Source organism: Fusicatenibacter faecihominis (assembly GCF_020686945.1).
Lineage (GTDB): Bacteria > Bacillota > Clostridia > Lachnospirales > Lachnospiraceae > Limivivens > Limivivens faecihominis.
In genome coordinates this window covers 57,672-173,014 of sequence record NZ_JAJEPR010000001.1, presented here as the reverse complement: position 1 = coordinate 173,014, position 115,343 = coordinate 57,672, and the positions used below count along the sequence as shown (strand labels likewise).

The window sequence follows — 115,343 nt, the reverse complement described above, 5'->3', positions numbered from 1 at the left end:
CAACTGCTGCAAACAGTCCCAGCGCGCACAGAGTCGGTTTCAGAAGGGGGATTGCGATATGGATCATCTTCTGACGCTCGTTCGCTCCGTCCAGCTGTGCGGATTCCATGATATCCATCGGGATACCTTCCACAAAGAGCTTGCACACCAGAATGCCATAGGTATTTGCCAGGCTCGGAACGATGTATACCCAGAAGGAATTCAGAAGATGCAGGTCTCTGTACAGAATGTAGGTCGGGATGATTCCTCCGCTCAGTACCATGGTCGTGATGAAAAATACCATGATGCCGTTTTTAAAGGGAAGATCTCCGATTGCCAGAATGTAACCGACCGGAACCGTCAGAATCAGTGCGGTGCAGACACCCATTGCCGTTCTCACGATCGTGATGCCCATGCCGGAAAAGAAGTCCTTATTCTTAAGCAGGTATTCATAAGCGGCTAAAATCGGCTTCTGCGGAATGATAACGAAGAAATTTCGCTGGATCATCTCGCCCTCGGATGTGAAGGACATGCCGACCACATACAGGAAGGGAATCAGGCAGCAAAGTACCAGAAGTCCTACCACAACTGCAATGAAAATCTGGTAGGCAATTTCCTCGCGTGACATTTTAATTTTTATGCCCTTCGGAGCTGTATTCTTTTTCATTATGCCTCTCCTCCTTCCTTAGAACATTCCACGGCCGGTTGCTTTCTTTGAAATCTTGTTGGCTGAGAGAATCAGTACCAGACTGATCACGGCCTTCAGCATGGATACCGCTGAACCGACACCGTACTGCATCTGGCCTAAGCCAACCCGGTATACCCAGGTATCAATGACATCTCCCACCTCATATACTGCGGAATTATAAAACAGAAGAATCTGTTCAAAATCATTATTCAAAATATTACCCAGCGCCATGATCAGTGAAAAGGTGATGACTGGCTTCATGGCCGGGAACGTAACTGCCTTTACCCGCTGAAGCGGTCCTGCTCCGTCGATCTTTGCTGCTTCATACAGCTGGGTATCTACCGAAGTCAGAGCGGCAAAGTATAAAATCGTGTTCCAGCCGACCTCTTTCCACAGCTGAGAACCGATCAGAAGCGGAACAAAGGCTTTTGAGGAAGTCAGGAAGTTTTCCGGCTGCCCTCCGAACATGCGGATGATTCCATTCACAAAACCGTTTCCTGAGAAGAATGCATACACGATACCATAAATGATTACCCAGGAAAAGAAATGCGGAATGTATACCATCGTCTGACAGAACTTCTGATACGCTTTATTCTTCAGATCAAAAATAGCGATGGTAAGAAGAATCGGCGGAATCGTGGTGAAGACCAGACGACAAACACTGATGAACAGCGTATTTTTCAGAAGTTTGAAAATCTCCGGATTGCTGAATACATATTTGTAGTTCTGCAGGCCCACCCACGGAGCGCCGGAAATCGTACTTCCTATTTTCATTTCCTTGAATGAAAGCTCAAATCCCCAGAAAATCGGTATATACAACATCACAAAATAATAGGCCATTGCAACAAGCAGTACCAGATATAAGAGCTTGTATTTTTTAAGTCTTTTTACCAATGATTTCATTTTTATGCTTTGTGTTTTAGTCATATTTACCACCTTTCTGTGAGAGCATGTATATATTATATACAAAATCACGATATCCGGCAATCTCCATACTTCATATATTTTCCATCAAAATCACTGTTTTCTCTCACCGAAGAAAATACCAGAAAGACTTACATTCTCTCCGCGGATATGATCTATCCGGAAACGGGCCGACCGGTCATAGCGGTAAATGAAGTAGACGCCGCCGCGGTAATCGTGAAGAGCCTGAAGAGGTGCAATGAGGTTTTTCGTCTGCCCGTCGAACAGCTCCACCATCAGCTCCCGGCCCCCACGGTCCCAGTCGGCGAAATAAAGGGCCACCGTATATTCCCGTTCCTTCCGAAGGTCAATATCGACCGTGAAGGTCTGACAGCAGGCGATATCGTCCTCGCTCTGGTAAGCCCCCAGGGACCGTCTGCCTCTGCCGGAAGCCCTGTAAAATAGAGATAATCCGGCTCCCAGCCGTTCATCCCAGCCAAAAAAGCTGAGGGACGGGTGGGTTCCGTAAATTTCATACGCATGGTCAAGGCGCGCCGTCGCTTCGGAGAGAAGGCTCTTCGTCCCCGCCGTATCTCCGGAATATTCATAATAATCAATCAGGCTTAAGATCCAGTAGAGCTCATAGCTTTCAATCCCGTTGGAGCGCACTGCCGTATAGCGCAGATTTTTCAGGATAAAATCATAATTGCCGAAGGCAGCCAGCGAAGCCGGCTGTTCTTCTCCGGAAAAGCTGCCTTTTTCAACATAAGAATAGGGTTCTTCAATGGGGGACTCTCCAAAAATCGCTCCGGAAGTCTGCATGAGTACCGAAAAAATTTTCTCCTTCATATCAACTACACCTTTCGTCATTTTTAATAACAAAAACATTTTTTTCACCTATTATATCAGCAAAATATCCAATTAGCATCCATTTTTTACAAAAAAGGATCCTACTGGCATCTTTCACTATAAGTATGCTATAATGCTCTTCAGAAAACATGCGCGAGCAAAAAAGGAGTACTTCCATGGAGATTCTCAATCTTACCTCAGAAAGTATCTTTCCCTCAAAAGATCTACCCTTTTATATCGGAAAATACTATCACACAAATTTTTCCGACTTAAAAATACATACCCATGATTTTATCGAGATCGTCTATGTCTATGACGGAAAAGGGTATCATATTTACAACAACGTCACCTATCCCGTATCCAAGGGAGAGCTCTATATCATCAACTCCCGGACACCCCACTGTTTTTATCCCACGGACAAAAGCAATTCGGAGCATCTGGTTGTCTACAACCTCTGCTTTCTCCCGGAATTTATCAGCAGCATCAATATTCATCTCCCCATCCTTGTGGAACTGACCGATATTATGCTGTATAAATCGCTCTACCCCGACGAAATCATCTACAGTCCGGATCTCAAACTGAACGGCTCTATGCGGACCGAGATCGAACAGCTCTATGAAAAAATGTACCTGGAATTTACTTCCAAAGGCATCAATTATGTGGAGCTTCTCCGTCTTTCCCTCTGTGAGCTTCTTCTCAAGATTCACCGCTTTTATCGGCAGAATCATGCCTCGCCGGAGAGCGCTGTCATCAAATACCGCCATCAGCTGATCCCGGACTGCATCCAGTATCTCAGGGAAAATTATTCCAAAAAAGTCACAATCGAAGAGCTGTCCAACAACTTCTTTCTGAGCAAAAGCTACCTCTCCAGCCTTTTCAAAAAGGCCACCGGCTCCGGCGTCGTGGAATATCTGCAGCATATCCGCATTGAACGGGCCTGCGAGCTTCTCACCAATACCACGCTCTCCATCACGGAGATCAGCACCCAGGTTGGCTATACGGATTACCGCTTTTTTAATAAATCTTTCAAAAAAATCACCGGTGTGACTGCCCATGAGTATCGGAAAAAGAATGAATGATAAGACGCAAAAAGGAGCCTCCCTTTCGGGAAGCTCCTTATTTTATAAGAAGGATTTGGCTGTCTTAAATTACTCAGCGATGGCTTTGAATGCCTCGTCCAGGTCCTCGATGATATCGTCGATATTCTCGGTACCGATGGAGAGACGGATGGTGTTCGGTTTGATACCCTGGTCTGCAAGTTCTTCCTCGTTGAGCTGTGCGTGGGTTGTGGAAGCCGGATGAATAACAAGGGACTTCACGTCTGCCACGTTAGCCAGCAGTGAGAAGAGCTCCAGGTTATCGATGAATTTCTTTGCAGTCTCAGCGTCGCCTTTGATCTCAAAGGTGAAGATGGAACCGCCGCCATTCGGGAAATATTTCCTGTACAGTGCCTGCTGCTCCGGATCGTCGGAAACAGAGGGATGATGTACTTTCTCTACCTGCGGATGATTATTCAGATACTGAACAACCTTCAGGGCATTTTCTACATGACGTTCTACACGAAGGGACAGTGTCTCAAGGCCCTGCAGGAAGAAGAATGCATGGAAGGGAGAGATCGTTGCTCCCGTGTCACGAAGGAGGATCGCACGGATCTTGGTCACGAAAGCAGCCGGTCCTGCAGCTTTGGTGAAGCTTACGCCGTGATAGCTCGGGTTCGGCTCCACAAGTGATGGGAATTTGCCGCTTGCCTCCCAGTCAAATTTGCCGCCGTCCACAATGACACCGCCGATGGTGGTTCCGTGGCCGCCGATGAATTTCGTAGCAGAGTGAACCACGATATCCGCACCGTACTCGATGGGACGTACCAGATACGGAGTTGCAAAGGTGTTATCCACTACCAGGGGGATTTTGTGAGCGTGGGCGATGGCCGCGAGTTTCTCAATATCTACCACATCGGAATTCGGGTTTCCGAGGGTTTCCACATGAATGGCTCTGGTATTCTCCTGGATGGCATTCTCCACCTCCTCATAGTTAAACGGATCTACGAAAGTAGTTTTGATACCGTACTCCGGGAAGGTGTGAGCCAGCAGGTTGTAGGTGCCGCCGTAAATGTTCTTTGCGGCAACGATGTGCTCACCTTCATGAGCCAGGTTCTGAAGAGTGTATGCGATAGCTGCTGCACCGGAAGCGACAGCCAGAGCTGCTACGCCGCCTTCGAGAGCTGCGATTCTTTTCTCAAAAACATCCTCGGTCGGGTTGGTCAGACGGCCGTAGATGTTTCCTGCGTCACTCAGACCAAATCTGGCTGCTGCGTGATCGCAGTTGCGGAATACATAGGAAGAAGTCTGATAGATCGGAACGGCTCTTGCGTCAGTTACCGGATCCGGCTGCTCCTGTCCTACATGAAGCTGTAAGGTTTCAAATTTTAAATTTCTGTCTGCATAATGTTTTTTACTCATGATCGATACCTCTCTCTATTTTCAACCGTTTTTTATAATTCCTATCTGTTTACGCGGATATCATATCATGCTTTCCAAACCCTGTCCAATAGTAAAAAAAAGCAGCCAGATATAGGTTTTTCCTATATCCAGCTGCCTTTATTAAGTTCGACCTGCAGACAGTAATCTTCTTTGTCCTGCTGCCATTCCAGAAGATCGGCCAGGGTCGTGTGATCCACAACGTCGTTGACGGCGTCGCTGATCTTTTTCCAGAGCATGGCCGTGGCGCAGGTGGACACCCGGTCACAGCTTCCGTCCTCCGCACAGTCCACAGGAGCCAGACTGCCCTCAGTCACCCGGAGAATCATCCCGACTGTGTACTCTTTGGGATCCATTTTCAGGAGATAACCGCCCTGGGAACCGCGGACGCTCTTCACATAACCGGCCCGGTTCAGGCTGGAAATGATCTGCTCCAGATATTTTTCAGAAATATCCTGTCTTCCCGCAATGTCCTTGATGCTCACCGGCTTTCCGTTCCCCTCCGTAGCCAGATCCAGCATCAGCCTCAGTGCGTATCTTCCTTTTGTCGAAATTTTCATATAACCTTCTCCTTTTTCCAATACATTTGTGCTTAGTACAGTGAATAGATACTTAATTTTCACTGTACTACTGGGACACATGACAGACAGCCCTAAGCTCCTCCAGATATTTCTGTCCCAGAGGACTTAAGGCAATGCCTTTCCGCTTCAGGTAGCCGATAGTCATGGTTTCATCGGATTTCAGCCGGACAGCCCCGTAATCTTCTCCGTTCAGCTCCTCGCAGAGGATGCCGGAACAGAGCGTGTAGCCGTTGAGGCCCACCATCAGGTTCAGCATCGTCGCCCGGTCATTGGCCCGAACCAGCCGTTTGTACTGATAAGTGCTTAATACTTCTTCTGCAAAATAAAACGAGTTGTTGGTTCCCTGGTCAAAAGAAAGACAGGGATAATCTTCCAGCTCTTCCAGCGCAATTTCTTTTTTATCTGCCAGAGGATGGCCCTTCCAGAGATACACATAGATGCCGCAGTCCTGGATCGGCCAGAACTCCAGATTAGACTCTGCAAAAAGTTTTGTCAATACCTTCCGGTTGAAATCGTTGAGATAGAGGATCCCGATCTCGCTTTTGAAATTCCGTACGTCCTCGATGACCTCATAGGTCTTTGTCTCATGAACGGCAAACTCATACTCGTCCATGCCGAACTGTTTCACCATCTCCACAAAAGCCTTTACCGCGAAGGTATAGTGCTGCATGGAAACGCTGAATTTCTTTTTGACATCTTTTTTCTCGATATAGCGGTCTTCCACCAGCTGGTACTGTTCCACCACCTGTCTGGCGTAACCGAGAAACTCTTCTCCCTCCGGCGTCACTGTCACGCCCCGGTTTGTCCGCTTGAAAAGCTCAAGTCCTATCTCATTTTCCAGCTCCTTGATCGAAGTGGAAAGGCTGGGCTGTGAGATAAAAAGGGAGCGGGAAGCTTCATTCATGGAATGGGTATCTGCGACACAGATGGCATAGCGCAATTGTGCCAGCGTCATGGAAATCCCTCCTTTTCATGGAAACGCCCCAAGGCAGCAAGTGCCCTGGGGCTCCTTTTTTCTTATATAGATTACTCGTAACTATTCAGAAGCCACTATTCCGCGAGGTGTTTTGGCATGAATATGCCAAAATCCCGAGGGTTGCACGCAAAAATCCCATCGCCGAAGACGATTTTCATTGGATTTTTGCTCGTAACTGTGAAGGTACTGAACAGTTACGATTACTCCTCAGTAAAGAGCGGTGTGGAGTAGTAACGGTCTCCGGTATCCGGAAGCAGAGCCACGATGGTCTTGCCTTTGTTTTCCGGGCGTTTTGCCAGCTGGATAGCTGCATAGAGAGCTGCGCCGGAGGAAATTCCAACAAGGATTCCCTCTTTCTTTGCCATCAGTTTGCCGATGCGGAAAGCATCCTCATTCTCTACCGGGAATATTTCATCGTAAACGGAAGTGTTCAGTACCTCCGGAACGAAGCCGGCGCCGATACCCTGAATCTTGTGAGCGCCTGCGGTTCCTTTGGACAGAACCGGAGAGGTTGCCGGCTCTACAGCGACTACTTTCACGTTCGGATTCTGTTTTTTCAGATATTCACCGGTTCCGGTGATGGTTCCGCCGGTTCCTACGCCTGCTACGAAGATGTCAACGGCTCCGTCGGTATCGTTCCAGATCTCCGGACCGGTGGTCTCAAAGTGGATCTTCGGGTTGGCCGGGTTTACAAACTGGCCCGGGATGTAGCTGTTCGGGATCTCTTTTGCCAGCTCGTCAGCCTTTGCGATGGCGCCCTTCATTCCCTTGCTGCCCTCGGTGAGCACCAGCTCTGCGCCGTAAGCTTTCAGGATGTTTCGGCGCTCCACGCTCATGGTATCCGGCATGGTCAGGATGACACGATAGCCTTTTGCTGCTGCGATAGATGCCAGGCCGATACCGGTGTTTCCAGAGGTCGGCTCGATGATAACGGAACCCTCTTTCAGCTTGCCGGCAGCCTCAGCCTCCTCGATCATGGCTTTGGCGATACGGTCTTTTACGCTTCCTGCGGGGTTAAAATACTCCAGTTTTACGAGAACGGTTGCTTCCAGGTTCTCTTCTTTCTCAATGTTTACAACTTCCACCAGGGGAGTGTTTCCTACCAGACCAATGCTTCCTTTATAAATCTTAGACATTTGAAATTCCTCCTTATTCTTAAATCCTGGCGGTCATTTTTCACCAGGTTATTCTTCTTTGGACCGTAAAATTCTTCCTCCGCCCAGAACCTGATCTCCGTCGTAGAAGACCACGGCCTGACCCGGGGTGATGCCCCGCTGCGGCTCGTCAAAGACAACTTTTACCCGTTTTTCATCAATCGGTGTCACCGTAGCCGGCGCTTCCTTCTGTTTGTAACGGATCTTTGCACAACATCGAAAAGCCCCCCTCGGATATTCGCCGGAAATGAAGTTCAGCTCGCCTGCCTCCAGAGTATCCTGAAACAGCCGGTCGTTGGGAGCCAGGACCACCTTGTTTTTGTCCAGATCCTTGCGGCATACATAGAGCGGCTGGGGAAGAGAAAGCCCCAGGCCCTTCCGCTGGCCGATCGTGTAATGGATGATGCCTTTGTGATGGCCCAGCACTTTTCCGTCCTCGGTGACAAAATCTCCCGGCTCAAAGGGACTGAATTTCCCACCCTCTTCTTCTTTTCCGGTACGCTCACAGTAGCCTTCAATGAATTTTCCGTAATCGCCGTCGGGCACGAAGCAGATATCCTGGCTGTCATGCTTGTGGGCATTGAGAAGGCCGTTGGCCTCGGCGATTTTTCTCGCTTCCGTCTTTTCATAGGTTCCTAACGGAAACAGAGTGTGCGCCAGCTGCTCCTGAGTCAGGTTGTAAAGCACATAGCTCTGATCCTTCGTGGAATCCAGCGCTTTCTTCAAAATGTATTTTCCGCTCGTTTCATCATAGGAAATCCGGGCGTAATGGCCGGTCACCACATAATCGTAACCCAGCTCTTCCATCCGCCGCATGAGAGCCCGGAACTTGATCCGGTGGTTGCAGTCGATGCAGGGATTCGGCGTTCCGCCCTCGATGTAGGTATCCACAAATCGCTGGATGACTTCTTCCTCAAATTTATCTTTAAAGTTCAGTACATAGTAGGGCATGTCCAGGGCCTGGGCGACAAACCGGGCATCCTCCACATCCTTCAGGGTACAGCAGGTTTTCTCCGAACTGACTCCGATCTCTTCATTATCGTAAAGCTTCATTGTCACGCCCATACAGGTGTAACCCTGCTGCTTCATCAGACAGGCCGCCACGCTGGAATCCACTCCGCCGCTCATGGCGATCAGCGCCTTTTTTCCATTCTGCATCGTCTCACCTCTTTTCCTACTTTGTCGGTAGGAATAGTATACTTTCTATTTTTTGTTTTGTCAATACATAATCTAACACTTTTATTCTATCACATCTTGTGCAGGAAAGCCAAACCACATTTGCACTTTTTCCCGGTCCATGGTAAACTTTAAGAAAAGCCTACAAAAGGAAGAAAATCCCATGAAAGACCCGAAAAATAAGAAACCTCTTCTGAAAAAACAAATACTTTTGATCTTAGGTCCCACCGGGGCTGCCGTTCTCGTTCTGCTGGTGATCCTGCTCGCCCGGTCCTTTGCCGGAAAAGGCGATGCCACCACCGTTTCCAACGACCAGCCGGATACGCTGGAGGCGGAAAGCGCCAGTGCCCAGCCTGAGACTCAGCGCTTCTCCGAACCGGTGTCCCTCACGGTAAGCATGGCCGGGGACTGCACGCTGGGAAAAGACGAGGCCTTCAACTATAGCACCAGCCTCAACGCCTACTATGATATGTACGGTCCCACCTATTTTTTCCAGAATGTGAAATCTATTTTTGACGCGGACGACCTCACTGTGGTGAATTTCGAGGGAACCCTCACCGACTCCACGGAGCGGAATGGCGAAACCTTCGCCTTCAAGGCTCCTGCCGAATACGCCGAGATCCTCACCGACGGCGGCGTGGAGGCTGTCAACGTGGCAAACAACCACAGCCACGATTACGGCGACCAAGGCTTTGCCGACACGAAGGAAAATCTGAAAAATGCCGGGCTCATCACTTTCGGCTATAACGAGACGGCCCTCGTCGATGTCAAAGGCGTCAAGGTCGGCCTCGTGGGAATTTATGAGCTCCATGATCATCTGGAGCGAGAATACCAGCTGCGGGTCAACATCCAGAAGGTTCAGGCCGAGGGTGCAGACCTGGTCTTCGTGATCTTTCACTGGGGAAATGAAAAAGATACGGTTCCCGATGAGAACCAGGTGACTTTAGCCAAACTCGCCATCGACAACGGCGCCGATCTCGTGGTCGGGCACCACGCCCATGTGCTCCAGGGCGTCACCACCTACAAGGGAAAAACCATCGCCTACGGCCTCGGAAATTTCTGCTTCGGCGGAAACTCCTCCCCCAGCGATATGGACACCATGATTTTCCAGCAAACCTTCACCCTGGGCACCGACGGAAGCGTCACCTCCGAAGAACCGAACCTGATCCCCTGCCGGATCTCATCGGATTACTCCATCAACAATTATCAGCCCACGCCGGCCACCGGCGACGAGGCGGACCGGATTTTGCAGAAGATCCGGGATCGGAGCGAAGGACTGGGATAAAAGAAAGCCTGCAGACCGCTGAAATACAGTGCAATGGTCTGCAGGCTTTCTCTTTTTGCCACTATTTTACATGGATATCCATGCTTCCGCTGCGGAAGCCTTCGAGGTCCAGGGTCAGGTAGGGGACGCCTACTTTTTTCAGGATGGACAGGACTTCTTCCCTCTGTTCCAGAATCGCCGGAAAGGAGGCGCTGTCCACTTCCAGGCGGGCAATCTCGCCGTGGACACGAATGCGGACGTTTTTCAGGCCTAAGTTTCTTAAGGCTTCCTCACCCTCGCCGATCCGTTTGAGAAGAGCCATATCGATCTCCGTTCCATAGGGAAGGCGGGTAGCCAGGCAGGGAGAAGAGGGTCGCTCTGCCACGGAAATACCGAGCTCTTTGGCGTAGGCCCGGATCTCTGCCTTGGTGAAACCGGCCTCCATGAGGGGGCTTTTCACGCCCAGCTCTTTTACGGCCTGGATGCCGGGGCGGTACTGTTTCAGGTCATCCTGGTTGGTGCCTTCCATGACAACGGCTGCATCGTGGGCTCTGGCAAAGTCCAGGAGACCGGAAAACAGGGATTTTTTGCAGAGATAGCAGCGGTTCTTCGGGTTGAAACGGATCTCCTCCTGTTTCAGCTCATCCACGGAAATGATCTCGTGGATGGAGTGATTTTCCCGGGCCACCCGGGATGCGATCTCCCGGTCTGCCTTCGGATGGAGCACCGTGTCAAAAGTCACCGCATAAAGCTTTGTTCCGTTGCGGTCTGCCGCTTCCTGAGCCAGTTTCAGGATCAGGCTGCTGTCAATTCCACCGGAAAATGCCAAGCAGGCGTTTCCCTTCGTATATTCATCCAGAAGTGCTTTTAATCGTTCTTTCTTTTCTTCCATGCCTCTTCCACCGCTTTCTGATAAATTTCCTGATAAGATCGGCCCGTTTCCTGAACCAGTCCGCGGATGCTGTCGTATTCCGGGTAAATATAAGTTTCCCCGGCTGATGTACAGATTTTAAGCTCTACTTCCCCATATGGGGTCATGACCGTTTCCTTTTTTCTCGGAAGGATCCTGCGGACCTCTTTTCGTTTCCGAAGACCGATGGCCGTGGTCTGGTGGAAAATGACTTCCTCCAGCGCAGAAACCTTCTCTTCTTTACAGAGAACCTCCAGCTTACAGGCCGGGCGGTTTTTCTTCATATAAATGGGCGTGTAATTCACATCCCTGGCCCCTGCTGCCAGCAGAAGCTCCATTGTAAGTCCCATCATCTCTCCGGTGCAGTCATCCAGGTTGGTTTCCAGCACCCATATCTCATCCTCCGTTTCGTCGGAGGAACTCTTCTTCTGGGCGGAAGAACCGTTTTTCTGCGAATCTCCGTCTGCATTTACAGATCTGGTTGGCTCTTCCACAGCGTTTCCTGCCGGCAGGCCATTCATGGCCGGCTCGATGATCATGGCCCGCAGAAGGTTTGCATGGGGGAAATCTTTCTTTCCGGCGCCCATGCCGATCTTACGGATCACGAAAGTCTTGGGCAGGCCTTTTTTCGTACGGAGGGCTGCTGCAATCGCCGCTCCGGTGGGCGTTACCATCTCGCCGGAAACATTAGTGATCGCAAGATCCAGCTCTTCTGCCGCTGCGATTCCCGCCACAGCCGGGGCTGGAACCGGGATTCTGCCGTGCTGGCACCAGACGTGGCCCTGGCCCTCATAAATCGTGGAAACGTAAGTCTCCGTAATGCCCAGATCCACGGCGCAGGCCGCCGCGCCGACGATATCCACGATGGAATCCACAGCGCCGGTCTCATGGAAGTGAACCTCCTCCAGAGGACAGGCGTGAACCCGGGATTCTGCCTCGCCGACAATGCGGAAGATCTTCTTCGCCAGAGCGCGGACCTCCTGTTTTAAGGGAGCCTCGTCCAGCATGTGCATGATGTCGGCGTAGTGACGGTGGACGTGATCATGATGATGGTCGTGAGCTTCCGGACCGTGGGTGTGGGGATGATCGTGGGAGTGATCGTGACAATGGTCTGCAGGGGCGTGATCGCTATGGGTGTGCTCGTGAGAATGCTCATGGTCATGGGAGTGGCCTTCTGCGCTGTGGCAGTGCTCTGAGTGCTCTGCACTGTCCTCGTGCAGGTGCTCGTGAGAATGCTCATGGGCTTCGCCGTCATGGAAATGCTCCTGGTGCTCATGTGATTCTTCACCATGGATGTGCTCATGCACATGGCCCTCTCCATCATGACAGTGCTCTGCTTCATGATCATGCTCATGAACATGTGCTTCGTCGTGAGCATGGTCATGGGCTTCCTCTTCCAGAATCACATCAAAGTCACAGGCATCGATCCCGCATTTTTTCGTCCGCCCGATCGTTATTTCATACCCGTTCAGCGGCAGGGCCTCAAGAGCTGCCCTGAGGGCCTCCTCTCGCGCACCCAGATCCAAGAGTGCGCCCACTGTCATATCCCCGCTGATACCGGAGTAACATTCCAGATATAAGGTTTTTCCCATTTTACGCCTCCTTCTTTCCGGCTCCTACGGCCAGATGATTGATCTGATTGGCCATATATCCGGCCCCGAAACCATTATCGATATTCACCGTAGCCATGCCCTCCGCGCAGGAATTGAGCATGGTCAGAAGGGCGGAAACACCGCCAAAGGATGCGCCGTAGCCAACGGAAGTCGGTACTGCAATGACCGGATTTTCCACGAGTCCAGCCATCACGCTTCCGAGAGCGCCCTCCATTCCGGCCACAGCCACCACGCAGTTGGCCTTCCGGATCTCCTCGGTCCGGGCCAGCAGCCGGTGGATTCCGGCCACGCCCACATCAAAAATCCGATCCACCCGGCTTCCGAAAAACTCTGCCGTCAGAGCTGCTTCCTCCGCCACCGGAATATCCGAAGTACCTGCTGTGCAGACAGCCACCATACCTACCTGCTCCACGGGATGGTCCATCAGCATGATAATCCGCGCTTCCGGGTGATAGATCAGCTCCGGGAAACGCTCTTTCAAATAGGTATACTGCTCCGGTTTCACCCGGGTTCCCATCACGTTGGAGCCCATTTTCTGAAAGCTGTGCAGAATCCCTTCGATCTGCTCTGCTGTCTTGCTCTCGCAGTAGACCGTCTCTCCGTAACCGTTACGAAGCTGTCTGTGATGGTCCAGATTTGCGTAACCCAGATTCTCATAGGGAAGCTCCTTTAAAATCTCTTCTGCCCGGGACAGTTCCATTTCCCCAGTCTTTACTTTTTCCAAAAGTTCTTTTATCTCCATAATAGACAGTTCACCTCTTTTTCGATAGGGCTATCTTACCATCTTTTCTGAAATTCAACAACTTGATCTTAACTCCAGACCGGAAAAAACTATTACAGACCCCTCCGTAAAAAATATCTTTTGAAGACAAAAAAACTGCCGCCGTGAGACGGCCACTCGAAAAATGGTCTGTCTCACGGAGCAGTTTTTCATTCTCTTACCAGTACCGTCTCGCTGCCACCGGAGTGGAGTAATAGGCGTTGGAAATGATGATTCCGCTGGCGGAATTGGCTGCGTGGACGATCTGTCCGCCGCCGATGTAGAGGGCTACATGGTCGATGCTTCCGCTGGAGGAATAAAAGAGGAGGTCGCCGGCCTGAAGGCTGTCAAGGCTCACGGAAGTTCCGCCGGAGGCCTGGGAAGCCGCCGTTCTGGAAAGGCCGATGCCGAAGTTGGCAAAGACAGACTGAACAAAACCGGAGCAGTCGGCGCCGTTGGTCAGGCTGGTGCCGCCGTAAACATAGGGATTACCCACGAACTGTACCGCGTAGGAAGCGATCTGCTGACCAAGATCTGAGGATGAGGAAGTATCTTCCGTTGCGGGAGCTTCTGTCTCAGGAGCGGAAGTTTCAGGCTCCGTGTAGGGCGCATCGGTCTCGGGCGCTGAAGTTTCCGGCTCCGTGTAGGGCGCGTCCGTCTCTGGGGCTGAAGTTTCCGGCTCGCTGTACGGCGCGTCGGTTTCCGGGGCACTGGTCTCGGGTTCCGTGTAAGGCGCGTCGGTCTCGGGAGCACTGGTCTCGGGTTCACTGTAAGATGCGTCCGTTTCCGGTGCCTCGGGCTCTGTGTAAGAGTTATCCGGCTCGCTATAGCTTCCGTCCGTCTCAGCTGTGCTGTTGTCCCAGCTTTCATCCCCGGAGGTATCTGTACTATAATCCTGACTTCCGTCCGCTGTCGAAGTGTCTGTATTTTCCTCGGAATAACCGCTGTCATAGCTATCGCTGCTCTCCGTATAGCCGTCATTTCCGCTTCCGGCAGCCACAGAGCCGGTATCAGAGCTGCTTTCACTGTCATAGGAAACCGGCTCCGTATACTCTGCCGCTTTCTCCACGCCATAAATCGCACCCTGGCCGGAGCCCTCGCCGGTCTCAGAAGTATCTGCCTGATTTCTCAGACGATCCTGCTCCTCTTCCAGAGTCTCTGCCACGGGATAGCAGGTGAGATAATCCGCATAGTAGGCGTTGATATAACCCTCCGTACCGTCATCTGCCACGATCTGAATCCAGGCGCCATTATCATAGGAAACTGCATCTACCTCGTCGGCCTGATGAACGCTTCCCACTGCCGTGCTCTCCTCGCTTTTTTCAGAACGAATATAGAGCTCCTCCGGATGAATCCGGGCGATGTGATACTGAACCTTCTCCGCGATAGCCGAGGCCTCATCCCCTGTCACCAGATAATCCGCCTTCACATAACCAAAGGCGTTGCCGGAAGTGATCTGATACCAGTCGCCCGTTTTGGAAATGATCGTAGCCGCGTTATCGTTATAGATCTTCGCAACAACCTCACTGTTTTCGTCGGGTTCCTGTCGGATGTTAATATATTCCTCGCACTGGGCAAAAGCCAGCTCTCCGGTCATGGAGGTGTCCGTCTCCGCCGCCAAAGCTGTCACGCCAGATGTGTGGCAGGCGATCCACCCTGTCACCAGACAGAAAGACAGGGCCCTCGCCAGATTTTTTCTTATCACGATGTCATGCCTCCTTGCTTTCAAGTTAAGCATCAAGCCACAAGGAAAATCAAGCCTATTGCAAATAAATTTGCATAGTCTTCCTTTTCCTTGTGTTGATGCTCTGAACCATTTATTACAAAATTGTTACAAGTGGCATTTTACCGTCCCAATGTGTCAGAAATTTGATAAAAAAATTAAAATACTCTTAAGGGGTTGGCTTTTCCTCTCCCAAATACATAAATGGTAAGAATAATTCTTTTAGAGATTCTGATTTGGACCAGTCAATTTTTGAGATAAAAGCCCCAAAGGATCTCATGGCATTTTGCGGATTTCGAATGCTGAAAAAAGTTCCGACCGTAGCTTTATTAGCCTTATTGATCTTGTTTAATTCAGGAGCTATCCTATCTTTCAGGGAATCAATAAATGGGATCACGCTCCAAATCAAAGCTGCTTCTTCCGGAATATCTTTTAAAGCATTGATGATTACTCTTTCCAGTGCCCCTTTTTCATTTACCGGAATAATCAAAAGATATGTATGAACACTCTTCGGCTGTCCAAATGAATCCGAAATTTTGTTATTCACCCACTGCCCGGCTTTCATCGACAAATTTTTAAATGAATGGTTGATTGCTCTTCCTATTCTTGCATCCGAATCCTCATCTCTGTCTGTAACAACCATCAGAGAATCTATATCCTGCAAAATTATCATATCATTGATCCGATACTCTTTCACAAAGCCTGCAAATTTGCCATTGCCGCCAACGCCGCACAGAATCAGCTGATTTTCGCCCTTGGAAAGGCTCTCGATGTGCTCGTGATCATCAATAGGAGTCACTCCAAGTTTATTATCATTTTCATGCTTCCAGCCATATACATTTTGCAGGAAATAACTGATCAACTGTACATCAGATACACCTTCTACAAGTATTATTTCTGTCATAGGCGCACCTCAAAATTAAATACTTTTCTGTTATCGTGAACGTATTTCCCTGTAACATTTCGAGCAGCTATATTGCTGCCATTATCCGAATCCACTTTTTTTAATGTAATCACCTTTATCGGATCATGGCTGGCATTAGCCTCTTCATAATCGCCGTACCTTAAAATGGCATCTATCACCTCGATGTTATGAGTCGTAATAAATAACTGAACATTCAGTTTTTTTGCCAGCGCAAACACAACTGGAAACAATGTATCGTAATACTTCTTATGCAGGCCAGTCTCTATTTCATCAATCAATAAAATGGAATCTGCAGCATCAAACAGCTTATTAAGAATATACAATATTTTTTTAATGCCATCCCCATAAACAGAAAAAGGCATATTTACCCCATTTTTTGTGATAATCGTCTCCAGATAGGTCCCGTCATCTGTTTTCGTATAACAAATATCCGCAATGGAATCATCAAACTGTCTTAAAATATCAATAGCAAGTTTTTTATAATCCGGGTTGTTCACAATATTTTGCAGCAGATCGTAACGCAAATGTCCAAAAGATGCTATATAATACACTTCTTTTTTTACAGAAGGCCCTGAACCCCCGATATCCAAAGACGTGCAGCTGATATCCTTTTTCATTATGTTCTTCCCCGTTTGAGTAATCACACTTCCTTCAAAAATTTTAACAGTTTCAGGAATATAAGCCGACGACCTTTTATACTGTACTTTCTGTCGTGCTGACATGCCTGATAACGGAAGTGCTTCATCACCTGAAACGGTTCTTTCACGACCTCTGAGTTCAAACTCAAGCTTTCCAGCATTGCTGTCTGCACAAATATCAAACTCTAATTGCTCTTTCCTCTGCTCCATATTAAACATTTTAATAAAGGAAATATAAAAGCTATTGCTGTTGGGATTAAGTACTGTTCTTTGATTTATCACATTTTTAATGGAATTTAACTGAGCTTTAGCAAACAGCAGCTCTATTGCTTCCAAAAATGTAGTTTTACCGCTATTATTATCTCCTACGATCAGATTGATATTTGAAAGATCCGAAACTGCTAACTGCTGAATCCCTCTGAATTGATTTATCTCTATTGATTTAAGAAACGCCACTGCTAATCATCCCCTTCAAAATTTTCAAAGCTTATCACCAGTCTTGTGTGTGTAGCCGATGCAATTTTCTGTAAGGTTTCTATTTTCGGAACAACTTTACCATTTAGTATTTTACTGATGTTCGATTGTGACATACTCGTGATCTGACATAAATCTTCCTGCGTAAAATTATTTTCTTCCAAAACTCTTTGGATTTCTTCAGAAACTCCATTTAAAATTTCTCGCAGGGTATTGTTTGAAGTATCTACCGTTTTTTTTTCTGATTTAGAAACAGGCTTTTTTAGATTATTTATTTGTTCAAAAATAGAATTCATATCTTCACTGTTCATCACATAGCCCCCTTCCTATCACAGTATAACATATTTTTTCAGAAAATATACTATAAATTGTTACTTGTAACATATTTTCTGATATTTAACGCAAAATATGTTATTCATGACATATTTTCGTACAGAGCGAGATACGCTATGCAAATCTTGCTCTGATTAGCAGTCGTCAAATGCACTTGCACAAGTGCGTGCATTTTCCTCGTCACTATAGCAAAAAACCGCCCGGCTTTCCTCAAACCAGGCGGTAAAGCATCTTATTTTTTTATACTTCGTAACTGTTCAGTAACTTCGCAGTTACTATACTTCTTCATACTCTACAACGGTCTGCACCTTATAGCGGTACATGAAAAACCAGCAGATCCGCGCCATAGCCAGAGCGACCACAACATCCAGAATGGTATGCTGTTTCAGGAACATCGTGGCGGCGATGATGAGCAGGGTCAGTACCCAGGAGCCCCAGCGCACCAGTTTGTTTTTCCGGAGGGAACGGCTCTCCCAGATGGCCGTGCAGCACATAACAGAATTGAATACATGAAGACTTGGCATCACATTCGTGGGCGTGTCAACCTTGTAAAGCTCCTTTACCAGTTCCGTGAAAATATTGTGCCGTGCAAAGGTGTAGGGCCTTAAGTTCTGTCCGTTCGGGAAAATGTAGGAGACGATGAGAAACAACGTCATTCCGATTCCCATGCAGACAGCAAATTGATAAAACTCTGTCCGGTTGTCGTTAAATAAAGTAAAGTACGCGGCGGTGAGTCCCACATAAGGGAACCACAGAAGATAGGGAAGAATAAAGTATTCACAGAAGGGGATCTTGTAATCCGCCCGCATCTGCAGCATATGTACCTGAACTCCCGTCCGGTGTTCCAAATAGTTAAAAAAGCACAGATAGAAAATCATGTAAGCAAACACCAGACCTGCGTCTTTCCATCTGGATGAATTCATTTTTCTCATAAAAATAAACAACCCCGATTCCTCATACAAAATTTTTTCTCGTTTTCGCATGCATTATAGCACCGGGGCTGTTTGAAATTCAAGACCTTTTCCTTATAATTAAGAAATGTTTGCGATTCTTTCTAATTTCTTTCGTTTTTCCTTACAGGGTCTTAATAAATCTGCCGAAAGCTTCTCTGCCTTCCGGCGTACACTTGTAAACGCCGGCATCCTCGAGAACGCGGACGAAGACCTTTCCGACCTCTTTTTTCAGGATATCATCAATGTTTTCCTCATTGATGTCCGTGTAATTCGGAAGGAACTCATCCACCCAGTCCGCATGCTTTTCGATATCAGCGTTGGAGCGGATATCCTTCTTGTTCAGGATGTAATCCTTCAGAAGCTCCATCTCCTTTTTCAGACGGGCCGGAAGGATCGCAAGACCCATTACCTCGATAAGGCCGATGTTCTCCTTCTTGATGTGATGGCAGTCCTGATGCGGATGGTAAACGCCCAGAGGATATTCCTCGGTCGTGATGTTGTTCCGGAGGGCCAGATCCAGCTCAAAGGTATCGCCCACTTTTCTGGCAATAGGAGTGATGGTGTTGTGGGGCTCGCCGTCTGTCTCGGCAAAAACGAAGGCAGTCTCATCGGTGTAGCCTCTCCACTTATTCAGGATATGCTCTGCCAGGTCGATGAGCCGTGTCTCGTCCTTGCAGCGGATACGGATGACGGACAGAGGCCATTTGACGATGCCTGCCTCCACATCCCCGTAGCCGGGGATCGTGAAAGTCTGCTCCATGGGCGCTTTTGCCATGGCAAAGGTATTATTTCCGCCCTGATAATGGTCGTGGGTCAGAATCGAACCGCCTACGATCGGAAGATCCGCATTGGATCCCAGGAAATAATGGGGGAACAGCTTGATGAAATCGAAGAGCTTCACGAAGGTGGCTCTCTCGATCTTCATGGGCACATGCTCACCGCAGAAAACGATGCAGTGCTCGTTATAATACACATAAGGAGAATACTGGAAAAACCAGTCTGCCTGATTGATTTTCAGCGGAATGATCCGGTGATTCTGTCTGGCCGGATGGTTTACCCGACCCATATATCCCATGTTTTCCTTGCAGAGCTGGCACTTGGGATAACTGCTCTGCTTCATCAGTTTGGCAGCCGCAATGGCCTTGGGATCCTTCTCCGGTTTGGAGAGATTGATGGAAATATCAATATCTCCATACACACTGGGAACAGCCCAGCGAATATCCCGGGCAATACGATAGTGGCGGATATAGTCAGAGTCCTGGGCAAACTTATAATAATAATTTGTGGCCTCTTCCGGAGACTTTTTGTAAAGCTCCCAGAATTTTCCGGAGACCTGGGACGGTCTCGGCAGAAGACAGTTCATCAGTCTGGTGTCAAAAAGATCACGGTAAACGGTGCTGTTCTCCTTGAGGATTCCTGCCTCTGCCGCATAATCCAGCAGATTTTTCAGGATATCTTCCAGTTCTTCTGTCCGGACTTCTTTTCCGGTTTTGTCATTTTCCTGATAATCCTCTTCGCCAAAGACCTCCAAAAGCTGGTTTCTGGTGTAAATCTCTTCTTCCTCTGAAGTAAGACCCGTTGTCAGTCCGTACTGGACCAGCCGGTCGATATTTTCATATAAAACGGTCTTTTCCATGGCTATGCGCTTCCCTTCTCTGCTATTTTTACTGTATTACTCCCAGATGCCTGCTCCGTCGCCGATCTCTACTACATAGAAATCTGCCTTGTAGCCGATCTTCTCCTCGTAGATTTTTCCTACGTTCTCAATGAAGCTCTTCACAGCGTCCTCTTTTAGGATGCTGACGGTGCAGCCGCCGAAGCCAGCTCCGGTCATACGGGAACCGATAACGCCGTCCTGTTTCCATGCAGTATCTACCAGAGTATCCAGCTCTTTTCCGGTTACTTCATAGTCATCACGGAGAGATACATGGGAAGCGTTCATCAGTCTTCCGAACTCAGCCACATCTCCGGCTTTCAGAACCTCTACGGCCCGTTTGGTACGCTGGTTCTCGTAAACGGCATGGCGGGCACGACGCATACGAACCTCGCTTCCGATGGCGCTCTTGTATTTCTCGAACTCTTCCTCGGTCAGATCGCCCAGAGCCTTGATATCAACGACTTTCTGGAGCTCTGCCAGAGCTTCCTCGCACTCTGCGCGGCGCTCATTGTATTTGGAATCGCCAAGTCCGCGCTTCTTGTTGCTGCAGGCGATGACGATCTTCATGCCCTCCAGTTTGATCGGAGCATACTCGTACTCGAGGTTGCTGGTGTCAAGATAGATGGCGTTGTCTTTTTTACCCATGGAAATGGCGAACTGATCCATGATACCGCAGTTGACACCGTTGAAATTATTCTCTGCGAACTGGCCGTAAAGCGCGATGTCAATGTTGGAAACGCCTTCCACTCCATACATGTCACGCAGAGCCACAGCGGTCAGCATATGTACGGAAGATGAGGAAGAAAGACCGGAAGCGTCGGGAATGGTTCCGTAGATCAGCATATCGAAACCGGTATCGATGGGATGGCCTTTTTCACCGAAGGTCCATACCATACCTACCGGATAGTTGCTCCAGCCAGCTTCTTTTCTCGGTTTCAGCTCGTCCAGAGAGCCGGTCAGAACGCCTGCCTTCGGGAAATTGACAGAGTAGAAACGCATGGTGCGGTCGGTTCTCTTGCGGAAAACGCCGAAGGTTCCGATGGTCAGAGCGCAGGGAAATACATGGCCGCCGTTGTAATCGGTATGCTCACCGATCAGGTTTACACGACCCGGTGCAAAATAGGTTTTCAGCTCTCCGCCTTCTCCATAAATCTCATTAAACTTCTGGATCAGTTCCTGTTTCATTTTTAATCCCTCCATTGATATCGTTTAATCTGGTATATAGCACAGGTGAAATCACTTCTCCTGAATACCTGCTTATTTAACCTTCTTTATTGTACCAACTTATTACCATTCTTACCAGTCCCATTTTACCTTTTTTCTCCCCGTTTCCGGTATTCCAGAGGCGTCATCCGGAACTTCTTTTTAAAGAGCCGGTTAAAATAGGACACATTAGAAAAACCCACGTCCATGGCCACTGTCAGCACGTCCTCCTGTCCCTCTGCCAGAGCCCGTGCCGCGAGAGTCAGCCGGTAATCGTTCAGATAGCTGACGAAGGGCACACCCATATGATTTTTGAAAAATTTCATGAAATGCGACTCGCTGAAACCGGAAAATTCCGCCATCTCTTTGATACTTAAGGGCTTTCCGTAATCGACTTCGATTCTCCTGAGAATGCGTTTCATTTTATCCAGGGATTTTTCCCTGCCCTCCTCAGCCAGAGTCGGCTCCACCCGGGAAAACAGAAGAAAAAAGAACTGGAAGAGCCAGCCCTTCACCGCCAGAGGATAGCCCCTGGGGCGCTGCTCTGAGAGCTCGTCCATTTTCCGGATGCACTCCAGCATCTCTTCATGATAAAGAGCGGAACCATCGATCCAGGCAGGATAGAGGAGCTTCCCGTCCCGGTAGGGCTCCAGAAATTTCGGCCCGCAGACATCGCCCTCTTTTGGAAGGAGCATTTCCAGCCGGAAAATGATATTTTCATACTCCATCCGCTCCTGCTGATACTGACGAATGCCGTGAAGCTGGCCCGGAAGAACAATAACCGCCTGTCCCGCTTCCAAAAGCCTGCTCTCCCGGTCCAGCGTCACAAGGCCCCGGCCCTTTTTCACAACAATGAACTCCATCTCCTCATGCCAGTGTACCGGAACACTGGAAAAATCAAGAGGAATCGAGCATAAATAGGTATTATATGGGAACGCTACTTCTGTATGCTTCTTGTCTTCCCTGAAAGTTTCGTATTCAAAATCCCGCATATACACCTCTCCCGTTTGACTATTTGATAGGATTGTACTATATTTGAATAGGATATCGCAAGACTTTTCCGGGTGGAACAGATATAATAGAGCCATCCGTAGAACGGCAGCGCCCTGCCGGAATCTGAAAAAGTAGGAGGAATCATCATGCAGTTGAAAAAATTTATCGAGACAACCTGTAATAAACCGATTTCCGAATGTTCCAACCAGGAGCTCTACCTGGCGCTTTTAAGCTACACCAAAGAACAGATCAAAGAAAAAGAGACACCCTGTAACGACAAAAAGAAACTCTACTATATTTCCGCCGAGTTCCTGATCGGCAAACTTCTTTCCAATAACCTCATCAACCTTGGAATCTACGATGAAGTGGCTCTCCTGCTGAAGGGCAACGGAAAGAGCCTGGCTGAGATCGAGGAAGCCGAGCCGGAACCCTCCCTTGGAAACGGGGGCTTAGGACGACTGGCAGCCTGCTTCCTGGATTCTATCGCTACTCTTGGTCTTCCGGGAGACGGCGTGGGCCTGAACTATCATCTCGGCCTTTTCAAGCAGGTATTTAAGGATCATCTCCAGAACGAGACCCCGAACCCCTGGATTGAGAAAGAGAGCTGGCTTCACAAGACCGACACCACCTACCGCATTGCCTTTGGTGGCACCACCGTTACCTCCCGCCTCTACGACATCGATGTGATCGGCTACAACAACCGCGTCAACAAGCTTCACCTTTTCGATGTGGAGTCCGTAGACGAGTCCATCGTCCGCGACGGCATCTCCTTTAATAAAGAAGACATTGCCAAAAACCTGACCCTCTTCCTCTATCCCGATGACAGCGACGAGGATGGCCGTCTGCTCCGTATTTACCAGCAGTACTTCATGGTCAGCAACGGTGCCCGTCTGATCCTTGATGAGTGTATTGCCCGCGGAAGCAATCTTCATGACCTTCCGGACTATGCCGTAATCCAGATCAACGATACCCACCCGACCATGGTCATTCCGGAGCTGATCCGTCTTCTCATGATCAAGGGCATCACCTTCCATGAGGCAATGGATATCGTGAGCCGTACTTGTGCTTACACCAACCACACAATCCTGGCCGAGGCTCTGGAGAAATGGCCGATGAAATATCTGGAAAAAGTCGTTCCCCAGCTCACCCCGATCATCTATGCACTGGATGATATGGTACGCCGGAACTACTCCGATGAGTCCGTTTACATCATTGACAAAAACAACCTCGTACACATGGCTCACATTGATATCCATTACGGCTTCAGCATCAACGGCGTAGCCCGCCTCCATACGGAGATCCTGGAAAACAATGAGCTGAACAACTTCTATAAGATCTATCCGGAGAAATTCAACAACAAGACAAACGGCATCACCTTCCGCCGCTGGCTCCTGCACTGTGACCACGATCTGACGAAATTCATCACAAGCCTGATCGGCGAAGGCTACAAGACCGATGCCACCGAGCTTGAGAAACTACTGAAATTCAAGGATGACAAGAAGGTTTTAAGCGAGCTTCTGAAGATCAAACAGGCCAACAAGAAAGTCCTGAAAGACTACATCCTGACCACTGAGGGCATCGAGATCGACGACAACTCCATCTACGATATCCAGATTAAACGTCTGCACGAGTACAAACGTCAGCAGCTGAACGTGCTCTACCTGATCCATAAATATCTGGAGATCAAAGCCGGCAAGCTTCCGAAACGCCCCATCACCGCTATTTTCGGTGCAAAGGCCGCTCCCGCTTACATCATCGCAAAGGATATCATTCATGCCATCCTCTGCCTGCAGGATATCATCGACAAAGATCCCGTTGCCAGCAAGTTCCTCCATGTGGTTATGGTCGAGAACTACAACGTATCCAAGGCTGAGAAACTGATCCCGGCCTGCGATATCTCCGAGCAGATCTCCCTGGCATCCAAAGAGGCCAGCGGAACCGGAAACATGAAGTTCATGCTGAACGGAGCTATTACCCTGGGAACCATGGACGGAGCCAACGTGGAGATCCACGACCTGGTAGGCGACGACAACATCTACATCTTCGGCGAATCCAGTGAGGAAGTCATCGAGCACTATGCAAAAGCCGATTACGTTTCCAAAGACTTCTACGAGGCTGATCCGGAGCTGAAAGCAGCTGTGGACTTCCTGGTAGGCGAGGAAATGCTGGCAATTGGCTCTGAGGAGCACCTGACCCGCCTTTATAACGAACTTCTGAATAAAGACTGGTTCATGACCTTCCTTGACTTCAAGTCCTATGTAAAGACCAAGGATCAGGCTTTCAAGGACTACGAGGACCGCACCGCCTGGGCCAAGAAGATGCTCGTAAACATCGCCAAAGCCGGTTTCTTCTCATCCGACCGTACCATCGCAGAGTACAACCGCGATATCTGGCATCTGAAATAAAGCAAATATTTTCTTACAAAAAAGACCACCGCTTTCGCGGTGGCCTTTTTCATTTCTCAGAACAATTTATCTCTGTTCTTTTTTCTTACGTCTTCTGACACCATAACCGGTTCCGACAAGGGCTGCCATCATCATAAGAGTCAGGTAGAAGGCGATGTTTGTATCGTCTCCTGTCTTCGGCGTTGTTGTCGTTGTCGTGGTGGTGGTCGTAGTCGTACGGTTCGTCGTACTTGTCGTCGGCTGTGTAACCGGCTCTGTATCCGGCTCTTTTGCCTTGGAGTTCGTTATCGTTCTCTCAACAGCTGTGCTGTCAGAGGAAATCTTACAATAACTTGCATCCAGAGTTACCGTATACCCGAAGTCGCTGTCAACCGGCACGCCATCTTCGTCTGTCTCTGCCAGATAATACTCGCCGTAAGGCAGTCTGTCGAAGACGACGGTTCCGCTGGACTCATCATTGAGCTCCAGTTTCTGAATATCTGCACTTGCCATGATGGTATGAGCCGCATCGGTGAACAGTGCAAAGTAGAAGGTATCAGTTACGTTTCCGGGCTCGCTTCCGATCAGAACCTGTTTGTTTACCGTGATCTTACCATCGTTATACGGATTCTCCGGCAGATTTCCGTTTACATAGTTGATGATCATGCTCTTGCCCATCTGACTCTTCGGAGTCAGGCTTACCTTTCCATCCAGGATTTCATTGGAATCGATCACGAAGGATTCGCTGATCGGATTACCAAATTCATCGGTCTCTGCCACATAATAGGTGCCATACTCCAGATTTGTGAAGATCGTGGAGGTGGTGTAGGACTGCTGTACCCGCAGTGCCTTTACGCTGCTGACACGCTGTGTGCATGCCTCATCGGCAAACAGAGCGGTGTAGAAGGTGTAATCATCGATCGTCTTATACTGGTCTTTATATTTTACCAGTTTCTGAACGATGACGGAAGCATCACCGGATGCTACCTTATCGTCCATGACGATCTTCTGGATCTCATTGTTGCTGTTTACGGTAAAGGTAATATCCTTTGCCAGGCTGTATCCGGACGGTGCGGAAATCTCGGTCAGGGTGTAAGCTGCACCTGCGATCAGTTTTCCTTCAAATACCTTGGGCTCTCCGGTGGAGATCCAGTTCAGGATAATCTCTCCGGAAGCATCCTTCAGTGCCAGATGAGCTCCTGCAAGCTCTTTGTTGTTCGTTACATCCATCTTGGAGATCTGAACTCTGGTCACATCATCCTTCATGACAACCTTTGTTGTTGTTCCGTCTGTGTTTACAGTAAAGGTCACATCCTCAGCGAGGGCATATCCATCAGGTGCTGCGGTCTCTCTTAAGGTATAAGTTCCTGCCGGAAGTCCTTTGATGACTTTTGCGGTCACATCGGAAATCCAGGACAGCTGCTCACCGTAAACGGTCTTCGCGATCTCGCCCTTCTCATCAAGAATCTGAAGAGTTGCTCCCGGCAGCTCTCTGGTTTCATTGGTAAGAGCAACCTTGCTGATGGTCACATCGGTAGGCGCATCTTTCATGACAACTTTGTTCTCTACAGTCAGGTCATCGCTTATCGTAAATTTCACATCTGCTGCTACTGCAAAACCTGTCGGAGCTTTGGTCTCGCGGAGGATATACTCTCCAGCGGGCAGGCCCTTGATCTGTTTTGCGGTTTCTGCGGAAGTCCATTTCAGTTCTTCACCAAAGATGGTCTTCACAACTTCTTTGCCTTCTGTATCCATGATCTGAAGCTCTGCGCCCGGAAGCTCCTTCTCTGCATTGGTGATATCCACCTTGCTGATCGTTGCTTCGATGGCTGCATCCTTCATGGTTACTGTTTCTGCTGCTTTCAGCTCATCGGTAATGGTAAACTTCACATCCTTCGCGATGCTGTATCCAGCCGGTGCGCTGGTCTCTCTTAAGGTGTACTCGCCAGCCGGCAGTCCCTTGATGACCTTAGCCTCGGTTCCGGATACCCATTTCAGCTCTTCGCCGTAAACGGTCTTCACGATCTCGTTTCCATATTTATCCATTACCTGAAGGGTTGCTCCCGGAAGCTCTTTCTCTGCATCGGTGATATCCACCTTGCTGATCTTCACTTCGGTTGCCTGATCCTCCATAACTGCTTTGTTTGTTACTTTTCGGTCATTGCTTACGGTAAATTCTACATCTTTTGCAATGGTGTAACCGGTCGGTGCTGCGATCTCACGGAGGATGTAATCTCCTGCGGGCAGGCCCTTGATCTCTTTTGCTTCCTCACCGGAAATCCACTGCAGTTTCTCACCGTAAACGGTGACTGCGATCTCCTCGCTGGTGGTGCCGTCCTCTGCCGTCACTTTCTTCAGAATCTGAAGGGTTGCTCCCGGCAGTTCTTTTGCCGTATCAGCCATATCTACCTTGCTGATCACGGTCTCAATCGGTGCATCCTGCATCTCTACGGTTTCTACCGCTTTCAGCTCGTCGGTAACGGTAAAGGTTACATCTGCTGCTACCGTGTAGCCATCCGGTGCTGCACTCTCGCGGAGGATGTACTCTCCGGCAGGCAGTCCCTTGATGTTCTTCGGCTCGCCGGTGGATTTCCACTCCAGCTTCTCGCCGTAGATGGTCGTTACTACTTCTTCTGTCTCGGTTTCTTCTCCGTCATCAGTAACTGCGGCCGCTTTTTTCAGAATCTGAAGCGTTGCTCCCGGCAGTTCCTTGTCTGTTGTAATATCGGTCTTGCTGATATTTACCTCGATCGGTGCGTTCTTCATCACTACCGTTTCTGCTGCTTTCAGCTCATCGGTAACGGTAAATTTCACATCTTTCGCAATGGTATAGCCATTCGGTGCTGCGGTCTCGCGAAGGATATACTCTCCGGCGGGCAGGCCCTTAATGGTTTTCGGTGTCTCACCAGATACCCACTCCAGCTTCTCGCCGTAAATAGTGATTACGGTTTCTTCCTTCTCAACTTCTTCACCAGCATCTGTTGCTGCTTTCACTTTCTTCAGGATCTGAAGAGTTGCTCCCGGCAGTTCTTTTCCGGTAGTGATATCGGTCTTGCTGATAATAACCTCTGTTGCCTGATCCTCCATGGCAATCGTATCGATCTCAGCCTGTTCTCCGTCTACACTTCTGTAAATCTTTCCTTTTTCAACGGTAAAGGAAATCGGATCTGCAATCGTGTAACCAGTCGGAGCCTTGGTCTCAACCAACTGATAGCTACCGTCCTTCAGACCGGTGATGGTCTTCACCAGTGCATCCGCTGTGGTGGTCCATCTCAGAGTCTCATTGTAAACGGTTCTTACGACATCACCGTTCTCATCCTGTACCTCAAAGGTTGCTCCCGGAAGATTCTCTGCAAGGTCTGCCAGATCCTTCTTGGATACGGTCAGCTGGCTGGGAGCGTCTTTCATGGTAACTTTGTTTTCAACATTACGCTCTACTGTAAACTTCGCATCTGCTGCTACTGTGTAACCATCCGGTGCTGCAATCTCACGGAGAATGTAGTCTCCGGCAGGCAGGCCTGCAATGCTCTTCGGTGTCTCACCGGAAGTCCATTTCAGTTCTACACCATAAATAGTGGTTACAATTGTTTTGCCTTCTGCATCCATGATCTGAAGTGTTGCTCCAGGCAGGTTCTTGCCAGTCTGAAGATCTGTCTTGCTGACAGAAACTTCGATCGGAGCATCCTCCATTACGATCGTCTGAGCTGCATCCAGCTTATCGGTAATCTCGAAAGGAATCTCTGCTGCCACGTTGTAGCCATCCGGTGCTGCGGTCTCGCGGAGAATGTAACTTCCAACTGCCAGTCCTTCAACCACCGTTGCCTCTTTACCGGAAGTCCACTCTTTTACAAGTTCTTCCTTACCATCAGCTGCTTTTTTCACGATCTGAAGCGTTGCTCCAGGCAGTTCGCTGTTGGTCGTGATATCGGTCTTGCTGATTGTTACCTTGGTCTTTGCATCCTTCATGGTAACTTTCTGGCCGATCAGTTTCATATCATCTGTTACGGTAAAGCTTACATCAGCTGCCTTGGTATAGCCTTCCGGAGCTTTTGTCTCGCGGAGGATATAATTTCCAACAGGCAGACCCTTGATCTGTTTTGCTTCATTTGTGGAAGTCCATTTCAGTTCTTCACCAAAGATGTTCTTCATAACTGCTTTGCCTTCTGCATCCATGATCTGAAGCTCAGCTCCAGGAAGTTCTTTCTCTGCATCGGCAATATCTACCTTGCTGATGACAAGCTCTGTTGTCTGGTCTTTTACAGTGATCGTGCTGATCTCTGTTGTCTTGTTATCTACGGTTCTCTTGACAATTCCTTTTTCAACTGTAAAGTCGATCGGAGCTGCAATTGTGTAACCAACCGGTGCTACGGTCTCAACCAGCTTGTAGCTGCCATCCTTCAGACCGGTGATGGTCTTAACCGGCTCTTTCTCACTGGTTGTCCACTCCAGACGATCCTTGTAAATGGTGGTTACAACATCACCGTTCTCATCCTGTACCTCAAAGGTTGCTCCCGGAAGATCTGTCGTACCTGCCAGATCCTTCTTGGATACAGTCAGCTGGCTGGGAGCGTCTTTCATGGTAACGGTCTGAACCTTACCGTCTTTGCCTACCTCAAAGGTAATCTCTTCCGCATATTTGTAACCATTCGGTACTGCGGTCTCAGTCAGAGTATACTTCTGACCGGCTTTCAGGATACCTTCGATATAATGAGGCTCACTTCCACTGATCCAGGAATCAATGACTTTGCCGTCCGCATCTCTGATTTCCAGTTTTGCTCCCGGCAATTCTGTCTTATTTGTTACATCAATCTTGGAAACCTTAACCTTAGTCAGATCATTGACAAACTTCAGGTCTGCTTCTTTGGTATCACCGACAACTTCTGCCTTTAAGATTCCGCTTCCGTCATCGCTTACCTTTACTTTTACCGTGTACTCGGCTTCGTCGTAGAGAACTGCGCCATCGGTACCCTTAGTCTCTTTTACGGTGTAAGTATGCTCACCCAGAACACTGGTGTCGTCCGGAGTCAGTTTGTAGCTGATCTTGCTGAAGGTGATCTTGCCATCCAGTGCGTTGGTTCCCTTCGCTACTTCTTTTCCGTTCTCCGTTACAGTGAACTCATACTGATTTGCCAGCAGTCTTGTCTGTACATCCTCTGCATAAGCTTTGGATGCGGTCAGAGTCAGCTCGCCGTCTGCACGGTAGGTGTTGGTGAAGACTGCTTTGTCAACAGGTGCAAGCTCTCCGCTCTCATCTGCTTTGACGATGGTCTTCTGAACATTCAGCTTTCCTTCGCCTTCGTAAGCTTTTTCCTCATCATTCTTATGAATGGTAACTTCCGGAATCAGCTTACCTTCACCATTGTCTCTTACATAAACCGTTACATCGTAAATTGTAGAGTCATAACTATAACCATCTTTGTGATCGTCTACCTCAGATACGGTATAATGATAGGTCTGATTAATATCTTTCTCACTATAAGAGATTTCAAATTTATTTTTACCTTCATTATCATTAACAATCTTCTGGTACTGACCATCACCCTGCAGTACAAAGCTGAACTTCGGAGTTGTTTCATCAGAAAGGGAACGGCCAGTCAATACTTTCTCCACCGGAAGAGTCAGACTTCCTGACGGAGTATACTTATTGATAAACGTCAGTTTATCGGTATCTGCCCGGCTGCTATTTGTACCGGATGCCAGTTCCACATTCTTCGTTACAAGAAGTTTGCCGTCTCCATTATCCTTTACATGTACCGTGACTCTGTACATCCAGTCACAATAGTTGTAATAAGAAGCATCTCCTTCTTTCTCTTTTACATAGTAAACAAAATCTTTTCCATCTTTTACTGCTACATGACCAACGATGTTTCCATCTGCATCTCTCACAGCAAGAGAATCCTGATCATAAGCTAACTCAAAGGAGAATTTGCCATCCTTATTCGTCGTTTCCTTGATCAGCTCCTGATTTTCATCCAACAGCTGGAAGGTAAACTGATCATCTTTCAGATTCTTATGATCCAGATACTTGATTCCATTTAAGGTAATAGAACCATTTGCTGTATAGGCGTTTTCAAATACTACATTTTCCGGTTTTACTTCTGTTGCTGTTTTTGCTTCGTCAGCAGAAAGGTTACCTTTATAGTATTTAATCTCAGGCGTTACGGAACCGTTCTTACCGTCTTTGATCGTTACGAACGCAGTATAAACAATCTTAGAGAATTCGTATCCTTTCTCTGCCATATCTGCATCTAAAACTTCTTCCATAGTATAACGGTATGTATTTCCGATATCCTCATGCGTATATTTCAGCTTGTCTGAACCAAGAACAACTTCTGAACCACTGTTCTTCTGGGTATCAATTACATTACCATCATTATCCTTCAATAAGAAAGTAAACTGACCATTTTCCAAACTTCTTCCGGTTAATTCTTTCTTTGCTTTCAGAACCGTGGAACCACTTGCTGCATAGGTATTGTTAAAGATAATTTCTTCTCCACCAGAAATTGTCTTCTCAACCGTAAGTTTTCCGGTACCCGGATCACTTACTTTAACAGTCACCGTATATACCGTTGAATCATAAGTATATCCCGTATCTGTTCCAGGAATCTCTACGATACGATAGGTATAGGTTCCCGTCTCATCTTTATCTTTGTTCTTCGTGTAGGTAATTGCAGGGAACGTAATTGTACCTGTTGTTCCTTTAACAGTAACCGTTTTTTCCGCTTTAGCATTTTCGACAGAAATCTTACCATTTGCATCTTTAGTAAGAGTACTGTTTTCATCCAGCAGAGCAAATGTAAATGTCTCTCCTGTTGCATCTTTACCTATTACATTTTTAGCTGCGGTAAGTTCCAGTTTATTGCTTGCTTCATAAGAGTTGGTAAAGGAAGGATTTTTCTCGTTTTCTTTATCATCTTTCAGTTCCTTACCCTCAGCATCTTTTACAACCTTTGTTACCGTCAAAGTACCGTTATCATTATCCTGAATCGTCACAATAACTGTATACTTAGTTGTATCATAATGATAACCTGCTTCTTTACCATCTACTTCAGTTAACGTATAAGTATAGGTCTTACCAGCATCCTTTTCTGAGTACTTAAGGTTAAATGTAGCTTGCCCAGTTGTCTTATCTACCGTTGCAGATGTCTGACTTGCTTCCGGTGTTCCTTCCGCAGGCGTCAGTACAAAGGTAAAATCTTTTGTGGCAGCATCGTTAAGCTCTCTGCCCTCAAGAATTTTATCTACAGTTAGAGTCGTACTACCTTTGGCTGTGTACTTGTTTTCAAGAGTACATTTTTCTTCGCCATCATAAGTAGCTGTTACTGTAAGGTTACCATTTCTTCCATTTGCACCGGCTGCTCCCTCGCTGACAGTTACTACCACATTTACAGGATCTGCATAAGCATATCCGTAATTTGTGTCATCAATTGTAGAAGTGTCATTCGCTCTCCGAACCTCTTTGATCACATATTTGTGCGCACCTAACTGATTCTCTTTAAAGGTCAGTTCCGGGAAAGTTACTGTAGATGAAAGCACACCGGTTTCACCTGCAACAGTCTTTGTGTTCGTTACAGCCTTACCATTTTCAACTGTATATACACCAGTTTCTTTTCCAGAATCATCCACTTCGTACAGTTCAAAGGTAAACATGCCATCTGTGAGGTTTTTACCTGTCAGAGTTTTTGTCAGAGTTAACGGAATCGCTCCTGTTGCTTCGTATTTATTAGTAAATACGAAAGCCAGGGGAGCATCACTTTTATCAACTTTCCATGGTGTTTCGGAACCATTCTTATAAATCGTTTTTGTAATAGAAAGTTTTCCGTCTCCACCATCTTCTACTTTGACATCAATATTATAGTAATCTGTAGAGTAGCTATACCACTTCTTATTTAGGTCTTTTGTCTCCCGTACCTGATAATAGAAGGTCTTTCCAATATCACCAGCTGAATAAGAAATGTTTGAAAATGCACTTACTGTTCCATTTTCTGGAGAAGTAATCGCCTCTTTCTTTCCATTTCTATGCTCGCTGTCCGTTCCCTCATATAAAACAAATTCAAAAGACTTATCCGTCGGTACAGCCAGTTGTGTTTCTCCATCGGTAGTAGAAACCACTTCTTTCTGAACACTGATAGATAATCCACCTTCTGCATTATAAGTATTGGTAAAGCTAACTGCACTGCCACCGACTACACTCGGAATTACATTAAGTGTGCCGTCTCCCTTATCACTTACTGCCACGGTTATCGTGTAAGAAGCGGTGTCATACTTATAATTGCCAGACGTATAGCCATTATCCTTTGTTGCATCTGCCGGAATAACTTCTTTCAGATAATAGGTATACGGACTATTTTTGATATCGTCCTGCGTATAGTAAGGTGTTTTAATTGTAAACTTACCATCTTCACCGTTAGACACTATACAGGTCTGAGTAATTCCATTTGTATCTTTATAAGTAACAATCTTTCCATCTTCATCATATAATGCAAAATTAAAGGTTGGAACGTTACCTTTGATGTTTTCAACTGTTTTGGTTCCGCTGATAGAGCTCTGGCCACCTGCTTTGTAAGTATTGGTAAAGGTAACCTTCTTATCCTCCACAATGGCTCCGGTTCCAGAAGAAACATTATACGTTGCTGATGCTACCAGTTTGGTTCCGGCATTATCAGGTGTAACCCTTACTTCCATTGTTACTACTGCTGTAGAATAAGTAACACCTGGAACTTTCTTACTATCTGTCGGTACTACCTCGCTGATTGTATAGGTGTATGTACCTGCCTTCTCATAAGGAATCGTATCAAAAGTTACCTTACCGTCTGCATCAACACCCTTTGTCTGAAGCGGATTTCCATCTTTGTCTTTCAGTACAAATTCAAACTCACCTGCACTGAAAGTCTTTTCATTGACAAGCTTTCTGTTTCCAGTCAAATTTTTGTAAATTACCGGCTGGAATCCCGTAGCGGTAGCGCGTGTATTGGTAATAGTAACAGTACCGCCACCTTCCGGAACTTCCTGAGGAGAATTTGTTGAATAATTATTTTTAACGCTCTCATCCTCTAACTCAACAACCCGATAATAAATCTTTTTGCCATTTTCATAGGTAAGAAGATCGGACCAGATCGCTTTTTCCCAGGTGTTTCCTGTTCCTTTAAGAGTCTGAGGATCACCAACCTTCTCCCAGGTCTTTTTCGCATCTGAACTCTTTTCAAGCTGGAACTGAATGCTTTCCGGACGTTTCTCATCCTTATTATTTTCATCATTCCAGTATTTGGTTGCCTCGACCTTAATCTTAGTCGGTTTGTAGGTGTTCGTAACAGTGATTGTCGGTACTTTATCAATCTCCTGTACTTCACCGTAACTTACCGTATAATGAGACGGAACGGTCTCTTTTACACGATAGCTTAACTTCTTGCCAGACTCATAGCTGGGAAGATCCTTCCAGATATAACTCCAGGAACTGTCTGCGTTCAGCTCAACCTCACCTGGAATATCTTTCCAGTTTTCCTCTTTACTCGTATCTGTGCTCTTCTGGAGTTTTACTTTGACAGATTTCGGGCGGTTTCCATCATCGTTTGTCTCGTCATTGCCAGACCATACTTTTACCACCTTTAAATTCTCTTTAGCAGGAATGTGAGTGTTGGTAACGGTCAGGGTCTTGTCATCAACTTTACTTGTATATCCAAGTTCAGCTAATTTGTCTGCATCAAACTCCGTAAATTTGCCATCTGTAAGGGTACCTTCTTTGACGGTATATGTAATTTCTTTACCGTCCTTATACTTCGGCAGATTAGACCATGTATATTTCCAGTTATTACCCGTACCTACTTTCTGAATGGCGTTTACAGTTTTTCCATCCCTATCTTTCGTTACCTGCTCGCCATCTGCAAAGAGGCATACATATGCGTTGACATTCTTTCTCAGGCCATCCTGATCATTCGCGTCATCCCACTTCTTAGTAACAGTTTTTTCAACTTTCTCCGGTGTATGCGTGTTTGTAATAGTAACCGTTCCGTCCTGTCCTTTTACACCCCGCACTTTTTCATTCGAGTATTGATAGCTGGCAGAATACTCATTGCTGAACCAGCTTTCTTCTACTGTATAAGTGATCTGTTGTCCATTGCTGTCTACTTTGGGCAGATTGTTCCAGGTAACCTTCGTATTTGCCCAGCTTCCAGACGCATCTGCTTTCAGTTTTACCTGGCTGTTATTGGTGCCACTTACAATTTCACCATTAACGACATCCGGAGCTGCTACATTTGCGTTCTGATAATTTGCCTTTAAAGTTACTGTGATTTCCGTCGGCCGTTTGCCATCCTGGTTCTCTGCATCATTCCAGCTTTTGGTTGCGCTTACAGAAATTTTTGCTATATTCGGAATTGAAAAAGCTGCGGTAGCGCTGCTAAGCTGTGTCACTGGATAATTGGAATCCTTAAACTCCTTCTCACCAGCAATCTGGAAATAGTAATATTCGGAATTTAACTGGTAACCAGCCGGGGCCGTTTTCTCATAGAAACGATATTTTACTCCGGAATCCAGCTGTAATGCGGGATCTGCATCAGTAATTTCAGGTGACTGACCAAAATATGCAATTCCTGCATCCTTTCCAGTCGTTACAGTAGTTACCTCCTGCATGAAATCCCATTCTTTTGAATTCTCGTTATAACGCTCCAATACGAAAGTTGCCCCAGTAAGCGGCTTTGAATTTTCCCGGTCATACTTAAAAATTTTAATATAAGTTTTTCCCAGGGTAATTCCGCCTTCTGTTGTCTGTGTCTTTGTAACGGTACCATCCTGACTGCTGGTTTTCTTTACACTGCCAGCAGAAAAGTCTGCAGTATTGTCCCACTCGACATCACCAACTCCGGAACCCACCTGAACATTAGCCTTATAGGTTACATAATAGGTATGATTATTACCTGCTTCCGGATTATGAATTTCCAAAGTAAATTCATGGGTAGCCTCACTATACTGGATCGTATAATAGGGACCTGCTACAACGTCTTTTCCAATAGTCTCTCCGGCACCATTCTTTACAACAACACTGCTCAGATCCAGCGCCATCGTAGAAGACATCTTATCCTTCACCGTATAAACAGCGCCCTCACTTCCTGATATCAAAGAGGCATTTCCTTCATTGATGATCAGCTCGAACTCTGCCACATAATCCTTTGTCTTCTTATCCTTATCTGTCCAGGCATCCGGATCTTTCAACAATACCTTATCGAAGACATTGCTGGGGATTGTTACCGTTGTGTCTGCGGAACCTGCTTCTTTATCATCTACCAAAATTTTCGCTACATTCTTAGCTTGAATGGTTTCTCCCCGATTTACTCCTTCTTTCGTCTTAGTTTCATATGTTACATAAATAACATCAGTGGTCGAATCTGAAATTTCAAACTCAATTGTAATTCCTTCTTCTGTTTTGCTTACTCTACGACATGGCCTTGTTGTATCACCCTTGGTCAAAGTTGCAGAACCTTCTACATACTCTTGACTGTCTGGTAACGTATCTTTAATAGTCACTAAACCACTTGCAAAGTTATTTCCCGCTTTATTAACTGTTACTGTCCAAGTAATTGTATCTCTCGTGCTATCATACGAACCGTCCTTCTGGAAGTTATCATCACGAACCGTCGTATCAGCAGAACCGGAGCTTAACTTCCCATTGCTGTTTAACTCACCTACATTAGACAGAGTGCCATTTTCATTTACTTTCGAGTAATACTTGATTTTTACGGTCTCTGCCTGTTTCAGAGTAAGTGCCGGGAAAGAAAGCTGGAAAGAATTCTTTGTCTGATTCGTCACTTTGACATCCAGACTGCTTCCATCTCCTTTAGTCACTTCAATTTTCAGATACTGATTATCAGCATTAGTAGAAAGAGTGCCTGCAAACTCATGAGTTCCGTAAAGCGTATCGGTATAGGTAATTTCACCATCCTTGTAAGTTCCTTTCGGAATCGTAAGAGTTGCTTCCCAGGGAACGTATTTTCCATCTTCTGTCGGTTCCACTGTTCCAGCAGTCTTCGTCATTTTTCCGATTCCATCACCGGTACCTGGCTCTAAGGTCACATGAGACTGAGACGGGAATTTTCCATTTACGGTTGCCGTATTGTATGCATCTGTCTTTTTATCGACTTCTTCTGCTGAAGTAGCATAGGTAAAGGTATATGCTTCTTTTCCGGCAGTATCCGGCATGGTATAGGACCAGGATTTTCCGTCACTTCCCATGGTGACTTCATCCCAGCTGATGGTATCCTTTCCATTGATTTTCGGACTTACCTGAATCGGCTGACTCTTATCATAGTTCAGTTTTCCTGTAAGTCTGTCACGGATAACCAAGCCAGCTACCGGCTGATCTCCTTCCGGATTCAGAACAATCGTCCATGTTGTTTTTCCGGTATTCTTATCTACACCATTATTGGACTTATTTAACCAGATATGTTCATAGGAGGCATCTCCTTTTACAGAGATCACCTTATCATCCACCGTAATCTCTGCGCTGTTGTCCAGTCCCGGAATTTCTCCATTATAATTTAGGAGAACATCCTCTTTAATTTTTGCTTTATAAGTAAGTTTATGCTCACCTTTGCTCAAAGATTGAATCGTGACTTTAAAGGGATTTGCTGTCGTATCTGTTGTAAAACCGCTCTTGCTTCCATCCAGTTCTACACTGTCTGCCACCAGTTCCAGACTGCTGCCCAGTTTATCCGCAATTACTGCATCAGAAACATCCGCATCTGCATCCAGCGTGATTGTGAAAGTAAAGGTTTCTGTTTCTTTATCATAGGCACTGGCACTCTTATTAGCAGCCAGTTTACCACCATCTGTCAGTTTCACAGTTACCTGTGCTTTACCACCGAAATCAATTGTAAATTCTTTATCTGTCTCCACATTGCTCCGGTCAAACTGTGCCCGTACAGTGATCCATCCTTTTGCTGTAGTAGAACTATTGATTTCCTTATTGAAACGAATCTTAATTGAGCCATCTGTCTCTACATCATATTCTCCTACCAGGATTTTATCTTCCGTTTTTAACTGGTTATTCGTAGATGGATCCAGTTTCGCAATACCTTTTGGCATCTGATAAACCACAATCGTCTGCCCTGTTTCTGGATCGTATACAGGAAGCTGATTCGTTCCACTCTCTGCAAATTCCAGATTCAAAATGAACCAGCCGTTGTTTGCCATGGTATCGCCTGGATTATAAGGTTTTCCATCGCTTGTCATGATCGTGGCACTTGTAAGGAAGTCCGTCAAGTCGACAGACCCATTCGGAACAGCAATTCCATTCTCTCCTTCACCAGCCTGTGCTGCCGCCTTGGCTTTGGCTTTCGCTTTCCTCTTCCTGCTCTTTGCTTCGGTCTCGATAACCGCCTCGGTCTCGCTCTCCGTTTCGGTTTCAGCGATTGTCTCGGTTTCACTCTCTGTCTCAGCAACGGTTTCGCTCTCTGCTGCTTCTGTCTCACTCTCGGATTCTGATTCAACCTCAGTAGCTGCTTCTGTTGCAGTCTCACTTTCAGTCTCGCTTTCCACTACAACCGCCTGTGTACTGATCACAACCACGGTACTGTCAGTCTGGATGCCTTCGATAATGTAATCGTTGGTCTCCGGAGTTTCATCGTTGGTTCTGGCAGGGATGGTTCCGTCTACCAGGATACTGGTAACTTCATAGCCCTCTGCCGGGGTTACGGTGAAGACGATCTTGCCGTCTTTGGCCATAGCAGTGCCATTGGTTACGTCTGCGCCGTCAACCGTTACGCTCGCACCTTCCGCACTCTGAAAAGCCACGGTATTCTCTACTGCAGCGCTCTCCGGAGCGTTGGATTCGGTTTCTACTTCTGTGGCTGTTCCATTTCCATCCGGAAGCGCATAGGTCACTTTGGCAGTGGTGCTCTGGATGGAGCAGTTCGCCGGAACAACGCCATTAGCGCCGATGGCCACATCAAAGGTAATCTGAGTGCCCACCTCAAGTGTGGTATCGATGAACTCGAACTCTTCTGTGAAAGACTCGCCCTTCTTCAGAATGTATTCCACATAAACCAAACCGTCTTTGTCGGTTTTCAGCTGAAACTCACGTTTGGTTTCAGGATCGGTAAACTTGCCGTCTTTAAACTGCGGATAACCGGCATTTTTATTCCAGGCATAAAGTCTGGTTTCAACGGCATTCACGCTGCTGTCAGCGCTGAGCTCATAAGTCACTTTCAGCTTTGCAGGCTCTCCATCCTTCTGCGTGGAAGCTTCCTCTGTTTTCAGAGTCAGGCTTCCTGTGGCAGACGGTGTGGTCTGCGGCTCTGTCTCGCTGTCTGCTGTTGCTGCATCCGCTGTAGCCTGGGCCTCTGCGGCCTGTCTTGCTGCTTCTGCATCTGCGGCGGCCTGGGTCTCTTCGGCCTGTCTTGCTGCTTCTGTGCCTGCTGCAGCCTGGGCCTCTTCGGCCTGTCTTGCTGCTTCTGCATCTGCGGCGGCCTGCGCTTCCATTGCCTGTCTTACCGCCTCTGATTCTGCTGCCTGGGCTGCTTCGGCCTGCCTTGCTGCTTCCGCTGCCTGGGCTGCTTCGGCCTGCCTTGCTGCCTCTGCTTCTGCGGCCTGCCTTGCTGCCTCTGCTTCCGCGGCCTGCCTTGCTGCCTCTGCTTCTGCGGCAGCCTGAGCCTCTTCGGCCTGCCTTGCTGCTTCTGCATCTGCCGCTGCCTGTGCCGCTGCCGGATCTTCTGTCTGTGCTTCCGTCATGGATTCTACAGCGTATGTCACGTTAGAATCGCAAAATACCAACATCACAGCCAGAAGCATCGCAATAATTCTGGACCATTTTCTGTTATTCATAACTTTTCTCCTTTCTCTTCACCCTGTTCTGTTGTTGCCAGAGCGCTGTCCATGATTTTTAAAAGTTCCAAAGCACTTCTGAATTTCAAAGATTCATTTTTTTCTGCCCAGACAATCTCACCCTGCCAGGTGGAATTCTCCAGGTACTGTACATGTACAACAAATGTGCCCTTTTTTCCAAGTGTGTTTCTATTCTTTTCGTCCTGCAAGCATCTCACCCATCCTCCCATCTGGTTCTCTGTTTATAGAAACTTTTCTATTTCGTCAATTATACCAAATATACTCTTTCTTAACCTCTTTCGTCTATGCTATTTTTCATATTTTTTTGTGCCTTTTGAAAGAGTTTTATCGTATCACTGGTGTACTGTCTCATTATACGAAATATGAATGGGACAGTACACTACATTTCCAGCGCGTTATCCATGAGCTTCAAAAGCTCTAACTCACTGCGAAAAGAGACATTTTTCCCTTTTTCTACCCAGCGTATCTCTCCCTGCCAGGTCGCGTTTTGCCGGTACTTAATATGTACAAGAAACGTATCAAGTTTTCCGCTGTGGTTCGCCACCTCGCGGCCCTCCAGGACTTTTTCCGGCTTCAGAAGCCGCTTTTCTTCTTTCTCCTGAAAACTACGGATCTTCACCGAAGACTGAGGATAATCGATGCGGTCCAGAAGTCTTTCTATTATTTTTATCAGCTGATATTCATGGGCAAAATACATTGCTTCCCTGGAATAACAGCAATACACCCTTCCGCTGTTCTCTCCATACTGTCTGTCGTCCACACAGATACAGAGGAGATCCGGTGCAGCCAGATTGAATCGAATTTCTTCCATATAAATGTGTCTCTCCTGTTATTTCTGACTGATCTTCCAACAGTCTGCCGCCGAATGAAAGGAAAGCGTTTCCCCGTCCTTCTCTTCCCGGAGTTCTGCCACAGAAGCCATATAGTAATTGATCCGGAAATGACCGTTAAACTCTTTTCTGAAATTCCGGTCAATTCTGGCCGAGAGCACCTGGCAGTTCTCCAGAGTCGTCCCGGAAAGCATGACCAGAAACTGGCTTTCGTTGTATCTGGTGTAAAAATCTCCGCGCCTGAGAGAATTGCAGATCGCAACTCTTAAGGCCTCCGAAGCCTCCCTATTCCGATCGGTTCCCATACGGATCTCTCCATTTTTGTCCGTCAGCGTGCAAAGCATGATATAGACAGAGATCCCGCTTCGCTCCATCATGCGGCTGATCACATGATAAATGTCAATAAAACTCGGAAAAGAGCAGTAATAGGCCCCCTTCTGCTCTTCTTTTTCCCGAAGGCCTTTCTTGATCTCCTCCAGCGCCCCCACGGACTGCTGAATCCGGTCGCTCATGAGCCGGAAGCGCTCCAGCATCTCCTCGGAAGGCGGAAGTCCCAGATCATCAAAAAAATGTTTCGTCGCTTCTTTGTAAATGGCCATGGCGTCCTGATAACGGTTCATGGCTATCAGGCTGTCGATGCGCCAGAGCTGCCACTCTTCAAAGGGATACATTCCTGCCGCCGTTGTGGTCAGCTGGTAGATCGTCTCATAATAGCGTTTCTCCTTTAGAATGGTGCAAAGTTCTTCCAGTGCTTCGAAATAAAGATCCCGATAATGAATATTTGCCACTGCTGCCCAGTTTTCTCCGGTCATATTCGGAAGAAGCTCTCCGGTATACAGAGCACAGGTTTCTTTTAAAAGCTCCGTTTTTTTCTCTTCGTCGGTCTCTTTTCTGCTTTCTTCCAGTTTTTTTTCAAAAACAGAGAGGTCTGTCTCCACAGGAATCACGGAATCCCAATAGTAAATTCCTTTTTTCAGGTAAAAATACTTGCCTTCGGGCAGACCTGCCGCCTCCAGCTGCTTTCTCAACCGGAAAATCGTATTGTTCAGGCTGCCGTTCCGGTTCTCCACATCATCCCGACCATACAGCTCTTCCAGAAGCCGCTCCTTCGCTATCCCCTTTTCCAGGTGAAGGAACAGAATCTGCAGAAGCTGTGTGCTTTTTGATATGTAATTTCTGCCAAACACCAGTGTTTTTTCCTGATAAACCATTGAAAAACCTCCCAGCATCCGTACCTTCAAAATCTCTTCTTCCATTGAATTATCCTCCGTTATTTAAACAGATAATAACATTGTACATCTATACAGTTAACAAGTATTACTGTAGAAATTTTTATTCCCTTTTTATCACAGATTATACCACAAGATCCTCTCATATTTCTCACTGTTTGCAAAAATTATTTACTTTTCGTCCCTTTTATTGTATGATGGCATGAGGCAACATCAGATACGTCCATTTAGAAAGGCAAGGGCATCTATGAATCTGGCAAAACGACTGATACGGATCTCTGCGGTAACTGCGGCCGCGGTCCTCATGTATGAAGGGGCAGTAACCCTGGACCGGACAACGGAAGCGAGCGCTTCCCTGCAGGCAGACGCATCACCGAATACAAAGGAGAAAGCTCCCGAGACAGATATTATAAATAAGGAAACAACTGCTGAAACAGAGACGGAAACGAAAGAAGAAACCGAAGTTCCTGTGAAAAATTCCAGCAAAAAGACTACGCTTTCCACAGAAAAATCTACAGAGAAAAAGACCCCTCTGAAAAAGGAAACAGAAAACGAGACGGAAACCGAGTCCGGGAGCGAAACTTCCAGCGAGACAGCGACGGAAACAGAAACGGAGATAACGACAGAAACGGAATCCAAAACAGAAACCGAGTCCCAGACTCCCGGAGTCACCCCGGAGGAGGAATCCGAACTTGCTTCCGAGGGCATCCGTACGGAAACCCGTTCAACGGAGAAGGATTCTGAATTAAAATATTATCTGACCTCCCAGTATCTTCTCGTTCCTTCTTTCAAAAATCTGAAAAAAGATCTGAATGAGATGATCGATACTTACGAGGGTTCCTGGTCCATCTATGTGAAGGATCTGAAAAGTGGAATCAGTCTCACCATCAATGACAGACCCCAGGATTCCGCAAGCCTGATCAAACTTTACATAGCCGGAGCCGTTCTGGAGGAAATCCAGAGTCAGGAACTGGAAGAGACAGACACCATCGATCAGCTTTTGAGCGATATGATCAGCCTCAGCGACAACGAGGCCGCCAATGAGCTGGTTCGTTATCTCAGCGATTCCCACGACCACAGAGATGGCATGGAAAAAGTAAATGATTTTATCGAGGAACACGACTTTACGGACACCCATCAGTACAACGGTCTGGAGGATTCCAACCTCTGGTACGGGGATGAGGTCAACGTCACCTCCGTCAAGGACTGCGGCCGTTTCCTGGAAGAAATCTATGATGGCGACATGGTGAGTCACCTGGCTTCCCGCCAGCTGGAGGGCTATCTTCTGAACCAGGATATCACCTGGAAAATTCCCGCCGGTATCCCTTCCGAGATCAAGACCGCCAATAAGACCGGTGAAAAAGACAACACCCAGAACGATGTCTCGATTGTATACACGCCCTACCGGGATTATATCATCTGCGTTATGGCCACGGATCTCACCGACGAGGACACAGCGGTGGAAAATATCCGCGCAGTCTCTGGAAAGGTCTATGAATTTTTTCAGGAAGCAGATACCGTGACAACGGAAAATGAGACAGAATCAGAAACGGAAGGAGGTTCCTCAGATGTTTCGGATGTGGGGGAAGATCTGGAAGGATAATCATTTATTAAAAGATACGGTTGTGGAAAATGATGCGAAAGACACCAGAACCCATAAGATCTTTCAGGCTCTGGAAGAAATCTGCTATGACTTTGATCTGGGAAAGCCCATCTGGCTCTCCTCCAATGTGTCGGAGTTTCAGCGCCACAGCAAAACCCGTTTCAGAAAAGACAGTTTTATCGAGGAAATTCCTTTTGATTATCTGGAGATACAGGTGATCGAGGAAGACGATTCCTATGATCTTTAAGATAAAAACCGGAATGGCAGTTGGTCGTCATTCCGGTTTTTTGTTTGTGTTAAGTAATGTTTATCCATGCATATGTTACCCCAAAACATGTTGTATACAATCTGTAATTAAATTCTCATTCTTGTATACAATCCTTATCTCGGCTTATAACCACTCGGATTTCTCTTCCGGCTCTTCGGTGGTTTCGGTCTCATCGGCGTATGTTTCCTCGGCAGGCTCTTCTTCGGAGACTTCCTCGGCAGCCTCGTCGTCAGCTTCTACAGCTTCATCCTCTGTCTCGTAAGCTTCCTCATCTTCTGCTGCGTCTTCGGTCTCCCCGGCTTCCGTTTCGCCAGTTATTTCTTCTTCGGACTCGGTCATTTCGCCGTTTTTTTTAGCCTCTTCTTCCTCGTCCTCATCTACAACGCGCATCTCTGCCTCTGCCACAGACTCTTTTTTCGCCTGAGCTTCTGCTTCTCTGCGAACACGCTCTTCTTCTGCTCGGGCAGCGCTCTCAGCCTCGACTCTGCTGATCTCATCCTGAAGACCTGCAATCTTGTCATTGCTGTCTTTAATCTGGCTCACGAGCTCGGCCAGCTCCTCAGCTACATCATCCTGAAATTTATCATAGTATTCTCTTCCCAGGTTCTCGTAGATCTTGCTCAGTTTGCGGTTTTCGTCAGCGATCTGAAGTTTTAAGCTTCCGATGTCAGTTACTTCCTTTGCTTTCCGTACGGCCACACGGCTCACGCCGGAAAGTTTCTTGCTCAGTTCATCAAAAAATGCCATAGTCTCATCCTCCTTATTTTATCTCTTCTATGTTTCTATATACACACCTCATCAGCCTTTCCCGGGTTTCTACCGGAGCCCAGGCCATGTGCGGCGTAATAATCAGCTTTCTGCTGTCCTTGATGGCAAAGAGAGGATTTTCCGGACGCATAGGTTCCTGACAGAGGACATCCAATCCGGCTCCGGCGATCTCTCCCTCCTTCAGGGCGTCCGCCAGATCCTGTTCCACCACAAGGCCGCCTCTGGCTACATTCACCAGAAAAGCGCTTTTCTTCATTTTCCGGAAGGCTTCCCGGTTCATAATTCCTTCGGTGTCCGGATTCAGCGGCGCATGAAGGGAAATCACATCGGAGCGCTTCAAAAGCTCCTCAAAATCCACCCGTTCATAGGGCTGATCCGTATTTCTTCCGGAAGTAGAATAATAGATCACATGGCAGCCAAAGGCCTCGGCAATGGACGCTACCCGCTGACCGATGGCTCCCATACCGACAATCCCCCAGGTCTTCCCGTCCAGCTCGGAGAATTTTTCATCAAAATGAGAAAAACCGGGATTCGTACAGTAGGCTCCTGACTTTACATAGTTGTCATAGTAAGCCAGCCGATGGAGCACATAGAAAAGCAGGGCGAAGGTATGCTGCGCCACCGCATTCGTGGAATAGCCTGCCACGTTTTTTACCTGGATTCCATGGGAATTGGTATAGTCAAAATCGATATTATTCATGCCGGTGGCGGTGAGAGCCACCAGTTTCAGATGGGATGCACCGGAAAGAGTCGCTTCATTCATCGGAATCTTGTTGACGATGATCACATCCGCATCCCTGGTCCGCTCCGGAACCTCCTCCGGCTTTGTCAGTTCGTAAAAGGTCACATGTCCGAGCTCTGAAAAATAGCTGAGATCCAGATCATTGCCCAGAGAACCTTTTTCTAGAAAAACAATCTCCATAATTCTCCCGTTTTTTAAAGAAGGGCACGACAAGACAACCCTGCCGCACCCTCCTGTTTTTTTCAATTACAGTCTTTTTAAGAGCTCTTCTCTTTCTTTCTCGTAGCCCGGTTTGCCAAGGAGAGCAAACATATTCTTCTTGTAGCTCTCAACGCCCGGCTGGTTGAAGGGATTTACTCCCAGCATGTAGCCGCTGACGCCTACTGCGAACTCGAAGAAATAGAACAGCTCACCGAGAGTGTACTCATCCTGCTTCGGGACATTGATCATCAGGTTGGGCACCTGACCATCCGTATGGGCAAGAATCGTGCCGTTCATGGCACTCTTGTTGACAAAGTCCATATCTTTGCCAGCCAGATAGTTCAGACCATCAAGGTCTACCGGCTCTTTGCCGATGGTGATGGTGGCTTTGGGCTCGCCCACATTTACAACAGTCTCAAACATGATACGCGCGCCGTCCTGGATAAACTGACCCATGGAATGAAGATCTGTGGTCAGATCTACGGATGCGGGGAAAATACCCTTCTGGTCTTTACCCTCGGACTCGCCGTACAGCTGTTTCCACCACTCGGAAACATAATGCATGCTCGGCTCATAGTTTGCCAGAATCTCAACGGATTTTCCTTTGTTGTGAAGGATGTTACGGATTGCTGCGTAGAGGACTGCGTCGTTCTCCTCGAAGGGAGCGTTCAGTGCTCTCTCTCTTCCTGCTGCTGCGCCTTCCATCAGTTTGGTGATATCAGCGCCGCTGACAGCGATCGGAAGAAGGCCTACAGCGGTCAGTACGGAGAAACGGCCTCCTACGTCATCAGGAACAACAAAGCTCTCGTAGCCTTCCTCTGTTGCCAGATTCTTCAGGGCTCCCTTGGCCTTGTCGGTGGTAGCATAAATTCTCTTTGCTGCCTCTTCCTTACCATATTTCTTCTCAGCCATTTCCTTGAAGATACGGAAAGCGATGGCCGGCTCTGTGGTGGTACCGGATTTGGAAATAATATTTACAGAGAAATCACGGTCGCCGATCACATCGATCAGATGCTGGAGATAGGTGCTGCTGATGCTGTTTCCGCAGTAATAAATCTCCGGCGTTTTCCGAACCTCTTTCGGAAGGTTATTATAAAAGCTATGACGCAGGAACTCGATGGCAGCTCTGGCTCCCAGGTAAGAACCGCCGATGCCGATCACTACCAGAACGTCGCTGTCGTTTTTGATCTTGTCGGCAGCTTTCTGGATTCTTGCAAACTCTTCTTTATCATAGTTCACCGGAAGGTCGATCCAGCCGAGGAAGTCGTTTCCAGCGCCGCTTTTCTCCACCAGGATATTTTTGGCGGTCTCAGCGATGGCCTTAATGGAAGTAATTTCATTTTCGCCAATGAACTGCATTGCTTTTGAATAGTCAAATGTAACTCTGTTTTCCATGTCCATTACTCCTTTGTGAATTATATACTTACCACTTTTCCTTATTTTATCAAACTTACCGCACAGATTCAAGTCTATTTATTAGCGAGAGAGTAACTATCCGGGAGCCACTATCCCGCGAGGTGTTTTGGCATGAATATGCCAAAATCCCGAGAGTTGCAGCAAAAATCCCATCGCCAAAGGCGATTTTCATTGGATTTTCGCTCGTAACTGTGAAGATACTGAACAGTTACGATAGGAATTCCTTCAGCACCTCCCGTATGATACGTTCCTGCTCCGCCGGGTCCATGTTTTTGAGGATTTCTGCCTTCCGCTCTTTCTCCGCCTCCGCACCGGCCGCTGCTTCCCCTACGGAGGCACGAATCCGTGAGAGATCTGCCTTGAGATCCTTCTTTTCCTGCTGCATTTTGACGGCTGCCTTTTTATTTTTTCGGAAGGGAAGCTTGTCCGCTGCCGCAGCGGCCGTCTCAAGAGGAGCAAAACTCTGCTCCCGGCTGCCGTTCGCCTGTTTGCTCTCCTCGGAAAGGGCCGGCTGACCTTTTTCCGGGGAAGCGGATTGTTTGCCGTTCTTCACAACTGCCGCCGTGTTTCCGCTGTTTTCCAGCATATCAAGAAGGCCGGTCTCCAGATAGGAACGGCGGTAACGGACGTCCGTAAGACCATAGAGCAGGCCCATAACTGCCGCTGCAATGCCCATAGCCCAGAGATAATTCTGCCGCAGGGCCGCTCCCATCCGAAGATTTCCCGCATAATAATAGCCCACAAGGCCAAGAATCAGACTCAGAACCAGAGCCACAGCGCCTGTCCGCCGCCACTGATGCAACGTCCGGCCCAGATGGCGGTACTGATAAAGGCTCCTCTCAAGAAAAGCCCGGGTATTGACGCTTCCGTCTCCCATTCTCTTCAGGAGGCCATACCTCTGCCGGATCTGACGGATAAACTTTCCTTTGGCTGCCCGCTCATTTTCCATATCTTTTATCATCCTGCTGTAGATCCCCCAGAGCCAGATCTGGCTTATCACACCGAAAAAGCAAAGAATCCCGATTCCATAGAACAGTAAGTTCTGCTGCATCACTGTCTGTAACATATGAATCCCCCTTTTGAAATGCGGTAACTGTTCAGGAGCCACTGTCCCGCGAGGTGTTTTGGCATGAATATGCCAAAATCCCGAGGGTTGCACGCAAAAATCCCATCGCCGAAGGCGATTTTTGTTGGATTTTTGCTCGTAACTGTGAAGGTACTGAACAGTTATATGAAATGTGATTGTCCTGCACCAGAAGAGCCGGTCTTTCTTCTGATGCGGAAGCTTGCCCCGCGGGCAGCGGATATCATGCCCCGGTCGTAGGGCCATTATAATCCATCCCAAAACTTTTGCAAGCATTTTCGTTTGACAAAAAGCGCCTCGAAAAGGGGTTCAGGTACCTGAAGAAATGGCTGAATAACCTTAGATGAGCTCCAGGAAATGCTCAACCAGCTTCACGCAATGCTCTGCGGCCTGGGCCTCGAAGGTCGGATAATCCATGCTGGCGCTGTCATCGGCCTTATCGGAGATGGCACGAAGTACCACAAAGGGAACGTCGTTTAAGTAAGCGGCCTGAGCGATGGCTGCACCTTCCATCTCGGTGCAGTAGCCCTGGAAGTTCCCGGTGATGCGGTTCTTTACCTCTTTGTCTGCGATAAACTGATCGCCGCTGACGATTCTTCCGCGGAATACCTGAATCTCAGGATTTACCTCATGGCAGGCTTTCTCAGCCAGTTCCACGAGTCTCTCATCTGCCTTGAAAGAAAAGGTGTCCATCTGAGGAATCTGTCCCAGCGGATAGCCGAAATTCACGGCATCCATATCATGATGAACCAGATCAGTAGAAACCACAATATCTCCGATATTGATCTCTGCCTTCAGGGAACCTGCGATACCGGTATTGATGACGGTATCTGCCTTAAAATCATCCACCAGGATCTGGGTGCAGACAGCCGCATTAACTTTTCCAATGCCGCTTCTTACCACAACAACCTCTTTTCCGCCGAGAACGCCCTCACAAAATTCCATATGGGCTTTCTTTACGGTTCTTCTCACCTTCATGTGCTTTTTGAGGGTCTCTACTTCTACTTCCATCGCTCCGATGATACCTACTGTACTCATGTAAAACTCTCCTTTATCTATTTTTCCTTACTGATTCACTCGTCTATTCGTGACAGCTTTCAGTATAACTGAATTTCAGGGGTTTGTACAGAGTCAGACGCGATTGATATGAAGGATATACGAGCGGTTGTAGAGGCTCTTTCCACTTTTGGGCGCGTACTCGACCATCAGGACCGTGTCCTTTCCAATAGGAAAGACGCCTCCATTTTGCAGCTTCTTCGCCGTTTTCCAGACGGGGCCGGTCTCCTGGCCTTTGTAGTTGTAACGGATGCTTACGACCTTATAATCGGAAGGAAGGGTAATCAGGAGCCTTGCCTTCTTCTGAGCGGTTTTGATACGCACTGCCCCTGTTGACTGGTTCAGTTTCCTGGTAAGATCAAGCGCTCCAAGCTTCGCGCTTTTCACAAAATCCGTGCGGAAAGTCACCTTGCAGGAGAGACGGTAAGTCTTCCTGTTCTGCTTCACGGTAAAACTTAAGACCGTCTTTTCCCCATTTTTCAGGGAACTGGCGGAGAGATAGATCTTCTTATAGGGAACGTCCGCCACCGCTTCAATATGGCGGTTGCTGGATTTGAGGTTGGTAATCACTGCTTTGGAGGAGAGATTGCCAAGGGCAAGTTCCCCCGTGCCCAGAAGATCATAGGAGACGATGTTTTTCCGGGTCATGGGATCATGGAAAGTCTGCTTCTGGAAATAGACCGTTTTTGTCTTTGTGCAGGAAGGCTTTACCGCTGCCGCACGAACGTTTCCGAAAGGCAGGACGGCAAAAAGACAGAGTGCCCATAAAGCAATCATGAAAAATCTGTATTTTTTCAGGTGTTTTCTCATAAATAATTTCTCCTTTTTATCCGCCGGAGGCTTCCAGATAGGCCAGAATCCCGCTGCAAAGGGCATGGGCCACCTGTTTCTGGTAGTCTTTCGTGGTCAGCTTTTCCGCTTCCTCATAATTGGAAAGAAAACCGCACTCGGCGATGACCACCGGCGTTTTTGTTTTTTTCAATATGTAATAGGTATTGTTGGCTTTGATCTCCCGGGGCCGCGTGATGGAAAGTTCCTGATTCAGGGCTTCCTGGAGGCAGGCCGCCGCCTTCTGGCCTTCGGAAGACTGCGCATGATAAAAAACCTGGGGCCCCCGGACAGATTCTGCCGGGTAGCTGTTCTGATGGACGCTGACAGTCAGCTCCGCTCCGGCCTCGTCAATGATCGCGCAGCGGGCCCGCATATCCGCCTGTTTTTTGTTCTCATCTGATTCCTGATAAAGGCCGCCTGCATCGGACCGAGTCATGACCACCTGGATTCCGGCCTCCTCAAGACAGGCTTTCAGCTCCTCCGCAATGGCCAGATTCACCTCTTTTTCACGGGCTCCGTTAATGCCGATCTTTCCAGGATCGCTTCCGCCATGGCCGGCGTCGATGACCACCGTAGCGGTCACGGCCGCCTGTTTTTCTTCCGTCACGGCCTCCCCGGCTGTCTTTTGTATACCCCGGGTGAACAAAAGGCCCAGCCCGGCAAAAAGAAGCACCCCAAGAATGGTCTCCATACTGATTTTTTTCACGCTTTCCGGCTCCTTTTTCACGATATCCAGTCTTTCCAGTGTATGAGAGAGCCTTTTCTTCTTAGAACAAAAACGGGGAGCCTCCGTGCAGAACCAGTCTTCTGATCCCGCGCGAAGCGCTCCCCTTCTATTTATTTGATATTTGTACTGATCACATCCCAGATGCTGGACCGCTCAAATCCCAGTTTCCAGGCCGCAATTCCTGCCAGCTGATATTCCGGTATGAGCTTGGCTTTGAGCTCCATGGAAGCCTCATTTTCCAACCAGATCTGGTAGAGCGCGCCGTCCGGATCATGATATTCCGCATAATCCTGACTGGTCTCGTCGCTCCAGTTGGCTGTCACACCGTTCGCCTCCAGCGTGGAATCCGCCGTATTCATACCGATAGCCTCGCTGCTAACTTCCCCGCTGGTATCCGTCTTCCAGAGTCTCGTATAAAAAGGCACACCACTGATGATCTTATCCGCCGGAACGCCCTCCGCGATCGTGGACTCGATGCCCTCTTTTTCAAAGGAAAGGGAGGCAACGGAACCCGGATCGGAGCCTACATAGTGCTCGTCGTAGCCCATAATAATGAAGTAATCCACGACCTCTGCCTGCTCTGAGCGCTGATAGTAAGCGCTGAAGTCTCTCGGAACCGTATTGTCTGAGGAGAGTACCAGGTTATTCTTTCTGCACTGAATGGAGAGTTCACGGAGGAACTCAATGTAAGCGTCTCCCAGTTCCTCGCCCAGATTCTCAAAGTCAATATTCAGGCCGTCCAGCTGGTACTCCAGAGCCGCCTCAATCAGCTGCGTCGTCAGCTTCTCTCTGGCTGTGGTGTTGGTCAGGACTTCCTTCATATCCACCTCCTGGTTGAAGTTATCCACCAGGCCCCAGACTTCCAGGCCTTTCTCATGAGCTGTCTCCACATAGCTGCTGTCTGCCAGGGAAGAAACGGTTCCGTCCTTGCTGGCTACTGAAAACCAGGTGGGAGAAATCGTGTTGACGCCGGTCATGGACTCGATGTCCGAGGATAAAGCATAGTTGGAATCCATATTGCTGATCTGATGCCATACGAGATTGATCGTGTAATCCTTCTTAATTCTCGTGTATTCCGGCTCCGTAAACTCATTGGAAATCGTCGTCTCCGTCACAGAACCCAGCCTTTTGTTTCTCACATAACCAATATAACCATCCGCCGTGGCAATCTTGGTCCAGTTCTCCAGCTGTTCCAGGACTGTCACCAGATCGCCTTTAGCTACTGATGTCAGAATCGGGCTCTTGACACCGCCCTGATAGCGGACGTTCTCGTCGCGTTTGACTTTCGCCTGCTGGATCGTTCCCCATTTGTAAGTCACGAGAATACGATCCGGCTCCTGAAGCGTCTCATAAGTCATATTTGTGTACTGTTTCACGAAATCTGCCTCGATGTAAGGCACCTCTCCTTCCAGTCTCACAATGATCTGATCAAAGGATTCTGCCTCGTCGGAAACCGTATATTCCGCTCCGCCTGCCGGGATCTTGATTACATCCGTTGGCGTGGTATAGAGCATGAGCTGATTCGTGGAATCCCAGTAAAAACGGCTGTTTAAGCTGTCTTTCACGGTGTTATAATTCAGATAGGGCACACCATCCACCAGCATGCTCATCTCGCCTGCCACTTTATCCTGAAGGATCACGGGCACCTGGCCTTCCCCGGTGATTCCGTAATATTCCGCAGAGTCCATCTTTTCGTCTGTGGGAATGTATTTATCTACAACTTTGCTGACAATCAGAATTGCCGCAAGAACTACGATCAGTACCGCTGCTGCCACTACGGGCAGTATTTTTTTCTTCATTCGTTCGACCTCCAGCCCCTGTTATCTTTATATCTGTACCTACGAATTGCTCCGCTGCAAAGCAGCTTCCGCAATTCTCATTATATCATACTAGAGACTGCTGCGAAACGACCAAATTCGACTTTCATCAGAATAATTTACCAAGTCTGTCTGCGAAGGGGACGCTTTCACCTGGATTTTTCGTCTTTGTCGATGCAGTCGAAGGCGATATCTGTTACTTTATCAGAAGCGTTTCTGATGTAATCCCGCATGTAACTGTTTCCTTCTCTGGCGCAGCATGCCCTGGCAATCTCTTCGGGCGTACTGGGTACACCGTCCAGCCAGAGTTGGATACCTGCTCCGTCATAATAGGAAAGTTCGCTGTACAGTTTAAACTGCTCGTCACGGTGCTTTCCTGAAATCGGTCTCACCCCTTTCTTTTCACCGCCGAAAATGGATGTGCTCTCTGTGATATATTACTTTCCTGTTGTCAGTCCAAAAATGGCTTGTATTTTTGCAGGCTGACGGTTCCATTTCCATACAAAGCGGTTTTCTTTTGTATCAAGAGAAATGAAACGGAAAATAGAAAAAAACAGAGCTGGAGCGGGGCTGAAGGTCATTTTGTCATTGTCTGTTCAGTTGTAAAAAAATCTTGGAATAAGCGAGAGGATATCTCTCACAGAATATAATAGAATATAAATAGAGGTCCATTTCAAATCTCTTACGGGTTATTATACAATACAAAGTTCTGTTTTGCAAGCGTTTTTTTGATTTTTTTAATCTTTATTTCTTTCTTTTGTCCCTTGCGAAAAACAAAGAAAGAGATTATAATGAAAAATATCTGTGACAAAATCAATAAGGAGGTACACGATCATGATTAAAATCAGCAAAGAAATGATCATTGGAGATATTTTAAATGAAGCACCGGATATGGGAGCAGTACTGATGGCAGCAGGAATGCACTGCATCGGTTGCCCGTCCGCTCAGATGGAGTCTGTTGAGGAGGCTGCATACGTTCACGGCATCGAGCCGGATCTGCTCGTCACCAGAGTAAACGCTTTCGTTGAGAGCCAGGCTCAGGAAGCAAAAGCTGAGTAATTTATCTTTGAAAACAGAAACGGGAAGAAATCTTTCAGATGGAGATTTCTTCCCGTTTTTTATGTCGCTTTCGTTTCTTATGCCAGCTGCGCCAGCTTCTGCAGCGCCTCGTCTTTCACGATGATTTCCATGTGTTCCTGATAGAAGGCACGCATCGTGGGCACATATTTCCGGTTGCCTGCATACTCGGAGAGAATGTTGCAGATCTTGTTGAACTCCTCCGGTGTGTGGCCGGATTTGCTGATGATGAGATGGTACTCTCTGGTCAGCGGGTCCTTGTAGAGGCTGTTTTCTCCGTTGTAATGGCCCTCCAGAATATGGGCGGCGCGGATCACGGTATCAAGATCCCGGAACCGGTAAAGCCTTGTCAGATTAAAGGCTGCGGTGTCGGCTGGAGCGGTTTCGGGCGCTTCCTTCTCCGCAGTTTCCTCGGTGGTATTTTCAGCGTTGTACTGCTCCATTGCCTTTTTCTTGGCATTGCGGATCTTGTTGAAAAGACCCAGCACATCATCGGCGCCTTCCAGCTTGGAAGCGATGGGGGAGCTGCCAAAGGGCGTATCGCCCGGCTGCTGGGGAGAAAACTTGGCAAAACGGGTGTCCAGCTCTTCCGGGTCCTCCACCTTCGTGATGATGAGTATGATGGAATCTGAGGAAAGAGGGATTGCCTCGATCATCAGAGGAATATCGTTTGCCTCAAAACCAAATTCGTAGGCGGCCTGCTGCATCATGTCGCGGAAAAGACTCTTTGCCTTCTCTGTGCCATAAGCAAGCTCGCTCAGTTTGATCTCCCGGCTTAAAAGATCTTCTTTTGTGAGGGTGCAGCGTATCTGATTGTCGTTGATTTTTTCAATTTTCATTCTATCACATCCTGACTTTTTGAGAAAAGTTGAGACAAATAAAAATCCAGTCTATTGCAAGCAAGCTTGCATAGCCTTGCTTTTTATTTTATTTTTTTTAAACTGGTTATATCATTATATACCGTTCTGGCGCTTTGTGTAAAGTAAATGAGTGGAAAAAGATTAAAAAAATTATAAGTTTTAAAATTAAATGCGACAAGAGGTATTAAACCTCTGCCGCATTTATTTTTTTACACAAAAAGCAGAATGCGGTAGAGCTTAAAAACTCTTACCGCATTTTTTATTTACAAAGGAAAGGAGAATGAGAACGTGGCAAGGAAATATAAAAGATTGAATTATGAAGACCGAAAAGCCATTGAAGCGATGTGCAAACAGGGAAAGCGTGCAGAAGAGATAGCGGAAGCAATGGACGTTCACAGAGCCACCATCTACCACGAACTGAAAAGAGGTGGCGCAGAAAATGGAAACCGAAAGCAGTACAGCGCAGACATGGCACAGAAGGCAATATAATTTGTTCCCCGAAAAGGATCGGGGAAGTACATATGAAAGGCGGAAGAATATGAAGCTGAATATTAAAAAATTTATGATGACAGAAATGGGCGGAGAACTGGAAGAAACGATTAAGGCGTGGGATCAGGCACTGGAAGAAAGAAGAAAAGCGACGCCGGGAATTGGCGATCCGGATCAGGGACTGGGCTTCGGATACTGGGATCGTACCTGTAAAAGCTGTCAGGATAGATGGGAAGTTTTCAAGTTAGCAATCAGACAGTTTTATGGAATTGAATTCAACTTTACACGGACAGATGAATACTTCGGAATTTGCAACGATGATGAAACTATCTGGCTGATGAAAGAGAACAGAGAGGAGGAACGACAGTGACAAAGAAAAGATCGACTGACATCCGGACATGTCCCGTGTGCGGACATCAGGTGCAACGAAGTGACATGCAGTTCACACGGGACTGCAACGGGATCCCGTTCAGATTGGTTTGCTGGGACTGCTACGATCAGCTAATGGCGAAAGGCTATGACGGGGAGTATTACACGGAAGCAGATGAAAATATTGATTATGACTATTAAGCAAAGGACATGAAAATGGCAATCGAAAGAACAGTAGAAACGGACGTATATTGCGATGCATGCGGCGAGTGGATCATGGGCTGGAAATCTAATGATACAGGAGTTAGTAGAGCATGGGCGGCAGAATACACGAGGAGAAGAGGGGGAACGGTTGGAAAGAAAATCGTTTGCAAGAAGTGCAGGATAAAAGAACGGATCCGGACATGTAGTTTGCAACGCAAGATCGGGAATGCAGGAAGGGATAGTGACGGGACATGTATGGGATTTGCAAGCGTGGTATCGGACGAACCGATGGAAAGATGCAAAAGATGCATAGCCTGCACATCTTATCAATGGGAAGAATAGTTCAGAGGATAGAAGCCGAAACGGGGCGCAAGCCCCGTCCGGTCACGATGGCAACGTGATCGCTGACGATGGCAAGCTGATAGCCGTCCGATGAACACTGTGGAAAAATAGCGGCGGGCATAGACTGCCAGAATTCTATGCGGATGTTCAACAGGTTTTCAGATGCTTTTTAATGCGAAAAGCAACAACGCAGCGTCAGATGTTGCCGGAAGGGGTGTGGTGATATATATGACTGCGCTGATCAGCGCAGATTGATTATGCCGAAAGGCGGTACATAGAAAGGAAAATGGACAGATGACAGCAACAGAAGAAAGACCAGTGCAGATTTTGGAACTATTCGGAGGAATAGGAAGCCCGCGATGTGCATTGCGAAATCTGAAGATACCAACAAAAGCGATCGACTACGTTGAAATTGATGAAAAAGCAGTCCGATCTTATAACAATATGTTCAGTGAAGAACTGCTATACAAAACACAGTCTGTTGTGGGATGGAATCTGAAGCCGGACATTTTAATACATGGAAGTCCGTGTCAAGATTTCAGCATAGCCGGACATCAAAGAGGGGCAGACGAAGGAAGCGAAACAAGATCGAGTTTGATGTGGGAAACGATTCACATCATTGACCAGATGGGAGAATGGAAACCGAAATATGTAATCTGGGAAAATGTGAAAAATGTGACATCGAAACATATGATCGCGAATTTTGTGCGTTATCAAAAAGAGATGGAACGAATGGGCTATACAAATAATTACGATGTTTTAGATGCAAGAGAATTCGGACTGCCACAAGCACGCGAAAGAGTGTTCACGATCAGTTGCCTGAATGGTGAAAAATTTGATTTCACAAGCCTGATCAGGACGCCTATGCGTAAAATCAGCGAATTTTTGGAAGATAACGAAAACGTTCCGGAAGTATATAACGTCACACAGCCATCTGTATATAACGTGATCGGCGCGTCTGGGATAAAAAGGGCGACAGTGATCAAAGACTTTGCTTATACGATTACAACGCGACAGGATAGAACACCAGCGCAGGTGATTGACTGTGGATCAGGAAGATACCGATACTTGACAGAACGGGAATGCTGGCGACTGATGGGATATACAGACAAAGAATTTGAAACTGCGAAAGCTGTACATGAGAGAAAAGGAAGATATTACATGACACTGTATAAGCAGGCGGGGAATAGCATAGCGGTTCCGATATTTGAAAGCATCTTCCGAAAGATAATTCTGAGAGAGGAGAAAACAAAGAAGGATGACAGTGAACGTCAGGAAGGCGATGCAGGACGTTAGAAAAGCAGGGTAATATAAAAGCCTTCTGGTATGCTTGGCGGCACCAGAAGGCTTCACGGTGGCTTCAGGACGATGCCCGAAAACCATAGTACACATCGAAGATATTGTACACCGGACAGCCTGAAAAGTCAATGAATCCGCGCTTTTCTGGACTTCCTAAAGCGACCTTGTAATGGATACTAACAATTCAACTAAAGGAAGTAAAGGGAATGAGAAAGAAAAGAAGGAAGGCTGTATATGTCCCTTACGACTATGAAGCAGCATACAAGAATAGTCTGGATAAGATGGAGGAAGCAAACGAAGAAAGGATCCTGAAGGAAGGCAAGGTGAAAAGCATCTATGCAACGAAGGAGATCCGATCAGGCGATCAGCTGGAAGTGGAAATCTATCCAGAGTTTACAAAGGGACAGAAAGATCAGATCCCGGATGAAGGGAAAAGAAAAAGGCAAAGACAGGCACAGAAGAATCTGAACGATAAAAACAGTAAAAAGATGTGCGAAAGGGTGATCGGTGAGAACTTCACGGATAGAGATATATGGGCGACATTCACATACACGGATGACAATATGCCTGCTTCGATGGAAGTGGCAACGAAGAACATGCAGAACTATATCAGGCGACTGAATTACCAGCGAAAGAAGCAGGGATTGAGCAATGCAAGATATGTGTATGTCACAGAATGCAGTGAAAAAGGACGCTGGCATCATCACATCGTTATGGATGGCGATGTGGATATGGACACAGTTGAAGCGGTCTGGAATCTTGGAAAAAGAAATGAGATCAGAAGGCTTCAGAGGGATGAAAACGGTCTGGTCGGAATGGCAAGGTACATCACGAAAGAGAAAAGCAAAAAAGGCAAGTATCAAAAGACATGGTGTGCATCAAAGGGACTGCGGAAACCGAAAGAAAAAGTCAATCATTACAAAACGAAACAGAAGGATGTGGACAGGATCGTAAAAGGAGATCTGAATGTCTGCGATCATTTGATGAAATGGTATGGCGATAAATATGATTTTGCTGAAGCAGAAGTGAAATATAACACGTTCAACGGCAGGTTCTACATATACGGGCGGATGCGGTTGAGGAAAGGAACGGCACATGACAAGGGCAAGAAGTAGGAGAACGGCACGAAGAAAGATCAAAAGACTGATCAGGAAGACTTTGAAGATCGTATGTGCTGCATGGGATTTCATTGCAAGGAATCCGGCAATGCTTGCGATGCCGCTGATCATTTTTCTGTTGGTGTTGACAATACAAATGCACGAATTTGAAAAGCAGGTGCAGGCGTGGGATCAGGAGATCCGGCAGCAGCAGGAGCAGATCGAAGAATTGTATGATCGGCAGGATCCAGTGGAGCAGACAGACATGACGGATGTATATGGATGCAAAAGTCTGTATGGTACATATGATTTTCCGTGGAATACAATGTCGCAGGACTGGGGGAGCGATCAAGTGACAGGATTTTATTATCATGAAATATCTGAAGAATGCAAGGCAGCAGGCGGAGAGTTACCGACGATCATTCAGGTATACACATACATTGTATGTGAACAGAATGGCGTCGATTATGAAATGGTTTTTGCATTGATCGAACAGGAATCCAGATGCAGATGGGACGCTGAAGGCGACAATGGAACGTCAATCGGTTTGATGCAGGTATCGGAAAAATGGCACATGCAAAGGATGGAAGAATTGGGAGCGTATGACCTGAAGAATCCATATCAGAATGTGTTGGTTGGCGTGAATTATCTGTCAGAAATACAGAACGATCTTCGTGGAACAGTATCAGATGAAGATCTTCCGTACTATACACTGGCAGTTTATAACTACGGGAAGCGGGGCGCAAAAGCGAATCTGTGGGATCAGGGCGTTGTGAAGTATACATACAACACGAAGATTATGGATCGAGCGCAACAGCTGAAGAAAGAGAAAAAGAAAGCAGAGGAGGGACGCAGATGATCAGGAGCATCGCAAAGAAGATCCAGCACATGATCCGTATGATCAGGATCCAGCAATGCCATCACTGCTGCCTGTTCTGCAAATATTGGAACATATGCAAGGAGGAAGAAGAGTGAATCGAAGATACGCAAGAAGAAACGAGGATACAGAGCAAATGAGCGTCATGGACTGGGCGCGATGGAACCAGAACGCACATCCGGAACTGGAACTGCTGCATCATTGCCCGAATGGGGGGAGCCGCAACAAAGCAGAAGCGGTGAAACTGCAACAGATGGGCGTGAAAGCTGGGATTCCGGATCTGTGTCTTCCGGTTCCGATGGGAATGTACAACGGTTTGTACATTGAAATGAAATACGATACCGGAAGACTGGAAGACAGCCAGAAGAAAATGCTGAAGGCACTGGCGGCAGCAGGACATTACTGCACAGTTTGCTATGGGGCAGAAGAAGCGATCCGGGTGCTGCAAGAATATATCAACCTGAAGAAAATTGATGCTGGAAAAAGAGAAGATACAATGTCAGAACAGAACCTGATGATTAGAAAGAACGGGAAAGTGAAATGTATTATTTTCAAAGAGTAGAAGAAAGATCCAAACAGGCAAGGAAAGCACTGAAGAACTGCGAACTGGCGCAAAGGCAGAAAAAATTCGGATTCAAGGAAGCAGTGATCAGCAGCCGCGGAGAATGTACCGGATGCAGAAATGCAGATGACGGGGAGCTGGATCGAAAGTGCAAGCGTTGCCAGTATAACGAATACTATGAAGCGAAGTGATTACGCTTTTTCTTGCGGCGGCTGCATATGCAATCACTGTGCGAACAGCGTGGAAACGATAGACAACTGCACCGGAGAAGCAAAAGAACCTTGCTTCGTATGCGATGAGTGCAGATGGTATGACGGAGATACGAAGAATCCGGATAAATGGAAACAGGAATGCGATGAATATATCATCACAGAGGAGCAGGCAAAAAGAAACAGAAAAAAATTCAAAATTGTGAAATAGGAGGTACACATCATGAAAACAATCGCAATTATGAACCAGAAAGGCGGGATCGGCAAAACAATGACGGCGGCTTCGATCGCTTACCTGCTGGGAGAAGAACAGGGAAAGAAGGTGTTGCTGGTCGATGCGGATCAGCAGGGCAATGTATCAATGCTGTACGATAGATACAAACCGGAAGGGATCGGGATGTCCGAATTACTGGAAAGACACAGAAGCGTCGGAGGATCTTACAAGACAACAGACCTGATCCAGACAACACCGTATCACAATATTGACATCATCACAGCGAATGGGTATTTAATGCGGACTAACATGAATCTGCTGCTGAACGAAAAAGAAGATCAGATCCTTCGCTTTGCGGCTGCAATGCTGGAAGTACAGGATGTATATGATTATTGCGTAGTTGATTGCGGGTTGCTGCTGGATATGACCGTGACGAATGTTCTGGTGGCGACAGATCTTGTGATCCTTCCGGTTAAGATCGGCGGATTTGAAATTGAAGCAATCGCAAACATGGATGAACAGCTGGAAGATCTGCGAAGCCTGAATAACAGGATTCGCATGAAGATTTTAATGACTATGCGGCAGAAGAACCAGACAAGCCTTCAGGTGGAAGCGTGGCTGAAAGAATCATCTGGACAGGATTGCTTCGTGACGGCTGTTAGAAGATCCATCATTGCGGAAAAGGCAACCATGCAGCGCGTGCCACTTCCGAAGTTTTCTAAAAATTGCATTGTTACGCAGGACTATCGAAACGTTGTGACGGAGCTGCTGAAAGATATGGAGGGATAGACATGGAAATTGATGGACAGGTAACGATCAGCCTGAAGACATTTAACCAGCTTCAGGACAGGGCAAAGCAGGCGGACGAACTGAAAAAGAAAATGCAGGATCTGCAAGAGGAGATCACAGACATTATTGATCAGATTGACGAATCGGAAGCGGAACCGATCTTTCATGAAATTGATGATAGAAATATGACGGATAAACAGATACAGAAAAGGTTCGATGAAGCGATTGCGAAGTTTAGGATCATTCTGGATCCGGAGAAGACAAAGCGTTTGATTCAGAAGTACATAGAAAAAGACAGAAGTGATTCACACGCGGATGTGAAGAACGCAAGCCGGAAGGTGCTGGAACAGATAACGATCACGATGAAAGAAGAGGAGGAATAAACATGGCAGCAGGATGGAGCGTAATGGATGCCTTAAATAAAAACAGCAAGGCAGCAGCAGAAGAGAAACCGAAAGCAAGATTCCGGACACGGGACATTAGCATCCGGAAGATTTACAGCAATGACAGAAATTTTTATTCGATGCCGGGAATTGAACAGCTGGCACAGGAGATCTTGGCGGTTGGTCTGATGGAAAATATGACAGTGGCATATGCACCGTGTGAACGCGGAGAATATAAGATCATCGCCGGGGAAAGAAGATGGCGCGCATTGAATTTGTTACTGGAAAAGGGATATGAAGATTTTGAAACGGTGACATGCCAGATCAAAAGCGCAGCTGAAGAGAATGAAGAAATGGTACAGCTGATCATTGCGAATGCGTATCGTGACAAGACGATCGTGGACATGTTGGAAGAGGAAAAACGCCTGAAGGAATCGCTTCAGTACATGAAAGATAATGGATTGACGCTTCAGGGGTACAAACTGGACAGCGGACGTCTGCGTGATGTGATCGCTTCAATCATGAACACGACCGGAACGAAGATTGCACAGATTGAAAGTATTAACAAGCATTTGATTCCGGAATTTTCGGCAGAACTGAAAGAAGGTCGCCTGACCTTCTCAGCAGCATATGAAATTAGCGGAATGGCAGAGGATAAGCAGATGGAACTGCTGGAAAAGTACAAAGAAGGCGGGCTGTCATTAAAAGAAGTGAAACAGGCAAAGAAAGAGATCGAAGAAGCAGCAGAGAAAGCAGAAATTTCGGGACAGATGAATTTGCCGGAAGATCCGGAGGAATGGGAGCAGGAGGAAGCAGAAGAGGAGCAGGAAGAAGAATGGCAGCAGGCACATCCGGAAAGCATCACATCACTTTGCTATTCATGCCAGCGATATTCAGAATGCAACGTGAAAACAGGGACATGTCAGGACTGTGATCGTTATGTTGATAAGGCAGAAGCTGAAAAGACGCCGGAACAGCGATATGACGAAGAACAGGCGGCAATCGACAGGAAAACGGCGAAAAAGCTGACTGAAATGGAGCAGGAAGAAAAGATGCAGAACCTGCCTTCGGATGAAAAGAAAGCGCGGATGATGCGAGTGTCAGCGGAATTATTAAAAGACATCAAAGAAGGAAAGATCCGCCACATGATTGTGAAAGAGGATCAGGCAGGATACAAAGAAAAGGACATTTTGACACTGCTTGCATTCCGTGATGGAAGATCAACAGGTGAACAGATGCGTGTATGCATCACATGCGCCGACGATGCACAGACATCCAGTGCGATCATTGAAGGATATGCTGTCATCGGGATTATGGATGTCTACGATGCGGAAGCATTGGGGCTGATTGACTTGGAGGATGAAGACTGATGGCAGATAAAAACAAATTTGTAAAACCGGAATTAAAGAAATACAGCGCGAAGAAGCTGTTGACACAGGATAGATTGATGAATGCCATGATCGGTATCAGAGAAATTCAGACAAAGCTATGGGAAACGATGCCGGATGATCAGTACGAAAAGCTGGAACCGGAATTTGACACAGCGATCGCTGCAATGATGGCGCATATGTGCGGGGTGATGCCTGCACACGCGCAGCCGGATCAGGAAAACAGTCAAGATATCCTGATGCCTGCAACATAGGAAAGGAGAACGACATGGAAAAGAAATTCAATGAAGAAGTGTACAGAAACGGATCAGAAGTTGTTTGCGACGCCTGCGGATCTGTAATTAAACACATAAATGTGAAAGCAAGGATCATCGCAAGACAGGCGGAAGGATTTAACGTGACAGAACAGTATTTTGCCTGTCAGGAATGCGGGAAGAAATACACAGTGATGATTGTAGATCATGAAATGCAGTTCTTGATTCAGAAGCGGCAGCAGGTGGAACGACAGATCAAACTGCATAGACAGATCCGAAGTCGGGCGCAGACGATCCAGCGTCTGGTCACAAAGATTGAAAAGATCAAGAAGCAGCAGGAAGAAAGAATGATTATGCTGAAGGAACAATACAAGGAGGAAATCGAATCATGATGCAGATGAACATCGAAAGAATGATAAATGCAACAGGATCGTTGCTGATCTGGCTTGTGATGATACTGGCAGCAGTGATTCTTGCAGGTCTGATCATAATTGCAGCAAAGGCAATCAGTCAGGGCATTAAAGATATGGACAGGAAAGGAGAAAGGAAAGATGCAGATAACAACACTTCCGAAAGATGATGTAAAAAGAGGAGAAATCTATTATATAAGCCGGGGAGGATACAACACAGGAAGCGAACAGCAGGCAGACAGACCGGGCGTGATCGTCAGTAATGATAAAAATAATAAAAATAGTCAGACATTGGAAGTTGTATATTTGACAACGCAGCCGAAGAATGAACTTCCGACACATTGCACGATTCGATCAACAGGGCGCGTCAGCACTGTTTTGTGTGAACAGATCCACACAGTCGCTGTGGAACGCATTGGGAAATACATCGGAGTGTGTACAGCGCAGGAGATGCAGAACATCGACATAGGGCTGATGATCTCGATCGGTTTAGGCGATGGGGGGACGACAAAGGACAAAACAGTTGTCGCTGATCAGAAAGAAGAGAAAAAAGCAGAGGAGAAAAAGACGGAAACGAAAGTCCAGATGGAAACAAACGAAGAACTGATCAAGGCAAGGACGGAAAGAGATATATTCAAGAAGCTGTATGAACAGATGACCGAAAGGCTGTTAGAAAGGCGAGAATGAGCAAAACACAGATTGTACTTGCGACAGGGGAAGTATACGACGTTGAAGACAAAGGAGAAAGAAGAATACTAATTCCGGTGGGATACATAAAGCGGGAGGAAGAAAAGCATGAACAAAGTGATTTTAATGGGACGTTTAACACGGGATCCGCAGGTGAGATACACACAGGGGCAGGATTCAATGGCGATTGCAAGGTTTACACTTGCGGTCGATAGAAGAGGAAGAAAACAGGAAGGTCAGCAAGATGCTGACTTTCCTTCTTGCGTTGCTTTTGGGAAAAGTGCGGAATTTGTGGAAAAGTATGTGCATCAGGGAACGAAGATTGTATTGACTGGGCGGATCCAGACGGGAAGCTACACAAATAAAGACAATATCAAAGTATACACGACGGAAGTGATCGCGGAAGACATTGAATTCGCAGAAAGCAAAGCGGCAGCAGAGGGATCCGGCGGAGCAGGAGGACATCAAAAACCGGAGCAGACGGAAAACGATGGATTTATGAATATACCGGAAGGCATCGACGAAGAATTGCCTTTCGATTAGGCAAAAAGGAAGGATGTGACGATATGGGGCTGAAAGAAGCGTTTAGAAAAGTGGGACAGGTGATCGAAGAAACAAAAATGAAGATCGGAATGAAAAAATACAAAAAAGGCGGAATTCAGGTCGAAGAAAAAGACCAGAAGCCGGAAATGGTAATTCCTATAAATGATATTCCGCTACCGGAAGAAAAAGGGGAAACAGAAGATGCAGAAATCCGAAAAATCGAAGATCTTCCGGCATATGAAGACAGAAAATTTTATATTGCGGCTAAAATGCAGGTTGAACCGGAGGAAGTGGAAAAAGTGATCAGAAAAACGGAAGCAGAATGGAATCTGTCGCCAGATAAGGCGGCAGAAACATTGAAAATGATCAGTGATGCAGCCGTGAAGCTGAATATGGCATTTGCAGAAATGATGGAGAATATACGGCGGGTAGCTGACAAAATATCAGAGGTTTTCAGACGTATACATGAAAATAATACGATGACAGAAACACAGATCAGAAAAAGAGAATTATGGCGGCGATATTATGAGGAGAAAAGCCGGATGTCAAACAATGAGCGCAGAAGGCGAGGAATACCGATGGTAAAACGACCAAAACGGCAGCAGTATAGACCGCCGAAAAAGAAGACGACAAAAGGATAATAAAGGAAGGATGGTGTGGCAAATATGGAGCAGGAAAAGGAAAAGAATGAAGAAACCTTCGTGAAGAAGGTGGTGCAGACAGCACTGGAAGCGGAAAGACAGATCCGCAGGCAGCAGGTACTACACAACACACGGATGCTGATGGAAGAATACATCGAAATGAAAAGACATATTGAAAGCGCAGTATCAGAGGAAGAAGAACTGAAGGAAGAACAGTATGATATATTCAGAGGAGAAGGCGCACATCTTGGAAGTGTTCGCAGATCAAAAATGAAGACAGCGATGATGATTGCGAATATTGACAGAGCAATGGAAGAACTGCGGGCAGAATATGAAACGAAAGAAATGACATACAAATACGATGCCTTTAAGATGCATTATATTGATGGGGCATCGTATGAAGAGATTGCAGACATCCAGAACTGCGGAAAGAACACACCGTCCAGATGGTCAAAAGAATTGATCAGGAAAATGTCAGTGAAGTTATTCGGGATAGATGGCGTTGAAAAATATTAAAAAGAAATCCTTTTTGCTTTTCTTTTTGGGGAAAAGTTGGGGAAAAGCTGGGGTTTTAATGGTGGGATGAAAGATGTAAACTGATAGCGTGGAAAGTTGCAAGAAGCGATTGTACAGAAATGTGCAGTCGCTTTTTTATTGCCATTTCCACGCCCTTCTGAACACTGCGACGGGCATCTGCAAAGATGCCTGCGTGCAGTGTGTATATAGCACGAAAGAAGGTGATACATAGTGCTATTACACAGATGTAAATGCGGGGCATTGATACCGCAGGAATTACGCCTGTGTCCGGACTGTGAAGCAAAGGAAAGCGACAAGATGTCAAGGCATATGGAATACAATCTGCGCCGAAGAAATAAGAAAGCAGCGGCTTTCTATGTGTCGGCGGAATGGCGCAAAGTACGGGCGTTTGCACTGTCTTTATATGACAGCTTGGACATGTATGCGTACTATGTTCAACACAAGATTGTTGTGGCTGACATGGTACACCACATCACGGAGATAGAAGAAGACTGGACACAACGCTTGAACGTGGAAAACCTATTCCCGTTAAGCAATGGAAACCACGGGATCATCAGTGCGCTGTACAAGAAGGATGAAGCAACGAAAAGACAGACACAGGAGTTGCTGCGGAACATTATCCAGCAGCACTGGAAAGGGGTAGGGGGTATCGAAAAAGTTTTGACCAGGCTGGATTAGTCGCGCCCCCTCTATTCTGTGGAGAAAACTCCCCACGGAAATTTCAGATATAAGGGCAAACGGTCATGTGTCAGATTCTGACACAATCCGCAAGGAAAAGCAGCGGGAAAGGAGGTCGATATAATGGCAGGACAACGACAGCCGATCGCGCTGGTACAAGCAAAAGGGAAGAAACATCTGACAAAGGCAGAGATCGCAGAAAGAGAACAGACGGAAGTGAAAGCACCGTCGGACAGAGTGACGCCGCCGTCATACCTGACAGCTACGCAGAAAAAGGCATTCAGAAAAACGGTGAAAGAACTGCGGGCGATCGACCTGATTTCAAACTTGGACGTGGAAGCACTGGCGCGGTTAGTGATCGCGCAGGAGAAATACAGAGAAGTGACAGAAACGATCGCAAAGCAGCCACTGATGGTAACTGCGGCATACGACACAGGAAAAAAAGATGCAGAAGGCTATCCGATCATGGCAGAACATGAGGTTGTGAACAGTCAGGTGGAACGTCTGGCGATCATTCAGGACAGGTATTTCAAACAGTGCCGACAGGGTGCGGCAGATTTTGGACTGACAGTATCGTCAAGATGCCGCCTGATTATTCCAAAAGCACCGGAAGCACCGAAGACAAACAAATTTAAAGACAAGTTTGCGTGATGATGCGATGCAGGACAGAACGACACAGTACGCTGCGGATGTCCTTGCGGGAAAAATAATTGCCGGGGATCTGGTAAAACTTGCCTGCAAGCGTCATCTGGACGACATCGAAAAGTCAAAGGCTGCGCCATATAAATACTATTTTGATGTGGAGCAGGCGGAAAGAATCATTGAATTCGCTGAAACATTGACCATCGCGGAAGGCGAAGAGGAAGAACAGGTCGAATGTTACGCATTCCAGTGTTTTATTCTCGGAAATCTGAACGGATGGCGGACAAAAACAGGCGGACACAGAAGATTCCGAACATCATATGTGCAACTTGGAAGACAGAACGGCAAATCTTTTCTGAATGGAATTCTGGCTGCATATTACGGAAATTTTGAGAAGTACAAATACGGTCAGATATACTGCACAGCAACGAAAAAAGATCAGTCGCTGATCGTATTCAATGAAATTGTGAAGTTTATCCGGTCGGATCCTGATCTGGATGAATGTTTCAATGTACACGAACACAACAGCACAATAGATTGTTTGCTGACGCATAGCAAAATAAAGGCACTTTCAGGAGATACGAAGTCAATCGACGGATTCCGCCCGTATCTCGGAATTGTTGATGAATACCATGCACACAAAAATGACCAGATGTACAAACTTCTGGAAGGCGGAATCAAGAAGATGAAATCTGCGTTGATCAGCGTGATCACGACAGCAGGGTTCGATCTGAAGTCACCATGCTATGCGCTGTATGAATATTGCGTGAAGGTACTGAAAGGCATTGCACACAATGATTCACAGTTTGTATACATCGCACAAATGGATGAAACAGACGACATGTGGACGCCGAAGAACTGGATCAAGGCGAATCCGATCCTGCAATATGATTTGGAAGCACTTGAAAACATGGTTCCGATTGCTGAAACAGCGAAAGAAATGGGCGGATCCAGTTTGCGCGATTTCATTGTGAAACAGCTGAACATGTGGATTCAATGGACGAATGATGTCTATCTGAAAGACATGGAATTGTGGCAAAATGGCGCGACAAAGAAGACACTAGAGGATTTTCGGGGACAGAAGTGCTATGTGGGGCTGGATCTTTCTGCTGGTGGAGATTTGACATCACTGGCGATCGTATTTCCGTTCTTGAAAGATGATGTCAGAAAATATTTTGTTCATGCACACAGTTTCATACCGAAAAGAAGGGTTGAAGAACATATCAAAACAGACCGGACGGAATATGACTTATGGATCCGCGACGGACTTGTGACGGTAACAGAAACGATGGGCGGGGTAAAAACTGACTATCGGTATATTTTAACCTACTTGGAAAAAATCATCACCGATTATGAACTGGATGTGCAATTTATTCTTTACGATCCGCATAATGCGTCAGCTTTCTTGACGGATCTGGAAGCGTTGGGATTCGACAGCGTGGCTGTAACACAGTCAGCAAAGGCACTGAATGATGCAACGGTTGATTTCAGACTTGAAATTGAATCAGGAAATGTGGAACACGATGGAAACGCGATGATCAAATGGTCGATCGCGAATGCAAAGACAACTTCCAACAGTTTCGGAGAAATCAAGATCGACAAAGAGTATCAGACAGAACGAATCGACGTGATAGATGCGATCATTGACGCATGGACAGCTGCAATGAAAGGCGAAGTGAAACAGAATACAGCAGAATCGGTCGAAGAATGGCTGAAACTATATGAAGCAAGTAAGAAAAAACAGGCGAGGGGGTGATGCGGGTTGAATGTATGGCAGAAGTTCAAAGGATGGATTGCAAAAAAAATGAACTTCACCGTGGAAACATCACCAGCGATGAAGGAAGAATCATTTCTTGAATGGCTTGGTGTGAAAAGAAAAAACAAGGATGTGATGGCGGAAGTAACGTACTTCACATGTTTGAAAATGATGTCTGAAACGCTGGCAAAAATACCGTGGAAATATTATCAAAAAACTGAAAAAGGGATCATTGAACCAGAACTGTCGGATGTTGCGAAACTGCTGAAAAACAGACCGAATCCGTTTATGACGCCCACAGCTTTCTGGAATGCCGTGGAAATGAACCGAAATCACTTCGGAAATGCGTATGTATATGTCAGGTCGAAGTTCAAAAGAAAAAAATACGGCGGAGAATACAAAGTCATGGACTTGTGGATTATGCCGTCGAACTGCGTGCAGATTGTAGTGGATGATGAAGGATACTTCGGAGGAAGAGGAAAGATCTGGTATGTCTACAACGATAAATACAGCGGGCAGCAATATGTGTTCGGGACAGATGAAGTTCTGCATTTCAAGACATCACACAGCTTGGATGGTATTACGGGGCTTCCTGTGCAGGCGATATTGAAGACGACTGTGGAGGGCGCAGCGGCATCACAGGACTATCTGAACAGCTTATATGAAAGCGGACTGACTGGGAAAGCAACACTGGAATACACAGGAGATCTGAACAAAGATTTAAAAGAAAAACTGGTGCAGGCATTTGAAGAATTCGGATCAGGCGCAAAAAATGCAGGAAAAATCATTCCGGTTCCGCTTGGGATGAAGCTGACGCCACTGGATATTAAACTTTCGGACAGTCAGTTCATCGAACTAAAGAAATATTCAGCACTTCAGATCGCAGCTGCATTCGGAATCAAGCCGAATCAGATCAATGATTACACAAAATCTTCGTACAACAACAGCGAAATGCAGCAGTTGTCATTCCTAACAGACACGATGCTTTTTGTATTAAAGCAGTACGAAGAAGAGGTTAATTATAAGTTATTGACAGATGAAGAAGCCTTCAGCGAAGGAAAATATTACAAACTGAATGAAAAAGTTCTGCTAAGAACTGACAGCAAGACACAGATGGAGATTTTCGCAACAGGTGTCCAGAACGGAATTCAAAAAGTGAATGAATGTCGACGAAAACTGGATCTGATGGATGCAGAAGGCGGTGATCAGCTGATCGTGAACGGAAATTATATTCCGATCACAGAAGTTGGAAAGCAGTACGAAAAAGCGGGAAATGCACAGCAGCAAAGCGTGCTTCCTATACAGCCGGAAACGGATCAGAAAACGCAAAAGGATCCGGAAGAAGGAGATCAGGCAGACACGACCGGAACAGAACCTGATGAAAAAGAATCGCAGGAAGGAGGGGAAAACGATGAAGAATAAATTCAATTTTTCACGGAGAAATCCAAAAACAAAGAAGATTGAAAATACTGGATTTATGGAATTCAGAAATGTATCGAATAATGCAGCAGAGCTGTATATATACGGTGACATTGTTTCTTCAACATGGGAAGCATGGTGCGATGAAGATACATGCCCGCAGGATATATCGGATTTTATGAATCAGATTGAACCGGGGGCTGAACTGACGGTGTACATCAACAGTGGCGGTGGTGACGTATTTGCCGGGATAGCAATTCACAGCATTTTATCACGGCATACCGGACATAAAACAGGCATCGTGGACGGAATGGCTGCGTCGATCGCATCCGTGATCCTGATGGCTTGTGATTCGATTGTAATGTCATCGGGAGCGCAGATCATGATTCACAAACCGCTGTCATGGGCATATGGAAATGCGGATGATTTTCAGCGGCTGATCAGTGAACTGGATAAATGTCAGAAAAGCATCACGGACATATATATGGGACGAGTGAAAGAAGGCGTGACAGAAGAACAAGTCACAGATCTGATCAATGCCGAAACATGGATGACGGCAGAGGAAGCAAAGGAAATCTTCGATGTGCAGATCGAAGAACGTCCAGCGGTCGCCGCCTGTGTTGGCTGGATGATGGAGAATTTCAAAAAAGCACCAGAAGGCATTAAAACACAAAGCGCAGATGATGTGACGGCGAAGATTACAGCCGAAGAAGAAGCAATCATCGAAGAAATGGAACTTTTCGGAATCTAAGGAGGAAAACAGAATGAGCAAAGCAGCAAGGGCATTGCTGAAGAAGATCAATGACAAGAAAAATGCGATCAGAGGTCTTCAGGGGCAGGGAAAAACACAGGAAATGAAGGATCAGATGGCGGAACTTCGTGAGATGCAGGAAGAATTCGACATGCTGATGGAAATGGAAGAAGACGATGACGATGGTATCAAGGATTCTTTACACAATGGGAAGGTGAAGGAAATTGAAGATGGTCAGAAGTCTAAAAAGTACAGCAAAGCGCAGGTGTGCAAAGCGTTTGTAAACAGGATCGTATGTGGTCTTCGTAAACGTGCTATGCCGGAAGAAGATCAGGAGATCATGGACAGCTTCAAAAACATGATGAAGGAAGGCGTAGACGAGGATGGAGGTTTTACGGTTCCGGAGGATGTAAGCACAGACATCATTGAACTGCGCCGTACAGAAAACGATCTGGAACAGTACGTCAATGTCGAAAAGGTAGCGACAATGAGTGGATCCCGTGTGATCGAAGTTGATGCAGACAGTACACCTTGGGGCGACGTGGATGAAGGTGGAGAATTCGGAGAGGAAGAAACACCGAACCTGAAACAGATCAAGTATGCAATCAAGAAAAAGGGCGGAATTCTGAAGACAACACGCGAACTGCTTCAGGACACTGCTACGAATATCCTTGCATATCTGAATAAGTGGATCGCAAAGAAGTCAAGAGCGACAAGAAATGCTGCAATTCTGAATGTGATTAACACAATCACAAAAGGAAAAGAAGTTGCGGTTGCGACTTTTGATGATTTCAAAGATGTATTCAACGTGAAGCTGGATCCGGCGATTGCAGTAAGTTCTATTGTATTGACGAATCAGGATGGCTTTAACTACATGGACAAGCTGAAGGATAAGGATGGCAAGTACATCATGCAGCCGGATCCGACAGATGCAACAAAGACACTTCTTTTTGGCAAGTATCCGGTAAAGGTTGTGAGCAATAAGACACTGAAAAGCACAAATGTATTAAAAGGCGGAACAGGATCTGACAAAAACGATGTGACTGGTTACAAATATCCGGTATACATGGGAGATCTGAAGGAAGCTGTTACCTTGTTTGACCGTGAGAAAATGACGATCGAACTTTCTACTGAAGCGGGAGATCTGTGGGCGAAGGATCTGACGGGAATCAAGGTTCGTGACAGATTTGACGTTCAGTCTGTCGATGAAACTGCGGTTGTTAAAGGAGAAATCAGCGTTGCTGTGGCTGGCTAACAAAAAAGGGGCGTGATGATATGAGCCTAAAGGAATTAAAGCAGTATCTGCGCGTCGATTATACAGACGATGACAGCATGATCGAACTAATGCATGATGCTGTCATAGATGAAATGAAGGAACTGATTCCGTCATTCGATCCGGAAAAGCCAACAAATAGGCAGAAAATACTGATCTGTTCGTATGTGAAGGAATTATACGATCACAGGGATCGAATGTACAACAACGGGAAAATCACATCTGATTCAACGGAACGCATCAGGTACGCGATTCAGTCAATGATGCTGAAAGAAACGTTAAGGGGATAGCATGGCAACAGCAAGGATCAAATTTTATAAGCGAAACAAAAGTCTGGAAAACGGACGGCAGCAGGAAAAAGAACCGACACTGTTTTATGAAGCATGGTGTGAGATCAGAAACCTTTACGGGCAGGAATTGTATGAAGCACTGGATGTCAGACTGGAAAATGCAATCGTATTTGAAGTGAGATATTGCAGACGTATAAAAGAGATTAAAGTACATGCAAAAGATTTCTTGATCGAATTTGAAGGCGACAGATATGACATTTATGCAACGGATTTCAAACAAAATGACAGGCAGTATGTGCAACTGAAAGCCAACAGACACGACTGACAGGAGGAAATAGAGATGGAAATATCGTTCCGATTTGAAGGATTTGAGGAAGTACAGCGTGGTGTGGAAGCCCTGTCGTCAAGTGCTGAAATCGGAGCGATCAATAAAAAAATATTTCAGAGATCCGCCGATATTACAGAACCGAAGATGAAGGCACACATGGCAAGATCTGCTGACAATTCGAAGTCAGGACGGAATGGATACAGACCGCCGGGACATGCGCGGGACAACATTCCTAAGAAGGTAACGACCAAAAAAGGCGAAGTCGGATGGGAATTGAATGGCGACGCGCAAAACTGGTTTTACATGAAGTTTGTGGAGTGGGGGACATCAAAAATGCCGCCACGGGACTTCCTGAATAATACGAAATCGGAGTGCGAAAGCGAATATCACATGATAGCTGATCAAGAGTACCAGAAAGCATTGAACGAAAAACTGGGAGGATAAAACAGTGGATGTTATTGGATTGGCGGCGGAAGCATTGAAGCCGATTTCAGATGAAGGAACAATCGTACAGCAAGGATGGTATGACGAAAGCCTGAAACGGCTTCATGTGACACTGTGGAAGCTACAAGACACAGAAGATGCACATTCAGATGATGAATGTGAAATTGAAGCGGCAAGCATACAAGTGAATATCTGGTCACGGAGCGATCAGCAGGCACTTGTGAAAAGAATAAAAAAACTGATGAAGGAAAACGGATTTCTATTTCAGGAAGGAAATGATCAGAATGAAACAGATACGGGGATCTTTATCAATGCGATGCGATTTTTAATTTTGAAAGAAGCAGAGGAAATGGAGGAATAAACATGGCAGCAGAAAAAGAAAAGATCGTGCGAAGCAGGACTGTATCGTTCAGAGATATTCATATCGCAAAAGTTACAACGAATACAGAAACGGAATACGTGGCAGAAACGCCGTCAAAGTTGGCACGCGCGATCACAGGAAAGATCAGCGATGAATTTGAAACTGAAAAAATTTACAGTGATGATTCGGTTGAAGATGTAAACATGTCATACAAAGGGACAAGCGTGGAACTGGAAGTGAACAGTTTGGCGCCACAGGATAAGTCACAGGTATTCGGGCATCTGTATGAAAAAGGATTCCTGATCAAGACGAAGGATGACAAAGCACCAGAACTTGCGCTTGGATGGCGCGCGAAGAAGCTGAATGGCAAGTATGAATTCAAATGGCTGTACTGTGGAAGATTCGGTCAGGGATTTGAAGATAATTACGAAACAGAAGGGGAAACAAAAACAACGCAGACAGCAACATTGAAGGGCGATTTTTATGCCCGTCAGATGGATGGAAGATATGAATGCAGCGTTGATGAAAGCAATCTTCTTACGGAACATACAGAAGCAGCGGCAGCGATCAAAGACTGGTTTTCAAAAGTTCAGGAAAAACCGGATGCAGCATAAAACAGGAGGGAAAAGAAATGGCAGCAGCTAAAACAAAGAAAAGATCAATTATCATCGGCAACAAAGAATATACGATGCCGCAGAAGATGTCCACGATGGCATATTTGCGCTATCTGGAAGTGCGCGACAGCATTATGGACACAGAAGCGAAACGGGCGTTGTACACAAGACAGCAGTTCATGGATATGATGGACGTTATTGTTGAAATGTACGGAAACCAGTTCACAACAGATGACATGCTGGATGCTGAAACCGGAATGACACCGGATTCGATCGTGATGGAATTTGCATTGATGGATGTATCAGTGGGTGAAAAGGTTGATAAAAGAACGGAAGACTTCGCGAAAAATTTTACAAATGGCAAGTGATGCCGGAACTGATCTTGTCGTGTGGACACAAAGAATATGTCTGCACGACGATTTCAGTGGAAATGTATCGCAGATATACGGAAATCATGGAACGGAATGACAGTGATTCGATCAGTGATGCTTTTGAAGCGAATACGAAGATTTTAATGACAGTATTCGGAGCAAGACAGCGGGAGGTGGAAGAAGCCGATCCGGAAGATGTATTGTCAGCTGTGAAAGAAATCCATTTCATGATGCAGGATGTGATCACGAAGAAATTTCTGGATCTTAATCCAGAACATCCTGAAAAGATACAGAAAGAAAAATCTGCTTTCGACGCATATGACGAAGAAAATGGATATAACGATGAAGATCCGGGTGAAAACCTGTGGAAGATATGCAGGGAAAATGTGGATCGGATAGTGAAGATCTGTATCAATCTTATGAAAAACTCATATCAGCAGTGCATAGAAGCGGACATCATGAGCCTTTTAGATCATGCGGCATTCGAGATTAGGACGGTCGATGAGAAGTAAAGAAAGGAACGCGAAACATGGCTAAGACCTTAATTGAGATTAGGGCAGAAACGTCGCAGTATCAGCAGGCGATGCGTCAGGCAGCAGCAGAGATGAAAAACCTGACGGCACAGCATTCGCTGGCTGCGGCACAAGCAAAGTTAAGCGGATCCGCGCAGGACGCCCTGCGTGCAAGAGTGACCGAACTGACATCGAAGATAGATGTTCAAAAGGGGATCGTGCAACAGAATGGACAACAGTATGACAACTTAAAACAGAAGTTGGAACTGCAAAAAACAGCGCACGATCAGCTGAAGACAAAGGTTGAAGCGGCAAAAAAAGCATATGAAGATAGTGCGAAAGCGACAGGCGAAGACAGCGAAGAAACACAGAAGCTGAAGGCAGAATATGAAAAGTTGTCTTCGCAGCTGTCCACCAGTGAAAACCAGATCACAAAAACAGAAACAGCGATCACGAAGCAGGAAGCGGCAGTGAATCAGTCGAAAGCTGCGCTGACTGAAATGGAAGCGGAATTGAAAAATGTGAACGCAGAACTTGCGCGTGCGCCGTTTGATGAATATGCAGCAAAAGCAGAAAAGGTTGGCGGCACATTAACGAGTGTGGGGCAGAAACTTCTTCCGTTATCGACCGGTATTGCAGGGCTTGGAGTTGCGGCTGTTAAGACGACAGCGGATTTTGACAGTGAAATGTCGAAAGTATCAGCAATTTCCGGAGCAACAGGAACGGATCTTGATAAACTGCGAGGAAAAGCCCGTGAAATGGGCGCAAAAACAAAGTTCAGCGCATCAGAAGCTGCACAGGGGATGCAGTATATGGCGATGGCTGGATGGAAGACGCAGGACATGATGGACGGCTTGGAGGGCATCATGAATCTTGCGGCAGCATCAGGAGAAGATCTTGCATCGACATCCGACATCGTAACAGATGCCCTGACCGCCTTCGGACTTTCGGCAAAAGATTCCAGTCATTTTTCTGATATTTTGGCGGCAGCATCATCGAATGCAAATACCAACGTGTCGATGATGGGTGAAACGTTTAAATACGCAGCCCCGGTTCTCGGATCGTTAGGATACACAGCAGAAGATGCTGCGCTTGCGATCGGATTGATGGCAAATGCAGGTATCAAGTCCAGCCAGGCGGGAACATCTTTGCGAGGAGCCATCACGAACCTTGCGAAGCCAACAGATACTGTCGCGGCTGCGATGGATAAGTATGGAATATCATTGACAGATAGTTCCGGTAAGATGCTTTCGCTGCGTGAACTGATGGAACAGCTGCGGCAGAAGCTGGGTGGACTGTCAGAAGCGGAACAGGCACAGGCAGCAGCGGCATTATTCGGAAAGGAAGCAATGTCCGGAATGCTGGCGATCATAAACGGATCGGATAAAGATTTTGAGAAGCTGGCAGGAGCGATCGACAACTGCGATGGATCATCTGAAAAGATGGCAAACACAATGAATGACAATCTTCAGGGACAGATCACGATCCTGATGTCACAACTTCAGGAACTTGCTATCAGCTTCGGGGAAATTCTGATGCCAAAAATCCGTGATATTGTGACACATATTCAGAACTTTGTGGACAAACTGAATGCAATGGACGAAGGACAAAAAGAAACAATTCTTCGCGTCGGAATGTTTGTGGCAGCACTTGCACCGATGCTGATGGGATTGGGGAAAGTGATCACGTTCAGCGCAAATGTATCACGCGCACTTGGAACGCTGTCAGCCGGACTTGTAAAAGCAGGCGGATTTTCAGGAGTATTCACGAAAGCACTGGGATTGATTACATCACCAGCGGCGATTGTAGTGGGAGTGATTGCAGCAATTACAGCAGTCATTATTCATTTATGGAATACGAATGAGGATTTCAGAAATACGATCACGGCGATCTGGCAGAAAATCAAAGATGCATTCACAACATTTGCAGCAGGAATCAGTGAAAGACTGTCAGCGTTAGGAATTACATTCAGCGACGTGACGTCAGCAATAAAAACAATCTGGGACGGATTCTGTAATTTGCTTGCACCAGTGTTGGAAGCTGCCTTCAGTACGATTGCAATCGCATTACAAACAGCTTTCAATGTCATTCTTGGAATATGGGATGTATTTTCTGCTGTATTCAGTGGTGACTGGTCTGGTGCGTGGGAAGCTGTAAAAGGAATTTTTTCAAGCATCTGGGATGGTCTGAAAGAATATTTTTCGACAATAATCGGAGCAGTCAAAGGTGTAGCGGATGTTTTTCTTGGATGGTTTGGAACTAACTGGGAAACTGTCTGGAATGGAGTGAAAACCTTTTTTGAAGGAATCTGGAACGGAATTTCTTCGTTTTTTGAAGGAATCTGGAATGGGATTTCAACATTCTGCACAACGGTGTGGAATGGAATTGTTACAAACGTGACGGCGTTCTGCACGACCGTACACGATACGATCAGCACAATCTTTAATGCTGTGAAAGATGTCGTGTCTAATGTGTGGGAAACAATAAAGAATGTGGTTCAGGTTGCGATCATGTTCATAGTGGAAGTTATCAAAGCAGCATTTGAATTGATAACCGTACCGTTCCGGTTTATCTGGGAAAATTGTCGAGATACGATCATAAGCGTATGGGAAACAATCAAAAGCGCGGTACAGACAGCAATCAATTTTGTGAAAGATAATATCATCACGCCAGTGATGAATGCGATCAGCACAACGATCACGACGGTATGGAATGCAATTCAGACGACATTCACGACAGTGATAAATGCAATAAAGTCTGCGGTACAGACGGCATGGAATTTCATGAAGGATAATGTGATCACACCAGTGATGAATGCGATCAGCACAACGATCTCGACGGTGTGGAACACCATTAAAACAACATTCACGACAGTGATAAATGCAATAAAGTCCGCGGTACAGACGGCATGGAATTTCATGAAAAACAGCGTGATCACGCCTGTAATGAATGGAATAAAAACAGTCATCACAACAGTGTGGAATGCGATCAAAACGGCGGTGCAGACTGTCGTAAATGCGATCAAAACGACGGTGCAGACTGTATTCAACGCAGTAAAGACAACAGTGACAACAATCTGGAATGCGATCAAAACAGGAACATCGACGGCATGGAATGCAGTGAAGACTGCGGTGACAACACCGATCAATGCCGCAAAGTCAGCAGTGACATCTGCGATTAACGGGATTAAGTCAACGATAAGTTCTGTATGGAATAGCGTGAAATCAGCAACGTCTTCGACATGGAATGCAATCAAGAGAGCGATCACAACACCGATCAATGCTGCAAAAACTGCGGTAGGAAATGCGATCAGTGCGATCCGATCAAAATTCAACTTCAGCTGGTCATTACCGCATTTGAGACTGCCACATCCGTCTATCAGCGGATCATTCAGCTTGAATCCGCCATCAGTTCCACATTTCAGCATTAGCTGGTATAAGAACGGCGGTATTATGACGAAACCGACTGCATTCGGGGCGGCAGGTGACACATTGCTGGCAGGAGGAGAAGCGGGAGCAGAAGCAATCCTTCCATTGAAACAGTTCTATGACAGGCTGGGCGACATGCTGGATAAAAAGTTGAATGCAATTATGACAGGAACAACGGTATATGTCTATGTAACAATGGACGGCGAAGTCGTGGCAACGAAAGTATATTCAAAAGTGGAAGAAAAATTCACAGATGAAATAAAACGGAGGAGGTAAAACATGATCATAAACGGGATTGACGTCAGAAGATACGGGGCGACATTACTGACGGCAGAAACAAAGCCCCCGAAGATGACGGCAAACTATGAAATGATGTCAAAAGCACTTCTTCCGACAGAGTACGACACAGATATTCCACTGGGTTCTATGACAATGACCATATACTTCAGGGGAAAGAACAGGGCGACACTGGAAAGAACAATGTCATCTTTTATGCAGAATTTCAGGTCATCCTGCATTATGGAAGAAATCAGAGGATTCAAAGGAAAATACAAAGGTTTTCTGGCTGGCGATGATTACGAAAAAACGCTTGAAAAGGAAAAAAGAATTCTGACATTAGAATTTGATGGATTCTTTTTTGACGATGAAGCAGAAGGGATATTTGATCAGGAACTGGAAGGAAAGCTGTACGCAGAAGGAAGCCGGGATACACCTTGCATTATTGAAGTGACAGCAAAAGCGGATCTGACAAACTATAAGATAACACTAAACGGGGAACCGTACACTATTGAAAGCCTGATGAATGACGAAACGATTGTGATTAACGGGAAGACCGGAAAAATAACAAAGGAAAGGGATAACGCTTTCGGATCCGTGGATCTGTGGGCGTTCCCTAAACTGAAAACGGGAAGAAATGACCTTACGTTTTCAACGAATGGCGCAAGGGTAACAGTTAGGTATTCCCCGATGTGGTTATAAAGGGGGGATGATATATGCTTCAGATATATGATGATCAGCACAGGAGAATTGCAGGAATAGATGATCCGGATGATCTAAAAATTGAAAAAACATTATCATCCGGAGATAAACAGATTTCATTCAGTTATCCGAAAACAGGATCAGAAATTGAAAGTCTGCGGGCTGAATATTATATCAGGACAAAAGATGATGAATATGTTCTGAAGGAAATAAAAACAGGAGAAAATAAAAACAGTTATGTAGCACAGCTGAATATAGAAGAACTGGAATCACAGGAATTTCTGTACGGATTTGAGAGTGTAACACAGACGGCGCGCGCCTGCTTGGAATTCGCTTTTGATGGAACAGGTTGGACGGTTGGAATTTGTACAGTAACAAAGCGAAGAACAGTCAGCATTGATGAAACGTGCAATGCTTGGGATGTACTTCAGGAGGTTATGGACACATACAGATGCGAATGCAAGATCGACAACATCCAGAAGAGAATAGACCTATATGAAGCGATCGGAATGGATCGCGGAGCGTATTTCATAGAAGGATTAAACCTGCGGAAATTGACATTGAAATCAGATACATATGATTTCTATACAAGGATTTATCCAGTGGGAAAAGATGGGATCACACCGGAAATTATGCTGGGGGTTCCGTATATTGACAATCATCAGTATTCAGATAAAGTGATTCCGCGCTATTGGAAAGATGAACGATACACCATCACTGAAAATCTGATCGAAGATGCAACTGCGAAGCTGGACACAGCATCGAAGCCGTATACAGCATATACTGCTGACGTTGCGGATCTAGCATCACAGAAAAAGGAATACAGCATTCTGGAATATGACATCGGTGATACGGTGCATCTGATTTCAAAAACGGAAGCTATAAAAGAAAAACAGCGGATCGTGAAGATGACGGAATATCCGCAGCATCCGGATAAAAACACCTGTGAACTTTCTAATGTGACAAAGAGTTTTGCACAGCTTCAGGAAGAAACAGAGGAAAAAATGAAGTCCGATGCAGTGGATCAGGCACAGGCAAGGACAAAGAAAACGCTGAATGAAGGATACTGGACAATCGAACAGGCACAGGCTGCAATTAAATCTTCAGAAAGCGGGATTATGACATCGGTTCAACAGGTCAGAACAGAACAAAGGGATCTGACCTATGCAGCAGAACAGGAAGCGAAAGACTATGCTTCGCAACTGAATGAAAAGACCATTGAAAGAATGACAAATGAATATTCAACAGCACTGAATCAGACTTCAAATTCATTTGATATGTCTATTAAGTCGGTCGAAGAAACTGTGACATCGCAGGGCGACGAACTGGAAGAATTCAGAAGAGAGAATGAAACATATTTCCATTACACGGATGATGGAATGGAGATCGGAAAAAAGCAAGATGGCGGGGTACTGCCGTTTTCGACATTGCTATCCGACAAAAGACTTGAATTCAGGCAGGAAGGCGTTCCAGTGGCATATGTGCAGTACAACAAGCTACACATTGAAAATGTCGAAGCGGTGCGAAGGTGGTCAGTCGGAGCAGCAGACGACGGCGGATACTTTGATTTCATATCCACGCAGTACGGGATGGGCGTGAAATGGAGAGAAGCGGAGCAGGTGGAAGAAACGGCAACACAGAGCGCCAAAAGGCAAAAACGGAAACAGGAATACAGACAGCTGATCGACGATGATGGAATATTCGAGGTAGTAAAAGTATGAGTACGACAAGAAGAGAAGTACCAGTCACAAGTATATATGCGAACGCTGTCTTCACCGGGAATGTCAGCGGAGATGTAACAACAATCACATCCGTAACGTTCACGCAAAATGAAGACGACTGGCTGCTGGGCGTAAAAAAAGAAGATATGCCATCGGTCATGATCATTGATGGAAAACAATACAGATGGACAGTGCATTCCTACTTTACATTAAATACCATCGTAGCACAAGGAACATGGGTAAAAAAAGCAACACTGAACATTGGAACAAAGCTGACAATTAGAAAGCCATTCTTCAAAATTGTATACGGTCAGAATCCGACACAAGAAGGAACAGAAATGACCTTCTCATTTTACGATCTGGGATCATTTGTACCATACGGATTCGATCCGGGGGCTTCGGAATTTGAAATTGATGGAAAGACGGCAGTTCCTATCAATATAGAAAATGCAGATGAAGATTCACTATTTTCTGTGAAACTGTCATCTGATGCAACGTACAGATTCAAGTGGGCGATTGGATCAAAGTCGTATACGCTGGACAAAAAAACGTCCGGAGCGACAAGGATCAATACAAGCTATACTATACCGAAAAGCTGGAATGAAGAGATAAAAAACAGTACAGCGGGTTCCTGCATACTTTCAGTTCAGGTGTTGTTTGGATCGCAGGTATATCAATCAAGGGATACTGCGGTGAGGGCGACAGTCCCGGATGATTGCGTCCCGGTGATCAATTCTATATCCATCGCAGATACAAAAGGGCGTGTCCCTGCGGCGTGGGGGATGTTCGTGGAACATAACAGCAATATAGCCATTACAGCAGCGAATATCACAAAGTCATATGGCGCGGATATTGTATCAGTCAATATGGAACTGAATGACAGGACATATTATGGAACGCCTTCTGCATTGCCACAGTCATATATGTTGGAAGACTATGGGATCATGGACGTGACAGTGAAGATTCGTGATACAAGAGGACGGACGGCAGAAAAAACTGCAAAAGTGACAGTAGTGGAATATAATCCGCCGACGATTCAGGTGGATTCTATGAGGTGCGGACAGGATGGAACACTGGAAAATGAAGGCACATACTTTTTAGCGACGACAGACAGCACATATTCAACCTGCAACGGAAAGAATAAAGCAACACTTCAGATGCAGTATAAACTTTCAAGTCAGGGCGCATATACGTCAGCAGTAAAAGAACTTCCGATCGGGGAAGCGACAACTGTTTGCGGCGGGGATCTGAATACAGAATTTTCATATGATGTTCGTTATGTGCTGAAAGATACATTCAATACAGTGACGGTCATTGACTTCGTATCAACAGCGGTATATGCAATGCATTTTTTGCATGGTGGGCGCGGTGTGGCTTTTGGATCGAAGGCAACCGTGGAAAACGCAGTGGATTTTACGTTTGATGCGATATTCAGGCATGGGGTGAAATTCATAAAATCAGATGGATCCGAAGTGACAATGCAGCAGATCCTGAACAAACTCGGATTATAGAAAAGGAGGGAAGACAGTGGCACTTGGAAAAGTAATTCAGCGAATTGAAATCGAAATGTCGGGCGGGACAAAACAGTATATGGTGTCTGCAAAACAGGGAGATCGGGCAACAAGATATGTCGAAACCGTACTACTGAATCATGGGAAACCGTACACGATCCCGGCAGGATCCAGCGTCACAGCTTTCATCAGAAAACCAGATAGACACAGGGTATATACACCGTGTGAATTCACGGACAATGTTGTGATGGTGGAATTGGACAGTCAGGCACTGGCAGCAGCGGGAACGGCATTGTGTGAAGTGGAAGTGAAATCTTCAGATCTGATGCAGGTGGTAACATCGGTCACTTTTGAAATAGAGATTGAAGCAAAGGTGAAAGATGAAGATGCGATCGTTTCGGGCGATGAACTTTCTATCTTCGATAAGACAATGAAACAGTATGCTGATCAGGAAACGAAACGTGTGAAGGCAGAGGAAGCCAGAGTGCAGGCAGAAACAGGTCGCGTGAAGGCAGAGGAAGCCAGAGTGCAGGCAGAAACAGGTCGTGTGAACGCGGAAAAAAGCAGAGTGTCAGCAGAAAGTGATCGCGTCACGGCAGAACAGGAAAGACAGAAGCAGGCGAATGAAGTTCTGGATAAGGCGAATGAAGCTGTAAAAATTGCGGGGCAGATCAATGAAGCGTCATATATGTTGGATAAAGATGAAAATATCAAATATGCATATGCAATTTATACAGAACGGGGGATCCCGCATCTGGCATTAACACCGATCAAGGAGTAAACAGGAGGAAAAGAAGAATGGAAGGAATTGATTTATCATTTCCGTCTTATGCACAGCATGAGAGAATGGCGGCGGCATTGGAAGCGATCGCACTGAATGGCGGACAGAATTCGGCGGAAGCACTTGACGCTGCGTGCAGACAATTACTTGACGGAACAAATACAACACGGGTTTTCTGGTCATGGTATCCGCGTGCGCTGGCAGCAGGAGAAACAGACAAGTATAAATTACTTTCACGGTTTGCAACAGCAGCAGCGCAGGCATGGAATGGAAAGACGTATACACTGCGAAGCTATGATCCGTCAGTATCAGGAATAACAAAAATGACACCGATGGATGATCTGGCAGATAAAGTGGCAGCACAGCTATGTACAGAAAATACTGAAGCGGTCGAGGACTGGGCGGATGAAGATCCGATGACATGGTATATCAGAGCAAACGCGCTGTCACTGGAAGACGGAACCATGAACATCACATATTTTGAAGGTGAAGACGGTTTTGACATCACTGGTGAAGATGCACCAGTATATACATTTGCGCTTGCATTATGGATTAAAGAATGGAATGACGGTGCATACGATTATATTTCATTCAGAACAACAAGGGGATCCGGCTATTATCCGGATGCGGGGGATGTGGATCCGAAAAATAAAAAGCGACCGATCACATGGCACGCAACATTCCCTGGTGGTCTGGACAGCAAAGGCGCGTTGACATCCGGCGCAGGGATCAAGGCATATAACTTCGCATCAGCAACGGCAGGGATCCAGAAGGCACGACAGAAAACAATTTATGAAGGACTGTGGAATGACTGCGATACAAGATGGATTCTTCGTATGTGGCAGTTAAGACATTTTGATCTGGAAAACTCAAACATTGCCGAAGGATGCACAAGTTACAACTATCAGTACATGGCGGCGTTACCGGAAGAAAATGTGAAAAGGGTTCTTCTGTCTGCAAGTCAGGCAGCAGGATTCATTGTCGGATCAACGGTATCGGTTGGCGATATGGGCGCACAGTCGAATAAAGACAGATGGAATGCATGGATGCGTAACCTTGCGGATCTGGTGAAAGTATCTTCAATCGAAAAGGTAACAGTCGGCGGAACAGAATACACAGCGATCAATCTTGACATCAGCGGAACGATCACAACGACAGCAACAACGTGTATTTCAACTATGCCGTGGCATTCGGGCGCAACAGAAGCATTGCCGGGACATAAAGACGGATGCACATTCAGCTTGACGGCAGGAAAGACACCGCTTCGTGTTGCTGGTGTAGAAGTTTTGGACGGATCGTATACGATCGGGCTGGATCCACTGTATGATACGACTGCAAATGAAGCGGGCGGGTTTGATTACACTGTGTATCAGTGCCGCGACAGTCAGAAACTGTCGGGATCAATCACAGCGGACTACGAAGATACAGGCATTGTATATTCCGGTATGCCGTCCGGATGGAACTATGTGAAAGCATTTATCAAGTCAAAGCTGGGTGTGTTGTTTCCGAAGTTGATCGGCGGATCTTCGACGACTTATTTTAAATCGGCTTTCTGCGGTACCGGCTCCGCCGGGGTTCGCTGTCCGTGGCGTTTTGCGGGCTTGAACGCTGGCGGGGTTGCTGGTCTGGCTGCGGAGGATGGCGACGATGCGCCGGGTGGCTCGTACTGGGGCAGTCGTCCGCGGCTTTGTGGCGCGGGTAAAAAGCGGGGTGAATGGTCTGCGTAAGCAGACCAGAGGGGCAAGACCACTCATACACGCCTAGCAGGAAAAGAAAATAAAAAGGGTATGCAGGCGCGGGATCGGCTTTCTACGGTACCAACTCCGCCGGGGTTCGCTGTCCGTGGCGTTTTGCGAACTTGAACAATGGCGGGAATGCTGGTCTGGCTGCGGAGAATGGCAACAATGCGCCGGGTAACTCGAACTGGAACAGTCGTCCGCGAATTTATGTATTTATGAAGGCAGGTGAAAACTTGCTGAAATGCGTCTGTATATCCGCGCATAAGCGAAAATCAGTAAAACCGGAAGCCGGGAAACTGGCATGTATAACCGTGGGTTATGCGTGCGGCAAGTAGTAATAAGACGGATCCTGATTCAAGGATCTGCCGCAACCGAAAGCCGCTTCACACATAAAGTAAAAATAAGATGGCACATAAAAAGAGATATAAAAAGTTAGGCAGACAGCTGTGTGAACAGGCAGTTGTCGAATGCTTCAAAGGAAAATGGAGAAGAAACGATGTACTGACGTTTATCGAAAAGTATGCAGGAATTCCACGCGACGATATAAAAATAGATGATTTATCCGGATCGTGGAAGTACAAAAATGAAGCTGTTGAAGCGATTGGCTTGGCAATGCTTGGGATTGTGGAAGATCTGGTCGATCACGGAATAGAACCGGACGATATGGAACCAGTGACGATCCGGCAGCGTCCGGATGGAATGACGGGAAAGATCAGGGACATTGCACTGCTGTGTATTATGCATCAGCTGATCGGTCATATTACGAAACTGATGATAGAACCATTGATTCAGGCACGATTGCTTCCGACGCAACACGCAAGCATTCCGGGACACGGGCAGACAATGCTGAAAGATCAGATGTTGCGTTATTTCCTGAAGGAATCGCTGGGAATAGAATATGTGAGAAAAACAGATGTTGTACATGCATATGCTTCACTTCAATATGATGTATGTATAGATCTGGTGATGATGGAAATCCCGAAAGCAAGATATGCGATCGGACTGCTGAAATATTTAAAGAGCGTCGCACCGGGCGGGCATCTGATCATCGGCGGGTATCTTGATGCATGGCTCTTTAATTTTGTGATGTCGTATGCGATCCGCTATCTGTATACACTGGGATCGACGCGAAGAGGGAAAAAGATACCGTATGTTATACGCTGCGGAACATTTATGGATGATTTTTCGATAGGATCCGGATCCATAAAAGGAGAACAGCGGGCAGTGAAAGCATTGGACAAGTGGATGACAAAGAATCAGCACTTGCAAATAAAAGAAACGACAGGAATTATCAAGCTGTTGCCGATTGAAGAAGAAAAGCGAAGGCGGAACCTGCCACGTCCGGGGCAAAGGGGCGTACCGATGCTGGACATGGCAGGATACAGAATCAGCAGAACACACATCACGATCCGGCGGCGCGTATTCAAAAGGGCAAGACGACAGCTGATCCGTGGATATAGAGAACTGAAGCGTGATGGAACACTGCGCCGTGAACGGGCGCAGAAGATAATATCGTATAACAGCTATATTGAACAATCTGATTCATTCCATTTACAAGAAAGATACCACACGGAAGAACTGCTTCAGGTGGCGCATCGCGTAAATGGATTCTATGGACAACTGGAATATCAGAAAAGAATGGAGGAATTGCATGATTTACTTGAACGTAGATGCAGATCAGAAGCCAGAAAAGGTAATGATGGAAAATCTTCCGGGTGGCGCAATGACCGTCAGAATGGCGGACAATATCAAGGAATACTGTCAGGAAGACGCAAAGGATCGGAAGATGTACCGTTTTGATGAAGTAGTGTTTGAACTTCCGGCGGACAGCACGATCACGACAAAACAGATCGAAGATGACTTTGAAAAATACTGGGAGTACGGGAAGACTGATCAGGCTGGAAAAGACGAAGACATGAAAGACGATGAACCGGATCCGGAAAGTGGGGGAATGACGCGGGCAGAAATGACCGTTGAAATTCAGAAACTTCAGGAAAAGAATGAAATGCTGGAATCCTGTCTGCTGGAAATGTCGGAGCTTGTATATGCTTAATTTTGTTAGGCATTCAATATACAAAATTTTATTCGGGAAGGAGGGTGAAACGATGATGGCTATGTTATGGGCGCAGAAGATCATGTATGCGGAAACAAAAGAAGAAGCGATTGCACTGTACAAAAGAGTGCCGCGCCTTCTGAAAGATAAGGTCGAACAGATCCTGATCGAAAGTGGATGCGAAGATCTGATCAAAGAGAGCGAAGAACAGTAAGGAGGGGCAGACATGGGCGAAGTGAAGGAACCGTATGAAGGCGGAACCGGAAGCCTGCTGGAAGTCGTCGACATGATGTGCGGCGTAACGGAAAAGCTGGCAGACATCGTCAGAAAACAGGCTGTCCTGATCGAGCAGGAGAGGATCGCGGGCGCGGTCTTCCCTGCCGATCTTTCGGAAGAAAGAAAACAGGCAGAAGATGATCTTGACAGGATCGAAATGAAACTAAGGAGGATATGACATGAAAGAAGGAATCTGCACTGCTGTTGGAGTAGTGGGAAGCGCGATTGCAGCTGCTTTCGGTGGATGGGATCAGGCACTTGTGACGTTGGTGATCTTTATGGTGATTGATTATTTATCGGGGCTGATTGTTGCGGGAATTTTTCACAACAGCAGAAAAACAGAAAACGGAGCGTTGGAAAGCAGAGCCGGATGGAAGGGGTTGTGCAGGAAAGGTGTGACATTGCTGTTTGTGTTGATCGCATACCGTCTGGATCTTGCGCTGGATGTAAATTATATTCGCAATGCAGTGATCATTGGATTCATGGCAAATGAATTGATCAGCATCACGGAAAATGCCGGACTGATGGGAATTCCACTTCCGACAGTGATCCAGAATGCAATCGAAGTTTTGACACGAAAAGCATCTGTGTCAAAGGATGGTGAACAGTAATGAAAAAAGAATATCTGGCAATTTTGACCAACATTATCGGCGGCGTGGAATCTGGCGGGCAGACATACGGAAAAAGAAAATATGGTGCGTATGCCGGAAAAGCAGCAAATGCAGACAATGAAAAAACGTGTACATTAGGCTGGGCGCAAAATTATGGGAATGAAGGCAGAAGATTGTGTCAGATGATCCTGAAGGCAGATCCGAAAGCCTTCAGGACTGCTGACACAGCGGGAATCGAAAAGAAACTGTCAGTAGACTGGGAAGCTACAAGATGGAATCCGACAGCAAAAGAAAAGGCTGCATTGATTGCGATTATCACAACGGATGCAGGAAAGAAGTGTCAGGATGATTTATTCAAGGAACTGATGGAAAAATACATCGCTGAAGCTGAAGCATATGGCGTTGATAATATACAGGCACAGATGATGTGGTGCGAAATAGAACATCTTGGTGGCTTGAAACCAGTAAAACGAATTTTTGCGAGAGCGAAAAAGCCATATACACCTGATACAGTGTATGCATCGTTGATCTTGGATCAAAAGGATACAAGCAATGATAATCAGGTGGGGGATAAAAAGTTTGAAAGCAGACATCAGTGTTGCGTGCGGTGGATTAAACAGTATGTTGTGGACAATGTGGATAAATCAGGGGAAGAAGGTGTAAAAATGTATTCAAGACAAGCAGTTGTGGATCTAGTAGAAAGCTGGATCGGAAAAAATGAAGCGGACGGATCATATAAATCAATTATTGATATTTACAATAGTTTCACAGGTGCATTCCCACGCGGGACAAAAATGGCGTATGAATGGGAGTGGTGTGCTTGCACTTGGTCGGCACTTGCTGTTGCGCTAAAATATACGGCAATTATGCCGATTGAAATCAGCTGCTATTATCTGATTGAAAGAGCGAAGCAGATGGGCGTATGGGAAGAAAATGACGCACACGTTCCGAAGCTGGGCGAAGCGGTGATGTATGACTGGCAGGATAACGGTGCGGGTGATAATACCGGAACACCGAAACATGTTGGAACGGTTACATACGTTAATCAAGCAGCAGGATATTTTGTCGTTACCGAAGGCAATTACAGAGACAGCGTGAAGAAAAGAACTGTATCACTGAATGGAAGATATATTCGAGGATTTATCACACCAAAATATGACAGCGATCAGGCGGAAAGCAAGCCAGTAAATACGCCGGGAAAGAGCGTGTCAACCGTAGCGCATGAAGTAATTGCGGGACAGTGGGGGAACGGAGAAACAAGAAGAAAAGCACTTTCGGCAAGCGGTTATGATCCGGATACTATTCAGAAAGAAGTAAACAGAATTCTGAATGGATCAGCGGCAACAACTGCGAAGCCACAGCCAGCAGATCAGACCATCAGCAAAACAGTCAAGTCAACATGCTATGCGAGAGAGTACGACAAGAAGCTGGCGGGATCCTACGTCACAACAGCTGATCTGTATTGCAGAAACGACGCTGGAAAGAACAAAAAGGCTTTATGCTGCATTCCGAAAGGAACCACAGTGCATAATTACGGCTATTATAATACATCGAATGGAACGAAATGGTTATACATTACTGTGACGCTTGATGGAGTGGAGTATATCGGATTCAGTTCAATCAGTTACCTGAAAGCAAAATAGGAAGGAGGGAAACAGATGCTTTATGTTGGAAACACTTTCGATAAAAAAGTAAATAAGGGATACAAAACAATCCAGAACGCAAAAAAGGAAGCAGAAAAGAATGGCTTGTCAGTATGGGATGAAGAAGGCGTAAAGCTGTATCCGTTGAAAGTTGAAGTGACAGATGACGTTCCTGATGATGCGGCACTGGAAGAAAAACCGGATGGATCTGTGAATGCATATGATGAAAACGGGGAAAAAGTTGGCGAAGTTCCGGCTGAAGAAGTGAAAAAAATAATGGATGAAATCACAGCAGAAGACGTTGAAGCAGCGGCGGCAGCAACAAGAAGCGAAGAAGAAGTACATGGAACGATCCGCAGAGTGTTTGATGGAAGGCTTCGCCTTCGCAGAAGACCTTCGTTTGAAGACGATGCAATTTGTGGCGTGACGATGTTTGATGAAAAGAATGTCGAGAAGAAAGCAAAGATCGGTGACAGGGTACTTTACAAGACGACAGACGGGTACTGGATTTCAGGAGATCCAGAACACACAGAATTTATTCCGGAGGAATAACGATGGTTCCGGTATCGTACATCGTCACAGCGATCGTGTCTGCGGCGTTTGGATCTGTGACAACTATTTTTATGTTATCAATAACAACGGCAGCAAAGAAAGCAGACGAAGAGGAAGACAAGCTGTTTTGTGAGTATCTAAAAGGTAAGAAAATGGAATAATGAAAAGGCAGCGATCAAAGAACGGTCGCTGCCTTTTGTGCAATATCACGAAAACAGATCAAATACATGATACTGATCGGGATCTATGCGATGACAATATGTACAAAAAAGAAGAAAATTATTTTTCTGCGATCTGTTTCAACAGGCGGATAATTTCTTCATTCTGACGCATAAGAATGAAATTCTGTTCAACCTGTGCGCGTGACATTTCCAGCGCGAAAGTTTCATTTGAATTTCCGCTTAAAAGACTTCCGAAAGAATACATTTTTGAACCTGCAAGGCTGGATGCGATTTCTTTAAGGGATGCGACATTCTTTTCTTTGATGTCGTCCGAAGTGTAACTGTCGAAATCAACACCGAATTTTTCCATAGCCGCCTTGTCTTTTGCTTCCTGCTCCACCTGTTTCTTGGCGATTTTGTCATCTGCTTTTTTACCAAACATAGGAAAAGCCCCCTTTGTTATATAATAATATTTGATCAGTTTTCCGTAATTCTGATCATTAACACAAATATAGGTGAAAAAAGTGCTAATGTCAAGAATGATGCTGAACATTAACACAAGGGATTGAGAATGAAGGATGAAGATATACACCTATAAAGGCAAAAAGAATCTATGCGGTGACAGGATTCGGATTGAACGATTGAAAAAACGAATGACGCAGATGGAACTGGCTGCGAAAATTCAGTTGCAAGGGATAACACTGGAACGCGACAGTATAAGTAGAATTGAAATAGGGACAAGGTTTGTGACCGATTACGAATTGAAGCTATTTGCAAAGGTTCTGAATGTGACGGTTGATGATCTGCTGGAAGAAGATGACACTATGGAATCATAGTGTTTTTTCTTTGCAAAAAAGTAGCTCAATGAGTAAAAAAAGATTGACATATAGGCTCAATGGGTATATAATATAATTGTAACAAGGGAACAGCAGGAAAGGAGAAAACAATGGAGAACGAAGAAATGAGCAAAGCCGATTTAATAGCGATGTTGGTATCAATTAGAGAAGTAGCAAGGACAAACGGAGAAATACATACCGTGGAACATATTGATAAAATACTTGAAGAAATAAGAAAATAAAATAGAATAAGGGATCACACAGGGGGCGGATACCTAAACATTCCTGCTAACCGCCCCAAGTGCTTAATTAGATTATAGCAGGAAAAAAATAAAAGACAAGAGGTGCAAAGAAAATGAAAGCTGTAAAAGGATACACAAAGCATGATTATACCATGATATGCAAAGAAGAAGGCGGGGAAGTTTTTAGTTTTGCATCAATAGATGAAGCTACTGGTTATTTTTCAATGTTCGGGCATGAGGTGCCGACCAATGTTGCACTTGATGGAATTTTAAATGATACTAATTGTGACTGGATAGTATTTGACGATGGAAGCGTTATCTTCAAATATTACGGAAACGGTTATGACGGAAGCATTATCAATGAAATGATTGAAAAAGGATGCAGAATATAAGGAAGCGGATAGAATGAAAATAGAAGAAGCACGCAAACAGAAAAATATGAGCAGAAAAGAATTGTCAGAGTGGCTAGAAATCCCATATAGAACGCTGACAAACTGGGAAAATGGGGAAAGAAGTTGCCCTGACTATATTGAAAAACTAATTGTCGAAAAAATATTAAGGGATAAATAAGGCTGTATAAATTACAAGGAACCGCAGACGATCATGATCATCGCCTGCGGCTTCTTTTATAGAAGGAGAAAGCGGAGATGGAAAGAACGTTCAAACATTTGACAAAAGCAGACCGGATCAGAATTGAAGCATTGATAAAAGCGGGAGTAAAAATCAAAGAGATCGCGGACATGCTACATGTGCATAGAAGCACGATATACAGAGAGTTAAAAAGAGGACGTTTTACTGCGCTTAATTCAGATCTGACAACGGAAGAAAGATACAGCCCTGATATTGCACATGATAAATATGAAGAAAATCTGAAAAGCAAAGGGGGCAGCCTGAAGATCGGGAATGACATCAAACTGGCAAATTATATTGAAGAAAAGATCGTGAAAGAAGATTACAGTCCGGCGGCGGTACTGGGGGAAATTAAGGCACAACAAAAAGAAAGCGAATTCAGCGTGATGATCTGCACAACAACACTGTACAGTTATATTGATAAAGGGATCTTTCTACACCTGACAAATAAAAATCTTCCGGTTAAAAAGAATAAGAAACGCACATACAAAAAGGTCAAGAAAACGCAGGCAAGAGCGTCAGCGGGTGAAAGTATAGAAAAAAGACCGGAAGAAATTGAAACACGCGAAGAGTTTGGACACTGGGAGATGGACACGGTAAAAGGAAAGCGCGGGAAATCAAAGAACAGTCTTCTTGTGTTGACTGAAAGAAAAACACGCGATGAAATTGTGATGAAGTTGCCAGAGCATACGGCGGCAGCAGTTGTCAACGCGCTGGATGTGATCGAAAGAAAGTGGGGCGATATGTTCAAACAAGTATTTAAAACGATTACGATGGATAACGGAAGTGAATTTGCAGACTGTGAAGGAATTGAACGGTCAGCACTGGGAGCAGGCAGCAGGACAAAGACATATTATTGTCATCCGTACAGCAGCTATGAAAGAGGAAGCAACGAAGTGACAAATAAAATGATCAGAAGACATATTCCAAAAGGAACAAACTTCGATGAAAAAACGGATGAAGAAATATCTGCGATTGAAAGCTGGGTGAATAATTATCCGCGTAAGATCCACGGCTATCATTCAGCGGGCGAACTGTTTGAAGAGGAGATCCGGAAAATCAGTTGAAAAAAGTTAAAAAAGTGTCGCATTTAATATTGACATTTTTAAAAAGAAAGAAATACAAAGATTTCACTTGTATATTTCGAGCAAATGTATTAAAATAGCGGTAAGGTTCAGAGCGAACCAATACATGTACATTTACAAGGAGGTAAATAATTATGGCATATGTAATTTCTGATGAGTGTGTATCCTGCGGTTCCTGTGCAGCAGTCTGTCCGGCTGACGCTATCAGCGAGGGTGATGGAAAATATGTAATCGATGCTGACGCATGTCTGGATTGCGGTACCTGCGAGGCAGAGTGCCCGAATGAAGCTATCCATCCGGGTGAGTAATCTCCCGTTTCTTGGATAGAAGCTGCCTCTGATGCGTGGCAGTTCTCTTTCCCTTACCGCCTGGTGTTTTCCCGACACCAGGCGGTTTTATTTTTTATCAACAGTCCAGCGCGCAAGCAGAAGAAAATGAGCCTATGCAAATTTATTTGCAATAGACTCATTTTCTTCTGGTTATGGGCGGTCCGCGCTGGACGTCAGCGCCCCCTGAGCAAATCTGCGTACCGTACCACCATTCCAGTCAGCACAGCTAAGCTACTCTCCTTACTGATCTCACGCCATTCCCGGCGATAGTGCTCCAGCCAGTTTTCCAGTCTTTCGGCCAGTTTCCGACCTTCTTCCTCAGAGTGCTCCATAAGCCAGGCTCCGATCTCATTCCAAATACAGATTCCCTCTCCGGTCACAGCAAAGAGCTGTACGACAGCTTTTCTTCCGGCGCTCATATAAGGCGTGCAGGCATAGATCTCTTCCAGGGCTTTTTTCACCTCTCTGTTGGCTTTTTCTGCCCGTTCCTTCGTGTATTTCCGTTCTTCCAGAATCTCCGCCCGGCGTTTTTCATCGCCTTCCATCCAGTTTACAGCCTGAGACCACTGGAACATCTCATTATCGGAAAAATGAGCAATGCCGCTCACGATTTTTCCAGAGGTATCCCCGTAGGCCAGTCTGGAAATCGCCTCGTTGATCTCATCAAAGGGAACCTCCTCCGCATTCCAGCTGAAAGCAGCTCCGTAAAGGATGCCCGGAATACTTAAGCGGTAATCGTTCACATGACCGTAATCGCCCCAGTCGGTGTTCAAAAGACCCACAGCCCCGTACTTATGGGCGTGACGGCACATGGCCCGGTTGTTCCGGTAGGCAAAATCGAGCAGCGGCATCCACATATTCCAGCCGCAGACGCCCGGGCAGGCATACTGGGTAATTCCGCTCTCGGCGATGGCCTTGATGGCGTCCTCGGGCTGATCCGGCGCATAGCCCCAGTTCAGGCAGATGGTCTCCTTCGGAAGCTCCCCGCAGCTCTCCGGCCAGCGATACATGATATCGCCCCAGAACATCGGCACACAGCCCTGGGCCACCAGATGTTCGCAGAGAGCTTTCACATGCTCCACATAGAGCTGGCGCTCGCCTTTTTCCTCAGCCAGAGCCTTGCTTCTTCCTTTTCCCAGGTCGAAGGTCTCATCCGCGCAGATATTGAACTTGTTCGTACGGAAAAGCGGGCGGTACTCGTCGATCAGTCCCTTGATAAAATCCAGAGCATTCGGATGGGAAACGTTCAGCGTGTGGTGCTGGCCCGCATAAGTGTAGCTGTAGGGGATTTTCTCGGAATCCGGCAGTTCGCAGAGCTCGCAACAGGTCTTGGTGCTGAGAATCCGGTACATATGGCCGAAACTGGAAAGGGAGGGCACCAGCTCGATATGGCGGACCGCGCAGTAAGCATCCAGCTCCATAATCTCCTCGGCCGTCAGCGGGGTATCCTCTCTCCAGGCCTCAGAAAGTCCCCGGAAAAGATAGGTATGCTCGATGTAGAGCTGCCACTGATTCACTTTGAACCGGCAGAGCAGATCTGCCACCTCTTTTAAATAGGAAAGCTTCGGCACACGGCCCCGGGAGCAGTCCATATAGTAGCCGCGGTTCTGAAGATCCGGCCAGTCTGTGATGGAAAGGCAGGGAAGAACCGCACCGTGAAGCTGAATTACCTGGCAGAGGGTCTGTACGCCGTTGCAGAGCGCCTCGTCGCTGCCTGCCACCAAAGAGATCTTATCCTCCTCAATGGCCAGCTGATAGTGATCTTTTTCGAGCTTCTGATCCAGGCACAGGACGATATCTCCGCTCTCCGCCGGGCACAGCGCTCTTAAGATATCCAGAGAAAGACCTGCCTCCTCCTTAAGCTCCTTCTGAAGCATCTGTGCATAGAGAAAGGCTCCCGGCTCTGTGCCGCAGAGCACAATTTTTGTCTGGGATCCCGGCAGAAAATGACCTGTATGATATTCCATCTGTTTCGGATTTGGAAGAAATTCCATTGTTTTATCCTCTTTTCTTTTTTGCTCATCATGCAGACAGGCTTCCCGCATATCTCTTCTGAAAGAGACAGCGGAAAGCCTGTCTGATATGGTAAACTGATTTTAACTTTTTGCTCCTGTCATGTCAACTGCGGATTTCTTTTTCCTGCGAAACAGCTGGAAAAGGCCTGGCTCTCTGGCCGCTGCCACGAGGGTTCCGTTTTTCTGATGGAGACGGATCGTCTCGTCCAGGCGGCGGAACCGTTCTTCCTCCTTTTCCTCTTTAAGCTGCATCAGCACGTCCATTCCATGGATGACCGAATCGGAAATCCGATTTTCCAGTTCCTCGTTGTTCTCCTTTAAGGTCTGCCGAAACAGGGAAGTCATGATAGTTTCAAACTGCTGAAACCTGTCCAGATCCGGATTCAACGGGAAGACTGTGATATTTCCCTCGGGCTCCGCTTTCTCCTTCTCCTGCTCTGCCAATTTCTGCTCCAGATCGATGATCTCGGCAGAAGAATCTGCTTTTCGTTTCTTAAGCTCCGGCAGCAGTACCTTGATGGCTTTCAGCTGAAATCCCCGTTCTTTTAGTTCCTTAATATTCTGAAAGGTCTGAATATCTTCCTCGGTATAGTAACGATGCCCCAGCTCCGTCCTCTGGATCGGAAGCTCCAGCTCTTCCTCCCAGTAGCGGAGGACGTGAGGTTCTGCCTGAACGACTTTGGCTGCATCAGAGATCAAATACCTTTTTTCATCCATGAAATCTTTCTCCCCTTCATGTTCATTCTTGCACTTACAGAATCAGTGTAACACATTTTCCGCAGCATGAACACGAAAAGAAATCGCAAGATTCGCTAAGAAAAGCAGGTTCTCAGTCGATTTTTCGGAGTGTAACCTTCTCGGGCAGGCCCTGAGAATAGAGCTGTACCTCATCCTCCCATAAATCTCCGGTCTTTAAGAAGGTGTCCGGTCCATAGCTTCCCCGGTAAGAAACCGGCACATGGAGCGGGCCGAAGGTGTTTCTTCTATTAAATACCATCTCGATACTCTTAAGGCCCGTCACGGCTGCCTCATAGGGAGCAAAGGCGATGATCTCATCCGTATCTCCGTGCAGCATGCACACGGCTGCTGTCATCTCGTCAAGAGTGACCGATACCTTTCCTTCCACGGGCTGATCCAGCTCATAGGTGATCGAACCGGAATAGAAGGGCAGACCCTGCGGCACAATATTACCGGCATGAAGTTTATCCGGAAGGCTGATGAGATGAACCTTCTCCTCCACGCCTTTTCCGGAGAGCTTCACTCCGAAATCGCCCAGCAGGTAAATGGCCTCCAGACCGCTGTCTTTTCCATAGGAATAGGTGACTGTGATCTCGTTTTCTCCCTCTTTCAGGCAGGACTTCCCGGCAAGGAACTTCGAGAAGGCCGTATCGATCCAGAAATCTGCCTCTTTTTTCAGCAGTGTGCCGTTGAGCCGGACTTCCGTATGCTCCTCCGCCTCGACAGCCAGCTCCAATCCTTCAGGAAGCTCCTCGATCACAAAATGGAAGACATTTTTCACATTTCTTCTCTGTTTCAGTTCTTCCTGATAATATTTCTCAATATACCAGGGCTGCATCATTTCGCCGCCTCTCCATGGATAGCCCAGGCGATCACGGATCAGCCGGTCTTCTTTTAAGACATCCCCGTCCTTTGCCACGCACTCGTCATCCAGGTAAACGTCCGCCCGATCCAGAGCTGCCACGTTTTTCTCGGAGAGCTTGTAGGAAAATTCCTTCTGCTTCAGAAGGTTCTCACCATTTTGCAGCACAAAAATCTTCTCCTCTCCGGGCAGTAAGGAGAGACAAAGCTCTGCCTTTCCGTCTGAAACCATCACTTCGCGGATTTCGCCGGTTCTCGCGTTCCACTCTTCGACTCTTCCTTCGCCGTTCAGGGTAAGAGAAATGTCGTTTGCAGAATGATCCCTGTCCATATTCAGGAGAATAAAGGTAATCATATCCTCCTTCCGATAGCTCTGGATATAAACCTGCTGGCCATGATTTTCCAGCTGGTAAAGAGGCGCCTCCAAAGCACAGCTCTCTGTCACCGCTTCTTTGGTGAAGGGGATCTTCTCTGCGTGCTCCATCAGCTCCGTCATCCGTGCATCCGGTTCCGCATGAATCATCTCCGGCGCTTTTCCTGCAACGATGAGCTTGCCGCCCTGAGCCACGAACTCCTTCAGAAGCTTCCAGGTGCTCTCCTTCATAGTCTCCACACCGGAAAGAAGGACCTTGTCATAGGTGCAGGAACCAACCTTTAATTTTCCATTTTCCACACTGCCATGACCGGCCAGAATCCGCTCCTCGCCATAATCAAAGTCAATACCTGCTCCCATCAGCATCCGGAAGGTTTCCTCATACTGTCTCTCAATGGCGGAAATTCCCTCATCGTTGCTCTGAATCCACTGGAAGCATCCGGTGTAAGTCCGCGCCCATACCGATTCGATGGGATTCATGACCAAAAGCTTACAGTCAGAGGGCGTTCCGTCCGTAGCCACATGGAAACGTGCAAAATAATCCTCCATGTAACGATACTGTTTATACCAGGCGGACTGATAGAAAATACTTGCCGGGTAATCTCTCTTATTCTCGCCCTTCATCGTGTACCAGGAAAGATGCGGGCAGAAGAGGTTGATTCCCATCAGCGCCTGCCAGTCTCCTATGGATTTATAATTTTCAAACTTCATCTGCCAGCCCGTGCAGCCGAAAAGCTCTGTGAGCATCTTTTTCTTATTCATCTGATGCGCTACGGAACTCAGCTGTTTGGCAATCCACCAGCAGCTGGTTCTCTCGCCCAGAAGGTCGATTCCGGGGATATCCATATATTCATAACCGGTCATCAGAGAACCCAGCATACAGGTCTGGTTAGAAAGCGTATCCTCGTGAAGAAGATGACCGGTGAAAAGCCAGCCGTACTCCTGACAGCGGTCCTGGATCTTCTTCAGGAAATTTTTCAGGAAGAAATCCTGTACCAGCTCCAGATAATCCAGCGTTACGCCGGAAAAGGTTTTGCCCTGTTCCCGCAGGAAAATTTCCGGAAGGTGCTCCTTCAGATCATAGCCGTAACGCTCCTTGAAGGCGCTGAAAAGCTCATCCGTGTAGGGTATGGATTTCTGATTTCCCTCTGAGAAATCGCACAGGAAAGCGCCTCTGTGGGGTTCGTCCGTGAATACTCCTCTGACGCGCTCCAGCGCATCCTTGGAGAGTTCTTTGTGATATTTATCATGGGTTGACGCCAGATAATCATCCACTGCACTTGCTTTCATCGTGTCCAGATAGGTAGCGCCGTTATAGTTGTCATTCAGTTCGGATTCCTCCAGCGTGATCGCCAGAATGTTTTTTCCCTCCTCCGGTTCTCCGCCCTCATAAACGGCAAGCTCCCGGTACTCATGGCCTTCCAGGATGCACTGGTAGGCAGCGATCATTTTTTCCTGATTTTCCTTCAGAAAAGCGTCGCCCTCTGAAGCTTTCAGGATGTGAAGCTGTAGACGGTGACTCCGGTTTTCCTTCTTCTGAGTCACGATGCCTCCGGCACTTCCTGAGGGCCAGCGATCCTCGTCATAGATCCAGAGATCGAAGTCGATTTTCTTGCCGTACTCCAGGCATTTCTCCACGATCCTCATCCACTCGTCGCCCAGATACTCGGTAGCCAGGCCAACTCTCGAATGCATAAAAGCTCCCCCGAATCCCATTTCTTTTAAAATATCGAGCTGTCTAAAGAGCTCCTTCTCATCCATTTTTCCGTTCCAGGACCAGAACGGTTTGCTTCTGTAGTCTGCGCCAGGATCTTTAAAAATTTTTTCCCAACTTTTTCTGTTCATGTTTCCCTCCACTGTTATTGCCCCATTTATAGTTCTCATTACACGAGTAACTTGCCGCCAGTATAGCCTATTTCTCCTCTTTTCGCAACGCGCGTTTTTTGCGTTTTTTTATAGAAAAAAAGCTCCCTTGCAGGAATAAAGCCTGCAAAGGAGCCGTGCTTCAGCTCCATTCCGCTTCGCTTCATGTTGCTGTCGGGCTTCGCCCTATAAACGTCCATATAAAAATCCCCACTCCTGCAAGCAGGGCGGGGACTTTCATATGTCTGGCTGCTCACTACTGAGAGCCGTGCTTCAGCTCCATTCCGCTTCGCTTCATGTCGCTGACGGGCTTCGCCCTATAAACGTCCATATAAAAATCCCCACTCCTGCAAGCAGGGTGGGGAATTTCATATGTCTGGCTGCTCACTACTGGGAGCCGTGCTTCAGCTCCATTCCGCTTCGCTTCATGTCGCTGTCGGGCTTCGCCCTATAAACGTCCATATAAAAACCCCCACTCCTGCAAGCAGGGTGGGGATTTCCATATGTCCGTTTGCACGGCTCTACTTTTTCATATTCGCGAACTTCGTATAATTCGGCAGCCATACGAGTTCAACGGTTCCGATAGGGCCGTTTCGCTGTTTGGCGATGATGACTTCAGCGATGTTTTTCTTGTCGGTGTCTTTGTTGTAATAGTCGTCTCGGTAGAGGAACATAACCACGTCGGCATCCTGCTCGATGGCTCCGGATTCTCGGAGGTCGGACAACATCGGACGGTGGTCGGGACGCTGCTCTACGGCTCGGGAAAGCTGAGACAGGGCAACTACAGGGACGTTGAGTTCTCGGGCCACGGCTTTTAAGGATCGGGAAATCTCGGAGATCTCCTGCTGGCGGGACTCGGAATGTTTGCCGCCGCTCATCAACTGCAGGTAGTCGATGATGATGATGCCTAGATCGTGCTCCAGCTTGAATTTCCGGCATTTACTCCGAAGCTCGGCAATCGAGATACCCGGTGTATCATCGATAATCAGGTTGGATTTTCCGACCACAGCGGCTCCCTCAATGAGCTTCGCCCAGTCCTCATCGGTAAGGTTTCCGGTTCGGAGGGCCTGGGAATCGACCTTGGATTCCAGAGAGAACAGACGGTTTACGAGCTGTTCCTTTGACATCTCAAGGCTGAAGATCGCGACGGTCTTTCCTTCCTTGAAGGCCATATGCTGGGCCACGTTGAGGACGAAAGCCGTTTTTCCCATAGAAGGACGGGCCGCGATCAGGATCAGGTCCGAGGGCTGAAAACCGGAGGTCTTGTAGTCCAGATCGATAAAACCGGTGGGAATACCCGTGACGGTTCCCTTGTTTTTGGAAGCTTTCTCGATCTTATCCAGGGCATTTAAGACGACCTGCTTGATCGGAACAAAATCGCCGGTGCTCCGGTACTGGAGAAGGTCAAAGATCTTTTTCTCCGTCTCTTCGAGAATATCCTCCGTTTTCTCCCTCGCGAGATAACAGGTATTGGCGATGTCCTCGTTGACCTTGATGAGCTTGCGGAGCATGGATTTTTCCTGGACGATCGTGGCGTAATGGCGCACGTTGGCCGAGGTGGGGACCGCATCCAGAAGGTCTCTGACAAATTCCAGGCTGCTGATCTCCGGCGGCACATCTTTTTCCCTCAGGCGCTCCTGCAGAGTGACCAGATCTACCGGTTTTCCCTCATTATAAAGTTCCAGCATGGCGTCGAAAAGGACACCATACTGGCTCTGGTAAAAATCTTCACTTGTAATGACTTCCGAGGCTGTCATGATCGCATCCCGGTCCATGATCATGGAACCGATGACGGACTGCTCAGCCTCCACGCTATGGGGCAGAACCCGTTTGATCAGCGCTTCTTCCATTCTCTTAAGCCTCTTTTACATGAACCTTCAGCTCAGCAGTTACCTTCGGGTGAAGCTTGATCGGAACCATGGTCACACCCAGAGTACGGATCGGGCTCGGAAGCTGGATTTTCTTCTTGTCAAGCTCCAGATTGATCTGCGCCTTGGCTGCCTCGGCGATCTCCTTGCTGGAAACAGAACCGAAGGTCTTGCCGCCCTCACCGACTTTGATGGAAACGGTGATGGACTTCTCAGCGATATCAGCTGCCAGGGCTCTGGCCTGCTCCAGGATCTCTTTTGCCACTTTGTCCTCGTTGGCCTTCTGAAGCTTCAGATCGTTGATATTTTTCGCGTTTGCTTCCACGCCGAGTTTCTTGGGAAGCAGCATATTTCTGGCGTATCCGTCACTTACATCGACGATCTCGCCTTTTTTTCCAAGAGATTTTACATCTGCTGTTAAGATTACTTTCATTGTTAGATCGCTCCTTCTTCTGTCATTTTTGTCAGAACTTCTTTTAATTTATTGATGGCTTCACTCATGGTCACATCGGAAAGCTGAGCTCCGGCGATATTCTGATGGCCGCCGCCGCCGAGACGTTCCATGATGATCTGCACGTTAACTTCATCGATGGCTCGGGCGCTGAAATAGATTTTTCCCTGAAACTCCGTCAGTACAAAGGAAGCCTTGATGCCCACGATGTTCAGAAGCTCGTTGGCCGCCTGGGCGCCCACCACGGTGGGACTCTCCAGATTTTCGCTGGGGCAGCGGGAAATCGCATACTCATGCATGAAAATTTCCGCCCGGCGCACCGCCTCTGCCCTTGCCCGGTAGGAGGTGATATCGTCCCGGAAGAGCTTGCGGACTCTCGTCACATCGGCTCCGCTCCGGCGAAGGAAGGCTGCCGCCTCAAAGGTACGCACGCCTGTTTTTGCCACAAAGTTGTTGGTATCTACGATGATACCGGCATAAATACAGTCCGCTTCCACGGTTTTCAGCCGCACATCGTCTGTGAAATACTGGAGAATCTCTGCCACCATCTCACAGGCGGAGGAAGCGAAGGGCTCGATATAGGAGAGTACCGCATTCTCGATAACATCGCTGGAACGGCGATGATGATCGAGAATCACGATGACTTTCGTCATATTCAGAAGGGATTCACACTCACAGAGGGACGGGCGGTTCGTATCCACAACCACAAGAACGGTCTGCGGATTGACAATGGCCTCTGCCTGCTCGTGGGTGATAAACATATCCTCGTCGAAATCCCGGCTGTTGCGGAACATGTTGACCCAGGGCCGGATAGAACTGTTGATGTCACCCAGCACGATGTGAGCCTTCTTATCCAGCATTTTTGCCGCCCGGTAAATACCGACGGCGGAACCGAGACTGTCGATGTCGGTGATCTTGTGGCCCATGACCACGACTTCCTCGCTGTTTTCGATAAATTCCCGGAGCGCCTGAGCTTTCACACGGGCCTTCACGCGGGTATTTTTCTCCATCTGCTGGGATTTTCCGCCGTAGTAGGAGATCTTGTCGTTCTCTTTTACTACCGCCTGATCGCCGCCGCGGCCAAGAGCCAGCTCAATGGCGATTCGAGAAAATTCATAGTTCTGCTGGTAACTGCCGCCGTTGATGCCGATACCGATACTTAAGGTCACGCTCATCTCGTTTCCGATATTGACAGCCTTGACCTCCTCCAGAAGAGAAAAACGGTTGGCCTGCAGCTCCTTCAGATATTTGTTCTTGATGACGATGAAATATTTGTCCGTCTCAAATTTCTTAACAATGCCATCATAGTTAGAAATATACTTCGTGATCTTTCGATCGATGAGAGCCACCAGCAGAGAGCGGCGCACCTCCTCCACGCTGTCCAGGGCTTCGTCGTAGTTATCCAGATAAATCAGTCCCGGAACCATTTTCTGGTCCTGATTTTCCTGAATATAGTGGTTCAGCTCCGTATTGTCAAAAAGGTACAGCGCAATGACATAATTCCTATCCTGGGGAATCTCGATAATATTCACCGCTTCCTCCAGGCTCTGCACGGAAACGCGCTGAAGGCGGGCACAGAAATCTCTGTCCTCATAGTGGATCTCGATCTCTTTTACGCCTTTTAAGCCCGGCATGGTGCCGCTGTGGATCTCCGGAAAAAGGGTTTGGATGTTTTTCCTGTAGTCTTTGTCTTTTCCCACGGTAAGGGAAAATTCCTCGTTCATCCAGATGAGCCTGCCATCGGAATCCAAAAGAGCATAAGGGATGCTGAACTCATCCAGAAGGGTCTTCTGTACCTGGCCGTACTGGGTGGCAAAGGAGATCAGATCATTAAGGATCAGAGGCCTGTGCCGGAAAATCAGAAGCAGTGACAGCACCACGAAGAGTGCCAGAAAACCTGACACAACGAACCCGGCTCTGATGGAAACAGTATAGACCACCACGTTCATGATTGCCATGATCACCAGGAAGACCACCGGCCACTGCATGTAAGACTTCAGTTTTCCCTTATATTTGATTTTCGTCTTTTTCATATCCAACTCCTGTATACAGTCGCAGAAAGCCAGGCCTCCTGCGTCTGCCTGATACGTTAATGGATGCTTACTTTCCAATCATACCATTTTTTTGAGAGTTATGGAAGCTTAAAATCCTTCTTTTGATAAATACCGGAGGATTTCACGGAAAACCTGCTGTTTGCCGGTCTCGTTGAGGATCTCGTGGCGCATGCCGGGGTAGAGATGGCCTTTTACTTTCCGGTAGCCGACTGCCTCCATCGTATGGATGGCCTCCCCGAATTTCTTCCGGCTGCCGATACAGGGATCCTCCTCGCCTCCGATGAAAAGGATCGGGAGGTCCGGTTTCGTCACCCGCCAGTCTTTCCTGTCGTAGGTACGTTTCATCAGCTCAAAGAGCGCCAGATAAGCGTCCGCAGTAAAGGTAAAGCCGCAGAGTTCAGAAGCCGCATAGGCCTCCACCACCTTCCGGTCGGAGCAGACCCAGGCAAATTTGTTTTTCTCATCAGCAAAGCGGGCCACATAGGGGCCGAAGGAAATGGACTCGATGAGACTGCACACATGGCGGCCGCCAAAGAACAGCTTCGCCGCTTTTGCCAGGAACTCGCCCATGGGGCGGCCCGGATTTCTGGAGGGAGAACCGCAGACGATGAGGGCATCCACGCAGTCGTCGTGCTTTTTCACAAAGCTCCGTACGGCCAGGGAACCCATGCTGTGGCCGAAAAGGATCAGCGGGAGCTCCGGATATTTTTTGTGAAGGGTCTCGTTGATGAGATAAATGTCCTCCAGAAGGGCCTCTGCGCCGCCTCCGTACATGTAGCCTAAGTCCCGTTTGTGGCGGACACTGGCCCCGTGTCCTCTGTGGTCATGAATCACGGTGAGAAAGCCCTGGGCTGCGAGATACTCCATAAAGGGCTGGTAGCGCTCTTTGTTCTCGCTCATGCCGTGAACCAGCTGAACAATACCGCGTAAGGTTCCTTCCGGAACGACTTCCAGCACGGAGAGCTCCAGGCCGTCAGCCCGGGATTTGATGGTTTTGTGGATGACATGGGTCATAGCAAACACCTCCTGTATAAAACGAAAGCGCACCATCCTTCGATGGTGCGCTGCTCATGCATAGATGAATTAGTCCTGAACGTAGGGCATCAGTGCAAGATGACGTGCTCTCTTAATGGAAACAGTCAGAGCTCTCTGATGTTTTGCACAGTTTCCGGTAATTCTTCTCGGAAGGATCTTTCCTCTCTCGGAAACGTATCTTTTCAGTTTGTTAACATCCTTGTAATCGATCTCGTTGTTCTCTTTGCCACAGAATACGCAAACTTTCTTTCTTCTGCGTCCGCCTCTTCTCTTCATGGGAGAATCGCTTTTCTCTGCTTTATTGTAAGCCATGGTGGTAACCTCCTTTTCTTAGTCGAACGGTAACTCCTCATCAATGCCGTCCGGAATATTCATAAATCCATCACCGACTGCTGCACTGGGTGCAGGCTTTGCTGCCGGTGCCGGGGCAGATGGCTGATAATCGCTGTAACCCCCGTTACTGCCATTCGCCATGGATGATGCTTTGCTCTCCGCAAACTCCTGGTCCTCTACGACAACGTCTGTCGTATAAACCTTCTGTCCGTCCTTATTCACATAGCTGCCGGTCTGAATACGGCCGGTGACTACCACCTTCATTCCCTGATGAAAATACTTCTCAGCGAACTCAGCACTGCGTCCGAAAGCCACACAGGGGATAAAATCTGCGGTGGCTCCGTTGTTGTCCTCACCTCTTCTGGTGAATCTGCGGTCAACAGCAAGGGTGTATCTGGCGATGGCCATGGAACTGTCCCCTGCGGAATAACGAACTTCAGGATTTCTTGTCAAGCGCCCCATTAAAATAACTTTATTCATGGAATCTCCTTCTCTCAGTCAGATTGATTTATGCTTCAGGTCTGACGATCAGGTATCTGAGAACGTTATCCATGATGCGTACACGTTTCTCCACTTCTGCCGGGCATGCAGCATCAGCATCAAACTGGATGAAGTAGTAGTAGCCCTCTCTCATTTTCTGGATCTCGTAAGCAAGTTTCTTCTTGCCCCACTCGTCCACGTTGGTGATGGTACCGTTGAAACGCTCAACCAGTCCTTTCACTTTCTCGAGAGTAGCTGTTCTAACGTCGTCTTCAACCTTTGCGTTCAGAACCAGTGCTAATTCGTATTTGTTCATGCTCTTCGCACCTCCTTATGGTCTCTGGCCCCCTGACCCATGCAGGGAACAAGGAAAATAATATATCACAGTTTTTAACTATAACACAGAAAGGATTTTATGGCAAGCACTTTTTTTCGAAAAGAAAGGAAAAAGACAGCGCTCTTCCCAGGTGCCAGAGGTTCTTCCACAGCAAGGGCGTAGGCATTTCCGTTTGCCGGAGTGCTGGTGGTCCTGATTAGTTTCCCGCAGCTCTCGTCTCCTCTGGCACAAGGCCGTTTCCAATCGTACGGCTTCGGAGGCGGAACTGCTTTGGCGTGATCTGATAATGTTTCTTAAAGGTCCGGATCAGATGGCTGCAGTCCGCGAAACCAGTCTCGGCGGCGATATAGTTCAGGTCGTAATCGGTGAAAAGCAGGAAATTTTCCACCTTGTTCAGCCGGATGAACTCGATATACTGCTTGCAGCTCTGGCCATAGTATTTCAGGAACATTTTGGCAAAATAGGAATAGCTCATGTTGTAGTGGTGAGCCAATTCTTCTATATTGATATTCTCCTGTGAATGGCGGTCGATATAGACCAAGATATCCTGAATCCGGTTCTCCTCGGTCTCGGAGGAAGCCTCCAGATCCAGCGAAATTCCCTGGCAGTGCCAAATCCTTAAGATCCTCAGCATCAGAGAAGCAAAGGAGGAGTAAATGCTGGCATCATAACCGTACTGCTTCTCCCGGTATTCCCGCTCCACATCCTCGAAAAAACCGCCAAGGTCCACCCCCGGCAGGTCTTTCGGCGTAAAAAGGATCGGCGGACAGGGCAGCGCACCGACTCTCCGAAAAGCAAGATTCAGATCCGGCAGGTAGCTTCCCGTCAGCCGAATCCGGTTCATGTTGAACTTGATACAGAAATAGCGGAACCTTTTTCCGCCGTCGGCGTAGATGGCATGCACAGCCTGGGGTGGGAAGAACATGACGCTTCCGGCCTCCACCCGTTTGCAGGCATCGTTGCAGGTCACAAGAACGGACCCTTCCTGCAGATAAATGACCTCCATAAAATAGTGCCAGTGGGCTTCTACGGGAAGATGAAAGTTTTCTGTGGCACAGGTGAATGCTTCAATGGGGGAGTGCAGGATGTCGCTGTACTCAAACAGATTTTTCATTGGAGATAAGTCCTCCTTTATACGCTCAAGAGAATAGAAATATTCCATTTTTCGATAATCGGATTATATCACATCCGCAAAAAAATTGATACGATACAATGACCAAAAATTAAAAATACCTATTGGGGAGGCATGCGTTATGAAACAAGAGACAAATCCATTCCCGAAAACAAAACTCCAGTGGCTCTGGGAAAATATGAAGGGCTGCCGCGGAATTTACTTTGTGGGAATGGCCGGCACCGTGGTCTACAACATTTTACAGCTGACCGTGCCGTACTTTTCCGGAAAGATCGTCGATCTTTTCCTCACCGGGGAAAACGCCCGGGAAAACTTAAGCACCCACCGGGATCTTTTTTACCAGCTCATCCTTGCGATGGTGCTCTTCACGCTCCTTCGCTGTGTCATCGTCTACGGCGTCTGCATGATCTACGAGCATGTGTCCCAGACCGTCCTTTACCGGGTCCGGAACTACCTCTATGACAAAATTCAGCGCCAGGATATGACCTTTTACAGCACCTACCGCACCGGCGATCTCATGACGAGACTCACGGGAGACCTGGATGCGATCCGCCATATGGTGGCCTGGATCATCCGCATGGTCATCGAGTCCTTCTCCCTCTTCGCGGCGGCTGCCATCTTTTTCCTCTATACCAACTGGAAAATGGCCCTCTGCCTGCTGGTGATTGCCCCCTTCGTTTTCTGGATCATCTACCTGTTCCGGAATAAGGTGGCACCCATGCACGCACTGCTCCGTGAAAAACTTTCCCAGATGAACACCTGCGCCCAGGAGAACATCTCCGGAAACCGCGTGGTGAAGGCTTTCGCCCGGGAAGATTATGAGATTGAAAAATTCGACAAAGCCAACCGGGATTTCTGCGAGACAAACAAGGCTACCGCTATGGTCTGGCTGAAATTTTTCCCCTATGTGGAGACCATCGCCAACCTGATGCCCCTCGTCATGCTGGGTGTGGGCGGCGTTTTCCTCATCAAAGGCCAGCTCACAATGGGCGAATATGTGGCTTTCTCCGGCCTGATCTGGGCCATCGCCAACCCGATGCGTCAGATGGGAAATATCATGAACGAGTTTCAGCGTTTCTCCGCCGCATCCAGAAAGGTTATGGAGCTTTACTATTCCGAGCCGAAAATCAAGGATCATGAGGATGCCAAAGAACATCCGGACCGCTTCGACGGAAAAATCGAGTTCAAAAACGTTTCCTTCCAGTACGAGGACGGCGACCTGCCGGTGCTCCATAACATTTCCTTTACTGTAAATCCCGGTGAGACGGTAGCCATCATGGGTGAAACGGGCTGCGGAAAAACATCCCTTATCAATCTGATTCCCCGCTTCTATGAGCCCACAGAAGGAAAAGTCCTCATTGACGGCACTCCCGTGGAAAATTTAAGGCTCCACGATCTGCGCCGCCACATTGGCCTCGCCACCCAGGATGTGCTCCTCTATTCCGACACCATCGAGGGTAACATCGCCTACGGCGACGGTTCCATCAAGATAAATGACGTGGTAAAATTTGCCCGCTACTCTTCCGCCTCGGATTTCATTGCCAAGATGCCGGAAGGCTACGATACCATCGTGGGCGAGCGCGGAGTCGGCCTCTCGGGCGGCCAGAAACAGCGAATTTCCCTGGCCCGGGCCCTGGCGATCCGCCCCTCCATCCTGATTCTGGACGACACGACCTCCGCCGTGGACATGGAGACTGAAAAGCAGATCCAGCACTCCCTTAAGGAGCTGGATTTCCCCTGCACGAAGGTGATTATCGCCCAGCGAATCTCCACAACCAGAGATGCCGACCGGATCGTCGTGCTTCGGGACGGCTACATCGAGGAAAGCGGCACCCACGAGGAGCTGCTCGCGAAAAAAGGCTACTATTACGAGCTGGTCAAACTGCAGACCGGCCTGGATGAGCTTTAAGGAGGTGGAAAAATATGGCAAAAAATACTTACAAGCAGGATGAAATTCTCGAAGAACCATTTGACATACGTCATCTTCTCAGAGCTTCTTCCTATATTAAGAAATATCAGAAACGGATGATTATCGCCATTCTCTTAAGCAGCCTTGGCGGAGCCTTCGGCTACATAGCCCCGATGATCACCCAGCACGCCCTGGACGTGGCCATTCCGGACAAAAATTTCCGACTGCTTTTTTCTCTGGTAATCGCCCTGCTGGCCCTCTATACGGGCAGCATAATCTTCGTAACGATCCGTAGCAAGATCATGGTAGAGGTGAGCCAGAATATCATTTATGATATCCGGAAAGACCTGTTCGAGCACCTTCAGAAGCTGCCCTTCCAGTATTACGATGACCGCCCCCACGGCAAAATCCTGATCCGCGTGGTCAACTATGTAAACTCCGTCTCGGATATGCTCTCCAACGGACTGATCAACATCGTGCTGGAATCTTTCAATCTGCTTTTCATCGTGATTTTCATGTTCCTGGTGGATGTGCAGCTGGCCCTCGTCGTTCTCTGCGGCGTGCCGATTCTCACAGTTTTCATGATCTGGATCAAAAACAAACAGCGAAAAGCCTGGCAGGCTGTTTCCAACAAGAACTCCAACCTGAACGCTTATCTTCAGGAGAACATTGTCGGCGCCAGAATCACCCAGATTTTCGCCCGTGAGGACGAAAATGCCCAGATTTTCCAGGATCTTTCCCAGGACTGCCGCCGGACCTGGAACACGGCTGTCCGCTACTCCAACCTGGTGTGGCCGGGCATCGACGCGATCTCCGTCTGCGTCCGGGCCGCGATTTTCCTCTTCGGCCTCGTGATTTTCGGAGAGGGAAACAAATCCCTCGGAACCATCGTGGCGATCTCCAGCTACGCTTCTTTCTTCTGGCAGCCCATCATGAACCTGGGAAACATTTTCAACAACTTCATCAACAACATCGCCTATCTGGAGCGTATCTTTGAAACCATGGACGAGCCGGTGACGGTTTCCGACAAGGAAAATGCGAAAGAGATGCCCACGATCCGCGGCGAAGTCACCTTCGACCATGTGGCCTTCTCCTACGACGAGACGAAAAAGATCTTAAAAGATGTCTCCTTCACGGTGAAACCCGGCGAGAGCGTGGCCCTGGTCGGCCCCACCGGCGCCGGAAAAAGTACCATCGTCAACCTGATCTCCCGCTTCTACAACGTGGACAGCGGCCGGGTGCTGATCGATGGCCAGGATATCTCCGAGGTGACGATCCACTCTCTCCGTTCCCAGATGGGAATCATGATGCAGGACAGTTTCATTTTCTCCGGAACCATCGGCGACAACATCCGTTACGGAAAACTGACTGCCTCCGAGGATGAGATCCGCAAAGCCAGCAGAATCGTCTGCGCCGACGACTTCATCAGCCGGATGCCCGAGGGGTACGATACGGAAGTCCGGGAACGCGGCTCTATGCTGAGTCAGGGCCAGAAACAGCTCATCTCCTTTGCGAGAACCCTGCTCTCCGATCCCTCCATCCTGATCCTCGACGAGGCCACCTCCAGCATCGACGTCCAGACGGAAAAAGCCCTGCAGACCGGCCTCAACGCCATGCTTCAGGGACGAACCTCCTTCATCATCGCCCACCGTCTCTCCACGATCCGCGGCTGCGACCGGATCATGTACATTGATGACGGCGGCATCATGGAGACCGGAAGCCATGAAGAACTTATGGCGAAAAAAGGTTACTACTACAAGCTCTACACCGCCCAGCTGGAAGAAGTACACAAAACCGCATAAAAAGAGACTGCCGCCCGGAAATCTTACTTTCCGAAGCGGCAGTTTTTTTGTAACTATTCAGAGCCAAGCAGGTTTTCAACAAAAAGTGTGAGTCATGCTTGCATGAACGAACACTTTTGACTGGAAAGCTATTTGGCGAGAAGCCACAACGAGATGAAGCGTAGCGGAATCGAAGTGCGGCTCTGAATCGTTACTATTTTTTAAAGCTTTCTTCTTTTACCAGCTGGCCTTCCTGGGGATTGATGATGTTTCCCAGGGCATCTGCCACCCGGCCATCCTCACGCTCGTAACAGCCGGGGATCTCGTTTCCGTTGGCATCCACGACTTTGCCGTTTACCAGCCGGGCATCGTCGTGCATGATGCTGTCGGAATCGATGACCACAAAGACATACCCGGAGGTGTCTCCCGTCTTCGCTGTCTCCCCGAGGGTGTGTTTGCAGGCTGTATCCACTTTATGGATATCGTAGCCCTGCTGATCCAGCACATAGCCGCCGGGCAGGAGTTTTTCCTCGGCGCTGACGAGAAGCAGCAGATTGTCGTTCTCGTAGGTGTTGAAGACACCGGGCGAAAAGCTGTCCGGGTCCACGGTGCCTTCGTACCAGGTTTTATCGTTAAAATAGTCTTTAAGTTCCTGGGAGAGGAACTTTCTTCCATGGCGGGCGTAGAGTTCGTTCTTGGCATAGCAGACAGCCTGGAGGGAGAGCTTCGATACCTCATCCTGGGTCAGATACCGGGTATCCATATCCGGGAAAATGTACTCGCTGCGGGTGTCGGCCTCGATTTCACTCTCTGTTTCCGTTTCACTTTCTGTCTCACTCTCCGCTTCCGTCTCCGGTTCCTCCCGGACTGTCGTTGCCAGCTCGTCCTGGGAGAGGGAAAAGAGGTCCACATCGGAGAGATCTTCGAATTTTCCGTCGGTCACATGTTCCTCTGTCTCAGGAGTCTCGGTCACAGACTCTGTCGGGGCTTCTGTTGCAGGCTCCGGCGCAAGTGCCTCGGTAACCGGTTCTGTTTCCGGGGCTTCTGTCGCAGGTGTCTCAGTGGCCGGTTCTGTTGCCAGAGCTTCTGTCGCAGGCGCTTCGGTTTCCGCCGTTTTTGCAGCCTCCGTCTCCTTCGTCTTCTTCTCAGAAGTCTTCCGGGTCGTCTCCTCCCCCGCCACATAAGTGCCCTCCAACCATTTTTTCACGATCTCGTAATCAAAATCCTTCTGATCCAGCTCGTACCCGCCTTCGGCTTTTTCCTTCTTTTCCAGGAAGGCCAGGTTCTCTTTCTCAATGTCATTTAAGAGTCCTTCCACCTCTTTCTCGTCGGAGAGGAAGCCAAAATACCATTCCTGATTTCCGAAATATTCCTTCAATTCCTCCGATTCAAACAATTCGCCATGTTTTGCCAGGATCTCATAGCGGCCGTAGGCCAGGAGCTCAGCCGGGAGGTCTTTTACATCCTCCTCGGTCAGAAGCTCCTTATCCACCTCCGGAAAAATATATTCCTGCTCTTTTCCAGCTGCTCCGGCCATGACCCCGCCTGCCAGAACCAGCAGGACTGCCCCTGTGCCCGGCAGGATTTTTTTCAGTCCTTTTTTCATCTTAACTTTTCACTTTCCTTCTATTTCAGCTGATCGTCTGTCACATAAACACAGGAATCATAGTCGCCTGATGCCTCAATCGCAACTACCTGGCAGCCTGTGATATCCACCTCAAAGCTCTGGGTTCCCGTCATTTTTCCAAAATCAGAGATTTCATAGAGCTGGTTTCCATCTCCGTAGATCTTCACGGAAATGCCGCCCTCATAGCTCGTCTTATCACCGGCTGCGATACTTCCTGAAAGGGTTGTGTAGGCGCCGCCTACATTGTAGGTCACTTTCGCGCCGTCTCCTGCGGCAAGCTTCAGGCAGCCGTCGTGGAGTTCTCCGTAGGAATCCCGGAAAAGTCCGGCGATATAGGTCTCGCCAATGCCATCCACCAGCACCTGCTCAGAGAGCTTCGCGATACCGGAGGAAGCACTCACCTCCGCCCTGGTAAGCTCCGGGTCCATGAGATAGACATAACCGCCGTCATAGCTTCCGGGGTTATCCGTCTCCACGGTCAGAGTCTTCACACCGGAAACATCGACAGAGAAGACTTCCCTGGAATCTTTTCTGGTGAAATGTTCCTTCTTGTAGAGAAGCTTTCCGTCTCCGAAAATCGCCAGAGAGAAATCTGCATTTACAGAAGAACCGCCATCCGTGTCCAGAATTCCGCTGATGGTCTGATAAGCGCCGTTTAAGGCTACCCGGAAATAAGCATCCTCGGAAGCCCAAAGCTTCACGCTGTTGGGATAAAGGTTGGCTCCGTCATAACCGTTGACGATCTCAGAAGAATAATTTTCCTGCCATTCCAGGCTCGTGAGCATTACGGCCGTGTCATCCACGGGTTCTGCCGCCGTGAGCTCCAACACGAAGCCCTCGTTCTGATCGGAAAGATCATTCCAGGAACCATCGTAAGAATACATGCAGAGGTAATTTTCATTCTCTTCATAGTTATCCGGCTGGCTGCTGCCCCAGAAACCGTCGGCATTGATGGTTTCTCCGTCGTTCCACTTCCAGATCGTTCCTGCTTTATAGCCTCCCAGCCAGTAATACTCGTAATTACCATCGTCAATGAGATCAAAGATGGCGCTGTTTTCCGCCGCATTCTTCGGCATTGCCAGTGTTCCGCCTGCTGCTTTACAGAAGGCGTCTGCCTGGCTCCAGGTCAGGCCCTGGTCGAAGCGGTAGTATTTCTTATTTTTATAGATCCGATAATCGATGGCCCGCTCTTCCACGGCCTCCGGAAGCTCCGGGAAAGTGTAGCGGTCTGTCACCGGTGCAAGAGTCTCGCTCTCAGCCCGGACCAATCTGGTATCTGCCACATAGACCACTCCATAGCCATCGATCTCCAGTGTTTCTTTTCCGCTTACATCCAGAGAAAAATTCTGGCCGCCCTGGTAAACATCCAGCTCAGAAATGGAATAAACCTCTGTGCCGTCTGCAAAAATCTTCAGAGTTCCTGTGTCATAACTGCCCGTTCCTGGGAGAACTGTTCCTTCAAACGTGGTGTATTTGCCGCCGAGCCAGTAGACAGCCCTTGCTCCCAGGTCTTCCTCCTCGAAATCGTACCAGTTTTCATGGACATTTCCGTAAACATCGGTGTACATCTCGCCTTCACTGTAATCGCCGTACTCCTCGCTGTCAATCAGCGTCAGATCGCCCAGCTCATCCACGAGCACCGGCAAAGTCTCCGCCGTGCCGTTTTTCCAGAGCTTCGCCTCGTTCAGGCCAAGGAAACCGTTATTATAGCCTCCCCGGTTCGCCATCTTGATCGAAAGCTTACTGATGCCCGTCGTATTCAGCGCGATAGTCTCCGGCGCGTCGGTCTTCTGATAATTGTAGCGGCTGTAGAGAAGCTTTCCGTCACCCCAGATGGCAATCTCAAAGGAAGCGTCGCTCTCCGCGTCGGTACAGGTGCTTAACGTCGCGGTGAAGAAGTTGTAGTTTCCGTCCAGCTCATATTTCACCCAGCCATTCTCGGAAGCATCGAGAACCACGCTGGCAAAATGCTTATTTCCATAGGGATCTTCGAGCTGTTTCCAGATATCACAGTTGTGGGAACCGGAAGCGACCAGATCGGAGAGAAGGTCATATTCTCCGGAGGGGCTTCCCTCGGACACGGGATCGATCTCCAGAACGAAACCGATGTCTTCCTCATCCGCTGAACGGTCATTCCAGCTTCCGTAGTAGGAATAAATCGTCAGGAAATCTTCGTCTCCGTTATAGTTATCGGGCTGGCTGTCATCCCAGTTAGTCCAGTCGAAGGCTTCCCCGGTGGTCCATTTCCAGCTGCCCTCCCATTCTTCGTCGCTGGCTCCAAGCCAGTACTCGTCGTAAGATGCATCATCGAGAATGCTCTGTACTGCCAGGTTTTCCCTCCAGGAGGTGAGGGTTGCCAGATGGCCTCCTGCCTGCTCGCAGAACTTCTCCGCCTGGGAATAATTCAAAGCGATATCGAATCTTGCGTAGGTGTGACCCTCGTAGACAACGGTGGCTGCTGCCTGATTGGCTGCGCCCTCCGCGATGGTTCCTGCCTGGGGCGTTTCCACGGAAATGGCCTCGACTGCCGCTTCTGTGGTGTTTTCTTCTGTCTCGCCCTCGGTCTCCTGCACGCTGGTAAGATCAGCGACCGCTTCTTCTTCCTGCACATTGGTGCCGTTTTCCATCACATTGTTCTTGTGGTCACTCAGCCAGCTGTTCAGCTTTTCGTCCCCTACCAGGAAACTGGTGTCGGGATCGTAATCATAATTCAGTTTTCCGTCATCTGTCTTCACCACGTTGTTGAATTTCATTCCGTAGTAAATATCCAGCGTTGTCATGGAACGGTCAAACTGCCGCACCGGAAGGCTCATATGATAAACGGCCAGCATCATATTTCCGGCATCGTAGTAATCGCCCTCGTCCCAGGTGACGGTATCGACTTTTTCCAGCACCGGCGTCACTTTGCCATCCGGTACCTGATCCCAGGCAACCCAGCCATACTGGGAAGCATCCTGATTAATCCAGTCTTTCTTCTCATCGAAGGCCGCCTCGATACTTGTCTCATAGGGGGCCAGAAACGCTTTGAGCTCCTCATCCTCCGTGGAGGTGATACCCAGGTGATAATCTCCCAGACTGTCCACGGTGAAGGTGCCGCTTCCGCCAATAAGAGTAAAGCCGGCTCCGACCATATTTACTTCATTATTATCCGTATAGCTCGGAGTGAGGGTAACGGTCACTTCATCGCCGTTGGAGAGATTCTCACTGGGATCTGCCATCG

The 115,343-nt window shown here is 47.3% G+C and carries 107 protein-coding genes (2 of these 107 cut by a window edge); 60 read left to right on the top strand and 47 right to left on the bottom strand.

What is annotated here, in order from left to right; genetic code table 11:
• The 3 genes from LKD71_RS00765 to LKD71_RS00755 all read right to left on the bottom strand — a co-directional run.
• Window positions 1-646: the 5' portion of a carbohydrate ABC transporter permease gene (locus LKD71_RS00765; RefSeq protein WP_227613974.1), read on the bottom strand. Its footprint begins 263 nt before the window's first position; 646 of the gene's 909 nt are visible here — the first part of the coding sequence; its start codon is at window positions 644-646; its stop codon lies beyond the left edge, outside the window.
• 18 nt (window positions 647-664) lie between these two features.
• Entirely contained in the window at window positions 665-1,594 is a 930-nt protein-coding gene (locus LKD71_RS00760; protein ID WP_227613973.1) for an ABC transporter permease, read from the bottom strand.
• A gap of 90 nt (window positions 1,595-1,684) precedes the next feature.
• Window positions 1,685-2,419, bottom strand: coding sequence for a hypothetical protein (locus tag LKD71_RS00755; protein WP_227613972.1), 735 nt, complete (start codon window positions 2,417-2,419; stop codon window positions 1,685-1,687).
• 176 nt (window positions 2,420-2,595) lie between these two features.
• Here LKD71_RS00755 and LKD71_RS00750 point away from each other — a divergent pair, with 176 nt between their 5' ends.
• A complete protein-coding gene (locus LKD71_RS00750; RefSeq protein ID WP_227613971.1) occupies window positions 2,596-3,498 on the top strand; it encodes an AraC family transcriptional regulator in 903 nt (300 codons plus the stop codon).
• 69 nt (window positions 3,499-3,567) lie between these two features.
• On the opposite strand, the gene LKD71_RS00745 is transcribed toward LKD71_RS00750, so the two are convergent.
• From LKD71_RS00745 to mnmA, 5 genes are all read right to left on the bottom strand, one after another.
• Complete coding sequence (locus LKD71_RS00745; protein ID WP_227613970.1) at window positions 3,568-4,878, bottom strand: O-acetylhomoserine aminocarboxypropyltransferase/cysteine synthase family protein; 1,311 nt, start codon at window positions 4,876-4,878, stop codon at window positions 3,568-3,570.
• A gap of 122 nt (window positions 4,879-5,000) precedes the next feature.
• Complete coding sequence (locus tag LKD71_RS00740) at window positions 5,001-5,456, bottom strand: RrF2 family transcriptional regulator (RefSeq protein ID WP_178046585.1); 456 nt, start codon at window positions 5,454-5,456, stop codon at window positions 5,001-5,003.
• 67 nt (window positions 5,457-5,523) lie between these two features.
• Window positions 5,524-6,432: a LysR family transcriptional regulator gene (locus LKD71_RS00735; protein ID WP_178046584.1), complete on the bottom strand. Its 909-nt coding sequence runs from the start codon at window positions 6,430-6,432 to the stop codon at window positions 5,524-5,526.
• Window positions 6,433-6,653: 221 nt separating this feature from the next.
• Window positions 6,654-7,589 carry a cysteine synthase A gene (gene cysK, locus LKD71_RS00730; RefSeq protein WP_178046583.1) on the bottom strand — a complete coding sequence of 312 codons (936 nt, stop codon included), beginning with the start codon at window positions 7,587-7,589 and terminating at the stop codon, window positions 6,654-6,656.
• A 48-nt stretch (window positions 7,590-7,637) separates the two neighbouring features.
• Window positions 7,638-8,765, bottom strand: a complete 1,128-nt coding sequence (gene mnmA / locus LKD71_RS00725) for a tRNA 2-thiouridine(34) synthase MnmA (protein ID WP_178046582.1) — start codon at window positions 8,763-8,765, stop codon at window positions 7,638-7,640.
• Window positions 8,766-8,946: 181 nt separating this feature from the next.
• On the opposite strand from mnmA, the gene LKD71_RS00720 reads away from it, so the two are divergent.
• Entirely contained in the window at window positions 8,947-10,068 is a 1,122-nt protein-coding gene (locus LKD71_RS00720) for a CapA family protein (protein ID WP_227613969.1), read from the top strand.
• 61 nt (window positions 10,069-10,129) lie between these two features.
• Here the strand turns inward: LKD71_RS00720 and larE are convergent, their stop codons facing one another.
• The 11 genes from larE to LKD71_RS00665 form a co-directional block, all read right to left on the bottom strand.
• Entirely contained in the window at window positions 10,130-10,939 is an 810-nt protein-coding gene (gene larE / locus LKD71_RS00715; protein ID WP_178046580.1) for an ATP-dependent sacrificial sulfur transferase LarE, read from the bottom strand.
• A complete protein-coding gene (gene larC / locus LKD71_RS00710; protein WP_227613968.1) occupies window positions 10,915-12,549 on the bottom strand; it encodes a nickel pincer cofactor biosynthesis protein LarC in 1,635 nt (544 codons plus the stop codon). The genes larE and larC overlap by 25 nt, the downstream gene beginning before the upstream one ends.
• Before the next feature lies 1 nt (window position 12,550).
• Window positions 12,551-13,312, bottom strand: a complete 762-nt coding sequence (gene larB, locus LKD71_RS00705) for a nickel pincer cofactor biosynthesis protein LarB (protein ID WP_178046578.1) — start codon at window positions 13,310-13,312, stop codon at window positions 12,551-12,553.
• Between the two features lie 196 nt (window positions 13,313-13,508).
• A complete protein-coding gene (locus tag LKD71_RS00700; protein ID WP_227613967.1) occupies window positions 13,509-15,035 on the bottom strand; it encodes an NlpC/P60 family protein in 1,527 nt (508 codons plus the stop codon).
• A 187-nt stretch (window positions 15,036-15,222) separates the two neighbouring features.
• Window positions 15,223-15,957: a DUF3226 domain-containing protein gene (locus tag LKD71_RS00695; RefSeq protein WP_227613966.1), complete on the bottom strand. Its 735-nt coding sequence runs from the start codon at window positions 15,955-15,957 to the stop codon at window positions 15,223-15,225.
• Entirely contained in the window at window positions 15,954-17,072 is a 1,119-nt protein-coding gene (locus tag LKD71_RS00690) for an AAA family ATPase (protein ID WP_227613965.1), read from the bottom strand. The genes LKD71_RS00695 and LKD71_RS00690 overlap by 4 nt, the downstream gene beginning before the upstream one ends.
• Before the next feature lie 2 nt (window positions 17,073-17,074).
• The gene (locus LKD71_RS00685) at window positions 17,075-17,401 is read right to left on the bottom strand and encodes a helix-turn-helix domain-containing protein (RefSeq protein WP_227613964.1); all 327 of its coding nucleotides are present in this window, start codon (window positions 17,399-17,401) and stop codon (window positions 17,075-17,077) included.
• Window positions 17,402-17,698: 297 nt separating this feature from the next.
• Complete coding sequence (locus LKD71_RS00680; protein ID WP_227613963.1) at window positions 17,699-18,355, bottom strand: phosphatase PAP2 family protein; 657 nt, start codon at window positions 18,353-18,355, stop codon at window positions 17,699-17,701.
• A 142-nt stretch (window positions 18,356-18,497) separates the two neighbouring features.
• Window positions 18,498-20,012, bottom strand: a complete 1,515-nt coding sequence (gene galT / locus LKD71_RS00675) for a UDP-glucose--hexose-1-phosphate uridylyltransferase (protein WP_227613962.1) — start codon at window positions 20,010-20,012, stop codon at window positions 18,498-18,500.
• A 36-nt stretch (window positions 20,013-20,048) separates the two neighbouring features.
• Window positions 20,049-21,218, bottom strand: a complete 1,170-nt coding sequence (locus tag LKD71_RS00670) for a galactokinase (protein WP_227613961.1) — start codon at window positions 21,216-21,218, stop codon at window positions 20,049-20,051.
• Window positions 21,219-21,343: 125 nt separating this feature from the next.
• Window positions 21,344-22,228: a helix-turn-helix transcriptional regulator gene (locus LKD71_RS00665; RefSeq protein WP_227613960.1), complete on the bottom strand. Its 885-nt coding sequence runs from the start codon at window positions 22,226-22,228 to the stop codon at window positions 21,344-21,346.
• Between the two features lie 147 nt (window positions 22,229-22,375).
• Between LKD71_RS00665 and LKD71_RS00660 the strand changes: the two genes are divergently transcribed.
• A complete protein-coding gene (locus LKD71_RS00660; protein WP_227613959.1) occupies window positions 22,376-24,634 on the top strand; it encodes a glycogen/starch/alpha-glucan phosphorylase in 2,259 nt (752 codons plus the stop codon).
• A gap of 66 nt (window positions 24,635-24,700) precedes the next feature.
• On the opposite strand, the gene LKD71_RS00655 is transcribed toward LKD71_RS00660, so the two are convergent.
• From LKD71_RS00655 to LKD71_RS00645, 3 genes are all read right to left on the bottom strand, one after another.
• Window positions 24,701-39,427, bottom strand: a complete 14,727-nt coding sequence (locus LKD71_RS00655) for a SpaA isopeptide-forming pilin-related protein (protein ID WP_227613958.1) — start codon at window positions 39,425-39,427, stop codon at window positions 24,701-24,703.
• A 400-nt stretch (window positions 39,428-39,827) separates the two neighbouring features.
• Window positions 39,828-40,259: a hypothetical protein gene (locus LKD71_RS00650; protein WP_227613957.1), complete on the bottom strand. Its 432-nt coding sequence runs from the start codon at window positions 40,257-40,259 to the stop codon at window positions 39,828-39,830.
• An 18-nt stretch (window positions 40,260-40,277) separates the two neighbouring features.
• Window positions 40,278-41,534 (bottom strand): AfsR/SARP family transcriptional regulator, encoded by a 1,257-nt coding sequence (locus tag LKD71_RS00645; protein WP_227613956.1) that lies wholly within the window; start codon window positions 41,532-41,534, stop codon window positions 40,278-40,280.
• Between the two features lie 220 nt (window positions 41,535-41,754).
• Between LKD71_RS00645 and LKD71_RS00640 the strand changes: the two genes are divergently transcribed.
• Together LKD71_RS00640 and LKD71_RS00635 are read left to right on the top strand one after the other, a co-directional pair.
• Window positions 41,755-43,110, top strand: coding sequence for a serine hydrolase (locus LKD71_RS00640; protein ID WP_227613955.1), 1,356 nt, complete (start codon window positions 41,755-41,757; stop codon window positions 43,108-43,110).
• The gene (locus LKD71_RS00635; RefSeq protein ID WP_178044811.1) at window positions 43,076-43,357 is read left to right on the top strand and encodes a hypothetical protein; all 282 of its coding nucleotides are present in this window, start codon (window positions 43,076-43,078) and stop codon (window positions 43,355-43,357) included. Before LKD71_RS00640 ends, LKD71_RS00635 begins: the two co-directional genes overlap by 35 nt.
• Window positions 43,358-43,501: 144 nt before the next feature.
• Here LKD71_RS00635 and LKD71_RS00630 read toward each other — a convergent pair whose 3' ends face one another.
• The 9 genes from LKD71_RS00630 to LKD71_RS00590 form a co-directional block, all read right to left on the bottom strand.
• The gene (locus LKD71_RS00630) at window positions 43,502-44,125 is read right to left on the bottom strand and encodes a hypothetical protein (protein WP_227613954.1); all 624 of its coding nucleotides are present in this window, start codon (window positions 44,123-44,125) and stop codon (window positions 43,502-43,504) included.
• A gap of 13 nt (window positions 44,126-44,138) precedes the next feature.
• Entirely contained in the window at window positions 44,139-45,068 is a 930-nt protein-coding gene (locus tag LKD71_RS00625; RefSeq protein ID WP_227613953.1) for a D-2-hydroxyacid dehydrogenase, read from the bottom strand.
• A 66-nt stretch (window positions 45,069-45,134) separates the two neighbouring features.
• Window positions 45,135-46,484: a glucose-6-phosphate isomerase gene (locus tag LKD71_RS00620; protein ID WP_227613952.1), complete on the bottom strand. Its 1,350-nt coding sequence runs from the start codon at window positions 46,482-46,484 to the stop codon at window positions 45,135-45,137.
• Window positions 46,485-46,713: 229 nt separating this feature from the next.
• Complete coding sequence (locus LKD71_RS00615; RefSeq protein ID WP_227613951.1) at window positions 46,714-47,571, bottom strand: hypothetical protein; 858 nt, start codon at window positions 47,569-47,571, stop codon at window positions 46,714-46,716.
• A gap of 357 nt (window positions 47,572-47,928) precedes the next feature.
• The gene (locus LKD71_RS00610; protein ID WP_227613950.1) at window positions 47,929-48,627 is read right to left on the bottom strand and encodes a 5'-methylthioadenosine/adenosylhomocysteine nucleosidase; all 699 of its coding nucleotides are present in this window, start codon (window positions 48,625-48,627) and stop codon (window positions 47,929-47,931) included.
• A gap of 93 nt (window positions 48,628-48,720) precedes the next feature.
• Complete coding sequence (locus LKD71_RS00605; RefSeq protein ID WP_227613949.1) at window positions 48,721-49,455, bottom strand: hypothetical protein; 735 nt, start codon at window positions 49,453-49,455, stop codon at window positions 48,721-48,723.
• Window positions 49,456-49,471: 16 nt separating this feature from the next.
• A complete protein-coding gene (locus tag LKD71_RS00600; protein ID WP_227613948.1) occupies window positions 49,472-50,182 on the bottom strand; it encodes an N-acetylmuramoyl-L-alanine amidase family protein in 711 nt (236 codons plus the stop codon).
• A 131-nt stretch (window positions 50,183-50,313) separates the two neighbouring features.
• Window positions 50,314-52,002, bottom strand: coding sequence for a glycosyl hydrolase family 18 protein (locus LKD71_RS00595; protein WP_227613947.1), 1,689 nt, complete (start codon window positions 52,000-52,002; stop codon window positions 50,314-50,316).
• 167 nt (window positions 52,003-52,169) lie between these two features.
• On the bottom strand, window positions 52,170-52,412 hold the full coding sequence (locus LKD71_RS00590) for a hypothetical protein (protein ID WP_178046125.1): 243 nt from the start codon (window positions 52,410-52,412) through the stop codon (window positions 52,170-52,172).
• 442 nt (window positions 52,413-52,854) lie between these two features.
• Here LKD71_RS00590 and LKD71_RS00585 point away from each other — a divergent pair, with 442 nt between their 5' ends.
• Window positions 52,855-53,079, top strand: a complete 225-nt coding sequence (locus tag LKD71_RS00585) for a DUF1858 domain-containing protein (RefSeq protein WP_178046123.1) — start codon at window positions 52,855-52,857, stop codon at window positions 53,077-53,079.
• A 77-nt stretch (window positions 53,080-53,156) separates the two neighbouring features.
• Here the strand turns inward: LKD71_RS00585 and LKD71_RS00580 are convergent, their stop codons facing one another.
• The gene (locus LKD71_RS00580; protein WP_178046124.1) at window positions 53,157-53,936 is read right to left on the bottom strand and encodes an adaptor protein MecA; all 780 of its coding nucleotides are present in this window, start codon (window positions 53,934-53,936) and stop codon (window positions 53,157-53,159) included.
• Window positions 53,937-54,245: 309 nt separating this feature from the next.
• Here LKD71_RS00580 and LKD71_RS00575 point away from each other — a divergent pair, with 309 nt between their 5' ends.
• From LKD71_RS00575 to LKD71_RS00350, 46 genes are all read left to right on the top strand, one after another.
• Window positions 54,246-54,446, top strand: a complete 201-nt coding sequence (locus tag LKD71_RS00575; RefSeq protein ID WP_022426977.1) for a helix-turn-helix domain-containing protein — start codon at window positions 54,246-54,248, stop codon at window positions 54,444-54,446.
• A 49-nt stretch (window positions 54,447-54,495) separates the two neighbouring features.
• Window positions 54,496-54,816 carry a hypothetical protein gene (locus LKD71_RS00570; protein ID WP_005422897.1) on the top strand — a complete coding sequence of 107 codons (321 nt, stop codon included), beginning with the start codon at window positions 54,496-54,498 and terminating at the stop codon, window positions 54,814-54,816.
• Window positions 54,813-55,016, top strand: a complete 204-nt coding sequence (locus LKD71_RS00565) for a hypothetical protein (protein WP_055218444.1) — start codon at window positions 54,813-54,815, stop codon at window positions 55,014-55,016. Before LKD71_RS00570 ends, LKD71_RS00565 begins: the two co-directional genes overlap by 4 nt.
• Before the next feature lie 15 nt (window positions 55,017-55,031).
• The gene (locus LKD71_RS00560; protein WP_227613946.1) at window positions 55,032-55,361 is read left to right on the top strand and encodes a hypothetical protein; all 330 of its coding nucleotides are present in this window, start codon (window positions 55,032-55,034) and stop codon (window positions 55,359-55,361) included.
• Between the two features lie 294 nt (window positions 55,362-55,655).
• Window positions 55,656-56,657, top strand: a complete 1,002-nt coding sequence (locus LKD71_RS00555) for a DNA cytosine methyltransferase (RefSeq protein WP_227613945.1) — start codon at window positions 55,656-55,658, stop codon at window positions 56,655-56,657.
• A 209-nt stretch (window positions 56,658-56,866) separates the two neighbouring features.
• Window positions 56,867-57,775, top strand: coding sequence for a rolling circle replication-associated protein (locus LKD71_RS00550; protein WP_022426980.1), 909 nt, complete (start codon window positions 56,867-56,869; stop codon window positions 57,773-57,775).
• A gap of 43 nt (window positions 57,776-57,818) precedes the next feature.
• Window positions 57,819-58,616 carry a transglycosylase SLT domain-containing protein gene (locus tag LKD71_RS00545; protein ID WP_227613944.1) on the top strand — a complete coding sequence of 266 codons (798 nt, stop codon included), beginning with the start codon at window positions 57,819-57,821 and terminating at the stop codon, window positions 58,614-58,616.
• 112 nt (window positions 58,617-58,728) lie between these two features.
• Window positions 58,729-59,196: a VRR-NUC domain-containing protein gene (locus tag LKD71_RS00540; RefSeq protein WP_227613943.1), complete on the top strand. Its 468-nt coding sequence runs from the start codon at window positions 58,729-58,731 to the stop codon at window positions 59,194-59,196.
• Window positions 59,175-59,387 (top strand): hypothetical protein, encoded by a 213-nt coding sequence (locus LKD71_RS00535; protein ID WP_227613942.1) that lies wholly within the window; start codon window positions 59,175-59,177, stop codon window positions 59,385-59,387. The genes LKD71_RS00540 and LKD71_RS00535 overlap by 22 nt, the downstream gene beginning before the upstream one ends.
• Window positions 59,388-59,628: 241 nt before the next feature.
• A complete protein-coding gene (locus LKD71_RS00530; RefSeq protein ID WP_022426985.1) occupies window positions 59,629-60,408 on the top strand; it encodes a ParA family protein in 780 nt (259 codons plus the stop codon).
• Between the two features lie 2 nt (window positions 60,409-60,410).
• Window positions 60,411-60,791 carry a hypothetical protein gene (locus LKD71_RS00525; RefSeq protein WP_227613941.1) on the top strand — a complete coding sequence of 127 codons (381 nt, stop codon included), beginning with the start codon at window positions 60,411-60,413 and terminating at the stop codon, window positions 60,789-60,791.
• Window positions 60,792-60,793: 2 nt separating this feature from the next.
• Window positions 60,794-62,161 carry a ParB/RepB/Spo0J family partition protein gene (locus LKD71_RS00520; RefSeq protein ID WP_227613940.1) on the top strand — a complete coding sequence of 456 codons (1,368 nt, stop codon included), beginning with the start codon at window positions 60,794-60,796 and terminating at the stop codon, window positions 62,159-62,161.
• Window positions 62,161-62,433: a hypothetical protein gene (locus LKD71_RS00515; protein ID WP_005422876.1), complete on the top strand. Its 273-nt coding sequence runs from the start codon at window positions 62,161-62,163 to the stop codon at window positions 62,431-62,433. The genes LKD71_RS00520 and LKD71_RS00515 overlap by 1 nt, the downstream gene beginning before the upstream one ends.
• A 14-nt stretch (window positions 62,434-62,447) precedes the next feature.
• Complete coding sequence (locus tag LKD71_RS00510) at window positions 62,448-62,825, top strand: hypothetical protein (RefSeq protein WP_227613939.1); 378 nt, start codon at window positions 62,448-62,450, stop codon at window positions 62,823-62,825.
• Entirely contained in the window at window positions 62,822-63,013 is a 192-nt protein-coding gene (locus LKD71_RS00505) for a hypothetical protein (RefSeq protein WP_005422874.1), read from the top strand. The genes LKD71_RS00510 and LKD71_RS00505 overlap by 4 nt, the downstream gene beginning before the upstream one ends.
• Window positions 62,985-63,530 carry a type II toxin-antitoxin system PemK/MazF family toxin gene (locus LKD71_RS00500; RefSeq protein WP_227613938.1) on the top strand — a complete coding sequence of 182 codons (546 nt, stop codon included), beginning with the start codon at window positions 62,985-62,987 and terminating at the stop codon, window positions 63,528-63,530. Before LKD71_RS00505 ends, LKD71_RS00500 begins: the two co-directional genes overlap by 29 nt.
• 108 nt (window positions 63,531-63,638) lie before the next feature.
• On the top strand, window positions 63,639-64,073 hold the full coding sequence (locus LKD71_RS00495; RefSeq protein WP_227613937.1) for a single-stranded DNA-binding protein: 435 nt from the start codon (window positions 63,639-63,641) through the stop codon (window positions 64,071-64,073).
• 23 nt (window positions 64,074-64,096) lie between these two features.
• Window positions 64,097-64,714 carry a hypothetical protein gene (locus LKD71_RS00490; protein ID WP_227613936.1) on the top strand — a complete coding sequence of 206 codons (618 nt, stop codon included), beginning with the start codon at window positions 64,097-64,099 and terminating at the stop codon, window positions 64,712-64,714.
• A gap of 24 nt (window positions 64,715-64,738) precedes the next feature.
• Window positions 64,739-65,230 (top strand): hypothetical protein, encoded by a 492-nt coding sequence (locus tag LKD71_RS00485; protein WP_005422859.1) that lies wholly within the window; start codon window positions 64,739-64,741, stop codon window positions 65,228-65,230.
• A gap of 330 nt (window positions 65,231-65,560) precedes the next feature.
• Window positions 65,561-65,929 carry an HNH endonuclease gene (locus LKD71_RS00480; RefSeq protein ID WP_227613935.1) on the top strand — a complete coding sequence of 123 codons (369 nt, stop codon included), beginning with the start codon at window positions 65,561-65,563 and terminating at the stop codon, window positions 65,927-65,929.
• A 123-nt stretch (window positions 65,930-66,052) separates the two neighbouring features.
• A complete protein-coding gene (locus LKD71_RS00475; protein WP_227613934.1) occupies window positions 66,053-66,580 on the top strand; it encodes a phage terminase small subunit P27 family in 528 nt (175 codons plus the stop codon).
• A 7-nt stretch (window positions 66,581-66,587) separates the two neighbouring features.
• Entirely contained in the window at window positions 66,588-68,327 is a 1,740-nt protein-coding gene (locus LKD71_RS00470) for a terminase large subunit (RefSeq protein ID WP_227613933.1), read from the top strand.
• A gap of 48 nt (window positions 68,328-68,375) precedes the next feature.
• On the top strand, window positions 68,376-69,749 hold the full coding sequence (locus LKD71_RS00465) for a phage portal protein (RefSeq protein WP_408610961.1): 1,374 nt from the start codon (window positions 68,376-68,378) through the stop codon (window positions 69,747-69,749).
• Window positions 69,739-70,497, top strand: coding sequence for a head maturation protease, ClpP-related (locus LKD71_RS00460; protein ID WP_227613931.1), 759 nt, complete (start codon window positions 69,739-69,741; stop codon window positions 70,495-70,497). The genes LKD71_RS00465 and LKD71_RS00460 overlap by 11 nt, the downstream gene beginning before the upstream one ends.
• Window positions 70,498-70,510: 13 nt before the next feature.
• Window positions 70,511-71,752 carry a phage major capsid protein gene (locus tag LKD71_RS00455; RefSeq protein ID WP_227613930.1) on the top strand — a complete coding sequence of 414 codons (1,242 nt, stop codon included), beginning with the start codon at window positions 70,511-70,513 and terminating at the stop codon, window positions 71,750-71,752.
• Window positions 71,753-71,772: 20 nt separating this feature from the next.
• On the top strand, window positions 71,773-72,060 hold the full coding sequence (locus LKD71_RS00450; RefSeq protein ID WP_005422851.1) for a head-tail connector protein: 288 nt from the start codon (window positions 71,773-71,775) through the stop codon (window positions 72,058-72,060).
• A gap of 1 nt (window position 72,061) precedes the next feature.
• Window positions 72,062-72,385, top strand: coding sequence for a phage head closure protein (locus LKD71_RS00445; RefSeq protein ID WP_005422850.1), 324 nt, complete (start codon window positions 72,062-72,064; stop codon window positions 72,383-72,385).
• Between the two features lie 15 nt (window positions 72,386-72,400).
• Complete coding sequence (locus LKD71_RS00440) at window positions 72,401-72,832, top strand: HK97-gp10 family putative phage morphogenesis protein (protein ID WP_005422849.1); 432 nt, start codon at window positions 72,401-72,403, stop codon at window positions 72,830-72,832.
• Between the two features lie 4 nt (window positions 72,833-72,836).
• Window positions 72,837-73,193: a hypothetical protein gene (locus LKD71_RS00435; protein ID WP_227613929.1), complete on the top strand. Its 357-nt coding sequence runs from the start codon at window positions 72,837-72,839 to the stop codon at window positions 73,191-73,193.
• Between the two features lie 2 nt (window positions 73,194-73,195).
• Complete coding sequence (locus tag LKD71_RS00430) at window positions 73,196-73,807, top strand: major tail protein (RefSeq protein ID WP_227613928.1); 612 nt, start codon at window positions 73,196-73,198, stop codon at window positions 73,805-73,807.
• A gap of 17 nt (window positions 73,808-73,824) precedes the next feature.
• Entirely contained in the window at window positions 73,825-74,175 is a 351-nt protein-coding gene (gene gpG / locus LKD71_RS00425) for a phage tail assembly chaperone G (protein WP_173903034.1), read from the top strand.
• Window positions 74,176-74,189: 14 nt separating this feature from the next.
• Window positions 74,190-74,690: a hypothetical protein gene (locus LKD71_RS00420; protein WP_227613927.1), complete on the top strand. Its 501-nt coding sequence runs from the start codon at window positions 74,190-74,192 to the stop codon at window positions 74,688-74,690.
• A gap of 17 nt (window positions 74,691-74,707) precedes the next feature.
• A complete protein-coding gene (locus LKD71_RS00415) occupies window positions 74,708-78,394 on the top strand; it encodes a phage tail tape measure protein (protein WP_227613926.1) in 3,687 nt (1,228 codons plus the stop codon).
• 3 nt (window positions 78,395-78,397) lie between these two features.
• Window positions 78,398-79,096 (top strand): phage distal tail protein, encoded by a 699-nt coding sequence (locus tag LKD71_RS00410; protein WP_227613925.1) that lies wholly within the window; start codon window positions 78,398-78,400, stop codon window positions 79,094-79,096.
• A 14-nt stretch (window positions 79,097-79,110) separates the two neighbouring features.
• Complete coding sequence (locus LKD71_RS00405; protein ID WP_227613924.1) at window positions 79,111-80,817, top strand: phage tail protein; 1,707 nt, start codon at window positions 79,111-79,113, stop codon at window positions 80,815-80,817.
• Complete coding sequence (locus tag LKD71_RS00400; RefSeq protein WP_227613923.1) at window positions 80,814-82,328, top strand: DUF859 family phage minor structural protein; 1,515 nt, start codon at window positions 80,814-80,816, stop codon at window positions 82,326-82,328. Before LKD71_RS00405 ends, LKD71_RS00400 begins: the two co-directional genes overlap by 4 nt.
• A gap of 16 nt (window positions 82,329-82,344) precedes the next feature.
• On the top strand, window positions 82,345-83,109 hold the full coding sequence (locus LKD71_RS00395; protein WP_227613922.1) for a BppU family phage baseplate upper protein: 765 nt from the start codon (window positions 82,345-82,347) through the stop codon (window positions 83,107-83,109).
• A 17-nt stretch (window positions 83,110-83,126) separates the two neighbouring features.
• Window positions 83,127-84,836, top strand: coding sequence for a hypothetical protein (locus tag LKD71_RS00390; RefSeq protein WP_227613921.1), 1,710 nt, complete (start codon window positions 83,127-83,129; stop codon window positions 84,834-84,836).
• A gap of 417 nt (window positions 84,837-85,253) precedes the next feature.
• On the top strand, window positions 85,254-86,648 hold the full coding sequence (locus LKD71_RS00385; protein ID WP_227613920.1) for a hypothetical protein: 1,395 nt from the start codon (window positions 85,254-85,256) through the stop codon (window positions 86,646-86,648).
• Window positions 86,635-86,901, top strand: a complete 267-nt coding sequence (locus LKD71_RS00380; protein WP_005422823.1) for a hypothetical protein — start codon at window positions 86,635-86,637, stop codon at window positions 86,899-86,901. Before LKD71_RS00385 ends, LKD71_RS00380 begins: the two co-directional genes overlap by 14 nt.
• A gap of 52 nt (window positions 86,902-86,953) precedes the next feature.
• Window positions 86,954-87,115 (top strand): hypothetical protein, encoded by a 162-nt coding sequence (locus LKD71_RS00375; RefSeq protein ID WP_167531105.1) that lies wholly within the window; start codon window positions 86,954-86,956, stop codon window positions 87,113-87,115.
• Between the two features lie 12 nt (window positions 87,116-87,127).
• The gene (locus LKD71_RS00370; protein ID WP_005422819.1) at window positions 87,128-87,355 is read left to right on the top strand and encodes a hypothetical protein; all 228 of its coding nucleotides are present in this window, start codon (window positions 87,128-87,130) and stop codon (window positions 87,353-87,355) included.
• Between the two features lies 1 nt (window position 87,356).
• Entirely contained in the window at window positions 87,357-87,788 is a 432-nt protein-coding gene (locus LKD71_RS00365; protein ID WP_227613919.1) for a phage holin family protein, read from the top strand.
• Window positions 87,788-89,431, top strand: coding sequence for a hypothetical protein (locus LKD71_RS00360; protein ID WP_227613918.1), 1,644 nt, complete (start codon window positions 87,788-87,790; stop codon window positions 89,429-89,431). Before LKD71_RS00365 ends, LKD71_RS00360 begins: the two co-directional genes overlap by 1 nt.
• A 15-nt stretch (window positions 89,432-89,446) precedes the next feature.
• On the top strand, window positions 89,447-89,983 hold the full coding sequence (locus tag LKD71_RS00355; RefSeq protein ID WP_227613917.1) for a hypothetical protein: 537 nt from the start codon (window positions 89,447-89,449) through the stop codon (window positions 89,981-89,983).
• Window positions 89,984-89,985: 2 nt separating this feature from the next.
• Window positions 89,986-90,144: a hypothetical protein gene (locus LKD71_RS00350; protein WP_227613916.1), complete on the top strand. Its 159-nt coding sequence runs from the start codon at window positions 89,986-89,988 to the stop codon at window positions 90,142-90,144.
• 118 nt (window positions 90,145-90,262) lie between these two features.
• On the opposite strand, the gene LKD71_RS00345 is transcribed toward LKD71_RS00350, so the two are convergent.
• Complete coding sequence (locus LKD71_RS00345) at window positions 90,263-90,586, bottom strand: hypothetical protein (RefSeq protein ID WP_227613915.1); 324 nt, start codon at window positions 90,584-90,586, stop codon at window positions 90,263-90,265.
• Between the two features lie 136 nt (window positions 90,587-90,722).
• Between LKD71_RS00345 and LKD71_RS00340 the strand changes: the two genes are divergently transcribed.
• The 6 genes from LKD71_RS00340 to LKD71_RS00320 all read left to right on the top strand — a co-directional run bounded on the left by LKD71_RS00340 (window position 90,723) and on the right by LKD71_RS00320 (window position 93,245).
• The gene (locus tag LKD71_RS00340; protein ID WP_005422811.1) at window positions 90,723-90,980 is read left to right on the top strand and encodes a helix-turn-helix domain-containing protein; all 258 of its coding nucleotides are present in this window, start codon (window positions 90,723-90,725) and stop codon (window positions 90,978-90,980) included.
• Between the two features lie 110 nt (window positions 90,981-91,090).
• The gene (locus LKD71_RS18105) at window positions 91,091-91,222 is read left to right on the top strand and encodes a hypothetical protein (protein WP_005422810.1); all 132 of its coding nucleotides are present in this window, start codon (window positions 91,091-91,093) and stop codon (window positions 91,220-91,222) included.
• Between the two features lie 113 nt (window positions 91,223-91,335).
• The gene (locus LKD71_RS00335) at window positions 91,336-91,614 is read left to right on the top strand and encodes a hypothetical protein (RefSeq protein ID WP_227613914.1); all 279 of its coding nucleotides are present in this window, start codon (window positions 91,336-91,338) and stop codon (window positions 91,612-91,614) included.
• Window positions 91,615-91,627: 13 nt separating this feature from the next.
• Window positions 91,628-91,792 carry a helix-turn-helix domain-containing protein gene (locus tag LKD71_RS00330; protein ID WP_005422807.1) on the top strand — a complete coding sequence of 55 codons (165 nt, stop codon included), beginning with the start codon at window positions 91,628-91,630 and terminating at the stop codon, window positions 91,790-91,792.
• A 77-nt stretch (window positions 91,793-91,869) separates the two neighbouring features.
• Window positions 91,870-92,919, top strand: coding sequence for an IS30 family transposase (locus LKD71_RS00325; protein WP_005422806.1), 1,050 nt, complete (start codon window positions 91,870-91,872; stop codon window positions 92,917-92,919).
• Between the two features lie 152 nt (window positions 92,920-93,071).
• A complete protein-coding gene (locus LKD71_RS00320) occupies window positions 93,072-93,245 on the top strand; it encodes a DUF362 domain-containing protein (protein ID WP_178046122.1) in 174 nt (57 codons plus the stop codon).
• A gap of 194 nt (window positions 93,246-93,439) precedes the next feature.
• On the opposite strand, the gene LKD71_RS00315 is transcribed toward LKD71_RS00320, so the two are convergent.
• The 12 genes from LKD71_RS00315 to LKD71_RS00260 form a co-directional block, all read right to left on the bottom strand.
• Entirely contained in the window at window positions 93,440-95,260 is a 1,821-nt protein-coding gene (locus LKD71_RS00315; protein ID WP_227613913.1) for a glycoside hydrolase family 20 zincin-like fold domain-containing protein, read from the bottom strand.
• 102 nt (window positions 95,261-95,362) lie between these two features.
• Window positions 95,363-95,998 (bottom strand): helix-turn-helix domain-containing protein, encoded by a 636-nt coding sequence (locus tag LKD71_RS00310; protein WP_227613912.1) that lies wholly within the window; start codon window positions 95,996-95,998, stop codon window positions 95,363-95,365.
• A gap of 112 nt (window positions 95,999-96,110) precedes the next feature.
• Window positions 96,111-99,098: a glycosyl hydrolase family 2 protein gene (locus tag LKD71_RS00305; RefSeq protein ID WP_227613911.1), complete on the bottom strand. Its 2,988-nt coding sequence runs from the start codon at window positions 99,096-99,098 to the stop codon at window positions 96,111-96,113.
• Window positions 99,099-99,136: 38 nt separating this feature from the next.
• Entirely contained in the window at window positions 99,137-99,316 is a 180-nt protein-coding gene (locus LKD71_RS00300) for a hypothetical protein (protein ID WP_227613910.1), read from the bottom strand.
• A 321-nt stretch (window positions 99,317-99,637) separates the two neighbouring features.
• On the bottom strand, window positions 99,638-100,966 hold the full coding sequence (dnaB, locus tag LKD71_RS00295) for a replicative DNA helicase (protein ID WP_178045916.1): 1,329 nt from the start codon (window positions 100,964-100,966) through the stop codon (window positions 99,638-99,640).
• Window positions 100,967-100,970: 4 nt separating this feature from the next.
• Window positions 100,971-101,417 (bottom strand): 50S ribosomal protein L9, encoded by a 447-nt coding sequence (gene rplI, locus LKD71_RS00290; protein WP_178045917.1) that lies wholly within the window; start codon window positions 101,415-101,417, stop codon window positions 100,971-100,973.
• Window positions 101,418-101,419: 2 nt separating this feature from the next.
• Window positions 101,420-103,468, bottom strand: a complete 2,049-nt coding sequence (locus LKD71_RS00285; protein ID WP_227613909.1) for a DHH family phosphoesterase — start codon at window positions 103,466-103,468, stop codon at window positions 101,420-101,422.
• Between the two features lie 108 nt (window positions 103,469-103,576).
• Entirely contained in the window at window positions 103,577-104,503 is a 927-nt protein-coding gene (locus tag LKD71_RS00280; RefSeq protein WP_227613908.1) for an alpha/beta fold hydrolase, read from the bottom strand.
• A 69-nt stretch (window positions 104,504-104,572) separates the two neighbouring features.
• Window positions 104,573-104,836: a 30S ribosomal protein S18 gene (gene rpsR, locus LKD71_RS00275; protein WP_178045941.1), complete on the bottom strand. Its 264-nt coding sequence runs from the start codon at window positions 104,834-104,836 to the stop codon at window positions 104,573-104,575.
• Between the two features lie 18 nt (window positions 104,837-104,854).
• Complete coding sequence (locus tag LKD71_RS00270; RefSeq protein ID WP_178045942.1) at window positions 104,855-105,337, bottom strand: single-stranded DNA-binding protein; 483 nt, start codon at window positions 105,335-105,337, stop codon at window positions 104,855-104,857.
• 28 nt (window positions 105,338-105,365) lie between these two features.
• A complete protein-coding gene (gene rpsF, locus LKD71_RS00265; protein WP_178045943.1) occupies window positions 105,366-105,653 on the bottom strand; it encodes a 30S ribosomal protein S6 in 288 nt (95 codons plus the stop codon).
• Window positions 105,654-105,870: 217 nt separating this feature from the next.
• Window positions 105,871-106,788: an AraC family transcriptional regulator gene (locus tag LKD71_RS00260; RefSeq protein ID WP_227613907.1), complete on the bottom strand. Its 918-nt coding sequence runs from the start codon at window positions 106,786-106,788 to the stop codon at window positions 105,871-105,873.
• 139 nt (window positions 106,789-106,927) lie between these two features.
• Here LKD71_RS00260 and LKD71_RS00255 point away from each other — a divergent pair, with 139 nt between their 5' ends.
• Both LKD71_RS00255 and LKD71_RS00250 read left to right on the top strand, forming a co-directional pair.
• Window positions 106,928-108,715, top strand: a complete 1,788-nt coding sequence (locus LKD71_RS00255; RefSeq protein WP_227613906.1) for an ABC transporter ATP-binding protein — start codon at window positions 106,928-106,930, stop codon at window positions 108,713-108,715.
• A 14-nt stretch (window positions 108,716-108,729) separates the two neighbouring features.
• Window positions 108,730-110,517 carry an ABC transporter ATP-binding protein gene (locus LKD71_RS00250; RefSeq protein WP_227613905.1) on the top strand — a complete coding sequence of 596 codons (1,788 nt, stop codon included), beginning with the start codon at window positions 108,730-108,732 and terminating at the stop codon, window positions 110,515-110,517.
• Window positions 110,518-110,710: 193 nt separating this feature from the next.
• Here the strand turns inward: LKD71_RS00250 and LKD71_RS00245 are convergent, their stop codons facing one another.
• A complete protein-coding gene (locus LKD71_RS00245; RefSeq protein ID WP_227613904.1) occupies window positions 110,711-112,102 on the bottom strand; it encodes a YARHG domain-containing protein in 1,392 nt (463 codons plus the stop codon).
• Between the two features lie 20 nt (window positions 112,103-112,122).
• Window positions 112,123-115,343: the 3' portion of an NPCBM/NEW2 domain-containing protein gene (locus tag LKD71_RS00240; protein ID WP_227613903.1), read on the bottom strand. It continues 1,228 nt past the right edge of the window; only the last 3,221 of its 4,449 coding nucleotides appear in the window; the start codon falls outside the window, past its right edge; its stop codon occupies window positions 112,123-112,125.

Bases quoted from the DNA above. Each gene is read 5' to 3' on its own strand.
- LKD71_RS00760 (WP_227613973.1), bottom strand. From the start codon at position 1,594: ATGACTAAAACACAAAGCATAAAAATGAAATCATTGGTAAAAAGACTT.
- LKD71_RS00755 (WP_227613972.1), bottom strand. From the start codon at position 2,419: ATGAAGGAGAAAATTTTTTCGGTACTCATGCAGACTTCCGGAGCGATT.
- LKD71_RS00750 (WP_227613971.1), top strand. From the start codon at position 2,596: ATGGAGATTCTCAATCTTACCTCAGAAAGTATCTTTCCCTCAAAAGAT.
- LKD71_RS00745 (WP_227613970.1), bottom strand. From the start codon at position 4,878: ATGAGTAAAAAACATTATGCAGACAGAAATTTAAAATTTGAAACCTTA.
- LKD71_RS00740 (WP_178046585.1), bottom strand. From the start codon at position 5,456: ATGAAAATTTCGACAAAAGGAAGATACGCACTGAGGCTGATGCTGGAT.
- LKD71_RS00735 (WP_178046584.1), bottom strand. From the start codon at position 6,432: ATGACGCTGGCACAATTGCGCTATGCCATCTGTGTCGCAGATACCCAT.
- cysK (WP_178046583.1), bottom strand. From the start codon at position 7,589: ATGTCTAAGATTTATAAAGGAAGCATTGGTCTGGTAGGAAACACTCCC.
- mnmA (WP_178046582.1), bottom strand. From the start codon at position 8,765: ATGCAGAATGGAAAAAAGGCGCTGATCGCCATGAGCGGCGGAGTGGAT.
- LKD71_RS00720 (WP_227613969.1), top strand. From the start codon at position 8,947: ATGAAAGACCCGAAAAATAAGAAACCTCTTCTGAAAAAACAAATACTT.
- larE (WP_178046580.1), bottom strand. From the start codon at position 10,939: ATGGAAGAAAAGAAAGAACGATTAAAAGCACTTCTGGATGAATATACG.
- larC (WP_227613968.1), bottom strand. From the start codon at position 12,549: ATGGGAAAAACCTTATATCTGGAATGTTACTCCGGTATCAGCGGGGAT.
- larB (WP_178046578.1), bottom strand. From the start codon at position 13,312: ATGGAGATAAAAGAACTTTTGGAAAAAGTAAAGACTGGGGAAATGGAA.
- LKD71_RS00695 (WP_227613966.1), bottom strand. From the start codon at position 15,957: ATGACAGAAATAATACTTGTAGAAGGTGTATCTGATGTACAGTTGATC.
- LKD71_RS00685 (WP_227613964.1), bottom strand. From the start codon at position 17,401: ATGAACAGTGAAGATATGAATTCTATTTTTGAACAAATAAATAATCTA.
- LKD71_RS00680 (WP_227613963.1), bottom strand. From the start codon at position 18,355: ATGAGAAAAATGAATTCATCCAGATGGAAAGACGCAGGTCTGGTGTTT.
- galT (WP_227613962.1), bottom strand. From the start codon at position 20,012: ATGGAAAAGACCGTTTTATATGAAAATATCGACCGGCTGGTCCAGTAC.
- LKD71_RS00670 (WP_227613961.1), bottom strand. From the start codon at position 21,218: ATGAAACAGGAACTGATCCAGAAGTTTAATGAGATTTATGGAGAAGGC.
- LKD71_RS00665 (WP_227613960.1), bottom strand. From the start codon at position 22,228: ATGCGGGATTTTGAATACGAAACTTTCAGGGAAGACAAGAAGCATACA.
- LKD71_RS00660 (WP_227613959.1), top strand. From the start codon at position 22,376: ATGCAGTTGAAAAAATTTATCGAGACAACCTGTAATAAACCGATTTCC.
- LKD71_RS00655 (WP_227613958.1), bottom strand. From the start codon at position 39,427: ATGAATAACAGAAAATGGTCCAGAATTATTGCGATGCTTCTGGCTGTG.
- LKD71_RS00650 (WP_227613957.1), bottom strand. From the start codon at position 40,259: ATGGAAGAAATTCGATTCAATCTGGCTGCACCGGATCTCCTCTGTATC.
- LKD71_RS00645 (WP_227613956.1), bottom strand. From the start codon at position 41,534: ATGGAAGAAGAGATTTTGAAGGTACGGATGCTGGGAGGTTTTTCAATG.
- LKD71_RS00640 (WP_227613955.1), top strand. From the start codon at position 41,755: ATGAATCTGGCAAAACGACTGATACGGATCTCTGCGGTAACTGCGGCC.
- LKD71_RS00635 (WP_178044811.1), top strand. From the start codon at position 43,076: ATGTTTCGGATGTGGGGGAAGATCTGGAAGGATAATCATTTATTAAAA.
- LKD71_RS00630 (WP_227613954.1), bottom strand. From the start codon at position 44,125: ATGGCATTTTTTGATGAACTGAGCAAGAAACTTTCCGGCGTGAGCCGT.
- LKD71_RS00625 (WP_227613953.1), bottom strand. From the start codon at position 45,068: ATGGAGATTGTTTTTCTAGAAAAAGGTTCTCTGGGCAATGATCTGGAT.
- LKD71_RS00620 (WP_227613952.1), bottom strand. From the start codon at position 46,484: ATGGAAAACAGAGTTACATTTGACTATTCAAAAGCAATGCAGTTCATT.
- LKD71_RS00615 (WP_227613951.1), bottom strand. From the start codon at position 47,571: ATGTTACAGACAGTGATGCAGCAGAACTTACTGTTCTATGGAATCGGG.
- LKD71_RS00610 (WP_227613950.1), bottom strand. From the start codon at position 48,627: ATGAGTACAGTAGGTATCATCGGAGCGATGGAAGTAGAAGTAGAGACC.
- LKD71_RS00605 (WP_227613949.1), bottom strand. From the start codon at position 49,455: ATGAGAAAACACCTGAAAAAATACAGATTTTTCATGATTGCTTTATGG.
- LKD71_RS00595 (WP_227613947.1), bottom strand. From the start codon at position 52,002: ATGAAGAAAAAAATACTGCCCGTAGTGGCAGCAGCGGTACTGATCGTA.
- LKD71_RS00585 (WP_178046123.1), top strand. From the start codon at position 52,855: ATGATTAAAATCAGCAAAGAAATGATCATTGGAGATATTTTAAATGAA.
- LKD71_RS00580 (WP_178046124.1), bottom strand. From the start codon at position 53,936: ATGAAAATTGAAAAAATCAACGACAATCAGATACGCTGCACCCTCACA.
- LKD71_RS00570 (WP_005422897.1), top strand. From the start codon at position 54,496: ATGAAGCTGAATATTAAAAAATTTATGATGACAGAAATGGGCGGAGAA.
- LKD71_RS00560 (WP_227613946.1), top strand. From the start codon at position 55,032: ATGGCAATCGAAAGAACAGTAGAAACGGACGTATATTGCGATGCATGC.
- LKD71_RS00555 (WP_227613945.1), top strand. From the start codon at position 55,656: ATGACAGCAACAGAAGAAAGACCAGTGCAGATTTTGGAACTATTCGGA.
- LKD71_RS00550 (WP_022426980.1), top strand. From the start codon at position 56,867: ATGAGAAAGAAAAGAAGGAAGGCTGTATATGTCCCTTACGACTATGAA.
- LKD71_RS00535 (WP_227613942.1), top strand. From the start codon at position 59,175: ATGTATTATTTTCAAAGAGTAGAAGAAAGATCCAAACAGGCAAGGAAA.
- LKD71_RS00530 (WP_022426985.1), top strand. From the start codon at position 59,629: ATGAAAACAATCGCAATTATGAACCAGAAAGGCGGGATCGGCAAAACA.
- LKD71_RS00525 (WP_227613941.1), top strand. From the start codon at position 60,411: ATGGAAATTGATGGACAGGTAACGATCAGCCTGAAGACATTTAACCAG.
- LKD71_RS00520 (WP_227613940.1), top strand. From the start codon at position 60,794: ATGGCAGCAGGATGGAGCGTAATGGATGCCTTAAATAAAAACAGCAAG.
- LKD71_RS00515 (WP_005422876.1), top strand. From the start codon at position 62,161: ATGGCAGATAAAAACAAATTTGTAAAACCGGAATTAAAGAAATACAGC.
- LKD71_RS00510 (WP_227613939.1), top strand. From the start codon at position 62,448: ATGGAAAAGAAATTCAATGAAGAAGTGTACAGAAACGGATCAGAAGTT.
- LKD71_RS00505 (WP_005422874.1), top strand. From the start codon at position 62,822: ATGATGCAGATGAACATCGAAAGAATGATAAATGCAACAGGATCGTTG.
- LKD71_RS00500 (WP_227613938.1), top strand. From the start codon at position 62,985: ATGCAGATAACAACACTTCCGAAAGATGATGTAAAAAGAGGAGAAATC.
- LKD71_RS00495 (WP_227613937.1), top strand. From the start codon at position 63,639: ATGAACAAAGTGATTTTAATGGGACGTTTAACACGGGATCCGCAGGTG.
- LKD71_RS00490 (WP_227613936.1), top strand. From the start codon at position 64,097: ATGGGGCTGAAAGAAGCGTTTAGAAAAGTGGGACAGGTGATCGAAGAA.
- LKD71_RS00485 (WP_005422859.1), top strand. From the start codon at position 64,739: ATGGAGCAGGAAAAGGAAAAGAATGAAGAAACCTTCGTGAAGAAGGTG.
- LKD71_RS00480 (WP_227613935.1), top strand. From the start codon at position 65,561: ATGGAATACAATCTGCGCCGAAGAAATAAGAAAGCAGCGGCTTTCTAT.
- LKD71_RS00475 (WP_227613934.1), top strand. From the start codon at position 66,053: ATGGCAGGACAACGACAGCCGATCGCGCTGGTACAAGCAAAAGGGAAG.
- LKD71_RS00470 (WP_227613933.1), top strand. From the start codon at position 66,588: ATGCAGGACAGAACGACACAGTACGCTGCGGATGTCCTTGCGGGAAAA.
- LKD71_RS00465 (WP_408610961.1), top strand. From the start codon at position 68,376: ATGAACTTCACCGTGGAAACATCACCAGCGATGAAGGAAGAATCATTT.
- LKD71_RS00460 (WP_227613931.1), top strand. From the start codon at position 69,739: ATGAAGAATAAATTCAATTTTTCACGGAGAAATCCAAAAACAAAGAAG.
- LKD71_RS00455 (WP_227613930.1), top strand. From the start codon at position 70,511: ATGAGCAAAGCAGCAAGGGCATTGCTGAAGAAGATCAATGACAAGAAA.
- LKD71_RS00450 (WP_005422851.1), top strand. From the start codon at position 71,773: ATGAGCCTAAAGGAATTAAAGCAGTATCTGCGCGTCGATTATACAGAC.
- LKD71_RS00445 (WP_005422850.1), top strand. From the start codon at position 72,062: ATGGCAACAGCAAGGATCAAATTTTATAAGCGAAACAAAAGTCTGGAA.
- LKD71_RS00440 (WP_005422849.1), top strand. From the start codon at position 72,401: ATGGAAATATCGTTCCGATTTGAAGGATTTGAGGAAGTACAGCGTGGT.
- LKD71_RS00430 (WP_227613928.1), top strand. From the start codon at position 73,196: ATGGCAGCAGAAAAAGAAAAGATCGTGCGAAGCAGGACTGTATCGTTC.
- gpG (WP_173903034.1), top strand. From the start codon at position 73,825: ATGGCAGCAGCTAAAACAAAGAAAAGATCAATTATCATCGGCAACAAA.
- LKD71_RS00415 (WP_227613926.1), top strand. From the start codon at position 74,708: ATGGCTAAGACCTTAATTGAGATTAGGGCAGAAACGTCGCAGTATCAG.
- LKD71_RS00410 (WP_227613925.1), top strand. From the start codon at position 78,398: ATGATCATAAACGGGATTGACGTCAGAAGATACGGGGCGACATTACTG.
- LKD71_RS00405 (WP_227613924.1), top strand. From the start codon at position 79,111: ATGCTTCAGATATATGATGATCAGCACAGGAGAATTGCAGGAATAGAT.
- LKD71_RS00400 (WP_227613923.1), top strand. From the start codon at position 80,814: ATGAGTACGACAAGAAGAGAAGTACCAGTCACAAGTATATATGCGAAC.
- LKD71_RS00390 (WP_227613921.1), top strand. From the start codon at position 83,127: ATGGAAGGAATTGATTTATCATTTCCGTCTTATGCACAGCATGAGAGA.
- LKD71_RS00385 (WP_227613920.1), top strand. From the start codon at position 85,254: ATGGCACATAAAAAGAGATATAAAAAGTTAGGCAGACAGCTGTGTGAA.
- LKD71_RS00380 (WP_005422823.1), top strand. From the start codon at position 86,635: ATGTACCGTTTTGATGAAGTAGTGTTTGAACTTCCGGCGGACAGCACG.
- LKD71_RS00375 (WP_167531105.1), top strand. From the start codon at position 86,954: ATGATGGCTATGTTATGGGCGCAGAAGATCATGTATGCGGAAACAAAA.
- LKD71_RS00370 (WP_005422819.1), top strand. From the start codon at position 87,128: ATGGGCGAAGTGAAGGAACCGTATGAAGGCGGAACCGGAAGCCTGCTG.
- LKD71_RS00365 (WP_227613919.1), top strand. From the start codon at position 87,357: ATGAAAGAAGGAATCTGCACTGCTGTTGGAGTAGTGGGAAGCGCGATT.
- LKD71_RS00360 (WP_227613918.1), top strand. From the start codon at position 87,788: ATGAAAAAAGAATATCTGGCAATTTTGACCAACATTATCGGCGGCGTG.
- LKD71_RS00355 (WP_227613917.1), top strand. From the start codon at position 89,447: ATGCTTTATGTTGGAAACACTTTCGATAAAAAAGTAAATAAGGGATAC.
- LKD71_RS00350 (WP_227613916.1), top strand. From the start codon at position 89,986: ATGGTTCCGGTATCGTACATCGTCACAGCGATCGTGTCTGCGGCGTTT.
- LKD71_RS00345 (WP_227613915.1), bottom strand. From the start codon at position 90,586: ATGTTTGGTAAAAAAGCAGATGACAAAATCGCCAAGAAACAGGTGGAG.
- LKD71_RS00340 (WP_005422811.1), top strand. From the start codon at position 90,723: ATGAAGATATACACCTATAAAGGCAAAAAGAATCTATGCGGTGACAGG.
- LKD71_RS18105 (WP_005422810.1), top strand. From the start codon at position 91,091: ATGGAGAACGAAGAAATGAGCAAAGCCGATTTAATAGCGATGTTGGTA.
- LKD71_RS00335 (WP_227613914.1), top strand. From the start codon at position 91,336: ATGAAAGCTGTAAAAGGATACACAAAGCATGATTATACCATGATATGC.
- LKD71_RS00330 (WP_005422807.1), top strand. From the start codon at position 91,628: ATGAAAATAGAAGAAGCACGCAAACAGAAAAATATGAGCAGAAAAGAA.
- LKD71_RS00325 (WP_005422806.1), top strand. From the start codon at position 91,870: ATGGAAAGAACGTTCAAACATTTGACAAAAGCAGACCGGATCAGAATT.
- LKD71_RS00320 (WP_178046122.1), top strand. From the start codon at position 93,072: ATGGCATATGTAATTTCTGATGAGTGTGTATCCTGCGGTTCCTGTGCA.
- LKD71_RS00315 (WP_227613913.1), bottom strand. From the start codon at position 95,260: ATGGAATTTCTTCCAAATCCGAAACAGATGGAATATCATACAGGTCAT.
- LKD71_RS00310 (WP_227613912.1), bottom strand. From the start codon at position 95,998: ATGGATGAAAAAAGGTATTTGATCTCTGATGCAGCCAAAGTCGTTCAG.
- LKD71_RS00305 (WP_227613911.1), bottom strand. From the start codon at position 99,098: ATGAACAGAAAAAGTTGGGAAAAAATTTTTAAAGATCCTGGCGCAGAC.
- LKD71_RS00300 (WP_227613910.1), bottom strand. From the start codon at position 99,316: ATGGACGTTTATAGGGCGAAGCCCGACAGCAACATGAAGCGAAGCGGA.
- dnaB (WP_178045916.1), bottom strand. From the start codon at position 100,966: ATGGAAGAAGCGCTGATCAAACGGGTTCTGCCCCATAGCGTGGAGGCT.
- rplI (WP_178045917.1), bottom strand. From the start codon at position 101,417: ATGAAAGTAATCTTAACAGCAGATGTAAAATCTCTTGGAAAAAAAGGC.
- LKD71_RS00285 (WP_227613909.1), bottom strand. From the start codon at position 103,468: ATGAAAAAGACGAAAATCAAATATAAGGGAAAACTGAAGTCTTACATG.
- LKD71_RS00280 (WP_227613908.1), bottom strand. From the start codon at position 104,503: ATGACCCATGTCATCCACAAAACCATCAAATCCCGGGCTGACGGCCTG.
- rpsR (WP_178045941.1), bottom strand. From the start codon at position 104,836: ATGGCTTACAATAAAGCAGAGAAAAGCGATTCTCCCATGAAGAGAAGA.
- LKD71_RS00270 (WP_178045942.1), bottom strand. From the start codon at position 105,337: ATGAATAAAGTTATTTTAATGGGGCGCTTGACAAGAAATCCTGAAGTT.
- rpsF (WP_178045943.1), bottom strand. From the start codon at position 105,653: ATGAACAAATACGAATTAGCACTGGTTCTGAACGCAAAGGTTGAAGAC.
- LKD71_RS00260 (WP_227613907.1), bottom strand. From the start codon at position 106,788: ATGAAAAATCTGTTTGAGTACAGCGACATCCTGCACTCCCCCATTGAA.
- LKD71_RS00255 (WP_227613906.1), top strand. From the start codon at position 106,928: ATGAAACAAGAGACAAATCCATTCCCGAAAACAAAACTCCAGTGGCTC.
- LKD71_RS00250 (WP_227613905.1), top strand. From the start codon at position 108,730: ATGGCAAAAAATACTTACAAGCAGGATGAAATTCTCGAAGAACCATTT.
- LKD71_RS00245 (WP_227613904.1), bottom strand. From the start codon at position 112,102: ATGAAAAAAGGACTGAAAAAAATCCTGCCGGGCACAGGGGCAGTCCTG.